Source organism: Halobellus sp. H-GB7 (genome assembly GCF_030848585.1).
Lineage (GTDB): Archaea > Halobacteriota > Halobacteria > Halobacteriales > Haloferacaceae > Haloquadratum > Haloquadratum inordinatus.
In genome coordinates this window covers 446,075-556,169 of record NZ_JAVDDW010000001.1, presented here as the reverse complement: position 1 = coordinate 556,169, position 110,095 = coordinate 446,075, and the positions used below count along the sequence as shown (strand labels likewise).

Here is a 110,095-nt window from a genome sequence, read left to right as displayed (position 1 = left end):
GGACGCGACGTATCTGATGCAGTACGTACAGGAACGCGGCGGAAAGGCGGCGTACGTCGGGGTCGGCACGGACCATCCGAGCGGCCACCACACCGATACCTTCGACGTCGACGAGGCGAGCATCGGCGTCGGGATCGACGTCCTCGCGAACGCGATCGTCGAGATCGGCAGGCGGCGGCCCTGAGCGGGCGCTGGGTGCCCGGTGAACCGCCGCTCGGTCGAATTAGCCGAACGTCTCGTTGAAGCGATTGACGGCGTCGTCGGTCCCGGCGACGACGACCGTATCGCCCGACTGAACGGTGAATTCCGGGCCGACGTCGGTCCGGAGGTCGTCCCCGCGTTCGACCGCCAGCACGGTACTCCCGGTCCGGGCGCGGACGTCCGCGTCGGCGAGCGACATACCGGCCAGACCGGGCGCGTCGACCCGAACAATCTCGACTTGTGACTGCGGCGCGATGACCTCCTCGTCGGTGAGGTTCGACGCCAGCATCCGCCCGCTGACCGTCGAGAGCGCGAGGACGTACTCCGCGCCCGCCCGGTAGATCTTCGGGACGCTGGCGGCGTCGTTGGCCCGGACGATGATCTCCGCGTCGGGAGCCAGGCGTTCGACGACGAGCGTCGCGAAGATGGCGGTCGTGTCGTCGTCGAGCGCGATGAGGACGCTCTCGGCGTCGGTGATCCCCGCCCGACGAAGCGTCTCCGGGTCGGTAACGTCGCCGACGACGTCGACGCCGGACTCGTCTCGCTGATCGATGACGACGTGCGGGACGTTCGCGTCGGTCAGTGCCTCGGCGGCCGTCGCGCCGACTTCGCCGTGACCGGCGACGACGACTCGCCCCTGCCGGTGCCGTCGCGCCTCCGAGCGAGCCAGCTCTCTGAGTCGCGAGAGCTGTTCCTCCCGGCCGGTGACGAGAAGCGTGGTGCGACCGTCGAGGACCGTGTGCGGGGAGGGCGGCGTGACGAACTCGCCGCGCGACCACAGCCCGATGATGTTCGCGCCGGTCCGCCGACCGACCTCGCATTCGGCGATCGTCCGGCCTTCGAGTTTGCTGTCGGGATGGATTAACACCTCCGCGATCTCGAAGCCGTCGCCGAGCGGGATCGCGTCGTCGCTTGGAACGATTGGCGAGGCGGCCTTGCGCGCGAGGCTTTCGCCGAGTAACTGCCGCGGGAGGACGACGTCGTCGGCCCCGGCGTATCGGTGGTAGTCCGCGACGTCCGGGTCCTCGACCAGGCTGACGATCCGTACGTCTGAATCCAGTTGCTCGGCCGTCAGCACCACGCTGGCGTTCGTCTGGTCATCGCTGTCGGCGACGAGGGCGACTGCGGTATCGGCGTTCGCCGCGCGGAGATCCGACACCGACTCGGGGTCGCCGTGGACGACTTCGTACTCGCCGTGGAGTTCGCGAGCGCGCTCGCGATCCGGTTCGAGCACGAGATACGCGATTCCCTTCGACTCGAGTTCGCTGATGAGGATCTCGCCGTGGGCGGTGAGCGGTGTGACGATCACGTGCCCGGTCAGCGACGTCTCCCGCGGCGGGTTGCGTTCGAGCGCCCGCTCCACGAGCGGGACGACGAAAAGCGGCAGCGTCGTGAAGATGAGCGCGACGCCGGTGAACTGCATCGCCATCGAGAGCAGGTACGTCGGGGTCGCACTCCAGAGGCTCGCGTCCTCCCCGTAGCCCGTCGTCGTGAACGTCTCCACGACGATGTGCGCCGATTCGACCCAGCCCACGGTGACGCCCTCGAAGGTCGCCATCGTCCATCGATAGAGGATCGTGTAGAACACGATGGCACCGACCGCGATGCCGACGTAGAGACCGAGCCGTCGCTGGGCCTCCGAGGGCGACCAGGTCGAACCGTCTGCCATACCAGTGGCTTACGGCCCGAGAGGAAAAGTTCGCCGAAGCAGCCGTCGCAGATCCGTCCGAAGCCGGAGAGTGCCCGGGGCGTCCGACGATCGTCTGACGCCGGTTCGCGAGATCGGGAGCCTGCGCCCGTGTACCTGGCACCTGCCGGTCGAGGGCCTAGCTCTCCGGAAAGTATTTGATCTGGATTCTGTGATACACACAGGGATGAACAGTCGAACTATTGATGTGGTGACCGACTGGGAGACGGTCGCCACACCCGACGGATACGAGGGGCTCCACGAGCTCGCGGACGCGGAGTTCAGCGGAGCCGTCTCTGCCGGGATGGCGTGGGCGTTCTTCCTGAACGGCCGCGTCGTCGGCGTTTTCGAGGGGGAAATCGGGGACTTCGAGGACGCTGAGCTGACCGCGTACCGCGCGGCAGACCCGAGCCTCCCGCTGCTCTTTTCGATGCAGGAACGCGGGGGAGAGACACAGGCGAGGTACTACACGAACAAGACACCGCTTTCGGACGCCGACCAGACGCTCTCGAACGGCGGATTCACCGGCTACATCGAGCTCTCGGAAAACGTTCTCTCGGGGGATTACTACGTCGTCTACCACGGGGGCAAGTCGATGAGCGCCGCCTTCGTCGGGAGCTCCGAACGGCTCGTCACGGGCGATGAGGCCTTCGAGACGGCCGCCGACGAGGTCGGGATCTACGAGGTCGTCGACGTCGACGTCGAGATCGTCGACATCCCGGAACTGGCGACCGACGAGGCGGAGACGGATGAAGACGACGCGTCGGGTACGGAGAGCGGAGCCAGCGAGGAGACCGAGGACGCGACCCACGCCGACGAGGCGGAGACCGCCGACGATGCCACGGCGGCGACTGACGACGAGGAGCCGACCGCAGCAGCGGATTCTGACGCGGCCGCAGTTTCCGACTCGGCAGCCGAAGCGGCAGTAGACGACCCGACAGCAGAGGATGGGGCGTCGACAGCAGACGGCCCGACAGCGGACGAGACCCCGACGGACGACGGTTCCGGTGGGGGACCGGCGACGGCGGACGCGGAAGCCAGCGAGCCATCGGACGCTCCCCGGGGTGGCGACCCTGCGAGCACTGACTCACCCGGCGCTACCGCTTCCGAGGGCCGGACTGCGGACAGCACCGAGGCGGAAGGAGAGACGGGTGCCGCAGACGGACACGCGACTGACACCGGCTCTAGAGCCACACGGCCGGACGACCGCCAGCCGTCGGAGCCATCCTCCGAGACGGCGTCGGGTGCGGGCGACACGGGCGATGCCACCGTCGCGGGACCGACGCAGAAAGGTGCCGCCGCAGACGGGGTCTTCTCCGACGAGGAACGCTGGCGGGAGGCGAAGACGATCCCGTCGCTCGACCCCAGCGAGTCGAGTTCGAACGGGACGACAGCGCAGGCCGCGAGCGCCGAGCAGGATCGCCGATCGGCGGGCGAACGCGCCGCGCAGATGCAGCGAAAGCGGACCGCACAGAAAGCCGCCCAGGACCGATCGAGCGCCTCCAAAACGGCGGACTCGGGATCGACCACACAGGCGAGCGCGCGCTCAGCAGCGGGGGGCGAACAGCCGAACGTCGAACGGCTCGAAAAGCGCCTGTCGAAAGCGAAAGAGCGCGTTCAGTCCCTTGAATCCGAGCGCGACGAACTCGCCGAGGCGCGAACGAAACAGCGCGAGCGGATCGACGAACTGGAAGCCGAACGCGAGGAGTACCGCGAGCGCGTCGAGGAACTCGAAGCCGAACGCGAGACGCTCGAAGCGGAAGTCGAGCGCCTGGAGAGCGAACTCGAACGGCTGGGCGGCGACACCGGCGGCGCTCCCTCACAATCGATGTCTGTCGACCAGGCGCTCTCGGGGACGAACCTCTTCGTCCGCTACGACCGGAAAGGCGAGGCGACGCTGGAGCACGCCCACGACGGCGCGGCGTCGCGGGCCGACGTCAGCGACAACCTCCGGCTCGAACACCACACCACCTTCGAGACCGGGGGGCTCGCCGTCGACGGGCAACCATACGAGGCGTTCCTCCACGACAGCACCGAGTACGCCTTCGCACAGTGGGTCGTGACGGATCTCCTCTATGAGATCGGCGAGACCGGCAATCAGTCTGGGCTCGCGGGCGTCTTCGACGCGATCCCGGAGATCGACCGCGTCGAGTTGTCGGGGACCGTCGGCGTCGACACCCCCGACGGCGTCGAGCAGCGTGACTTCGACGTCATCTTCCGGGACAAGATGGGCGATCCGCTGTTCGTCGCGGACATCAACGCCTCGCGGAACGCGACCACCGAAGCGATGGTCGGCTCGCTGGTCGAGAACACGGGCACGATCGCCTCGAACGACGAGTCGCTGGCGGCGGGCTTCTACGTCACCGAGTCGTTCTACGAGCCCGGTGCGTTAGAGACGGTTTCCGAGGAGACGGGCGGCGGCCTGCTCTCGCGGTCGAAGAAGCTCTCGCACGTGAAACTCTCGCGAAAGCGCGGCTACCACCTCTGTCTGGTCGAGGCGCGAAACGGGGAGTTCCACCTGAACGTCCCGGATCTGTAAGCAAAACGAGACAGAGACGAGACGTGGGCGGGACGGTTACGGTTTCAGCTTTCGACTTCGACGGCCTCTTCGATCTTCATCTCGTCGAGCTTGTCGACGATCTGATCGAGTTTCTCGTCGAGTTCGTCGACGAATTCGGCGGTCCGCTCGGTCGTGATCGCACCCTGGCTGGACGGTTCGATGAGGTTCTCCTCTTCGAGGACGCGCAGCGAGTAGCGGACTTTGTGGTGTGGGTAGCCAGTCTCGTTCGACATCTTCACGATCCCGATCGGTTCGCTCTCGATGACCATTTTCAGGACCTGCAAATGCCGTTCAAGCATATCTACTTCCTTTTCGAGTCGGTCTATCATGTCATCTGTTAACTTGTCTGGGCAGGATTTAAATGTTACCCTCTCCCCCGACAAAACGCGGCACAGTGGGTATCACACCGTACGAATGGGAGCGTAATTAACGATTCGGGTCGGGAGTCGCTGGCGGCGGCACAGACTCAGAAAACGGACGGTGCGTCTCTCACGACTCGTGGGTCGCCCTGTTCTACACGGAGGTGGGCAGGTGCGTCGATACTCCCGCAGTGGTATCCACTTTCGTGACCATCTCGCGGCGGCGGACCGTAATGGGTTTCACGGGGCGCGCAGAACCGCCGTGTATGACCGTCACGATCGTCGGCTCCCAACTGGGCGACGAGGGCAAGGGCGCTCTCGTCGACCTGTGGGGAGGCGACGCCGACGTGGTCGCCCGGTATCAGGGCGGCGACAACGCCGGCCACACCGTCGTCGAAGACGGCGACGAATACAAGCTTTCGCTGGTTCCGAGCGGCGCCGTCCGCGACAAGGTCGGCGTGCTCGGCAACGGATGCGTCGTCAACCCGAACACGCTGTTCGACGAGATCGACGAACTCCGCGAGCGCGGCCTCGACCCCGACGTCCGCGTGGCGCGACGCGCACACGTCATTATGCCGTATCACCGCGTGCTCGACGGCATCGAGGAGGAGGCCAAATCCGACTCCGACCTCGACGCCGGCACGACCGGCCGCGGCATCGGCCCCACCTACGAGGACAAGGCGGGCCGACGCGGGATTCGCGTCGGCGACCTGCTCGATGCGGAGGTCCTCCGCGAGCGTCTCGAATACGTCGTCCCCCAGAAGCGCGCTCTCGCCGAGGACGTCTTCGGCGTCGAGGCCGGCGAGGCGTTCGACGTCGACGCCGTCTTCGAGGAGTACAAGGCGATCGGCGAGCGCCTGCAAGAGGAGTCGATGACCGTCAACGCCGGGGAGTTCCTCGGCTCGCACGTCGATAACGGCGAGAACGTCTTATTCGAGGGCGCACAGGGTACCTCGATCGACATCGACCACGGGATCTACCCGTACGTCACCTCCTCGAACCCGACCGCGGGCGGCGCGGCGACCGGCACGGGCGTCGGCCCCACGGTCGTCGGCCGCGGGGAAGTCGTCGGCATCGTCAAGGCGTACCTCTCGCGCGTCGGCACCGGACCGCTCCCGACCGAACTGACCGGCGACGACGAGGACCTCGCCGATTACATCCGCGAGAAGGGCGGCGAGTTCGGCACCGTCACCGGCCGGCCGCGCCGGATCGGTTGGCTCGACGTGCCGATGCTACGCCACGCCGCTCGCACGAACGGCTTCACCGGCCTCGCCGTGAACCACATCGACGTCCTCGCGGGCCTCGAGGAGGTGAAGGTGGGCCACTCCTACGACCTCGACGGCGAGGAGTTGCTCACGATGCCCGCGACGACCGAGCGCTGGGGCGAGTGTGAACCGAACCTCCGCGAGTTCGAGCCGTGGCCGGAGGTCGACTGGTCGGCCGTCGCCGACGAGGGCTACGATGCGATCCCGGAGAACGCACAGGCGTACCTCGACTATCTCTCCGAGGAGGTCGGCGCACCGATCTACGCCGTCGGCGTCGGTCCCGACCGCGCACAGACGATCGAACTGGAGAACCCCTTCCAGCAGTAGCCCGATAGTGCTCGGCGCACGCCGAGTACTGTCGGTGAACCCGTAGCCTTTTCACCGCCGCTTTCCTCTCGTAGCGTGATGAAAGAGTCACTGATGGACATCCTCTGTGACCCCCTCGACAAGAGCGACCTCGAACTCGAAGTCGACGAACGCGACGGCGAGGAGATCATCGAGGGTCGACTCGTCGGCACTGTCACGGGCGAGGTCTACCCCATCGAGGACGGCATCCCGAATCTGCTGCCGCCGGATATGCGCGACGAAGAGTAACCGAGTTCCGCTCTCGTCGACACCCGTTTCTGCCGCCGCCTAGCGCCTGTTGAGCCACCACCAGCCGACGCCGAGCACGAGCACGACAATGAGCACGCCGGCCGCGAGAAGCGTCGTATCGCTCGCGCTCGTCTCCTCGACGACGGTCACCGGAACCACGTAGGAGTCGAGAACGATCTCTTTTCCGTCGGGCCGCTCGGCCGTGACGTTCACCGAGACCGACGAGCGCGTCGGCACCGCGTCTTCAGAGACCGTGACCGCGAACGCGAGCGTCTCTGTGTCGCCGGGGTCGAGCCGCTGGACGTACGCCGTCCGCGCCTCCGAGGAGAACGGCGGTTCGGTTTCGAGTCGGGCACGAACGTCGGAGAGGGTCATATTTTCCCTGTTGCGGACGCGGACCGTCAGCCGATTGTCCGTGTCGATGCCGAACGTGGCGTTTTGTGGCGTGACCGCCAGCCAGTCGCGCTCGGGCAGCACCGGCACCGTCGGTTCGAGTTCGTCGCTCACCTGGCGGTTGTTCTGCGCGTCGCGATACCGCACGGAGAGATTCAACTGCCGGTCGGTCGCGGTCGCGTCCGCCGCGACGTCGACTTCGAACGTGAAGTCGCTCCGTTCGCCCGGTCCGAGGCGGCCGAGCGCGGATTCCGTATCGACCGGTACGACGTTCGGGTTCGACGAGCGATAGACGAGCACGGCGTTGTCGACGGGGGCCGGACCGGTGTTCCTGACTGACCCGCTGATCGTCCCGGGCTCACCGACGTACAGCGTGCTCGTGAGGTTCTCCACGGCGAAGGTGACTTCCTCGCGCGGCGTGACGCCCGCCGTCAACGGCGGCGACGTGCGCTGGATGCCATCGGGATCGGTGTAGGAGACGGAGGCCCTGAGCGGGTACTCGCGCTGCTGGGCGTCGGGGGCGAACCGCGTCCGGAACTGGAACGTCCGGTTCTCGCCGGGCCCCCACACCCCGGAGTACGCTTCGGACTTCGCAGCGCCGGTGCCGAACGTGACCTCGTCGTCCGGCGAACTGAGCTGAAGGGTGGCGTCGCGGGCGGCTTCAGTACCCGTGTTCCGGACAGTCATCGAGAGCGGGCCGTAGCTGCCGACCCGAGCCGTCGAGGACACGTTGACGACCTGGAACTGCGGACGGTCCTCGACGACGACGGAGAGCGAGAGCGTCCGCGCGAGGTCGACGTATCGGTACTCGGGGCCGTCAGTCCCGGACCCGTACTCGACCTTCGGCGCGTAGCTGTAACGGACGCGTACCGGGAGCCGATACGTACCCGGCGGCGTGTCCTCCGGGACCGTAATCGAGACCGGAATCGGCCCGGTCGTCCCCTCGGGGACGTTGCCGACCGGATATCGGGCCGTGTTCACTTCGATCGGGGTGTCTCCGCTCCGCACCTGCAGCGTCAGCGCTCTGGCAGTCGTCACGCGCGCGACGTACTCGGCCGGGCCGGACGACTGCAGGCTCCCTTCGTTCGAGACGTAGACCGGAAGCGACGCCTCCTGACCCGGAACGAACGCGTTGTCCGGGCTCTGGACGGACACGTCCGGCGAACCCGTGACGTTCTCGATGGCGGTGATCGGAACCGGAACCGCCGCCACCACGACGAGCAGGAGGACCAATCCGAGGGGGGCTCGAAACGTTGTCAACGTACAGACAGACCACGCGATTCCATTTAAAATGTATCGTCAGGGCGCACAGATCAGACGACGAGTTATAGGAGTTATCGTAAGTCCGCATAGCTTCTCGCCGGACGAGACGGTGAAGAAGCTACGAACGGTTTTACCCCTCTCAGATGTCGCGGTCGTGGAAGCGAACGACGCTGAGAAACAGCAGGAGGAGCGTGACAGCGAAAAGCAGGAGCGAGTCACCGACGTAGATGTTCTCGTGGAGTAGGATCTCCGTCGGGTCGATGTACCGCGTCGGGCTGACGTCGCCGAGCCACTCGAGGTCGGTGCCGACAGTGACCGAATCGAGGAGAAAGAGCAGGAAGACCGTCGCGATGCCGCCCAACTGCGCGGTGTTGCCGCGACTGAACGTGACCGAGAGCAGTTGGCCGATGCCGAGACAGACGAGGTGGTACGGAATCGAGAGCACGTGCACCGCGAGCAGGTAGACCGGGTCCAGCGGGTAGTCGATCGCGACGGTGCTGGCGAAGACGACGAGGGGGATCACGAGATTGAGGACCAAAAGCGGCGTCAAGAGCGCGATCGTCTTCTCGAGGACGACCCGCGTTCGCGACACCGGCGTCGCGAGGACGAGATAGAGCCGTTTCGACTCGATGTCACCGGCGAACGTGCCGCCCGCGGCGTACGCCATATAGAGGCCGAGCAGGAGAATCCAGATGAACTGATACAGTTCCGCGGCGATGAAGCCCTCGATGGTCGAGTAGGCTTCGACGCCGAGTCCCTCCTGAAACGACTCGGGGAACGCCTCGATCAGCGCGTCGATGTCGGCGCCCGCCTCGGCGATCGAGGGGTAGAGATAGACGATAAGGATCGAGAACGCGCCGAGCAGCGCTGCCAGCGCGAGCGACCCCCGGACGCGCTGTCTGGCCTCGTAGCGGGCCGTGTCAAGCCGCATCGTTGCGCTCCTCCGTTCGCTGCGGCCCGCCGTAGTAGTGCATAAACACCTCTTCGATCGGCGGTTCGTCGATCTCGACGTCGACGATCCGATGCTGCGAGAGCGCCTCGAACAGTTCGTCGTAGTCGCCGGTGAAAGTGAACTGCGCCTGTCGACCCTCGGCCTCGAAGTCGACGACGCCGTCCAGGCCGAGGTCGGCTTTCGTCAGCGGCGGATCGGTGTGCACGCGGACCCGTTTGCCCCCGCGCTGGAGGAGGTCGTCGACGGTCTCGACAGTGACGAGGCGACCCTCTCGAATGATTCCGACCCGATCGCAGACGCGACGGACCTCACCGAGGACATGCGAGGAGAAGAAGACCGTCAGTCCGTCATCGCGCTCCCGACGAAGAAAGCGGTTGAACGCCTCCTGTTTGAGCGGGTCCAACCCCGACGTGGGCTCGTCCATTATCACCAGATCGGGATCGTGCATAAACGCCTGGACGAGCCCTAGCATCTGTTTGTTCCCCGTCGAGTACTCGCGGATCTTCCGCTCCAGCGGCGGCGTGAACAGTTCGAGCAGTTCCGCGCGCCGTGAGTCGCCCTTCAGTCGCGCCTGGTAGTCGAGGAACACTTCGCCCGTGACTGAGCCGTTGAACGCCGGCTCACCGGGGAGAAAGCCGATTCGGGACTTCACCTCGCGCAGCGCGTCCTGATCCCGAATGTCGGCGCCGAACAGGGTCGCGGTGCCAGCGGTCGGCGATTGGAATCCCATCAGTTGCCGGATCGTCGTCGACTTCCCGGAACCGTTGGGACCGAGATAGCCGAATATCTCCCCGCGCTCGATCGAAAATTCGAGGTCGTCGTTCGCCAGGGTGTCGCCGTAGGCCTTCGTCAACCCCTGGACCTCGATCGTCGCCATCGTCTTCCCATTCCTGTCACTGGGCAATAAAACTCTGTCAGAGCGGCGGCCTCCTCACACCGGACGATGACCGGGACCGTTCCCTCCGACCCCAAGTCACCTGAACGCTTTTACACGCTCGCGACGACGTTGTCGACGTGTCAGAGTCGCTCCAGGTGGAACTGAACGGGGAGACAGTCCACGCGATCGACGCACCGGACGCACACACCGTCAGCGGACCGTTTCACATCTATCTCCGGAACGCCGGTGGCCCCGTGCACGTCCACATCCACCTCGACGACGCCCTCTCGGAGGTCGCGCGGATCGACGCCGTGAACCACTACGTCGAGGGTGAGGAGACGATCCGGATCCCGGTCGGCGTCGCCGCGGACCGAGAGCAGGTCAGCGGGCGACTCAAGATCGTCTCGGGCTACGGCGCCGAGATGGAGTACGTGAACGTCGTCGTCGAAGCCAACTCGTCTGGGGGTTCGAGCGGCCGGCGTTCTCCGAGCAGCCAGCGTTCCCCGAGCAGTGACGACAGCGCACGTCGGAGCGTCGAGAGCGCGGAGGCGCGGACGCCGCAGGACCCGGAAGCGTCGGCGGCTTCGAGCGGGGCGGATGATGCAGCATCGACGACCGGCGCAGCGTCGACGGCCGACACAGGCACGGCCGAAAGGCGCACAGACGGGGTGTCTGGAGGGTCGACGACCGACGCGAGGGCGTCGCAGTCGACGACGAATACGACGACCGACACCGGAAACGGCGCGTCAGGCGGCGGTGGGAACCGGAAGGCGACTGGGTCTGCCACCACCGGCGGGCGTCGTCAATCTAACCGCTCGGAGTGGGAACAGCGAGCGCGCGCGGCCGCCGACGAGGCCCAGCGTCTCGTATTGGAAGCCGACGTCGCGCCCCGAGAGGGCCTGGCGTTCGGCGCGCTCACGGTCGTCGCGCTCGTCGTCGGCCTCGGTGTGATCACGACGGTCGGCGAGGCCCTCCTGACGCTCGTCATCCTCGTGATCCTCGCGGCCGTCGTGGCGACCGCCGGCTGGCTGTTGTTTCAGTGATTGCGGTTACGACGCGGCGCGTGCGCTCGGGGCGCACCGCTCGGCGGAGTCGCTCACCGTCTCCAGCACTCCCCGCTTACTGCAGATACGACGGTTCCTCCGCGTCGCAGTTCTCCTCGTGAGCCTTCGCGTCTGTCTCGTCGTCGAGCAACAGTCCGCACTCGTCGCACTGGTACCACGTCTGCCCGTCCCGCTCGACGGTCGACACCATATCGTGCGAGAGGATGCCACGATTCAAAACCCTTCCCCCGCGGCGTCCGGCGACCCCGGGCAAGACAAAAGACCGGGCGCGCCGAAGCAGAGGTATGAACGCGGACGAGGGCCTCGAACTGACCGTTCGCGGGGCCGAAAAGCGAGACGCCGGCCGAGGCATCGCCCGGCTGCCGGAACCGGCGCGGCGGCGACTGGGCGTCCTCAGCGGCGACACTGTCGTGGTCGCAGGCGAGCGAGAAACGGTGGCGAAAGTGTGGCCGGCCGGCGGGGACGTGCCCGACCACGTCGTCCTCGTCGACGCCGACACCCGAGCGAACGCCGGGGCGAAGATCGACGAGACCGTTCGCGTCCGGAAAGTCGACGTCGAGGGCGCCGTCTCGGTGACGCTGTCGATGCCGGGCGACGTCGCCTTCGAGGACGACGAGCGCGCGGTCGAACTGATAAAGCGGGCGATCCGCGACCGGCCGATCAAACCCGGCGGCCAGATCCACTTCGAGTCGCTGAGCGACGACCCGTTCGTCGTGAGCGAGACGACCCCCGACGGGATGGTCCGCGTCACGGACGCGACGAAACTCCGATTGACGCGCGAAGGCAGGCTGAGTCGCGTCGTCTCCTCGATCTCGGGGAGCGATTCGGCCAGCGGCACACCGACTTCCGCCGGCGACGACCAGCGCGGTCGCACGAGCGGGTCGGGGTCGACGCCGACAGTCACCTACGAGGACATCGGCGGCCTCGACGAGGAACTCGACCTCGTCAGAGAGATGATCGAACTCCCCCTCTCGGAACCGGAGGTGTTCGCACATCTGGGGATCGACCCGCCGAAAGGCGTGCTGTTGCACGGCCCGCCCGGGACCGGCAAGACGCTCATCGCGAAGGCGGTCGCAAGCGAGGTCGACGCGACGTTCATCGACGTCTCCGGCCCGGAGATTATGTCGAAGTACAAGGGCGAATCCGAGGAGAAACTCCGCGAGAAGTTCGCGCAGGCCCGCGAGAACGCGCCGGCGATCGTCTTCTTCGACGAGATCGACTCGATCGCGGGCAAGCGCGACGACGGCGGCGACGTCGAGAACCGCGTCGTCGGACAACTGCTCTCGCTGATGGACGGCCTCGACGCCCGCGGCGACGTCGTCGTGATCGGCGCGACGAACCGCGTGGACACGCTCGATCCCGCGCTGCGGCGCGGCGGGCGCTTCGACCGCGAGATCGAGATCGGCGTCCCCAACGAACAGGGGCGCCGCGAGATCCTCGAAGTCCACACCCGACGGATGCCGCTGGCCGACGACGTCGACGTCGACCGCCTCGCCGCCCGGACGCACGGCTTCGTCGGCGCCGACCTCGAATCGTTGACGACGGAGGCCGCGATGATCGCGCTGCGTCGCGGTCGCCGCGAGGACGTGAACGCACCCATCGCGGATCTCCAGGTGACTCGCGCCGACGTCGAGGCCGCGATGGCGGCGGTCGAACCCTCGGCGATGCGAGAGTACGTCGCGGAGTCGCCGACGACGACGTTCGCGGACGTCGGTGGGCTCGACGATGCGAAGCGGACGCTCGAACGCGCCGTGACGTGGCCGCTGACGTACGGCCCGCTGTTCGACGCCGCGAAGGCGGACCCGCCGACGGGCGTACTACTACACGGCCCCCCTGGAACTGGAAAGACTCTCCTCGCGCGGGCAATCGCAGGCGAGAGCGGTGTGAACTTCGTCCAAGTGGCCGGCCCGGAACTCCTGGATCGCTACGTCGGCGAGTCCGAGAAAGCGGTTCGCGAGGTGTTCGAGCGCGCCAGACAGGCCGCGCCCTCGATCGTCTTCTTCGACGAGATCGACGCCGTCGCGACGAACCGCGACGCGGCGGGCGGCGACTCCGGCGTCGGCGAGCGCGTCGTCTCCCAACTGCTCACCGAACTCGACCGACTCGCCGATCAGCCGAACCTCGTCGTACTCGCGGCGACGAACCGGAAGGGCGCGCTCGATCCCGCACTGCTCCGACCCGGTCGCTTGGAATCGCACGTGCACGTCCCCGCCCCGGAGGAGGCGGCCCGCCGTGAGATCCTCGACGTCCACCTCGACGGAAAACCGCTCGCGGACGACATCGATCGCGACGAGCTGGCGGCGATGACGGACGGCTACTCCGGCGCTGACGTTGCCGCCGTCGTCCGCGAGGCGTCGATGCGGGCGATCGAGCGCGTCGCCGACGCCTACGAGGGCGAGCTCGCGAACGAACACGCCGACGAGGTGCGCCTGACGCGCGAGGACTTCGAGGGAGCGCTCGAGGCCGTCGAGCCGTCGGCGTGAGAGGTCGCGGGCGACCGCGTTCGACCGCTTTCCACCGAGATCAGTCCCAGAAGGACTGCGTCCGGGCGTACTGGCGCTCCTGTTCGAGGATGTCGCGGTAGAAGTCGGCCTCGTCTTCCCGTAGCTTCCCGATGATTCTGGCGGCGGTCTGTGGCCCCACGCCGCGGGCCGCGAGCGCGATGACGGCCTGTTTGCCGTGGCTCTGAACGAGGCTCGCCGAGCGATACGCGCGCTGAACGAGACGCTCGGACTCGTCGTCGCGGTCGTCGGCGTCCGCGCGGACCGCGGTGACGGTCTCCTCGTCCCAGGGGTTCAGACACGCGATGCGGGTCGCCCCGCACTCGGGGCACTCTGGCTGGTCGCGGACGCGACGCACCTTCGTCTCCCGCTCCCAGTCCGCACAGTGCAGACAGAGCAGGCGCACGCGGTCGTTCCGGATCCGTTCTTTCACGGCCTCGATCACGCTCGCGTCGGCGTTCTCCGGAACGAGGAGTTCGCGCCCGCTGGACCGGCCACCGATCCCGATCGGGGTACGCTCGCGGGCCGTCTCCAATCGAGCGTCCGTATCGTCGTCGCGGAGTCGATCGAGCAGCTCCGCAGTTTCGTCGACCGCGAGGTCGACGTGGAAGACCTCCCGGACGGCCTCGTCGTAGACCGGCGTGTCTTCCAACGCGGCCAGCAGCCGATCCGCGCCGAAGCGCTCGCGGCCCTGATAGCGCTTGAGCGCGCCGAACTTCGCGGCGACCTGCGCCAGCGTGAACTTCAGCGCGTCGGAGTTCTTCAGCGCGAGTTCGAGGACGGCTTCGACGTGGTTCGGATCGGTCGTCTCTAACACATCGGTGACGTCGCGGAGGGACGCACGCGTCGGCACTTCGAGTTCGATCCGATACGGGCTGACCTCCATCCCGACGGACGAGCCGGTTCGCTGGCCGACGAGCGCCGCGAGCAGCCGCCCGAGCGTCTCGTTCACCCGGTGCCCGTAGCAACTGTTCACGACGACGGTCCGGGCTTGGCCTTCGACGACGAGCCGGTCGGCGGTCGGGATCGGATGGCCCGTCTCGACCTGCCGCTCGATCGGGTCGAGCGCGGCCGCGAGCGTGTCGACGTCGGTCGGGTACCGAGCGCTCAGATCGCGGGCGACCGCCTCTCGCGACGCGCCGCGCTCGAACTGCCCGGCTGCAACGTCGCGGATCTCGCCCACCTCGTTCGCGACGCGGGCTGGGACCGGAATCTCGGAGCCGGTCCAGGAGGGCACCTCGCCGCTGGGATCTTCGATCGGCGTGACGTTCACTCGCGCCTCGTCGTCGTCGATGTCGTTGATGCGCCACATCTCGCCGCGCTGGACGAACGCGGCCCCCGGCTCGGCGAAGTTGACGACGAAACGCTCGTCGAGCGTACCGATCTGCCCGCGCGAGGAGATGTCGTGGACCTCGTAGGTCTCCTCGTCGGGGATCATCGAGAGGTTGGCGTAGAAGTACTGCCAGGTTCCGCCGGATTTCTCCAGGCGGTCGGCGTCCTCCTCGAGCCAGATCAGTCGGTTCTTCGAGAGTTCGCGCACGACCTCTCGGAAGGTCTCCTCGTCGAGGTCCGAGAACGGATACGCGGCGGTCACGAGCTCGTAGGCGCGACGGGCCGAAACCTCGCCCTCGTCCATCACGACGCCGACGATCTGGTTCGCGACGGTGTCGAGGCTGGCGTGGTGGATCCGCGCGGGTTCGACCTCGCCGGCCTCCGCGCGCCGGGCGATCGCGAGTGCTTCGAGCGTGTCGTCCGGTTCGGAGGTGACGAGCGTGCCGCGGGAGACCTCGTCGCGGCGGTGGCCTGCGCGCCCGACGCGCTGGAGGAGCCGCGAGACTTCTCTCGGGCTCCCGTACTGGACGACGTGATCGACGCGCCCGACGTCGATGCCGAGTTCCATCGACGACGTGCAGACGAGCGCGTCGAGGTCGCCGGCCTTGAACCGGTCTTCGACGTCGATTCGGACGTCTTTCGAGAGGGAGCCGTGGTGGACCTCGATCGGTTCGTCGAGCTTCTTGAACCGCGAGCCGAGCGCCTCCGCCGTCTGCCGCGTGTTGACGAACACCAGCGTCGATTCGTTGTCGCGGACGATGTCGCGAATCACGCGGACGTGGCTCGCGATCTCGGCGTCGGTCGCGAGCTGGCCCGCCAGCTGCTCGTCTTCGGGCGTCACCTCGGGGTGCGTGACGGTAAAGGAGACATCGCTGCCGACGTCGACCTCGACGATCTCGAAGCCCCGGTCGCCGGTGAGGAACTTCCCCACCTCCGCGGGCGACCCGACGGTCGCCGAGAGGCCGATCCGCTGGAACGGCCCCGAAAGCTCTCGTAGGCGTTCGAGACCGACAGTCAACTGCGCGCCCCGCTTCGCGGAGGCGAGTTCGTGGACCTCGTCGACGACGACGTGACGAACGTCCGAGAGCGCCCGGCGGAGCTTCTTGCCCGTCAGCATCGCCTGGAGCGTCTCGGGCGTCGTGACGAGGACGTCCGGCGGATCATCGGCCTGCTTCTGCCGCTGATACTGCGTCGTATCGCCGTGTCGGACGTCGATCTCTACATCCAGGGTGTCGCCCCACCACTCCAACCGTTGGCGCATATCCCGGTTGAGCGCCCGCAACGGAGTGATATACAGCGCGGAGAGCCCCTCACGGTCTTCGGAATCGGAGCGAACGATCGCGTCGAAGACGGGCAGCATCGCCGTCTCGGTCTTTCCAGTCCCGGTTGGGGCGATCACGAGCGCGTTCTCCCCCGAGGCCAGCGGCGGGATCGCGCGGCGCTGTGGCTCTGTCGGCGTCGTGAATCCGCGCTCGGAGAGCGCCCTTCGAACCGACTCGCCGAGCGCCGTGAACGCGTCCATCCCCTGCGCTGACGTGCCGTCAGCCATCGCGTTCACTACCGGCGCGACCGGATTAAGGGCAGCGTTCGGACGCCGAGCCGCCCAGGTGAGAACTGCTTATAGGGATTATCGTAACTGTTCGGAGATTCTCGCCGTACTGTCCGGCGAGAGATCTATGAGGACTTACGATAATCCCTATTATACTGTCGGACAGCAGTTCGTGAATGATGTTGGCACCCACGGGGTGCCGATGATTTTCACATCGTTCTGTCCGACAGTATTACTCGCCGAGCAATCGAAGGCCTCCACCGAGCGCGACGACGAGGCCGCCGAGGAGGAACGTTCCGGGAAGCGGAATCACGAACACCAATACGCCGGCGAGCAACACCTTGCTTGACATTCGCATACATATTATTGCCGCCGAAGACGGAAAAACGAGGCGCCGACCAGCCTGGACCGAGGTGCCGCACCAGCAGCCGGAGTCAGCGTTCGACCCACGACGGTTTTTGTCCGCGAAGCGGACAGTTGTCGTATGGGTCCCCGACGAACGTTCTGGCTCGCCCTCCTCACGTACGACCTGCTCTCGATAGCGACGTTCGCACCGACGGCCAGCGCGTCACAGCCGGGATCGGTCGCCGGAACCGTCGGCAGCGCGGTCCTCGTTGCTGGCGCCGGCTACGCGCTCGTCGAGCCCGAGCGAGCTGGCGGCCCCGAGGGGTGGAACCTCGTCGTCGTGGCGGCCGTCACGGGAGCGGCCCTCTTCGCGCTGGGTGTACTCGTGGGCGCAGTGTAGGGCGCGGCGCGTCCGGCCCAGCCTGCCGACACCTACACCGATCGGTACGGCCCCAACCGTGTGCCGTCGAGGAGATACGCGTCGGTGTCGGCGTCGACGAGCGCCTCGGGGAGGAACGGCGCGAGAAAGCCCTGGCCGTCGACGTTCACCCACGTCCCGCCCGAGCGGTCGTTGAACGCGGGCACGATCACGAGTTCGGGGTCGTGCCAGTCGAGGTCTTCGACAGCGAGATGCAACTGCTCGGCGAACGGCTCGGGCCGGAGCGGTCCACGAAGCCACGCGCGCTCTTTGCGCCCGCCGCCGACGGTGTCTTCGAGCCGGACAGCGGGGTGTTCGTGGCCCATACAGACCACGTCGCTCTCGACGACCTCGCGGGACGGCCAGGTGTGGCCGTGGACGAAGCCGACGCGACCGAGACGAACGCCGCCGCTTTCGCTGACGGTGAGTCGGTTGCGGTGGTCGTCGGCCGCGTCGCCCGCGCCGTCGTCCGAGCCGAACCGCTCTGCGACGCCGCCGTCGTGGTTCCCGCGGACGAGCGTCACGGGCACGCGGTCGAGAACCGCCGCCAGCAGGTCGTCGAGTTCGTCGGCCTCCTCGCCCTCGGGATTCCCGATCTGGTGACCCAGATCACCGAGGACGACGAGTCGGTCCGGATCGACCCGGTCGAGGAGGCCGAGCAGGCGCACGCGCCGGACGGCCGCGTTGCTGTCGAGTTCGACGCCGCGCTCGTATCGGAGGCCGGCCTCGATGCCTGCGTGGTAGTCGGCGACGACGAGCGCCGCTTCGTCACCCAAGCGGGCGACAGCGGCCGGGGCTCCCGGGACGGGCTCGACGAGCGGCCGCTGCGCTGTGCCGCCGGTGGCGGAGCCGTCCGCAGAAGTCCCTGTCGGGGCGAGTGAGCCGGCGGCCGCGTCGGCGTCGTCGGACGCCCCGGAATCACGCGGCACGGCTCAGATCGCCTTCAGGCTCCCTTCGGCGGGCTCGTAGCACTGGCCGCTCATCAGCGCCTCCTGGATGGCGTCCTCGACGTCGTCTGGGTCGGCGCCGTACTCCTCGACGACCGTCGCGACGACGGCCTCGCGGTCGGCCCCGTCGCCGTCGTCGAGATCGGCCATCACGGACACCGCGGCGTCTTCGAGGTCGACGTCAGCGGCCGATTCCTGTGCCATGTCGTCGGCATCAGCCGCGGGAGCCGCGTCCGGTTCGGCGGACGGCTGCTCCGGCGCGGAGTCAGGGGCGGACTCCGCAGCGGGCTCTGCAGGGGCTGTGTCGTCCGCATCTGCCGTGAGCGAATCGCCTGCGTCCGATGCGGTGTCGTCGGCCGTGGCTGCCGTCTCCTCGGCCGGACTGCCTTCCGATTCCAACTCGTCGACGTCCGGCACGTCGATGTCCGCTTCGCCGGGCTCGTCGACCTCGTTGCCGGTCGAGAACTCGGTGCCGAACTCGGCTTCGATCTCTGCGCGCTCGTCCTCGTCGAGTTCGTACATCTCGCCCTCGTCGAGGCCGGCGTCGGTGCCGGCGGCGGCGCTGGCGTCCGCCTCAGTATCCGAACCGAACTCCGAATCGGTCTCGAAGTCGGACGCGGACTCGCTCTCGCTCGTCGCTTCGTCAGCGGGATCAGCATCTCCGGCGTCGGCGCCGAAGTCGCCAAGATCGTCCGTTTCGCCCGAGTCGTCCATTCCGCCCAAGTCGTCCGTTTCGGTCGACCCTGCGTCTGGCGTCGCCTGCGTGTCGGCAGACGTGCCGTCGACGTCAGCGTCTGCGGTTCCGGCGTCCCTGTCGACCGTGTCAGCTGCGTCGGTCGCCTCGCCAGCGTCCGCCGCACCCGTCGAGGTCGTTGTCTCCGAGGCGTCGGTCGCGGTTCCGGTGGTCTCTGTATCGGCCGTAGAGGTCTCCGCGTTGGGGGCGGCGCCCGTGTCGGTGGCTTCGGCGCCTTCCTCCGATGCTGTGTCCGTCGGCGCCGTGTCCGCCGGCGTCGCGTCCGCGGATTCTGGCGCGGACGACTCGGTCGCGTCGGAAGCAACGGAGTCGGCTGCGGCCTCAGTATCGGTCGATGCAGCCGACTCCGCCGTGACCGACGCAGCAGTGTCTCCCGGTGCGGCCGACGCGGCCGCGACGGTCGGCAGCGGGCCGAGTTCGTCCGGTCCGGCTTCGTCGGGGGCGACCGACGGCGTCTCGACGGAGTCGCGTTCGTCGGCGACCAGTTCGAGCGCCTGCACGGCCATCGTCCGCACGGCTTCGAGGTAGTGTTCGGTCGGTTCGTAGTGATCGACCGTGAGCGCGACGCCCTGGGCGAGCGCGGCGTCGACGCCACGCGATTCGAGCGCCGCGCGCAGGTCCTCGCCGCGGACGTCCATCGTCAGCGCGGCCGCGGTCGTCGCGACGCGTTCGAGCGTCGCCTCCGCGGCGGCGACGACCCAGCGGTCGCGCGTGTCCGCGTCGACCTCGTTGAGGCTCTCGGGGCGGACCGAGGTGAAGATTCGATCGGAGTCGTCGGGCTGGTACGTCCGCGCTTTCCCGGTGAGTGAGACGAAGCACGGCGGTGCGGCGCGGTCGAGAAAGCCCATCGCGTCCGGTTGATACTGACCCGCGTAGGTGACGAACACGCCCGTCGGATCGGCGATCCGACCGCGGACGATGTCGTCGTTGACCTGTTCGACTTCGGTGAGCGCGCCGACGGCGAACAGGCGGTTGATCCGCGCGCCGGTAGGCGTCACGACGTAGTTGGGCGCGCGCTCCTCCTCGCCCTCAGAGTACGAGAGCGTCGCGTCGTCGAACTCCGCGGCGAAGAGGCGTCGAGCCACCTCACGGCGGTTCTCGGCGTCGCTCACGGCCGCACCTCCGTCAACAGCGCAGTCGCACGCGCGGCCGGATCCTCCGTCGAGCGCTCGAACTCGCTCGCCTCGACGCTCGCGCCGTAATCGTCGACCGAGAGGTTCCCCCGGACGCGGAACTCGTGGCCGACGACGGTCTCTCTGATCTCGTCGGCGACGACTTCCTTGTCCATCGCGTCGCGGGCGGCCGCCATCGCGTCTTCCATCGTGCCGCCGTAGAGGTCCTCGGTAAGTTCGCGATCGAGGATCACCGTCACCGTCCCGGTGCCGTCGTCGACGATCGCTTTCACGCGCATATCGTCTTCCCCGTCGATGTCGCCGTGGACCCGGCACTGGCCGTTCTGGAGCACGCGGCCGCAGTCTGGACAGCGCTCGATGAGTCCCGAGCCGTCGCGGACTTCGAGGACGTTGCCGACGAGTTCGACGTCGAACAGGCCGCCGGAGGCGACCGCCTCGGCGACGTGCATCCGCGGCGCGTCGTCGTCGACTTCGACCTCGCGCGCGAGCGGGGTGATAGTCGTGAACTCAGAGAGGTTCACCTGCGGGACGCCGCGGAACTCCCGAACGTACACGTCCTCGAAGCGGAAGGCGTGACCCTCGCGGAGTTCCGAGCGGGCCTGCCAGTCGGTGAATGGCAGTCGCCCGGTCTCGTCGGCGACGACGCCCGAGCGGATGGTCGTCTCCCCGCTCCGTCCGTCGATGACGCGCTCCTCGGATTCGAGCACGCGAACCTCGACGTTGCGGCCGCGGTCGCCCGATCGGAGGTCGACGAGAGCGGTGTCGCCGCCGATCTCGTAGGGTACTTCGACCGGTGTCGTCTCGACCGCGACGGTCGACGATTGGCCGATGTTCAGTTCCGGTTCGCCGTCCCACTCGCGGACTCCCGCGTTGCCGACGGTGATCGAATCGCCGGGCTCGAAGCCGAAGTCCTCCCAGGCCGTATAGGAGAGTTTCCCCGTCGCGTCCGCAAACTCTCCCTCGCGGATGACTTGCTCTTCGCCCTGATACTGGATCGAGCGCCGACCAACCGAGAGCACGCGGACCGTCACGGTGACGTTGCCGTCCTCGGTCGTGACGTCGGCGACGTCTTTCGTCGTCGGGGTCGCACCGCCGCCGTCGTCGCCGCCGTGTTTCCGGCGGATGCTCTGTTTGGCTTCCTCAATCGGGACGCTGTACGATACGAGATTCTCCAGGTCGGATTTGACCTCCGCTTTGTCAACCCCGAGGGCGGAGGCGAGCTCCTCGGCGTGTTCGTCTACGTCCATCGTCGGTGGGACTACAGCCGCCTGGGATAAAAAGGGTCGCGGGGCGGGAAGTTCCCAGCGCGTCGCTGGCAACGAGCGCGGACAGCGCCCTGATTAGCCCTCGCTGTCGATCTCGCGGGAGACGTAGATGACGAGCGCGAGGGGGACACCGAGGACGAGCGCGAGGGTCAGTCCGCCGAAGGCCGCGAAGCCGAGCGGCGTCGCCGGAAACGGGACGACGAAGAGAAACATCGGCTGTTGAAGCCCCTCGACGAACGTCGCGGTCAGAAATCCAACCGCGGCCCCCACGGCGACGAGCGCGGTGTACAGTCCGAGGACGAATCGACTCCCGCTGCGCCCACCGGCGTCGCCTTCGCGGCCGTCGTCGCCAGGCTGGTTCGAGATGTCGGTCTCGCTCACGCGTTGCCCTCGGCGACGCGGGCGGTTAAGCCACCCGTTCACGATCGTTGCCAGCCAACCGACGCACCTTTGCCCGCGCGCACCGAAGAGGTGATATGAGCGATAGGGACCTCCTCGGAGTCGTCCTCGGTGCAATCGCCGTACTGATGTTCGCGACCGGACTCTTCCTCGCCGTCTAACAGACCGCCGGTCGAGTCTCCTTTCTTGGACTGCGAGCCCACAGGCAGAGTCGTACGTAGCGCGCTGGCTGCGACACCTGAAGACCGACCGACAGCGCGGCCGCTAGTCGAAGGTAAAAACGTGAAGAAGTGATCGAGCGGTTCAGGCGTCGTCGCGGTCGTCCGCGTCGCCTTCGGGCTGACCGCCGTCGGTCAGCGCCGTCTCGTCGCTCTCTTCTCCACCGTCAGCGATCGCCGTCTGCTGTTTCTTGTCGTACCAGTCCCACTCGGCCGTGTAGAGGCCGGATTCCCGAAGGTTCCACGGGTCACCGTCCTCGACTTTCGGCCCTTCGAGCCACGACTGGACGAAGTTCCAGACGAAGATGACCTGTCCGGCCAGCAGCAGCAGCGCACCGACAGTCGCGAGCTGGTGCATCGTCGCGAACTGCGGGAGGTACGTCGCATAGCGGCGCGGCATCCCGCCGTAACCGAGCAGGATCATCGCGAAGAACGTCAGGTTCGTCCCGACCATCGTGAGCCAGAAGTGCGCCTTGCCGAGCGTCTTCTGGTACATCCGATCGGTGTACAGCGGGAACCAGTAGTACAGTCCCGAGAACACCGCAAAGCCGATCGCACCCATAATGACGTAGTGGAAGTGCCCCACGACGTAGTAGGTGTCGTGGAGGACTAAGTCGACCGGGATGGACGCCAGGAAGACGCCCGTGACGCCGCCAATGATGAAGTTAGCGACGAAGCCGACCGAGAACAGCATCGGCGTCGTCAGGCGGATCCGGCCGTTCCACATCGTCGTGATCCAGTTGAACGTCTTCACCGCGCTCGGAATCGCGATGGCCAACGAGACGGCCATGAACGAGGCCCGAAGTCGCGGGTCGATGCCCGTCGCGAACATATGGTGCGCCCAGACACCGAAGGAGAGCACCCCGATCGCGAGCGTGGAGTACACGACGAACTTGAACCCGAAGAGGCGGCGTCCCGAGAACCGCGGGATCACGTAGCTCACGATCCCCATCGGCGGGAGCACCAGGATGTAGACCTCCGGGTGTCCGAAGAACCAGAACAGGTGCTGCCAGAGGATCGCGCCGCCCTCACCGGAGAAGAACGTCGTGCCGAAGTTCCGGTCGAAAAGCAGCATCACGAGCGCGCTGCCGAGAAGCGGGAACGCGAACAGGATGAGCCCCGACTGCGTGAGGATCGTCCACGAGAAGATGTCGAGGTTCGCCCACGAGACCTCGTCGCCGCGCTCGGTGAAGATGGTCGCGATGAAGTTGATCGCACCCATCGTCGCCGAGACGCCCGAGAGGTGCAGGCCGAGCAGCATCAGATCGACGCCGGCGTTCGCTTGATTACCGGCTCCGACACCCGCCGACAGCGGCGTGTACATCGTCCAGGCAGTCTGTGCCGGGAGCACGTCCGGAAGCGGGAAGAAGCCCGCCCAGATGAGCAGTGCCGCCGGCGGCAGCAGCCAGAACGCGATGGCGTTGATCCGCGGGAACGCCATATCGTCTGCGCCGATCAGAAGCGGCACCAGATAGTTCGAGAACGCCGCCAGAATGGGCGTCCCGAACAGGAACAGCATCGTGATGCCGTGACTCGTCAGCAGCGAGTTGTAGAACGTGTTCGAGATGAGCGACATCCCGGGGTCGAAGAGTTCGACCCGCATCAGAACGACCATCAGGCCGCCCACGGTGAACGCCGTGAGCCCGTACGCACCGTACAGGATTCCGATGTCCTTGTGATCGACTGTCGTTAACCAGCGAATGATACCAGACGGTTTCTCTTCGGAAACGTAGCTATCCTGCTGCCCGTACCCGCCGCCCCCAGCGATCGGGCTGTACGAGCGCCAGTTTTCGACCCGCGCGATCCACGCGGCGACGGCAACGAGGAGGATCCCCATTAGAACCGTCAGTGCTAACTGTCCGTTAACCTCCATAGGGGTGTCTGAGTAACGGAAGGTAATGAAAGGTTCGGGACGCCGTGACGGCCCCTCCGAATCAACTCACACCGCAGGCGCTGATCGAGCGGTCCAGCAAAGAGGAAGAAGTCGATTCGAAGCGCGTTAGGCTTCGTCTTCGCTCGCAGCGTCGTCGGTGTCGGCCTCGCCTTCGACGGCCGCTTCGGGCTCTTCGTCTTCGTCGAATTGATTCATCAGTTCGCCGTCTTCGCCGAGCGGTTTGGCACCCTCGACGCCTGCCTGGCCGGGCAGGTAGAGTTCGCCCGTCATTTCGCTTCCGGCGACGGCACGCCCGGCAAAGTACGTCAGAATCGCTAGCAGTACGAACGGAACGGCTACTAGTCCGAACTGAAGCGATGACGCGAGCGGGTCGACCCCGAACGGTGTGACCACGGCGAAAGCGACGATGAAGAACGCCATGATGAACAGCGGGACCATATTGACCGTCAGGTCGAGCAGGGTATCCCGATCGAAGATCTTGTTCGCCATAGGTGGTTCTTCCGGTGGAGAATAAAATAGGTTATTGATTCCGTGCGATTCGAGCCCACCTCAGCGCCGGGGTCTCGCCGCGCCCGGTCACAGCGGTTCGGCGCGTCGGCCGACTAGTACGTCGGTTCCTCAGTGTCCTGTGCGAAGAGCGACCCCGCGAGACCGCCAGCGACGAGGATCACGGCAGCGGCGATGATCGCGAACCCGCGGTCGGGGAGGTTGATGCTGGTGTAGATGAATCCCAACCCCAGCGCCGCGAGCGGGATCGCGACGACGACCATCGCGCGCCACGGCGTCCGCGCGTAACTCGATTCTGTTGCCATCCCAGCCACGCTCCCGCCGAACAGGAGCAACCCCCCGACAGAGAGCGGAAACAGCCCGAAGAGGATTCCGAGTTCCGCAATCGGAACCCCGAGCGCGATGAACAGCGGCCACGGGCTCGCCATCCGATACTGCTCCGAAAGTCCCGGTTCAGCGTCCATTATCGGCGCTACGTCCCGAGAGGTACAAAGGGCTTCGATTTGTGCCAGGAAGTCGACGGGACCGAGCCGTAATCCGGAAAGAACACCTTTTTCGACGCAGATCGTAGATTCATAACCGATGGGACTGGAGGAAGAGATCGACGAACTCCGCGAGGAGATCGCGAACACGCCCTACAACAAAGCCACCGAGGAGCACATCGGCCGGCTGAAGGCGAAACTCGCGGAGAAGAAAGAAAAACTCGAAAATCGATCCTCCAGCGGCGGCGGTCACGGCTACGCGGTCGAGAAGACCGGCGACGCGACCGTCGCGCTCGTCGGCTTTCCGAGCGTCGGCAAGTCCACGCTGATCAACGCGCTCACGAACGCCGACAGCGAGGTCGGCGAGTACGAGTTCACGACGCTCGACGTCAACCCCGGGATGCTGAAGCACAACGGCGCGAACATCCAGATCCTCGACGTACCGGGCCTCATCGAGGGGGCCGCCGGCGGGCGCGGCGGGGGGAAGGAAGTGCTCTCTGTCGTCCGCACCGCCGACCTCGTGGTCTTTATGCTCTCGGTGTTCGAGATCGAGCGCTACGAGCGCCTACAGCGGGAACTCTACGACAACAAGATCCGCTTGGACACGTCGAAGCCGAACATCACGATCTCCAAGCGCGGGAAGGGCGGCATTCAGGTGACGACTTCCGACGACGTCTCGCTCGACGACGACACGATCGCGAGCGTCCTCCGCGAGCACGGCTACGTCAACGCCGACGTGACCGTCCGCGGCGACATCACGATCGACGAACTCATCGACGGCATCATGGACAACCGCGTCTACCTGCCCTCGATCGTCGCCGTCAACAAGGCGGACCTCATCGACCGCGACTACCTGCCGACGGTCGAGGAGAACCTCCGGGACGTCGGCGTCAATCCCGAGGAAGCGATCTTCATCAGCGCCGAGGCCGAGAAGGGGCTCGACGCCCTCAAAGAGAAGGTCTGGGAGGCGCTCGGCCTGATCAGAGTGTATATGGACAAGCCCGGTCGCGGCGTCGACTACGACGAACCGCTCGTCCTGATGGAAGGCGAGAACACCGTCGACGACGCACTCAGAAAGCTCGGCGGGACGCTCGACGAGCGGTTCCGCTTCGCCCGCGTCACCGGCCCGAGCGCCAAGCACGACGAACAACAGGTCGGCCGTGACCACGAACTGCAGGACGAGGACATCCTGCGCGTCGTCGCCCGGAAGTAACGCTTTTTTCGTCCGCTGGGAGACTGCTTGGCGTGCCCTCCACGAAGCAGTCACTGGCTATCCTCGGGATCGTCACCGCGCTCCTCGGTGGGGCGTACGTCGCTGGCATATTCGACTCTCGACCACCCAGCGATCCGACAGCCGAACGGTTGGCCCATCAGGCGGCGAACGCGACGGCGGAGGTACCCGCCTACTCGTTTACCGTCGGTGGGAGCGTCACCGTCGAAGGCGGCGGCGACGAGAAGCAAGCGAGCTACTGGGGCCACGGCGGATTCAATCGCTCCGAGCGCAGGTATCGGATCGAGATCGGACTCGCAGACGACCGTGAGACACGATTTCTGCAGGGACGGACGCGCTACACGCCGTGTCCGTACTCGCGGTACGTCAACGTCGCGAACGTCTCCTATGCGACGGAACTCCCACAGAACCGGTCGTGGACGACTTACACGATCCTCGGCGGTCAGCGGCAACTGTTCGAGTTCGCTCGCGTTTACGATCGGGGTACGAGCACCGTCGGCGGAGAAGCAGTGCGCGTCGTCGAGGTCGTGCCCGACCAGTCGAAACTCGCCTCGGTTTCGCTCTCGGTCTCCGGCGAGGGGGACGTCGAGCAGTTGAACCGGAACGCGGACGAACTCCGCGCGATGCTGTATCTCTCACCGGAGACGCACCTGCCGCGCCGCGTCGTCGTCCACCGCGAGCGTGGTGGATTCGGGCGGCCATCGATCGAGGAGCGCATCGTCTACGACTTCACGTACGGGCCGAACTCCGTCGAGCGCCCGCCTCGAACAGTCGACAACGAGAGTGCCTGTCCGACCCCGTAGGCGGACGCTGACCGTGTCCTTCTTGCGGATACGGCACGGAGTAGAGCCGTGTCTCGCACCACCGCACGAACCGTCGCCGTCCTCCTCGCGCTCCTCGTCGTCCCGTGGTCGGTGCAGGTCTTCAGCGGCCGCGACGCCACGTTCCTCTTCGCGTGGGGGCTGTTCAACACGAACCCCCTCTCGGTGACGACGCTCTCGGACTTCCTGTTCGTGTACACGCAAGGGCTGCCAGAGTACATCCTCGCGTGGCCGCTGTCGGTCGTGTTGTACGCGCTCGCGCTCGTGAGCGCCGTGATCGGCTGGCGGACCGGTCGCGAGGACCCGAGGGTCACGGCGGGCCTCCTCGTCGTGGCCGCGATCGCGCAACTCCGACTCGCGTGGGGGTTCTCCGTCCAGCCGGCGCGAACCGCGTGGCCGACCGGCACGGCGGCGTTCCTCGTCGTCGTGTGGTGGTGTTACTGGCCGCGGGTCCAGGCGCGGTTTCGACGCCAGTTCGACGCCTCGTGAGCGGGCCGGCCCTGTCGAATCGGCGTCCCCGAGCCCGCCGGGGGGCCGCTTCAGCACCCTTTTTGCCCGCGGCGTCCGTCCGTTCGCGTATGTCTGGAGTACTCGACCACGTGATGATGCGCGTCGAAGACCTCGAGGAGTCTCTCGATTGGTACACGACGCACCTGAACTACGAGGAGAAGGGCCGCTGGGAGGCCGACACCTTCACCAACGTCTACCTCGGCCCCGAGGAGATGCACGAGGAAGGTGCGATGCTCGAGCTCACCTACAACCACGACGACCGGACCTACGAGATGGGCGACGCCTGGGGCCACATCGCCGTTCGCGTCCCCGAGGGCGAACTCGAAGCCCACTACGAACAGCTGATGGAGGAGGGCGTCGAGGACTACCGCGACCCCGAGTCCTGTGGTGGCCGCTACGCGTTCGTGAAGGACCCCGACGGCCACGAAGTCGAAATCGTCCAGCGCGATCCCGATCAGGGCGCGAAGTGGAGTCTCGACCACACGATGATCCGCGTCGAGGACGCCGACGAGGCGCTCGGCTTCTGGACGCGGAAATTCGAGTACGAACACACCAGTCGCTGGGAGTCGGATACCTTCGCGAACTACTTTATGAAGCCCGAGGGCGCCGCCGACGCCGCGATGTCGGTCGAACTCACGTACAACTACGACGGGCGCTCGTACGCGATGGGCGACGCCTGGGGCCACCTCTGCGTGCGCGCGGACGACCTCCACGACTACTGGGACACGCTGATGGAGCGCGAGGCCGAGGACTACCGCGATCCCGCCTCCTGTGAGGACCGCTACGCGTTCACGACAGACCAGGACGGCCACGAGATCGAGATTCTCGAACCCTAAGCCGAAGCGTCGGTCGGACGCAATCGCCACACGGAACGACAAGGGATTTATTCGTCAGATCCGTTCAACTGCATATGCCCGGGTTGCTCTCCGACGCGCTCGCGTGGGTCGTGATCCTGACGTTCGCCGTCGGAGTGCTCTCGGAAGACCGAAATCAGCGGCTCGCGCGCTATGCGACCGTCGCCGCGTGGGTCGGCTTCGCCGTCTTCTGGCTCCAGTTAGTGCCGCACTTCGCGTTCGTCCACAAGAGCTACGTCGAGGGCGTTCTCGCGGTCGCGGCCGTCCCGGCGTCGCTGTACACCGGCTACCTGCTGTGGAACGGCCGCGACTCGCTGTACGTGCTCTCGCGGGCGGTCGCAGTGATGGGGCTGATCTACCTGCCCTTCGAGACGATCCCGGCGTTCTCGCTGCTCGGTGTCGCCGTCCCGGCCCCGCGCGGCGTCCTGATGGAGAACGTCGCCGCACAGACCGGCTTTCTCGTGAATGCGCTCGGCTACCACCCCGAGATGATCGTCGGCGAACAGGGCTATCTGAACACGTTCCTGTTCTTCGACGGCTCTCATCGGCTGACCGTGGCGGTCGTCCTCGCGTGTACGGGGCTCGGGAGCATCGCCATCTTCGCCGGCCTGATCGCCGCGGTGAAGGCCCCGTTGCGCCGAAAGCTTCGCGCGATGGCCATCGCCGTGCCGATCATCTACGCGCTGAACCTCCTGCGGACGACGTTCATCACGATCGCCTTCGGCAAGCAGTACATGCAGTGGTTCGTCGACGAGATAATGTTCCTGTTCGGTTCGTCGGACCCGTATATGGTCTCGTTTTTCATCTCCGATCGGATCATCAGCCAGATCCTCGCGGTCGTCGTCCTCGTCGGAATCACCTATCTGGTCGTCCGCGAACTCCCGGAACTCCTGACGGTCATCGAGGACGTCCTGTTTATGCTGACCGGCGACGAGTACGACCTCGAATCCGAACTCGGACTGGAGCGGTCAGGGGCCTGATCGGCGAGCGAACCCAGAAGAATCGGGTCCGCTACACTTCGTTTGCTTCGAGCACGTCGGCCGGCGCCCCGCCGAGCGTCGCGAGCGCGTCGGACTCGACGTGGTGGAGGTCGCCGGGGATCACGAGCAGGTGAAGCGGGTCGCCGAAATCCGCCGTGGCCAGCTCCGAGAGTCGGTCGGCGACGACTGTCGGCTCTGGGCTCCCGGCGCGAGCGACGACGACGCCGAGCACGTCCTGCCAGTCCGCAGCGAGCATCTCCGCGGCGACGTCGGCGCTCATATACTCCTCGCGCTCGGCCTTGATATCGAGATAGACCACGGTGTGGAGGCCGCGCTCGCGGTTCGCCTCGATCGAGTCGACGACGCTCTGGGGGACGCCGTCGGCGCCGTGCGCGTACGGGAACGGCAGCGTGACGGCCTTTCCGAAGCGGTAGTTCTGGAGCCCTGTGAGTCCGCTTGCGGCCGTCTGTGCGGTGACGCCGTGGATCACGCGGGTGTCGATGCCGCGCTCGATCGCGCGGAGCCGCAGGTCGACGTGCGTCGTCGAGATCATCGTGTCGCCGGCGGTGAGGAACGCGACGTGTTCGTCTTCGGCAGCGTCGAGAACGTCTTCGGGATGTTGCTCGACGCCCGCGCGGTCCCGGACGTCGATGTCGATATCGTGGTACGCCGACAGTTCGTCGACAGTCGCCCCCACGAGGTGGCTCGTGTAGAACTCGGCGACCGCCCGGTCGGCGTCGGCGAGCGCCTCTCGGCCCTCGACGGTGATCGAGCGCTCGTCGTACAGTCCGAGGCCGATGAAGGTGAGCATACCTCGTCTGGGCGGGCGGCGCGTATAAACCGCGTGAATGTCCGTCCAGGCGGGGGAATGCGGTCGGTTCGGCGGTACTCTTTTTATCGATGCTGCTGAATCACCATCTGGCGCTGTCAGCGCCTTGGTTTGTTCGAACGACGATCCGGCGGTCGACTGGTCATCGGCCTGCTCGGAACGTCGTCGTTCCATCCGTCCTGAGCCGCGTCGCTCGACGGTCATCGAGCCCCGACGCTCGCTTACTCCTCGTCCAGCAACCCGAGGTCGTCAGCGACGGCGTTGGCCAGTTCGTCGGCGATCACCGGATCGACCTGCGCGATCTCCTCGCCGTCGTGCCGGTGCTCGTTGTGTTTCTCTAGGGACGTTCGGAGTTGCGAGAGCGCCACCCGCGACGTCGTTCCGCACTCCTCACAGACGATCGGGACCGTCGGTTCGTCCGTCTCCTCCTCGGTCATACCCGACACTCGATCGACAGGTGTGAAAACTGATCCGGTTTCGGGGTCGGCAGTGGGGTACCGCTAGCCTCCGCTTCGGACGGGCGGGGCGAGAAAGACGACCCAGCCGCCGAACATCACGACGCCGCCCAGTTCTGGGAGCGCCAGGCCCGGACCCGGCCGGATGCCGAGAAGCCAGACGAGCCAGCCGAGCAGGTGGCCCACAGCGAGCGCGAGGCCGAGTCGGCCGGCCGTGGTCGCCCGTCGCAACCACCCATCCACGGACACCGTCGCCGTCGCGAGCAGGAAGAATGCGACCGCGACAGGGAAGTGCAGCGGCGTTCCGGCCGGGAAGACACCGACCAAAACCATCGAGACGATCGACAGCACGTAGCTACTCGCGACCGCGATCGAGGAGCGCCGGAGCGCGAGTGCGTACGCGATACCGACGGCGCCGCCGGCGACGAGGCCGCCGTTGAACAGCAGTGCTGTCCCGGACGCGGTTCCGAGATCCGAGAGCGCACTTCCCGCCCAAGAGAACGTCGCGGACCGCCACGTGGCCGCGAGGATCGCAGTAATCGCGACGAGCGCGCCCGCTGGTCCGGCGTGTGCGGCGTAGCGCATCAGTGTGTCGGCGACGCGACTGTTCGTCACGGCTGTACGTCAGTGCATCGCCGCAAAAAGTGTCGGGCTCATCCGAGCCCGAGACGGAGCGTCCGACGCGTCCGGACGACCGTTCGATCAGACGCCGACTTCCGCGCCGACGTACAGGACGACGACGAGGAAGATCCAGACGACGTCGACAAAGTGCCAATACATCGAGGCCGTACTGACCGACACGTGGCGTTCAGCGGAGTACTGACCCATCAGCGCGCGGACGAAGACGATCCCGAGGAGGACTGCGCCGAGGCTGACGTGGAGTCCGTGGAGTCCGGTGAGGCCGAAGAAGGCCGACGCGAAGAACCCGGACGTGAGGGTGAAGTCCGCGTGGACGATGAACTCGTAGTACTCGTAGATCTGGCCGCCGATGAAGATCACGCCCAAGAGGAGCGTCATCGCGAGGCCGATGAGGAAGTTCTGCCGGTCGCCGTTCCGGATCGCGACGTGTGCGTAGTGCAGCGTGATCGACGACACGACCAGGATCGTCGTGTTGATCAGGATGAGCGACCCTGTCAGGTTCGGGACGCCCGTGAAGATCGACGCCCAGTCGCCGGCGCGGATGTAGAAGTAGTATCCGAACAGCGCGCCGAACGTCGCCAGTTCGGAGCCGAGGAACGCGAGCATTCCCCAGCGGAGTTTGTTCGCGCTCTGTGAACTCGCTTCGCGTGACCAGAACTTCACCACGAACGCGTGATACACCCAGCCGTACAGTCCAACGAGGAACACGCCGACCGTCGCGACGAGTGCCATCGGGCCGGCGAGCGGGCTGACGATCGCGCCGTCGCCGCGACCGAGGATGTACAGCGCGGCCGCGACGTAGACGCCTGCTCCTCCGACCGCGGTGACGAACGGCCACCAGCTCGCTTCACCAAACCCACGGGGCCAGTCCTCGACCGCAGGGAGGTGGTGTCCGTGGTCGTCGTGTGCTTCTTCGGTACCCATAGGCGTGGGTTTCGATCCGACGACTAAAAACCCTCCCAAAACATACGACGATATTTGCCTCAGCCGGCGCCGGCCGCGCTCGAAACCCCGCGGTCTTCGCCGGTTGCGACGCGTGATCGTGACCGCGGCGAGCAGGCGACTGTATCTGACGGGGTCGCTCAGTCAGTCGGCGCTCGACGGCGTGCGGTGGTACGGACCCGCCGAGATGTCCTCTCGAAGTTCGCCGAGTGCCTCGCGGTCCCCGCCACTGCTCATCTCGGTGACGACGGCGAGAACCTCCTGTCTGGAGATCTTCACGCCGGTCGCCGAGAGCGCGTCTTCGGGACGCGCGAGGAGTTCTCTGAGGGTGCCGACGGCGAGCAAGAACGGAATGGCCCACGCTTCGAGAGTGTTGCCGTCGCGGAGCGGCACCGTTTCGAGGTACGTCTGAGCGTCGTCGAGGAACGAACCCGCGAACTCGGCGGTTCGACGGACGACTGACGCCGCGCTCGCCTCGTGCTCGTCGTTTAAGACCTCCTCCTGGGGGACGCCGGCGTCCTGGAGCCACTCCGCCGGGAGGTAGACGTTGTCCTCGGCCGTGTAGTCGTCGTAGACGTCTTTCGAGATGTTGACGAGCTGGAGGAGCAGACCGAACTCCTCGGCGGTGTCGTACAGCCGACGGCGGCGGTCGGCGGCGACGTCGTGCCGCGTCACGAGGTTCGTGATGAGGTTCCCGACCGTGCCGGCGGCGTAGTAACAGTACTCTTCGAGTTCGCTGCGAGTCTGGATGCGGAGGCCGCCGTCGTCCTCGTAGCGTTCGACGAACTCGGCCATCCCCTGGACGAGTTCTCTCGCCGGCGGGACGATCGCCCGCTGGACATCTTCGGGGAGGCTCTGGAACGTGCGGAGGACGCGGGGGGAATCGCGAACGACTGCCCAGTCGTCGGTCATCGCGTCCTCGTCGGGGAGGTGGGGCTCGACGGAATCGACGAACGACTCCGCCGTCGTCTCGTCCTCGGGATCGAGGACGGAGTCGTACGTGCGGAGCAGCGTCGCCTGTTCGGCCGGTGGGATGTGCGAGGCGTCTTCGACGGTGTCTGCGATCCGGCAGACGAGGTACCCGAGACAGATGTACGAGGACATCGGTTCATCGAGCACGTCCACCGTGAGCGCGAAGGTGCGAGAAACCCCTTGGACCGACTCGTGACACCACTGGAGGTCGGCTTGGTCGACTCGGGGGCGTTCATCCTGCTGAGACATTCGGAGTGTCAACTCCTACGGAGGGCGGCATAAAAAGCTTCGTGGGGTAGATCGGAGTATTGTGCGATACGAGAGAAACAGAGGACCCTGTGGACGAGTCACATACGAGCAGGCTGTTCGACCCTCTTACGAGCTAATGTCAGCGTATCGATCACTATTCGATGGGCGATGAGAGTAGATTCGTGTTTGCCGAACGGTATGCCGCCGTTACTCCGTCCGGTCGTCACCGGCAGCGTACGGATTCGCCTCGGCGTAGGGGTTCTCGCGCCTCTGCGGCGGGTGTTGCACACGGACGTACGGTGGCTCCTCGACGTACTCGACGAGCGACGTGGTGCCGACGAAGCCGCACGGTGACTTCCGGAGCGCGATGTACTGCAGGCCAGCGTCGCCGACCCACGTATCCAGTGTCTGTTCCGCGGAGTCGCGGTAGAAGGCGGCGATGCGGTCCTCGACGGTGTTCGGATTCAGTACGTGACACAGCGCGCTGTCGGGATCGAGGAGTTCGGACTCCTCGAAGTAGCGGACCCGTCGCGCGTCCGCCGGGCCGAGAGTGTGGACCATCGCGTCGGCGTTCACGAGCGAGTAGATCGTTCCCTCGACGTCGTCGTAGAGTCGGGCGAGGAGGTTCATCACCGTCTCGTGGTCGTGTTCGGGCGTGAAGACGTTCGGCTGGTCGCCGTTCCACGTCCCGACGAGATCGACGACCGCGAGCTGTCCCGTTTCGAGTACGTGCTCGATGTCGTAGCCCTGCCCGTCGAGCAACTGGGCGGTCCGGTTCTCCCGGAGTTCGATCGTCGGTACGAGGACGACTCGGTCGTCGGTTTCGAGGCCGTGCTTCAGGAGCACGCTGAAGAGCGCCGTCAGGTTCGCACGCCCGTCGTGTTCGAGCAGGACGCCGGTCCCGCGGACGAGGCCGCCGCCGGCGAGTGCGTCGAGGCCGTCGATGCCGATCGGGCGGTGCCTGTGATCTTTCAGTTCGGGGGGTTGCGACCGGCGCTTCGGCGCGATCCGGAGACCCGCCGACCCGAACTCGACTTCCATCTCCCGACGGTCGTGGTCGACGCCGCGCATCTTCGCGATGCGGAGGAAGTGATGCGGGTCGTCCTCGACGTTCCGCTGGGTGAGTTCGACGACGCCGTGGGTGGTGAACCGGAGTGCGCTCGTCGCCTCGTTATCGCCGGTGCGCTCGGCGGTGAACAGGCTCGTCGCCTGGAACTCGTCGGAGAAAAAGCGGATCAGATCCAGCACGGAGCGCCGGAAGCGCTGGGGGCTGTCGGTGATGACCGAGAGCCCGGAGACGCTGTCGAGGACGACGCGGTCGACCGGCGCGAACCGTTCGAGATACTGCCGGATGTACTCGCCGGTGAACGGTGGATTGAACCCCTGTGAGAGGATCTCGCCGTCCTCGTCTTCGGTCAGCGTCTGCAGCGTCAGATCGTCTTCTCCGCCCTCGATCGTCCGGCCCGCGCCGGCGTGAATCGACGTGATCGAGAGGTTCTCGTGGTGAAGATCGAACTCGAAGTCCGCGAAGGACTGGCGCAGTTCGCCGATAGTCTGCTCGGTACTGATGAAGAGACAGTCCTCGCCGGCGTCGAGGCCAGCCTGGAGAAACTGCATCGAGAGCGTCGATTTGCCGCTTCCGGGACCACCAGTGAGAAGCGTCGACCGATTCGTCGGGTATCCCCCACCGAGCATTCCGTCGAGAACCTGAGAGCCGCTGGAGACTGAACTATCGCCGGACATCTGATAGCTACTCGGACGACGGCTGTCATAAAATCACTCCCCAGAGCCACAGTTGCGAGCCGTGTCCGAATGCCCGTCGACCCGGGCCGAGAGCCAGGCGAAGTGCGATTCGACGCCCTCGACGCCGGCGTCGGTGAGACGATAGACGTCGTGAATTCCCTGCGTTTCGCGCTCGATGAGCCCTCGGTCGACGAGGGCGTCGAGCGTCCCGTAGAACGACTGTGGATCGAGCCGCACGTCGTAGTGTCGTTCGAGCGCCGTCTTCAGTTTCTGTCCGCGGAGCGTCCCCGCTTCGTAGAGCAGCGCACACAGGTCTCGCCGCCGCCCGCTCTGGAGCCACCTCGACATCGTCGGCAGATCGGTTCGCGCGGACACGACACTTTCGTTTCCGGGCTGCCGGATTCGACTCTCACCGAGACACTTCTGACCCGTCTGGATCGCTCGCCCACGGGGCGGACCCGAACCGGTAGGTTCGACTTCCCCGCCTCCCAAGGGCGGGTATGTCGACTACGGAGGCGACGGCGAACGGAATCACCGCGCGCTATCGAGAGACCGAGACCGAGCGAGTGCTGACGTTCGAATCCGGTGGCAAGACGGCTGCTATCGCACAGAACATCGAGGGCTACGCGATGCTGAAGGTCCGCCCCAGCGCGGACGGCGACGAACTCGAACGCTACTACGGGTTCGATATGGCGCTCGATCACGCCGCAGAGCTACTCGGCGTCTCGCCGCACGACCTTCCGGTTCCCGACGACGCCGACGATATGGGGATGTGAGCCGGCTCGAACCGAGTCTCCGACTGTCGCGGAGTCAGTCACGTCGCCAGTAGAACCGTGGCCCGAGCACCAGATAGGCGAGCGAGAGGAACAGTAATCCATAGGCGAACCCCTCGCCGAGGGACCCGACGAATCGCCGCCCCGTCGGTCCACAGAGCAGGATCGCCGCCGCCTGCACGACGCCCATCACGAGCGCATCCTGCGCGTGCAGGTCGGGATACGTGATCGGCGCGAGCATCAGCGCCGCGAGCAGATAGACCATCGGCACGAGCACGATCGGACTCGTGAACCCGGCGAGGACGGTCGCTCCAAGGATCGTCGCCGCGAGCGTCGTCTGGACGCCTTCGGTCTCGGCTGCGTCGCTGTCGTAGGCGGTGTAGAGTCCCAGCCGCGTCACCGCGGCCGCGACGAAGAGCGCCGTTCCGACGAGCGCGAGGAGGCCCCTGGGCTCGCCGAGCCCCCACGACCCCGCCACCGTCATCGCGACCAAGAGCGCGGGCGCGACGCCGAAGGACGCGACGTCTGCCAGCGAATCGAGATACGGGCCGACTGCCGTCCCGCCGCGGCGACGAGCGACGACGCCGTCCAGTGCGTCGGCGATGGCCGCGAGCAGGAGAATCCGGGCCGCGAGTTCGACGTCGACTGTCGTCGCGACGGCGGCGACGAACCCGAGCGCGGCGTTCGAGACCGTCACCGCGTCGGCGAGGCCCAGCCGACCGACGAACCGCGGCTTCATACCTCGGCCGACTCGGAGGATCGGTTTACCTCTTTACATCCGGATCCGGTCGTATACGTTCGGAGACAGGAACGTCCGCGCGGTTGCGGCCACATCCGTCCGGACCGGGCCACATTTAGCGCTCGCTCCCTGAAACCGGAGTATGAGAGGAACGAGAGCGCCGGGGGACGAGGGCGTCTCCCGTCGGCGCGTGCTCGCCGGACTCGGCGCGGCAGCGGCGACGAGCCTCGCGGGATGTTCTGCGGGCGCAGCGGGCGAGTACGACATCGGAATGACCGCGGTCGCGTTCGACCCGCCGACGTTCACCATCTCGCCCGGCGACACCGTCGTCTGGCAGAACACGAGTTCGCGCGGGCACACGGTCACCGCATACGACGACCGGATTCCCGAGGACGCAGAGTTCTTCGCCAGCGGGGACTACGAGACGACGAAGGCGGCCGAGAAAGGGTTCCGCGAGGAATTCGGCGGCGTCATCGACAGCGGCGAGGCGTGGTCCCACACGTTCGAGGTGCCCGGCGAGTACCTGTACTTCTGCATCCCACACGAGCAGGCGGGGATGGTCGGGACCATTACCGTCGAAGAGTAGGCGTCTGGGAGTTTTTCCGGGGCCGTGACCGACGCGCGAGCCGTCGGCTCGCGGGCGAAAAAGAAACGGAAAGTCGCCTGAAAAACCGCGTTACTCGTCGACTGCGACGTCTTCTTCGTCGACGTCGACGGCGGCTTCTTCCTCGGCGGCGACCTCTTCGGGTCGCGCTTCGAGGGTTAGCTTCTGGACCTCGACCCGGCGGAGCGGGTAGATGGTCTTCGCGTCGCCGTAGATCGCAGAGGACAGCCGTCCTTCGATGACGCTGTCGATGAGTTCGGCGAAGGTCCGTTCGGAGGCGGCTTCCTCGACGAGATCGATCATCACGCGCCGAATCGCCTTCTCCTGGCTGCGGTCGGCCTTCTTCGTCGTGAAGGCGACGGGCTGGAGCTGGACGCGGTAGTCGTCCGTCGTCAGCACCGTGATCGCGACGTCGACCTTCGAGGCGCCGCGGCGAACGAGGCTGCGAACGTAGTCGCGTGCGAGTTCGTGCTTGATGAACTCGGTGTAGGCCGCGTCGCTTGAGACGTCGTTCACCTTGAAGGTGAGCTTCGTGTTGTTTTCACCCTGATCGCCGGTGATGTCGCCGAGGGTTACCTCGACGGTCCGTCCGTAGACCTTCTCGGGCTCGTCCGCGAAGGTCGAGCCGAGTTCGGTGCGGTCGAACTGCTCCGGCGCGATGAGGGTGTACCATCGCTTTCCGCGCTTCTGCTTCGAAACTGATCGTTCACTCATAGTATGTCTGGGTCGTGTCGACGATGGCGTCTGCCACCGTCAGGTTGACCACGGTGTCGTCCACCGTGGACTGCAGCCCGCCGGTCGTCTCGCGGGTGATCGTCGTCACGAGCGTCTCGCCCTCGACGACCATCTCCATCGAGTCGGTGTTGTCCGGACGGATCGCCGCCGCCACCGTCTCGGCGTCGGCGTGCGTCGTCCGCAGGCGGGCCGTCCGCGACGCACACTCGCGCGTCGCGTCCGAATCGTTTGCGTTCGTCATCTCGGTGCCTCCCCCGTGGAGCGGTCCACGTCGCTACTCATCGCACTGCCTCCCTGATCGCGGCAATGACGTCTGCGTCTGCCGCGTCCGCGTCGAAACGAGCGGTCGCGCGCGTTGCGTCGCCGGTCCACGCCGCGTCCGCCGAGGTGAACTCCGAAGCGAGCGCCGCGGCAGCGTCCGCGGCACCCGTCTCACGAGCCGACAGCGCGGCCACCCCGTCGTCGAGCGCGACGACGAGCGGTTCAGGCGATCGGAAGTCGCGAACGAGTCGCGCGACCGTCGCCAGTCGCCCCGGCGTCGTGCTGTCGTCGCGGGCGTCGGGATTGCCGCCGACGTCGCCGCGGACGACGAACACGCCGTCGTAGCGGCCGGTGTGACCGTCGTCGATCGCTCGGTGAACGGCTGTGCCGTGCGTGCGCCACGCGTCGAGCGCGGCCTCGCGGCCGCCGTGTCCGAGCGAGAGCGCGACGCCGGTGCCAGGGCGCTCGACGGCGACGGCGTGTAACACGTCGGCGAAGCCGCCGAGCGTCGCCATCGGGCCGTCGGGCGTCGCGTACGGGCGAAGCGCCCGTTCGACTGCTGTCGCGGCTCGCGGCGTCGCGGCGTCGTCGCCCGCGACTGTAAATGCGACGAGCGAGGCGATCGATCGCCGTGTCTCCGCATCGGACGCTGTCGGCTCCGCCAGCGAGGCAAGCGCCGACTCGACGGCGTCCACGTCGCCGGAGAACGGCGCGCGGAGCAGCGTCGAGTGGGTCAGGCCGTCGACAACGTCGTCGACGGGGATCGCCACGCCGGGGCGGCGCTCGATCGCGCCCATTCCGTCGGCAGCCTCGACGAGCGATCCGGCGACCGAGCCGGGATGTGCTCCGGCGGCGGCGACGCCGGCAAGCGCCAGCGTCACGTCGGATGCGACCACGTCGTCGCGGGCGCCGTCGTCACGACCGAGCGCGATCGCGACGTCGTACGCGCGGCGGCTGACGGGACCATCGGTGGACCTGATCGTCACGTCCGCGTCGGGGTGTTCCGTCCCGACAGCGACGAAGACGCCGTCGTCCGCTGCCGGCGCGGCGGCGTCGAGCGACGCCACGCGCACCTGGAACGGCACGTCGGCGCTTCGGAGGCCGCGAGCGAGGAGGCCAGCGGCCGCGAGCGCGTCGCCGTCGGCGTGACAGACGACGCGGACGAACGCCGCCGCCGACAGCGCAGACGCCACGCTCTCGGTGGGGGCGTCCGCGGACGTGCCGGCGTCGGATCGGGAGGCCATCGGTACGATGTGTGGAGGTTACTCTTCGAGGAGTTCGACGGCGACGTCGAAGGTGTACGTGAAGTCCTCGTCGAGCGCGTCGCCACGGTAGTAGTCGACGAGCCGACGGATCTTGGACTCGGTGTTCTGCAGGGCACGCTTGTTCTGCATGTCCTGCTGGTTCTCGTTGACGTGGCGACGGAGGCGCACGGCGCGCTCCATCAGGTTCCGAAGGTCCTCGGGGAGCTCCGGGGCCGCGTCGTTCTCGTCGAGGATCGTAGTGACCTTCTTGCCGGTCGCGAGCTTGACGTCGGGGATCGGAACGCCCTTGACGCCTTCGTCGCGGAGCTTGAGACCGATCTGGCTGGGTTCGTGACCCTGCTCTGCAAGTTCGACGACGCGCGCTTCGACGTCTTCGGCGTCGACGTCACTCCACTCCGGGGGTTCGTCTGCCACCGGCTTGTCCGAACCGGACGAGCCACGGCGGCGGGTGTGCATTCGTGCCATTGTTTTCTGGTTGGAACGGCACAGACCGCAGAATACGCGATGTGACGTGCCGACGGCGTCGGCAGCGTCGCACTTCCGCAATCCCAAGCCGCGACGAGCGCGGCGAGTCAGATTTGCGGCCGTGCTGTTCCCGTCTGAACTCATCCGTGTCGGCGACAAAAGGATTGCGACCCGGCGTCGATGCCCCGCAAGTCGAAGCCCTTAAGAACGAAAGCGGAATACGGGAAGATGCGTTCGAGGGCTCGTAGATCAGGGGTAGATCACTCCCTTGGCATGGGAGAGGCCCCGGGTTCAAATCCCGGCGAGTCCATTCGTATTCCTCCGTCGTGACCAGGGACCGCGAGTGCCCGGTCCGTTGTCTTACCACTGCGTAGCGCCCCGTCGTGACTGTGAGCTGACTGAAGAAAGCTTATTCCAGTTCTCCGACGAGCACCGGTGTGCCCCGATCACGACGCACCCTCCTCAACACCCTCGGAGTAGCACTCGGTAGCGGGACGCTCGCGTCGGCTGCCGGATGTCTCGGCGGACAGTCAACACCCACGGAAACGGGTCCTGACAAGACCTCAGCCAGTACGTCGACCACGGCAGCGACGCAGGCCGGTGAGGCTCCGGAGGAGTACAGGCAGTGGCTGCCGGACCCGACGACGACTCCGCTGTCGGATGGGTACGGCGTGCGATACTTCGACGTGGCAGCGATTCGTTCGTATCGGGACGTCATCCATCCGGACGCCTACGATCGACTCGAAAATCAGATGCTGCGGCCCGTCTCCGGCGAGTTCGTCGACGCCGCCCACGTCGCGGCGACGGTACAGATCGACCACGTGATGGAGTTGGCTCTCGGATCGTTCGATCCGGAGGTCGTCGGCGAGCAGATTACCAGTGACGGCTCGTCGGCGACTCCAGCGACGACGCGCACACCGACGACGGCGACGCCGACGCCCTGGCCGGAACCGGAGCGCTACAAGGGATTCGACCTCTACGGCACGGACTACGGCTACGCCGTCTCGCCGGACGCGTTTATGTCGGTGTCGCCGATGCGGGAGGGCGACGGCATCGACTACGCAAAAGCGATTATCGACGCGACGACGTCGGAGACGAGCCAGTACGCCGACGGCAACGAGTACGTCGCCTCGGTGTTCAGCACCGTCGACGCGCCCCACGCGCTGTGGTGCTACCCGGAGGCGACAGACGGGTCGACGATGCGTGGTTTCCGAGCGGACGAGATAACCGGCCAGCTCAAAGCGTGGCGGTTCGGCCAGGAGACGACCCACCTGACGTTCGCGAACACCTACGTCGACGCCGCAACCGCCGAAAGCGGCGAACTGGCCGCGTTCGTCGACGCCGAGTCCGAGCGCTTCGGCGCGTACGATGGACTCGACGTCGAGACCGAGGGACGACTGGCCTGGACGGACGGCACGATTCCGACGGGCGAGTTCGACCATTTGTCTGCTGGCGGCCCCGCGGAGGGAGTGACGACGCCCAACTAGTGATTGTGAGCAGGCCCGAGAGTGTGATCCGTTCACGCTCCCACGTCGCCCGTGGGACTTCGCCACGGTTATCCGAATCTCCGCAAATATCTAGGGGAATGGAATTCGACACTGGCCGCCGCCGATTCCTCGAAATCGCAGGAACCGGTCCGCGCTCTCTCTGGCGGGGTGCAACGCACAGCAGACAGACGGCGAGACGACCGGGACCACCGGGTCGGGGGCGACGGTTACCGTCGCGGTCCAGCCCGACCAAGAGCAACTGCAGCAGCGGGAAGACGAGATCCGATCGCAACTCGAATCGGGCAACATCTCTCAGACGGAGGCACAAGAGCAGTTCCGCACGGCCCAGTCGGAACTCCGCTCGGCGGCGGTGAGTTCCTTCGAGGAGCAGGCCGCTGAATCGGGCCTGACGATCGAAGACTCGATCGAGCAGTTCAGCGTCCTCCTAGTCTCCGGCCCCGCGACGGCGCTCATCGACGCGCTCTCGTTCGAGATGGTGAACGGCCTGCTGCCGGCAGAGACGTTCCAGCAAGCCAAAGATCAGGCGACGACGCAGACGGCCACCGACACGCCGTCGAACTGACAAAAACGGGAGACGCCGCACACGAAATCCGCGGTGTAACTTCGAGAGATACACAAACAATTATGTGCAATACTGTTGTTGATCGGGTAGTGACGGGCTACAGTGGGGATCAGACGACGTTTTTCGGGACTGTTCGCGATCGTATCGTAGCAAGGACTCGTGTTTCTGATGGTCAGTAACGATTCACGGCCACCCGACTCGTCGATCGCGGAGGACGAGACAGTCCACTTCGAGTGGGACCAGAACGGACGACCGAGTGCGGCGATCGCCGACGCCGTCGCCACGGCGACGGACTCCGAGATATCCGAGATGCCGCCGCTGCACGAGGTCGTCGATCCCGACGCGTTGAACCGCATTCTCGACCCGAGCGTGGACAGCGCAGATAGAGACGACACTCGCGCACACGTGTCGTTCCAATACCACGGCGTGCGGGTCCGTGCGGACCCCGACGGGATCGACGTTCGGCCACTCGACGACGCCGACGTGCAGTAAGCGGCGTGTGGCGGTTCGGCCCGCGACGTGCAGTACGCGGCGTGTGGTATTCTCGGCTTGGGATGTGCGGCGTTTACTCCTCGGCGTAGAACAGCGTCCGGCGACACTGGGGGCAGACGTACGGAACCGGCGTGAGGATCTCGTCAGACCGGATGCTGCTGAGGAACCCCTCTGTCGGCTCCTGTGAGACGATCGTCGGCGTTCCCACCGCGTTGGAACCTTGCAGTTTCATCTGCGTGAGCGGTTCCTCACAGTCCGGACAGCGCTTTTCGTCTGACATACGGCGATGGTCCACTCCCGAATCAAATAAGCGTCCTGCAGTCTGTGTTGCTGCGCGTCTTCGACAGATCAGATGAGCGATCACACGCCGTCGGATGACTATCACGGGGCGCATCGAGACCTACGGATATTTCCCTCCGTCCGACGACCTCCCGGTGATGGCTCTCGCATCGGCTGCAACGAACGCCGTCCTCGTCGCGGTCGCCGTCGTCGGATTAGCCGTCAGTGCAGGTCAGTTCGTCGCGGGCGCGGGCGGCGTGGCTCGCCGCCTGGGTCTTTCGGGCCTGCTGGTGGGACTGACCGTCGTCGCGTTCGGGACCTCAGCACCCGAGTTCGCCGTCACGCTCGACGCGGCGCTCACGGAGAAGTCGAACATCTCCGTCGGCAACGTCGTCGGGTCGAACATCTTCAACCTCGGATTCATCCTCGGCGGGGTCGCGCTCATCCGCGCCCTGCCGGTCTCGACGGCGCTCGTTCGTCGGGACGGCCTCTCGTTGATCGGGGCGACGGGGATCGCTTTGGTGTTCCTCAGCGACCTTCGGCTCTCGCAACTCGAAGGTGTGCTTCTCGTGATCCTTCTCGGGGGGTACCTCGCAGTGCTCGTACGCACCGGAAGCGAGCAGCTGAAACAGAGCACTGCGAGCGACGCGAGCGGGTCCTGGTGGCTCGATCCCCTCCGTGCGGTCGCCGGCCTCGCCGGCATCGTCGTCTCGGCGCACGTTCTCGTCTCTTCGGCCGCCGCGTTGGCGCGGTTCGCCGGCGTCTCCGAGTGGGTGATCGGCGTGACGATCGTCGCTGCCGGCACGTCCGCCCCAGAGTTTGCGACGTCGGTCGCGGCGGCACGGCGCGGACAGGCCGGTCTCTCGGCCGGCAACCTCGTCGGCAGTTCCATCTTCAACCTCCTCGGGGTGCTCGGTCTAGCAGCGATCGTCCGCCCGCTATCGGTCGTCGGAACGGCCGTCGACACGACGCTGTGGCTGTTTGGGCTCACAGTCGTTGCGACCGCGTTCTTCTGGTCGAACGAGGTCCTCTCGCGTCTCGAAGGCGGGGCGTTAGTCGTGATTAGCGCCGCGAACTGGGTGATTGACTTCTTGGGGTGACCGAGCGGTTCGCAGTCTCTCGTTTCGATTCCACCCTACGCGGTCTGCGCCCGCTTCAGGATCTGCGGCACGACCAGAATTTCGAGCACGGCGAGGCCGAGGACGAGTAACTGCGTCGTCCCATCGAGAAACGTAACAGCGACGAACGTAAGGACGGCGGCGCTACTGAATCCCATTCCGTACCGGACGATGGGGCGTTCGAGTGGAGGGCTCATACTGAAACCGCAATCAGGGAACAATATATTCGTTCTCATACTATTCGTTGTCACACCGCCCCTGTCGTCGGGCCACCGAAGTCAGGCCAACCGCTCGGACGCCAGTTCCGCGCCGTCGACGAGCGCTTCGAGTTTCTTCCAGGCGATAGAGGGGTGGACCGCGTTCGCGCCCTCGACGACCGTCTCGAAGCCGCAGTCAGCGCCCGCGACGATCCGTTCGGGGTCGCCGACCGCGTCGGCGAACCGTTCGAGGCGGTCGGCGACGGCTTCGGGATGTTCGACGACGTTCGTCTTCACGTCGATCACGCCCGGGATCAGCCGCCAGCCGTCGGGGAGCGGATGCTCCTCGAACGTCCGGTACTCGTGTTGGTGTCGCGGGTTCGCGCCCTCGACGACCAATCCCCCGATGTCGGCTTCGTAGAAGACGTCGATCACGTCTTCGAGCGCGACGTCGTGGTGATGTGGCCCCGGGTAGTTCCCCCAGCAGGCGTGCAGTCGGATCTGCTCGTCGGGGACGTTGGAGACGGCCTCGTTGAGCGCTTCGACGTGCGTTCGCGCCCGCTCGCGGAAGTCGGCGACCGAGTCGTCCTTGTACGTCAGCGTGAACCCGGCGAGGAGGTCCGGGGCGTCGATCTGGAGAATCGCCCCCGTCTCGGCGATCAGTTCGTACTCAGTTTGGAGTGCGCCCGCGAGATCGAAGATGTACTCCGAGAGAGAGTCGTGATGTTCGGTTTCAGTGAATCGGAGGACTGCGCCGGGTGACGGCGCGGTGTGGAACCGCGCGGGGAATGCCACGCCCTCGGCGTCGACCGCCTCGTCGAACCGCGCGAGATCCCGCCGGAGTGCCTCCTCGCCCACGTACTCCATCGGTCCCGTGGCGACCGGCCCGCCGATGTTCTCCGTGTCGCCGAGGAGTTCTTCGGCGTACGCCGGGAAGTCGTCGAGATCGGCGGGCCACGCGCGCTCGACGGTCCCCTCGCCGAAGCCCGAGAGTCGGTTCGTGACGTCCACCGAGTAGGCGATGCGGCTCTGTTCGCCGTCGTTTCCGACGTCGATGCCGACCTCGGCCTGCCGGCGCACCACCTCGCGAATCGACTCGGCGACGGCCGCCTCGAATGCCTGCTCGTCGCGGTCCCCGGACTCAGTCAGGAGGGCGCGGAGTCGATCGGATCGCGGGAGACTCCCGACGTGGGTCGTTCGGATTGTGGGCGCTGCCATCGCTCGGTTCCTGTCGGGCGAACCACAAAGAGATTCGGGGCCGCAGCGATTCGGGCGCGGCCGCTGCGGACGCACTGACCGATGCGACCCGTCACCAGTACAGCCACACCAGCAGGGCGAACCCGATGGCGAGACCGCTGGGGACGAGCATCAGCAGGACCTCGGGTGACCCCAGGGTGCTGACAGAGACCAGGTTTGCGAGGTCGAGGAGCGCCCAGAGGCTCGCCACAAAGAGGGCGACGCCGACGACCGCGGCAAGTGCTCGGTTTTTCATACTCGTTCGAGATCGTATCCGCAGTCCTAGAGTTCCGCAGACGATGTAAGGGTTTGGCCCGATCGACACCTGCGCCTAGCGCCGCTGGCGGCCCGCACCCGGCCAGAGTACCGTTTATATCCCGGGAAGGAATTGGTGAAATCGTATGTCAGAAGGTGATTTCGAGGGCTACGGCGGACGGCACGTCCCCGAGCCACTGGAGGAACCGCTCGAACAGTTGGCGAACGCGTACGACGAGATCAAAGACACCGACGCGTTCCAAGCAGAACTCGACAAACTGCTCAGAGACTACGCCGGACGGCCGACGTCGCTGTATCACGCCGAAGGGCTCAGCGAGCGCTACGGCGCTGAGATCTACTTCAAGCGCGAGGACCTGCTGCACGGCGGCGCACACAAGATCAACAACGCGCTCGGCCAGGCCCTGCTCGCGAAGCAGGCGGGGAAGTCGCGGCTCATCGCCGAGACCGGCGCGGGCCAGCACGGGACGGCGACCGCGATGGTCGGCGCGCTGCTCGACCTCGACACGGAGATCTATATGGGCGAGAAAGACGTCGAGCGCCAGCAGATGAACGTCTTCCGGATGCGCCTGATGGGCGCGGAAGTCAACGAGGTCACGCGCGGCGGCGCGGGCCTCTCGGACGCCGTCGACGCCGCGCTCGAAGACTTCGCGAAGAACATCGACGACACGCACTATCTCGTCGGGTCGGTCGTCGGCCCCGACCCCTTCCCGCGGATGGTCCGGGACTTCCAGGCCGTCATCGGCGAGGAAGCCCGCGAGCAGTTCCGAGAGCGCACGGGCGAGCTTCCGGACGCGGCGGTCGCCTGTGTCGGCGGCGGCAGCAACGCGATGGGTCTCTTCCACGCGTTCCGCAACGACGACGAGGTCGCATTCTACGGCGCGGAGGGCGGCGGCGAGGGCGCGGGCTCGAAACGCCACGCTGCGCCGCTGGCCGAGGGCGAAGACGACGTCATCCACGGGATGAAGACCCGCGTCATCCACGACGACACCGAAGTTCACTCGGTGTCCGCCGGACTCGACTACCCGGGCGTCGGTCCCGAGCACGCGATGTTCCGCGAAGTCGGGCGCTGTGACTACCGCGCGGTCGACGACGAGTCCGCGAAGGCGGCGTTCAGAGAACTCTCCGAGGAGGAAGGCATCATCCCGGCGCTGGAATCGAGCCACGCCGTCGCGCTCGCAAAGGAGATCGCAGACGACCACGACACGATCCTGGTCAATCTGAGCGGGCGCGGGGACAAGGATATGGAACAGGCCGCAGCGTTGTTCGATCTGGCCTGAGTGTCGAACGGAGACGACCGATCACCATTAGTGTCGGCGTCGGTGGGGCGACAGCGCACGTGATGTCACCTCCGCAAACTCTAATTCGGTTGGAGCGGTACCGGCTATCGGAATGTGTCGAGAGTTGAAACGGGAACCGACCTGGGTGGCGGCGATCCGTCTCGCGGTACTCGAAGGGCAGGTCGACACGGAGTCCGTCATCGAGGAGGCGAACCTCGTCGCCGGTCGGGAACGGACCGTCGGCGACGTCCTCTCGACGATGGACGAACGCGGCGTCCTGAACAAGATCGACGACGATCTCTATCTCCCCGGTGAGGTCCTCCTGAACTCCGATCGGTACGATCTCGATTTCGAGAAGGCCTCCGACGGCGGCGCCCACCGCTGGAAGTCCTCGGTCTGATAGGGAGTATCGTAACTGTACGGGGATTCTCGCCGTACCGTCCGGCGAGACATCTATCGAGATGTACGATACTCCCTATGAGTCGATCCGGACGCCGCCTAGCGTAATCTATGTAAATACCACGAGTGAACGTAGCCTATGGGCGCGCTATCGAACACGAAGGTGTCGCAGAAGAACCTGACTACAGTCCCCAAGCCGGTCCGAAACTTCCTCGACGTCGGCGCGGGCGACCGCGTCGAGTGGCACGTCGAAGACGGACGGATCATCGTCGAAAAGCACGACCCCGACGGCGAGTAACCGCCGTCGACGTCGAAACTCAGGAGAGATCCGACGGTTCGTCCACGTCACGACGGACCCCGCTGTCCGGAACCGCCACCCGCGCGCTGTCGTCGCTGTCGAGGAGGATCTCACGCCCGCCGACGTCGCCCGCGACGTCGACTAAGTCGTCGAAGAACCGCCGGTCGAAAAGCACCGGGTTCCCCCGGGCGCCCTCGTAGGCCGCCGCGAGCGCGTCGCCGACGCCCGCCTCGTAGGCGTCACAGAGCGTCTCGATCGTCTCGACGTCGACGAAGGGCATATCTCCCAGCGCGACGACGGCCGCATCGACCAGCTCCGGCCGGTCGCGGAGTGCTCGGATGCCGGCCCGCACCGACGAGGCCTGGCCGTTCGCATACCTCGGATTGTGGACGATTTCCACGCCGAGGCCGTCGAGCGCGTCGACCACGCGCTCGGATTCGTAGCCGACGACGACCACGACCGGATCGACGGTAGAATCCACAAGCGTCGCCGCCGCGTGTCTGACGAGCGGGGCGCCGTCGTGCGACGCCAGCAGTTTGTTGCGCTCGCCGAAGCGGTCGCTCGTCCCCGCAGCGAGGAGGACGCCGGCGATCCGCGCGCTGCCGCGGGCGGGCCGTTCGGGCTGGTCGGCTCCGCCAGTGGGCTGGTGGGTCTGTCCAGAAGACTGGTCGGTCTGTTCAGATCGGCCGGAGACGGTGTCGTCGCCCGTCTCGAACGGCGGTTCGACGAGCGGCGGCTCTCTCGGCGGCATCACTCGACGACCGAGTAGGGGACGACGTCCACGCGGTCGTCGCGGGCGACGGCGGACTCCGTGAGAACGAAGCCGTCCGCGCGGGTCGCTCGGGTGCTCGACGAGAGCACGCTCGGGTCGAAGGCGTCCTCGTAGACGGCGAGCGGCGAGTCGGCGTGGCCGAGCGGCATCGCGACGCCGTCTTCGAGCGTGACCGGGATCGCGTACGCGAACCCGGGCGCGGCGATGTCGACGTCGCGGGCCATCCGCGCAGCGACCGCCGGGAGCGACGTCTCCCCGGTGAAGAACGGCCGCGCGACCAGCGTCGTCACCGCGTGGGCGCCGACGGGCTTGCCGGGGATTGCGAACGCGACCGCGTCGTGGTCGGGTAACTCGGCGACGGCGATGGGCTTCCCGGGGCGGAGTCGAACCCGATGGAACAGCACGTCGCCGAGGGCGTCGAGCGCCCGGATCACGTAGTCTTTGTCGCCGACGCTGGTCCCGCCGGTCGTCACGACGACGTCGTGGTCGCGCGCGAGCGCCGCGATCTCGGCTTCGACGCGGTCGTAGTCGTCCGGCACGCTGCCCTCGTAGGTCGCGTCGTGGCCCCACGAGCGCACGAGGCCGGCGAGCATCGGCGAGTCGAGGTCGCGATGCTTTCCCTCGTGGATCTCCGTGCCCGTCGCGAGCAAGCCGACGGAGAGCGGTTCGCGAACCGCGACGGATTCGACGCCCAGGTCGCCTAAGAGCAGCGCGTCCTTCGGACCGAGTCGCTCGCCGGGCTCGAAGAGACGCTCGCCCTCGGCGACGTTGCTGCCGCGCTGGTAGACGTACGTCCCCGGTTCGAGGTCGGTGCCGGTCAGCCGACCGTCTTCGACCGTCGCTTCCTCGCGTTTGAGCACCGCGTTCGCCGCCGGCGGGAGGGGCGCGCCGGTCGCGATCCGGACGGCCTGCCCGGCCTCTAAGGTCGGCGGCTCGTCCTCCGGAAACACGTCGGCGTCGACGACGTCGAGCGGATACTCGTCGGTCGCGTCGAATGCGAAGCCGTCCATCGTCGCGTGGCTCTGTGCGGGTACGTCGACCGGTGCGTCGAGCGGTTCGGCGAGCGTCCGGCCGCCGATCCGGTCGATCGAGACGGGTTCGACTCCGGCGGCACCGAGCCAGACGTCCCGAAGCGCCCGGACCCGCTCGGCCCCCTCGTCCCACCCGATCATATCGTCGTGGTCGTGCTCGGATCGGCTACTCATAGGCGTCGGCTCGGGAGTTGCTTCCGTACTCGGCTGCTCGTCGAGTTAACACAAACATTTATTGGAGTGCTGTTTGATTGCATAAACCGTGATAATAGTGTGCACATAGCGAGGGTACTTAAAAGGTGGCGGCGCGCAGCAGTAGACCGACCAGACACAACGAGACCGCAGGAATATGGAATTTGATGGAGAATTCGAGTTAGACGGCGTACCACCCGAGAAAGCCTGGATCGTCCTGTCCGATCCGATGGCCGTCCGCGATTCGCTGAAGGGGTGTCAGTATATCACCCCGATGGACGACGACTTCAACTTCGACGAGTACGAGGCCGAAGAAGACGTCGAGATGCTTCCGGAAGCGGATCCGGAGGTCGTCGCCGACCGGGCGTTCGTCGCCGGCCAGAAGTACGCGGCGCTGATGCAGGTCGGCGTCGGGAGCGTGAAACCTCGATTCGAGACGACAGTCACGATCGACGAACGTGACGACGAGGAGTTCGAGATGATCGCCTCCGGCGGTGGCGACGCGTCTGGCAGTAGTTTCAGTATGAACTCGGGGATGAAGATCCACGAACTCGACGGCGGCGAGGGGTCGCGGATCGAGTGGTGGACGGAAGCCGACATCTCGGGGCGGATCGCCCAACTCGGATCGCGCGTCATCAACCCAGTCGCCAACAAGATCGTGAACAACTTCTTCGGAAGCATCGAGCAGCAGATGACAGACGTCGACGAGGAGACCGACACCGGCGTCACCGACAGACTCCGTAATATGCTATGAAAGCTGCACCGTTCGAACACCACGAGCCGACGTCACTCAGCAAGGCGGTGAGCCTGCTGGAGAGTCTCGACAATCCGACGATCCTCGCAGGCGGGCAGAGCCTGGTCCCGATGCTTCGGTTCCGACTCGCCCGACCGGACACCGTCGTCGACATCAACGGTATCGACGAACTGGACTACCTCGACGAATCCGACGGCTACCTCAAGATCGGCGCGCTCGCGCGCCACGCCGACATCGAGGAGTCAGACGTCGTCACAGAGGACTACGGGAGCTTCGCCGACGCGGCACCGCTCGTCGCCGACCCACAGATCAGAAACCGCGGGACGATCGTCGGGTCCATCGCGCAGGCCGACCCGAAGGGCGATTGGGGGTCGGTCCTCATCGCCCACGACGGCGAGGTCGTCGCCGAAGGCCCCGAGGGAGAACGCGTCATCCCGGTCGACGAACTGTTCTTGCTCCCCTACGACACCTCGCTCGACGAGAACGAACTCATCACAGAGGCGCGCGTGCCGACCCCACCCGAGCGAGAGGGGAGCGCCTATCACAAACTGAAACGCAAGACCGGCGACTACGCGATGGCCGGCGTCGCGGCCCGGTTGCGCTTCGACGACGACGGCACCATCGCGGACGCCGGGATCGGTATGACGGCCGTCGACATCACGAACGCACGCGCAGCAGACGCCGAAGCGCATCTGGAGGGCGAGCGCCCGAGCGCCGAACTGTTCCAGAAAGCGGGCGAGCTCGCCGCCGAACAGTCGAACCCCGAGTCCGACGAGCACGGCGACGCGTCGTACAAAGAGCGGATGGTAAACGTACTGGCCCAGCGGGCGCTCGGTGACGCCGCCGAGCGTGCGGGGGTCGTCAAACGGAGGGCAACACCGTGACGGACCAACGAGAGATCACACTGACGGTCAACGGCACCGAACGAACCATCGAGGTCGAACCGCGGCGACTGCTCGTCCACGCGATCCGCGAGGATCTGGATATGACGGGCACCCACATCGGCTGCGACACCGGCAACTGTGGGGCCTGCACTGTTCTGCGGGACGGCGAGCCGATCAAGTCCTGTATGATGTTCGCCACGCAGGCCGACGGCAGCGAGATTATGACCGTCGAAGGGATGGAGGACCTCCCCGCGGCGGGCGAGGATCTCCACCCGCTGCAGGAGGGCTTCCACAAGGAGCACGGCCTGCAGTGTGGCTACTGTACGCCCGGAATGTTGATGTCGGGGAAAGCGCTCCTCGACGAGAACCCAGACCCCGACGAGGCGGAGATCCGCGACGCGATCAGCGGTAACCTCTGTCGGTGCACCGGCTATCAGAACATCGTCAGTTCGATCGAGTACGCCGCCGAGAAACTCGACGAACAGGCGGCCGCCGACGGCGGGGTCGTCGCCGAGGACGGCGACAGCGACGGATTCGACTGCGGCGTCGAGAACTGCTGTGGCGGCCCGTCGGCGGAGACGCCGACGCCCCACGTCGAGGGCGCTGATCCGCAGTTCGACGACGTCACCGAGGGGAGTGAGAGCGAATGAGCAGTGACTCGGATTTCACGACCGAACCGAAGGAGTACCAGCACGACGACGACGGCGGCCCCCAACCGGAGAAACACTGCGGCCACGGGCGCGGCGGGATGGGCGAGGAAGTCGCCCGCAAAGAGGACAAGCGGTTCATCACCGGCCGCGGCAACTACGTCGACGACATCAAGAAGCCGGGGATGCTCCACTGTGAGATCGTTCGGAGCCCCCACGCCCACGCCCGCGTCGAGAACATCGACGGCTCCCGGGCGATGGACCTCGACGGCGTCGTTGCCGTCCTGACGGCCGACGACCTGCTCGAACACGACCTGGCGACGATGCCGACGCTGATGGACGACACCCAGGACGTGCTCGTCAACGAGAAGGTGAAGTTCCAGTCCCAGGAGGTCGCCGCCGTCATCGCCGAGGACCGATACACGGCGAAGGACGGGGCCGAGAAGGTCAAAGTCGACTACGAGGTGCTCGACCCCGTCGTCGACGCCGCAGAGGCACTCGAAGACGACGCTCCGCTCATCCGCGAGGAACTCGACGACCAGGAAGACAACCACATCTTCGACTGGGACACCGGCGACAAGGAGGCGACCGAGGAGGCCTTCGCGGAGGCCGACGTCACCGTCACAGAGCAGATGGAGTACCAGCGGCTCCACCCGGCCCCGATCGAGACCTGCGGGGCCGTCGCCGACTGGGATCCCGGCAACGACAAGATGACGGTGCATATGACGTCGCAGGCGCCGCACGCCCACCGAACCCTGTTCTCGCAGGTGTCGGGCATCCCCGAACACAAGGTCCGCATCGTGAGCCCGGACGTCGGCGGTGGCTTCGGGAACAAGGTGCCGATCTACCCGGGCTACGTCGTCGCGGCCGCCGCGTCCTACGTCCTCGAACGGCCCGTGAAGTGGATCGAAGAGCGCTCTGAGAACATCCAGACGACGGGGTTCGCCCGCGACTACGATATGACGGGCGAGATCGCCGCCACCGAGGACGGCGTGATCCAGGGCGTGAAGGTCGACGTGCTCGCGAACCACGGCGCGTACAACGCGGCCGCCCAGCCCTCGAAGTTCCCGGCTGGCTTCTTCAACATCTTCACCGGCTCCTACGACATCGAGGCGGCCTACGGGTCGCTGACCGGCGTGTTCACGAACACCGCACCGGGCGGCGTCGCCTACCGGTGTTCGTTCCGCGTCACCGAGGCCGTCTACCTGATCGAGCGGATGGTGAAAGTGCTCGCGGACGAACTCGGCGTCGACCCCGCTGAGATCCGCCGACGCAACTTCATTCCGTCCGACGCGTTCCCCTACGAGAGCGCGACCGGTTGGAACTACGACTCCGGGGACTACGAGAAGGCTCTCGACAAGGCCCTCGAGATGGCCGACTACGAGTCCTACCGCGAGGAACAAAAGCGCCGGATCGAGGAGGACGCCGACAAACTGCTGGGGATCGGCATCTCCTCGTTCACCGAAATCGTCGGTGCAGGGCCGGGCAAGCAGTGTGACATCGCCGGGATCGAGATGTTCGACTCCGCGGACCTCCGCGTGAACCCGACCGGCAACGCCGTCTTGCGGGTCGGCGTCCAGACCCAGGGCCAGGGTCACGAGACGACCTTCGCACAGATCGTCGCCGAGGAACTCGGGATGGACGTCGACAACATCGTCGTCGAACACGGCGACACCGACACCGAACCGTACGGGCTCGGGACCTACGGCTCTCGCTCGACGCCCGTTGCAGGCGCCGCGGCCGCCGTGGCCGCCCGGAAGGTCCGGGACAAAGCGAAGTCGATCGCCGCCAACGAACTCGAAGCAGCCGAGGAAGACATCCAGTGGGACCGCCAGTCCGGCGAGTTCCACGTCGCCGGCGCACCCGACCGCTCGATCACCATCACGGAGATCGCCGCGGGGGCGTATATGAACCATCCCGGCAGCGAAGAACCCGGGCTCGAAGCGACGAACTACTACGACCCGCCGGAGATGACGTACCCGTTCGGATCGTACATCGTCGTCGTCGAGGTCGACCGCGAGACCGGCGAAGTCGACTTCGAGAAGTTCGTCGCCGTCGACGACTGCGGCAACCGCATCAACCCGATGATCATCGAGGGCCAGATCCACGGCGGCCTCGCGCAGGGCATCGGGACGGCGATGCTGGAACACGTCACCTACGACGACAACGGGAACGTCACCGGCGGGGACTTCATGAACTACCTGCTGCCGACGGCCAACGAGATCCCCAACTTCGAGACGGGACACACCGTCACGCCGTCGCCGCACCACCCGATCGGCGCGAAAGGCGTCGGCGAGTCGCCCACGGTCGGGTCGCCGCCGGCGATCGTCAACGCGGTAGTCGACGCGATGTCGCACGCGGGCGTCACGCACGTCGAGATGCCGATGACGCCGGACCGAGTATGGGAGTCGCTGAACGAGGCCGGCTTGGCCCTCGACCCGAGCCAGAACGTCAGTTTCGACTTCGAGGGCGGACAGAGTGAAGGACCAGCCGACGACTGAGACGGGTTGTCCGCGCGGCGGGCCGCTGCGGGGCCGTCGCCGCGAATCGCACACCGACAGATGACACGGAACGAAAACGACCAGACAGGAGCGAACGACGAGGGCGCGCGCCCGGTCGACGTCACCGACGGCGACGTCGCCGAACTGGAAGCACAACTCACAGCGCGCGGGGAGACGTACGCTCGCGTGACGATCGTTCGCCGCGAGCCGCCGGTGTCGGCGAACGTCGGCGACCGCGCGGTCGTGACAGCCGACGGCGAACTCCACGGCTGGATCGGCGGCGCGGCCTGCGCGCAGACGACGGCGATCAGCGAGTCGGCGGCCGCGATCGAGGACGGCGAGCCACGGCTGGTCGGCATCGCGCCCGACCCCGAGGAGATCGCCCGCCCGGGGCTCGAGGCCTTCCCGATGCACTGTCACAGCGAAGGCGTCCTCGAACTGTTCATCGAGCCGGTGAACACGACGCCCGACCTCCTCATCGTCGGCGACTCGCCCGTCGCCCGGTCGCTCGCTCGACTCGCGGCCGAGCTCGCGGTCGACGTGACGGTCGTCGCTCCGGACGGAAGCGACGACGTCGGCGACGCGGCCGTCGTGACGGAGACCGACCCCGACGCGATCGTCGACGCCGTCGGCCACGCGCCGCTCGTCGTGGTCGCGTCGATGGGGAAGTACGACGCCCGCGGCGTCGCGGCCGGCGTCCGCGCGGACGCACCGTACATCGGACTCGTCGCGAGCGACACGCGGAGTTCGGAGGTCGTCGAACGGGCCGCCGGCGTGCTCGACGTAGACCCCGAAGCGGTCCGAGAAGCGGTGACCAACCCTGCGGGCGTCGACATCGCGGCCTACACGCCGGCCGAGATCGCGGCGAGCATCCTGGCCCAGGTGGTCGACGCGCGATCGACGGCGGGCGGATCCGGCGGTCGCAGCAGCGGAGTGTCCACGACGGCCGATACGGCCGAGACAGCGGCCAGTGACGACGAGATGACGACAGAGGGCTCGGCGTCGCCCGACGAACTCGCGACGGACCCAGTGTGCGGAATGACGGTCGAGCCAGCGTCCGCACCCGCGGTCGAACACGACGGGACGACGTACTACTTCTGCTGTGAGGGCTGCGCCGACTCGTTCCAGAACGACCCCGCGTCGTATCTCGACGCCGCCGAGGGGTCAGTATGACCCGCGAAGCGTTCGCGTCGCTGTCGGAGTCGGACCTTCGAGAGCGGTTCGAGACCGCGGAGTACGTCGCCGACGACCGGACGGTCACGACGGTCCACCTCGCACTCACGCTCGGCCGGCCGTTGCTCGTCGAGGGGCCGCCCGGCAGCGGGAAGACCGAACTCGGGAAAGTGCTCGCGAGCGCGTTCGACACCGAACTCATCCGACTGCAGTGCTACGAGGGACTGACCGCCGAGAACGCGCTGTACGAGTGGAACTACACGAAGCAGTTGCTCGCGGTGCAGGCCAACGAGGGCACTGTCGCCGGCAGGTCCGGTACGGGACACGACCACGAACAGTCCGTCTTCGACGAGGAGTACCTCCTCGAACGGCCGCTCCTGCGGGCGCTGACCGCGGAGGGTGAGACGCCGCCGGTGCTCTTGGTCGACGAGATCGACCGGGCCGACGAGGAGTTCGAGGCGTTCTTACTCGAACTGCTCTCGGACTTCCAGGTGTCGATCCCCGAGTTCGGCACCGTCAGCGCGGAGCAGCCGCCGGTCGTGGTGCTCACGTCAAACCGCACCCGGGGACTCTCGGACGCGCTGAAGCGCCGCTGTCTGTACCTCCACGTCGAACCGCCGTCGTTCGAGGCCGAGTACGAGATCGTGCGCCGGAAAGTGCCCGAACTCGACGGGGCCGTCGCGGCCGAAGTCTGCGCCGTCGTCGACCGCCTGCGCGAGGAGGCGTTCCTCAAACAACCGGGCGTCGCCGAGACGCTCGATTGGGCGCGCGCCGTAGCGCAACTGCGACAGGACGACGCGGACGCGCCGCTCTCGACCGACGAGATCGAGCGCACCCTCGGCTGTCTCATCAAAGAAGTCGAAGACCTCGACCGGATCGACGCCGAACTGCTGGAACAGTTGCAGACGGCCGCAGCGAGGGCTGAAGACCGTCTCGAAGCGTGAGCGATATGCACGGTGACAGTGACCCGACGGCAGGCGGTGCAGACGAGGGCGTCGACACGGCCGCGACCCACGGCCGCGAGGACGTCCCGGACTTCCGTATGGCGCGGCGACACGTCCTGATCGAACTCCTTCGGTTCGCCGCCCAACTCCGGAACGACGGCGTCACCGTCCCGACGAGTGCGACGCTCCACGCGGCGCAGGCCCTGTCGGTCGTCGGGCTCGACGATCGATCGCACGTGGCCGACGCGTTGCGGGCGACGTTGCTCTCGGAACCGGCCGAGCGCGACGCCTTCGAGTCGGCGTTTCCGACCTTCTGGCACCGGCTCCGATCTGGCCTGAGTGCCGTCGCGACGGATCACGACGGGCCGACCGCCGGCGGCGACGACGAGCGCGAGGACGGACCGACCCACGCCGACAGTCCCGTCGCCGAGGACCCCGGTGTACTCGAAGACGCAGAACCCCCGGATATCGACGATTCGGGCGACGGGGACGTCGAGGTCCGCATCCCGACCGAGCGCCGTCACGTGACGGGGGACCGTCCGGCGGAAACTGGTGAGAGCGACGCCCGGCGCTACAGCGCCGTCGGCGGGCGACAGCGAGTCGACATCGACACCGCGCAGTTGACCGAGTCCGAACTCACAGCTATCGACCGCTTCGTCGACGCGCTGTCGACGGTCCCGGGGCGTCGCCGCCGGCAGTCGACCGCCGGCGACCGGGTGGAAGCCAGACGGGCGCTCCGGGCGAGTCTCTCGACCGGCGGCGCGCCGATCGACCTCCCCGAATCACGGCCGACGCCGAGTGAACTCCGGTGCTGTCTCCTCGTCGACGTGAGCGGTTCCGTCCTCGACACCGTCGACCGGAGCGTGCTGCTGGCGTTCGCCGATCGGCTGTACGACAGCGCGCGCGAGACCGACGTGTTCCTCTTCGACACCGAACTCGTCGACGTCACCGAACAGTTCGCTCGCGGCGGCGGCGACCCGGCTGCGGCGCTCCGCGAGGCCGAAGTTCAGTGGGGCGGCGGCACGCAGATCGGCGAGGCGTTCACGACGCTCCGCGCGCGACACCCCTACGCGGTCGACCGGCGAACGGTCGTCGTTGTCGTCAGCGACGGCCTCGACGTCGGCGACCCTGACACGCTGGCCGACGGGATCACGTGGCTGGCCCAGCGGGCCGGCGCGCTCGTCTGGCTCAATCCGCTGGCCGTCTCACCGGCGTTCGAACCGCAGTCGCGCGGAATGTCGACGAGCGTCCCCTATCTCGACGCCCTGTTCGGGTTCGCCGAACCCGCAGACCTCGCCGAGGCGGCGCGACAGATCGAACAGCGCGGACTGCACGGCCAGGTTGGCTACGAGTACGACCGTCGCCTCGTCGGGGCCGACTCTGGGGGTGGGTCGGCGTGACCGACCTCCTGGAGGCGGTCGCCGCACGGCTTCGCTCGCACCTCGCGACCCCGACGGTGGAGCGCATCACGGTGGGAGACGCGGCGATCCTCGTGGAAGTGCGGAACGGGGGCGTCGAAAGCGCGGGCGTCGCGCATCGCCCGGCCGGCGAGCCACCGATGACCGACGACCCGGACGTGGAATCGCTGCTGGCGGCGGCGACGGAGCACCGAAACGCGAGCACGAACGGGCACAGTGCACGGGCAGTCGGGATCGCGGCGATGAACGCACTCTCCGCACCGCTCGTCGACTGGCGCACCGGCGACCCGATGGCGCTCCTGGCGGACGACGTCGAACGCATCACGACTGTCGGGCTGTTCACGCCGGCGTTCCGCAAGTTCGACGACGTGGCGGTTCGCGTGATCGAGCGCGATCCAGTCGACGATGTGGCCACCCCACCGGGCGTCACCGTCCGCACGTTCACGCCGCCGGAGACGGACGCCGCGATGAGCGGCGCCGAGGTCGTCTTCGTGACCGGGTCGGCGTTCATCTACGGTGGCGTCGAACGGTACCTCGATGCGGCCCCCCCGGACGCCACCGTCGTCGTGATCGGTGCCACCGCGTCGTTCCTCCCGGAACCGCTGTTCGATGCGGGCGTCGACGTCGTCGCCGGCGCGTTAGTGAGCGACCGCGACGCGGTTCGCGCGGCGATCCAGCGCGGAGACTGCGGGACGGACCTCCACGACGCCGGCCTGCAGAAGGTGTATGCGGCCGTCGACCGGCCCGCGGGTGTCCGACTCGACGAGACAAACGGTTCAGAAACAACGAATCTATGACACAGAACGACTGGAGTGTTCCCGAAACGGAGGTAGTACAGCAGATCCGTGACCGACTCGACGCCGAGCGAACTGACGTGTTGGCGACGATCGTCGACGTAGAGGGGAACGCCTACCGACGACCCGGCGCGAAGATGCTGCTCGACGAGGGCGGCACGGGCGTCGGCAGCATCACTGCCGGCTGTCTCGAAGACGAACTCGTTACGGTAGGTGCGGAAGTCCGTGAGACTGGCCGCCCGGAACTCGTGACCTACGATCTGATGGAGGACGACGAAGACGACGTGTGGGGGCTGGGCGTCGGTTGCAACGGCGTCATCGAAGTACTGGTAGAGCCGCTGACGGAGACGTATCGACCGGCCGTCAAGTCGTTCTTCGCCGGCCGGGACGTCGGCGTCGTGACCGTACTCGACGCCGATGGACCGTTCGATCGCGGCGACCGCGCCTACTACCACCCCGAGACGGGGGCGCTACAGTTGCCTACGGGAGCGGAAGCGACAGAGTGGCCGATCGACGCGCTCGCCGGTCCCGCCGGCGAACTGGCGACGCGGGGGAAGGCCGATACCGTCACGTTCGAGACCGACGCGGGCGAACTGACAGTGTTCATCGACGGACTCGCGGCCCCTTCGGAACTGGTCGTCTTCGGGACGGGCCACGACGTGGGGCCGGTGACGGAGTTCGCAGCGAAGAACGACTTCCGCGTCACCGTCGTCGGCTTCCGGGGGGCGGTCGACCTCGAAGATCGGTTCCCAGCAGCCGACCGCGCCGTGACGACCTCGCCGGCCACCATCGCGGACGACCTCGCTCTCGACGACCGCACGTACGCGGTCGTGATGACGCACAACTTCGTCGACGATCGGCTGGCGGTCGAAGCGCTGCTCGACGCCGGCGTCGCGTACGTCGGGGTGATGGGTCCCCGCGAACGGTTCGAGGAGATGCTGGACGCCTTCGCGGACGACGGCCGGGAGTTCGCAGAAGACGAGCTCTCGTCGCTGTACACGCCGGTCGGTCTCGATCTAGGCGGCGGCTCGCCGTATCAGATCGCACACAGCATCGTGGCAGAAGTGCTGGCCGTCTCGAACGGCCGGACGCCACGACACCTCAAATCGCGCGAGGAGCCGATTCACGAGCGCGTCGACGTCGGCACCGATGTCGACGCGCCGGCACAGTAACCGGGCTTACATGTAGCCGAGGTCGCGGAGTCGCTCCATCAGGTCCTCTTTGTCCTGGGCGCGACCCGCGCGCTCGGTCGTGTTCTCCATATCCTGGAGCCACGCCGGTTCCTCGGTCGTCTTGTCCGTCGAGACCTCGCTGCCGAGCGAACGGAAGCCGGCGAAGTACTTCGGCGAGACCGGGATGTCGTCCATCGTGAGCCCGTTCGGCAGGTCGTCTGCGCTCTGGGGCACGTAGCCCTCGTCGGGGTAGCCCTCGACGGTGTCCGGAACCACGAAGTTCCAGAACGCCTCCCAGACGGACGCCTCGTCGAACTGGAGGATGGGCTGAATACGGTCGTGCGGCGGGTAGATGTCCGGGTCGTGGCGCGGGGAGAAGAACGTCTCGTCGGCACGCGCCTCCTGCTCGTCCCAGCGGACGCCGGAGATGACGCCGTCGACGTCGTACTCTTCGAGCGCGTCGTTGAGCGCGACAGTCTTCAGCAGGTGGTTGCCGACGTAGGTGTCGAGCAGGAAGGGGAAGGTGTCCTCCTCGTATTCGAGCAGGTCGCGGACGTGGTGTTGGTTGTGTTCAGAGAGCTCCGAGATCTCGATGTCGTCGCCGGGTTCGAGGTCGTGTTCCTCGACGTACGCGCCGACGTCCTCGTTGCGAGCGTAGACCACGTCGAGGTCCCACTCCTCAGCCCAGTGGTCCACGAAGTCGTGGATCTCGTCGAAGTGCTGGAAGTGGTCGATGAAGACCGCCGGCGGCGTCTCCAGGTCGTACTTCTCGGCGACCTCCTTGATGAAGTACAGCGTGAGCGTCGAGTCCTTGCCGCCGGTCCACATCACGGCCGGCGTCTCGTACTGTTCGAGGCCCTGCTTCGTGACCTCGATTGCCTTCTCGATTTTGTCCTGAATCGTCGGATAGTCCGCGGGCGTCTCACCTTCGCCGTCGGTGTAGTCGACGTCGAGGTAGTCGGGGAACGCGTCTGACATCGTGTAATTACATATAATTAGTACCGCTAAATGCTTTTTGACATCGGAACTCCCTGATCGAAGGAGGCGGAACCGAACCGGTCGAAGTCGGCACGCCGCAGTTCGGGGGGATCTGATACTGTCGGACAGAATGTGTGAAGCGCGGAACCGCGCGCCGCGTCGACTCCAAAGAACTTTGCCCTCACGTCGGAGAGACGGCGACGATGAGCACCACACCGACGGTCTACGTGACGCGGGAGATTCCCGGTTCCGGGGTCGAACGACTCCGTGAGCAGTACGAGGTCGTCGTCTGGGACGGAACGCTCCCCCCAGAGAAGACACACATCGAATCGAAGCTCCGCGAACTCGACGCCGAAGGGCTCGTCTGTATGGTTTCCGACGAGATCGACGCCGAGGTACTGGACGCCTCCCCCGACCTCGCCGTCGTCAGCGCGTTCTCGGTCGGGTACGACCACATCGACGTGGAGGCGGCCGCCGAGCGCGACATCGCCGTCGGGCATACCCCGGGCGTGCTGACCGAGACGACGGCCGATCTCGCCTGGACGCTCCTGATGGCTGCGGCCCGACGGACCGTCGAGGCATACGAGTACGTGGCGGCGGACGAGTGGGAGGCCTGGGATCCGACACTGCTGATGGGTGCGGACGTTCACGACGCCACGCTCGGAATCGTCGGCCTCGGGAGCATCGGGTTCGCCACGGCCCGCCGCGCGGCCGGATTCGGGATGGACGTCCTGTACACGGGGCGAAATCCCAAGCCCGAGCGCGAGGACGAACTCGCCGAGATCGGCGTCGACGCCACGTACGTCGAACTCGACGCACTGCTCGCCGACAGCGACTTCGTCTCGCTGCACGTCCCGCTCCTCGACGAGACGGAGGGTCTTATCGGCGAAGCGGAACTCCGACAGATGTCCGACGACGCGGTCCTCGTCAACACGGCTCGCGGCGAGATCGTCGACACCGACGCGCTCGACACCGCACTCGAAGAGGGGTGGATCGGCCGCGCGGGTCTCGACGTTACTGACCCGGAGCCGCTTCCGGCGGACCACGATCTGATGCGACACGCGCCGGAAAAGCTGGTCGTGACACCGCACATCGGGAGTTCGAGTATCGATACCCGCAGTCGGGTCGCCGAGATGGCGGCCGCGAACGTCGAAGCCGGCATCGACGGCGAGGAACTCCCGAACTCCGCGCTTCGCGACGCTGGACTGGAATAGCCAGTACGGGAACCTCGCTCTGCCGCGCGCTCACGCCGGAACGAGGAGCACGCGGAGGTCGTTGACGTTGGTGCCGGTCTGTCCGGTCCGCACGAGTGCCCCGCGCTCGTCGAGGTAGTCGTGGACGTCGTTTGCGGCCAGCAGTGAGCGCGCACGTTGGACATCGCCGACGGTATTTGCGTCGACGACGGCGCCAGCCGCGTCGGTCGGGCCGTCGATCCCGTCGGTGTCGACGGCGGCCAGTACCGCCTCGGCGCCGTCGGCGCTTGCGAGTTCGATCGCGGCGCTGAGTGCGAACTCCTGATTCGGACCGCCGGAGCCGTCGCCCGCGACCGTGACGGTCGTCTCCCCGCCGGAGAGGATCGCCGCCGGCGACGTCGTGGGATTGCCGCTTCGCCGGACCTCCTCGGCGATCGCGACGTGCGTCTTCGCTGCCTCGCGGGCCTCGCCGCGAACGGACGAAGAGAGCACGATCGTCTCGAACCCCGCCTCGCGGCAGACGTCACGTGCGGCCGCGAGCGCGGTGAAGTTGTCCGCCACGACGTGGATCGACGTGTGCTCGAACGCGGGGTCGTCAGCCCCTGGCGTTTCCGGAATGTCGCCCTCGACGCCGCGCTGGAGGTGGCGACTGACGGACGCCGGGGCGTCGACGCCGTACTCCGAGAGCGTGGCGAGCGCGTCGGCATAGGTGGTTTGATCCGGCGAGAGCGGCCCGCTTCCGACGACAGAGGGATCGCCGGAGGTGACGTCGCTGAAGACGAGGCCGACGGTCGTTGCCGGCGCGAGGGCGCGAGCCAACTGGCCTCCTTTCAGCACCGAGACGTGCTTCCGAACGCTGTTGATCCGATCGATCGGCGCACCCGACTGGAGAAGTTCCTCGGTGAGCGTCTGGAGGTCTGCGAGCGGGACGTCGTCGGCCGGTGCCGAGAGGAGGGCGCTGCCGCCGCCAGTCACGGCGACGAGTGCGAGCGTCTCCGCACCGGCCTCGCGCGCCCGTTCGAGAACGCGGCGCGCACCCTCGACGTTGGCGTCGCTCGGGACGGGATGGGTGCCGACGACGATCTCGATCGGATCGGCGGGCGCCGGATCGTCCGTAACGACGACACCATCGGTGAGATACCCGTCGAGGCGGTCTGCGAGGTGGCTCGCGACCGTGCCAGCGGCGTTGCCGCCGCCCAGGACGATCACGTCGTCGTACGCCGTGAGATCGTACGTTCGATCGTCGATCCGGAGTCGGTCTCCGTCGACAGTGACTGTCTCTCGGAGGACCCTCTCTGGGTGGGCCGCACCGATTCCGGCACGCACGGCTTCGAGCGCTGTGTCGGCAGTCGTCGGCGAATTGCGATCGGCGGAGTCGATCATACCTGTATTCGAGATGAGAGGCACATAAGATCGGTTGCGACTGTGGGGTCTCCCAACGTGACCGACGACGACCACTTCGGTTGATGAGCAAACTTATAACGAGTAGGGTGCTACTCCGTGACATGAAGATCGACGACTTCGCCCTTGCAGCTACGACAAACGACCTCACACGGGAGACAGAGGCTCGGGGGGCTGCGGACATCGTCGAATTCCGGATCGACAAGGCCGAAAAGCCGATCGAACAGTTAGAGGCATACGACGGCGAACTACCGATCATCGCGACGAACCGAAACCAGTGGTTCGGCGGCAAAGCCGAGGACACCGGACGCTTGGACACGCTCTTTGCTGCATCCCGATTCGACTCGGTCGCGTACGTCGACATCGAACTGGAGACGGCTCGCGCGAAAGAGTGGATCTTAGAGGAGTTCCGCCAGAACGACGTCCGTCTCATTATCTCGCATCACGACTTCGAGACGACGCCGGACGGGGACGTCCTGACCGCGATCTTCGATCAGTGTGCTGGCTACGGTGACATCGCGAAGGTCGCAACGTATCCGAAGGACCTCTCGGATACGCTCACGCTACTTTCGGCGCTGCACGAGGCCACCGAATCCGGTCTCGACGCCGCCGGGATCGCGATGGGCGAGATCGGAAGCCACACCCGCGTCGTCGGTCACATTTACGGCTCGAAGTTGGGCTACGCGCCGCTGCTGTCGGACGACAGCGAGTACGCACCGGGCCAGATTCCGCTGGGCAAACTCGCCGCCCTTATCGAGGCGACGAGGATCGACGGGACGAAGCTAGAACGCATCGAGGCCATAGAGGACGACGTGACCGTCCCGTCCGAGCTCACGCTCCCGAACTGACCGACGCGCTTCCGGTTCTGAGGATTTAAACGGCTGTTTTGCTCCGGTCGATCGCGACACTCATAGGGATTATCGTCACTGTTCGGAGATTCTCGCCGTCCCGTCCGGCGAGAAATCTATGAGGACTTACGATAGTCCCTATCAGACGCTCGCACTCGTCGGGAGCGGCTCGACCAGCCGTAGCTCCTTCTCCTCGGCGATGGAGCGGAGCTTTTCGAGGACCTCCTCGGTCGCCCCCCGTTCGGTAGCGATGTCGATGCGCGCGCTGGAGACGTCGGCCGTGCCCTCCGGTGCCGCAAGCGAGAGATCCGTCACCGTCGCGTTCGTCGCCTCCTGAATCCGCGAGAGGGTATCCGAGAGGCCGGTGTCGATGAGGTGTCCCGACAGCACGACAGTAAGTCCCTCACTGTATCGCTCGGTCCCCGCCTGGACCACGTTGATGCCAGCGTCACGGAGGCCGTCGATGATCTTCTCGAAGCGATCCGGTGTCGCTTCGATGTCGACCTCGACGGGAATGTGTCCACGTGGGGTGACGTTGCCCCGCTCGTGGAAGATCGACAGCAGATTCCCGCCGTTCTCGGCGATCGGGCCGAGCGAGCGGAGGAGTTCGCCCGGTTCGTCGACCAACTCCAGACGGAGCGTGTACGCACGGATGTCCGTCTGTGCGTCACTCATCGTTCGACCACCGTCCGTTCGTTGCGTGCATTACCTGAAATCCAGCCCCGGAGCGGAAATAAGTATACTGCCGAATGCAGTCGCCGGACGCGGTCAGTTCTCGGACCGGGCAGCGACCTCGAAAACCCGATTTGAACTCACCAGTCGAACCTCACAAACGATTATGAGGATATGTGCCAATGCACGTACTGACATCTATGTCAGATCGTACCCTAGAAGACGCACTCCGAGCAGCCGAGAGCCCGGTCGACCTCCTCCGTGACCTCGGTCTCGGACAGTTCACGAAACTCCCGGACGAGTTCACGCACTGGATCGAAGAACAGCGCGCGTGGCAGGAGAGCTGTGCGTTTGCCGATCAGTCATATCATATGACAGATCTACGGATCCAGGGCACGGAGGCGATCGAACTGTACACCGACTACGCCGTCAACGACTTCGAGACGTTCGACGTCGGTCAGGCAAAACAGCTCGTCGTCGCCAACCCGGACGGCTACCTGATCGGCGATGCCATCCTGTTCCGTGAGGACGAGGCGAACTTCCTCAGCGTTGGCGCGGCAGCGGCGCATCACTGGCTGCTATATCAGGCTGAGACCGGCGAATACGACGTCGACGCGGAGATGCAGGGCCGCCCGGTCGCGACGGGACGGGACCCCGAGAACTTCCGTTATCAGGTGCAGGGGCCGGACGCCGTCGACGTAATGCGGGAGGCCATCGACGGGGCGCTCCCCGACCTGGGATTCTTCAGGTTCGAGGAGGTCACGATCGACGGCAACGAGGCGTTTCTCCTCCGGCACGGGATGGCCGGTGAAGCGGGCTTCGAGTTCTGGGGCGACTACGCGTACGCTGACGCCGTGAGAGAGGCCGTTCTCGACGCTGGCGAGGAGCACGGCATCCGGCGGCTCGGCTCGAAGAGCTATCAGAGCGCCAACGTCGTGCTCGGGTGGCTTCCGCTGCCGGTGCCGGCGATCTACTCGGGTGAGGAGATGCAGGGGTTCAGAGAGTGGCTCGACCTTCGCCAGGGCCTCATCTCGATCGGCGGGAGCTACGACGCCGCCGACATCGAGGACTACTACGTCACGCCCATCGAAGTCGGGTACGGCCACATCGTCGATTTCGATCACGACTTCGTGGGGAAGGCGGCTCTCGAAGCGGAGATCGACGACCCCGACCGCGAGAAGGTGACGCTCGTCTGGAACGACGGGGACGTCGTCGACGTCTTCCACTCGCTGTTCCGCGACGGCGAGACGAAGAAATTTATGGACCTTCCGGTCCCGCGCTCCTCGGCGTGCCACTACGACGAGGTGCGGAAAGAAGGCGAGATCGTCGGCGTCTCGAAGTGGATGAGCTACATCAACAACCACCGCGAGATGCTCTCGTTGGCGCTCGTCGACACTGAGCACAGCGATCCCGGGACCGAGGTGACGCTCACCTGGGGCGAGGCAGACGGAAGTGAAAACAGAGCCGTCGAACGCCACGAGACGACGGAGATCCGGGCGACCGTCGCACCGGCGCCGTACAAGCAAGACCGTCGCTGATACGGGAACGAAGCCCGAAGCCGGCGCTCGTGGAGTTCGGCGTCGGACGATCGGGAGTCGGTGAGAATCCGGCGGTGACCAGTCGCTGCGGACCGGTGGTGGATTTCAGTCGGAGATGAACTTGTTGTCGCGCCAGTTCACGCCGTTAGAACCGTTCTCGCTCTTCGAGGGGTTCTCGACGACCTCGATGCTCGCCGGGCGCTCTTCGCCTTCGACGATGCGGTGGGCCGTGAGTTCGCCATCGAGTTCGGTGATCGCGGTGAGCGTGCCCTTCTCGGCGAGCAGCGCGATCTCGCGCAGCACGAGGAACATCGGATACTGCAGCGCCGTGTTCTGAAGGACGGTTTCGCGGTCGCCCTTGAAACAGGCGAACTCGACGAGTTCGGAAGGGATCTCCTCTTCTTCTTCCTCCCAGCGCGGTGCGCCCGCGCGCGGCGGCTCTTCCTCGTAGACGCGGTTCTCTGTGATGCTGGCTTTCAACTGTGCCGTCGGGGTGTACTTGCTCAGATTGTCCTCGGCTGCGACGGCTTTGAGGATGAGCGTGTTGTTCCGACGGGTCACCTCGACGTCGTCGACCTCGGGCGGCAGTTCCGGGTCACCGTTCAGGTACTCTTCGACCTCTTCGAGGGGCAGTTCCAGTGTCGAGTGAAGTCGGTATACGCGGCCTGACATAGTTACTTTGGGTGGTACCCGTACGAACGGACGCGACGCGACGTCGGTACCTGTGTAGTGGTAGGTGCCGGGGCCTTATAGGGTCTACCCTTTGATTCGCGGCGGCGTCCGCGAGCAGACGCGAAACCCACAGGGTAGTTGATGGCTCGAACTCCGGACAAACGAATCACTGCGTCTCGGAACCCCCATTCGTGCGGGTGGGCAATCTCGGACGACAGCGATGCCTCCGTCACTTACGCGTCGAGCGTCGCTTCGAGTTCGCCCCGCTCGTCGAGCTCTGCGAGGATGTCGCTGCCGCCGACGAACTCGCCGGCGACGAACGTTTGGGGAATCGTCTCCCAGCCGCTGTGACCTTCGAGCGCACTCCGATACTGGTCGAGGGCGGGGAGCACGTCGATCGTCTCGAACTCGTCGACGTACTGGGAGATGAGATTGACCGCGCGCTGGGAGTAGCCGCACTGGGGCATCAGCCGGTTCCCCTTCATAAACAGGACGACGTCGTTCGACTCGATGGCGTCGTCGACGCGCGCTCGTACTTCGTCGTCGCTCATATCCGCACCGGGCTGGAACGTCATAGAGCGACGTATGCGTCCAGTCCTGAAATGGATTGCGTCGCCCGAAGTTCGGGCCGTCCCGCTCGACGGTCCGAGCGGAAGTCAGCGACCGTTAAACACTCGCGGATACGGTGCGAGCGCGGCCCTGACCCGCTCTTACTCGTTGCCGACGCGGACGACGTCGATGAGCGAGTAGACCGGCACGCCCTCGATGTCCTCGACGCCCTGTTTGTCGACGATGACGACGCAGGCGACGGGGTTGCCACCCTCCTCGCGGATCGACTCGACGGTCTCTCGCATCGTCGTTCCCGATGTGATGGTGTCGTCGACGACGTAGCAGTCGCGGTCGCGGATCTGCGCGAAGTTCCGCGAGAACGACCCGCCGAGGTCTTCGATGTCGCCTTCCTCCCACTGGTGTTTCGCCGGGGCGTACGAACCGAGGTCAGTGTCGAGTTCCGTCGAGACGACCGTCGCGAGCGGCGCGCCGGCTTTCTCGATCCCGATCGTCAGATCGACTTCCTCGCCCTCTTTCACCAGGAGGTCGGCCATCGCTCGGCCGATGTGTGTGAGCCGCTGGGAGTCGCGGCCGATCGCGCTCCAGTCGACGTGGATGTCGTGGGGGCCGCCGCCGTTGTCCTCGGGCTGTACCGGTTCAGGCTCGTAGTTGTTCGAGCCGCTGCGTTCGACCAGCCAACTGGCCGTCTCCCGGGAGACGTTCAGCTCGTCGGCGATCTCGCCTTTCGACAGACCGCGTTCGGCGAGTTCGGCCGCACTCGAGATGAGATCATCGACGTTCTTCATACGCGCTGAATTGGACGGCGGTTTTTATAGTGGTGTCGTCGTCGTCGAAGGCCGCCTCGAACTCGGTTAGATCGTATACGCCAGTGACGACCGCGTCACGGAACCACGCCGGGAGCGTCGCGAGCGTCTCCACCGCGGACTCGAAGTGTCGGACGTTCGAGTTGACGCTCCCGACGAGCGCTTTGTTGTGCATCACGAGTTCTCTGTGCAGTTTCCCGCCGTCGATCTCGAACTCCCACGAGCCCGGGACCCCCAACAGCGCGCCGACGCCGTTGGGCGCGAGCGCCTCGATCGTCTCGAAGGCGTGCTTCGCGTAGCCCGTCGCCTCGAAGACGAGGTCCATCGGCTCGTGCGCGGCCGGGACTTCCGCGAGCGGTGTCTCCCGGGAGTCGACGTAGGTCGCGCCGAGCGCCTCGATGATGTCGATCGTCGGATCGGGGCGGTCCCGGCGGCCGAGACAGTAGAGCCGGTCGAAGTCGAACTGGTCGCGGAGCATCGCGAGCGTGAGCAGGCCCAGGCTCCCGTTGCCGAGGACGAGCGCCGACTCCGGTTCCCAGGTGAACGACGAGCGCGACGCGTACGCGAGTTCGACCGCCTTCTCGGCCACAGAAAGCGGTTCGACGAGGAAGCCGACGTCGACGATCGACGCCGGAACCTCGACCAGATACGCCTCGGGGCTGGTGAAGTACGTCGACATAAATCCGTGCGCCCCAGAAATTCCGCGCTCGTGGTAGGCGCCTTCGGGAGCCATATCCGGTTCGCCGCGCGCGAAGTACGGGTTCGACCCGTTCGGCGGTCGGCGAACCGTGGGGACGACCACGTCGCCCCGAGAAAATCGCGTGTCGCCGGCGTCTTCGACGACGCCGACCGCCTCGTGGCCCAATACGAGGTGATCCTCGCCCGCCGGGAAGTCGCCGTGGCCCCCAGCGATGACCTCGTGGTCCGTCCCGTCGACGCCGACCCGGAGCGTCCGGACCAGCGCCTCGCCGACGCCGGGCACCGGCCGCTCGGTTTCGACGACGACCGGACGGTTCGCCCCGCGCTCGACTGCGATCGCGTGCATACCTCAGGCTAACGCGTGGTGCAGATAAAAGATTTATTCCACTATGAGTTAATATTGTGCTCCGGTGTCGTCGTCCAGGTCGTCGACGAGGGCGTCGCCGACGCCGACGTACCCGGCCGGCGAGAGCGCGCGCAGTTCCGCGCGGACGTCGTCGTCGACGTCGAGGTCGTCGAAGAGGTCGCGGAAGTCTTCGAGCGTCACGTCGCGGCCGCGCGTGAGTTCCTTGACACGCTCGTAGGCCTCCGTGTCGCCCTCGCGCCGGAGGATCGTCTGAACGGCCTCACCGATCAGTTCGGGATGGGCGTCGAGTTCCTCGCGCATCACCGTCTCGTTGGGCACGACTTTTCCGAGTCCCGCCTCGGTCTTCCCGTAGCCGATCAGACAGTGCGCGAACGCCGCGCCGATGTTGCGTTTCACCGTCGAGTCCGAGAGGTCGCGCTGGAGGCGCGAGGTCGTGACGTAGTCGGCGAGGAACGTCAGGTCAGCGTTGGCCTTCGAGAGGTTCCCCTCGGAGTTCTCGAAGTCGATCGGGTTCACCTTGTGCGGCATCGTCGACGACCCCGTCTCGCCTTCGGCGGCCTCCTGTCCGAGGTAGCGATCCGAGACGTAGAGCCAGATGTCGCGGTCGAGGTCACAGAGGACGTTGTTCACGCCCCGAAGCGCATCGAAGACGGACGCGAGGTCGTCGCAGGGGTTCACCTGCGTCGTGAGCGCGGTGTGGTCGAGACCGAGACCGGTGACGAACGAGCGGGAGAACGCGCGCCAGTCGACGTCGGGGTAGGCGGCGACGTGCGCCGCGTACGTGCCGGAGGCGCCGGCGAGTTTGCCCGAGAGGTCGTCCGCGGCGTCGACGACGCGTCCCATCGTCGTCCCCAGGCGCGCGGCGTAGACGGCCATCTCCTTGCCGAAGGTGGTCGGCGTCGCGGGCTGTCCGTGCGTTCGCGCGAGCATCGGCGTGTCCCGGTACTCGTGGGCGAGGTCGATCAGTTCGTCGCGGACGGCCGTCAGCGCCGGCAGCAACACGTCTTCGACGGCGGGCTTGACGAGCAGTCGCTGCGCGAGATTGTTCACGTCCTCGGAAGTGAGCCCGAAGTGGATCCACGGGTGGACGCGCTCGTCCGTCTTCGTGCGCAGGAAGTACTCGACGGCCTTCACGTCGTGGTTGGTCGCGCTGAACCCCTCGGCGCCTTCGGTCTCCAGGCGCTTGATGAGGTCCGCGTCGTCGGCGCCGAAGTCGTCGACGACGGCGCGGAGGTCGGCGCGCTCCTCGTCGGTCAGCGAGAGCGACGTGGCATCCAGATCCGCCAGCGCGAGGAGGTACTCCACCTCGACGCGGAGCCGCGCTCGCATCAGCGCCGCTTCGCTGGCGTAGGGCACGAGCGGCGCGGTTCGGCCGGCGTATCGCCCGTCGAGCGGCGAGACGGCCGCGAGCGGGTCGGAACGGGAGAGGTCGTCCATACGCTGAGTCTCCGCAGTGCGCTAAAAAAGCGTGTCGATGAATATCCCACTCCTGTGCATATTTCTCGGGGTTACAGACCGATTTTCGGACGCACCTATCCGCAATTGTGTATATCGGCGCCGGCGAGACCGCAACTGACTTACTATCTGCGCGAGGCCCCACGAGTATGACCAAGATTGCCGGCCTGGCGAGCAATCGGGGACGAAACCTCCTGCACATCGACGATCGACGCCCCGGCGGCGCGGAACTCGCCGTCGTCGTGGCGAACCACGAGGGCGCGCCCGTCCTTGACGCCGCCTCCGAGCGCGGCATCCCCACGGAAGTCGTCGAGCGCGACGACGACGAATCCCGCGAGACACACGAGGAGCGCGTCCTCGACGCGCTGTCGAGTTACGACTTCGACCTCGTCTGTCTGGACGGCTATATGCGCGTCCTCACCGAGACGTTCCTCGACGCCGCGCCGACGACGCTCAACGTCCACCCGTCGCTGCTCCCGTCGTTCCCCGGAATGGACGCCCACGAACAGGTGCTCGACGCTGGCGTCAGCGTGACCGGCTGTACCGTCCACGTCGTCACCGACGAGGTCGACGCCGGGCCGGTCGTCACCCAAGAGTCGGTGCCGGTCTACGCCGACGACGACACCGACTCACTGAAGACGCGCGTCCTCCACGACGCGGAGTTCACGGCGTACCCGCGCGCCGTCCGCTGGTTCGCGGAGGGTCGCCTCCACGTCGAGAGCGAGGGCGACGAACTGTCCGTGACCGTCGACGGCGACGACGGCGGCGAGTTCCCCGAGCGCCGCGTCGTCTCCGACGACCGCGTCGCCGAACTGCGCTACGGCGAGAACCCCCACCAGGACGCCGCGGTCTACGCCGATGCCGCCGTCGACGAGGCGAGCGTCGTCGACGCCCCGCAGTTGAACGAGGGCGCGAAGGGCCTGTCGTACAACAACTACAACGACGCCGACGCCGCGCTGAACCTGATCAAGGAGTTCGACGAACCCGCGGCCGCGGTGATCAAGCACACGAATCCCGCAGGCTGTGCGACCGCGGACACCCTCGCAGACGCCTACGCCGACGCGCTCGCGACGGACCCGATGAGCGCCTTCGGCGGCATCGTCGCGCTCAACCGCGAATGCGACGCCGCGACCGCCGAAGAGATCGTCGACTCGTTCAAGGAAGTCGTGGTCGCGCCGAGTTACACCGACGCCGCACTCGACGTCCTCACCGAGAAGGAGAACCTCCGCGTCCTCGACGTCGGCCCGCTCGGCGACCGGACCGACAGCCTCACCGAAAAGCCGCTCGTCGGCGGCCGCCTCGTCCAGGAGCGCGACCTGTGGGCGCCCGATCGCGAGGACATCGAAGTCGTCACCGAGACCGAACCGACCGAGGAACAACTGGAGACGATGCTGTTCGCCTGGAAGGTGCTGAAGCACGTCAAATCGAACGGCATCGTCTTCGCGGACGGCACCGAGACCGTCGGCGTCGGAATGGGTCAGGTCTCCCGCGTCGACGCCGTCCGACTGGCCGCGATGAAGGCCGACGAGCACGCCGAGGGCAAGGACGCCGACGGCGCCGTGATGGCGTCTGACGCCTTCTTCCCGTTCCCCGACGGCGTCGAGGAGGCCGCCGACGCGGGCGTGTCCGCCGTCATCCAGCCCGGCGGCTCTGTCAACGACGAGGACGTCATCGAGGCCTGCGACGAGCGCGGGATTCCGATGGTCTTCACCGGGCGGCGGTGCTTTCGACACGACTGAGCGAAGCGAAGGAGTGTCGAAAGTCAGTGCGACGAGCGGAGCGAGTCTCACGCGACTTCCGGCACGCTGACCAAGCGAAGTAAAATCGGTCTGAAACGGGCTGCCGTGCGACCGAAGTCGAACTGAAAACGAATCCCTACTCCGAATCCATCCGGACGACGAGGATCGGCACGTCGGTATTCTCGACGACGCGCTCGGTGACGCTGCCGAGATTCGCGAGTTTGTCTCGCCCGGAGCGGCCGTGCGTCCCCATCACGATCAGGTCGACGTCGCTCTCGGCGGCGTAATCCAGAATCGCGCGGTACGGAATACCGTCGCGGACGGTCGTCGTACACTCGACGCCAGCCTCCGCCGCGGCCTCGGCGACTTCTTCGACCGCCTCGTGGGCGTCTTCCTCCATCGTCGCCTTCAGGTCGGGCTTTTGTTCCTCGCCGGCGGCCAGATAGAGCCGCCGATCGACCACCGAGAGCGCGTGGATTTTCGCCTCTCGCGTCGCTGCGATGTCGAGTGCGTGGTCGAGCGCTTGTGCGGTCCCGTCGCTGCCGTCGGTGGGAACGAGAATGTGATCGTACATCGCGTCTCGCCGTTCGGACGGCACCCTCTTGAACGGTCCCCCGGTTGTCGCCGTGCGGGAGCGGCGCGCCGACGTCCGCGGTGCGCTAAGGGCGCGCCGGCAGAGAGTATATCTCTCCCTCGTTCCAAGGGGCGAGCGTGTGTACACTGACGCTCGCCTGGCGCGCATTCGAGGACGCGCCCGTCGTCGTCGCGGCGAACCGTGACGAACTGCTGGATCGAGAGTCCGAACCGCCGGCCGTCGTCGACGGCGATCCGTCGTTCGTCGCGCCGCGGGACGCGGTCGCCGGCGGGACGTGGATCGGCTACAACGAACACGGCGTCTTCGTCGGCCTCACGAACCGCTGGGTCGACGTGCCCGACGGTGGAGAGCGCTCCCGCGGACTGCTCGTTCGCGACGCGCTGCGCGCCGAGAGCGCCGTCGATGCGCGCGAGACGATCGAAGACGCCGTCGCCGCGGACACTTACGACGGGTTTCATCTCGTCGTAGCCGAGCGCGGGGGCGACGATCCCCGAGCCTACTTCTTCGAGTGGGACGGTTCGCTGAACGTTCGAAGACTGACGCCCGGCGTCCACGTCGTCGTCAACGTCGGCATCGACGGCGAGTTCGTCGAACCCGAGTGGCGGCCCGAGGTGGGGGCGATCCAGGCGCACAACGCCCAGCAGGTCCGAACGGAGTTGGACTCGCGGAAGTGGGACTCCGCGTCCGCCTGGCTTGACCGCGCGAAGGAGGTTCTCGGAACCCACGAGTACGGCGTGTGCGTCCACGAGTCGGACCGGGACTTCGGGACGCGGTCCTCGTCGCTGATCACGCTCTCGGCCGACGGCGACGCCGAGTTCCAGTTCGCCGACGGGGCCCCCTGCGACACCGCCTTCGACCGGGTCGAAGGTCAAATTTAAACGAGTCGCGGGCGTCGGTCGGGGTATGAGCGCAGCCGCCGAAGCCGATCTCTCGGACGACGAACGCGAAGCGCTGGAACTCATCCGAGAGACGGGTGGGATCCACCAGAGCGACTTCTGGAAGGAACTCGACATCTCCTCGCGGAAGGGCAGCCGGATCGCCGAACGACTCGCGTCGCTCGGCCTGATCGAACGCGAGGAGACGGTCTATGAGGGACACAACACCTACCATCTGGAACCGGCCGCGCGGGACCTCGACTTTTCGCTCCTGATGGCAGGCGATATACTCTCGCCGTTCATCGGCGAGGAGGAGGTCAACCACAACAGCGACGCCTTCTCGCAGTGGCTGATGAATCTCGCGTACGAAGAGTACTAAACGCGGCTCGTTTCTGCATTCCATCGTCGCTCGTTCGCGCGCTCGGTAGCCGCGTGTGTCCCGAACCCGCGTGTCCCGAATAGCTGCAAAACGGTCCGACTGGCGGGATTTTCGAACGGGTACAGTCGTTGACTGGAACGACGCTACTATAGACAGGTCGCGAAAGCGGAGAAGTACCGCGGTCCGACGCTGTTATTCGTCGGCTTCGTCGTCTTCGTCTTCTTCGGCCGGTTCGAGGTCGTTCTCGACGATGTACGGTTCGATTTCGTCGTTTTCGAGTTCGACGAACGCCTCGGACTCGGCGGAGACGGTCGCGACGTCGACGCCCGCGGCCGTGAGTTCGTCGTCGTTCGCGGAGGCGATCGCGCGAAGCGCCAGGCCGACGCCCTCGTCGAGCGTCATCTCGTCCTCGTAGTTCTCTTCGAGGTGCTCCTGGATGTCCCCGCGGTCCGCACCGATCGAGACGGCCTTCCACTCGTAGGGCGTCCCGGAGGGGTCCGTCTCGTAGAGGCGCGGCGAGCCGTTCTCGATGCCGCCGATGAGCAGCGCGACGCCGAACGGACGGGCGCCGCCGACCTGCGTGTACTGCTGGATGTGGTCGGTGACGTTCTTCGTCAGCGTCTCGATGCCGACGGCTTCGCCGTAGCGGAGGCGGTTGACCTGCGCCTGACGGCGCGCGAAGTCGATGAGCTGTCGCGCGTCCGCGACGTGGCCCGCCGAGGCGATGCCGGCGTGGTCGTCGGCCTTGTGGATCTTCTCGACGCTCGTCGGCTCCATCAGCGGAGAGCGAGAACGCTTGTCGGCCGCGAGGACGACTCCCTCGGGCGTCCGGACCCCGACGCTCGCGGTCCCTCGCTTGACTGCTTCCCGCGCGTACTCCACCTGATAGAGACGACCGTCGGGCGAGAAAATCGTGATCCCACGATCGTATGCCTGCTGTTGGGCTTGTCCCTGCATAGTATCACTCGAAATCGAGCCGCGTCGCGCCCGCGAACCCGTCGGTGCCCTCGACGTCGACGCGCGTCCCGCGGACGACGGCAGGGTGGGGTTCGTTCTCGAACACGACGTCTCTCTGTTTTCCACGTCCGGTCCGGCCGTTCAAATACCTTTCCTCACAGGCACGAACAGTGCCCGAAATTCCGCGAACACGGAGGCCGACGGGGGTGCCGTCGACCGCGTCGACGGTCGCGAGTGCTGCCCGGGCGCGGTCTTCCGTGCCCCGATACGCCCGCACGATCGTCTCGCCGTCGCCGCCATCGAGGTCGAACGAGAGCACCGTCAGATCCGTCTCCGCGCTCCCGACGTCGCCGTAGAGGTTCTGTGCCGCGTACCAGAGGTCCCGCTGGAATGCCCCGCGGTCGAACTCCGCGTCGGGCCAGGTCTCGATCTCGACGGCCAGATACCGCCAGCGCGGCTGGAGGTGTTTCGGAAGGTGCTTCACGGTCGGTTCACTCCGCGCCGTCTGTGGTAGCGTCCGCGTCCGCGACGCTGACGCGTTCGCTCGCGTCGCCGAACCGTTCGGCGACGAGGACGCCGACCTGCTCGTGGACGCGCTCGACGGCCGTGAGGACGAACCCCTCGTCAGTCAGTGCCTCGACGAGCGTCCCGACGGTCGCGGGGTCGTCGACCTCGGGGCTGTAGAAGGGCTCGTCGGGGTCGGGCGCTCCGAAGAACATCAGGTCGCCGAGCACGAAGCGCCGCGGATTCAGGTCGGCGATGGCGGCGATCGCCTCCCGTTTCTCCGCGTCGGAGAGGTGATGCATCGCGAAGTTCGAGGTGACGACGTCCACCGGACCGTCGTAGTTGGGGTCGCGGAAGCGGCCCTCGCCGAACTCGACGTTTTCCAGGCCCGCGTCGCCGGCCTTCACGCGCGCCTCAGCCAGCATCCCCTCGCTGATGTCGCGGCCGATCACGCACTTCGCGTTCGGTGCCAGCGCGAGCGCGATCGCCCCGGTGCCCGTCCCGAGGTCGAGGACCACGTCGTCGGGACCGGGAGCGGCGTGTTCGACGACTAAATCCGCACACGCGAGGTACTCTGCAGAGTCCGACTCGTCGTCGTACGAGTCGGCGACCGCCGAGAAGCGCGCGGCGTGTTCGTCAATCGTCTTCTTCATATCGGCCACGTTCGACGCCCGGGGCAATGAACGACTCGGAGAGTCGCTCACGGTTCCGGGCGATCAGCCGTCCCCACGCGTCGAGCCCCTCGCGTGTCCACTCTTCTCCGAGGCCGATCTCCGCACCGAGCGCGGCGAGCTCCCGGGGCGCGCGGAGCTGCAGGTGCGATTGCGGATTCGCGCTGACGACGTAGGGCGCGTCGTAGTGGTCGACGAGCCGCTTCAGCCGACGGAGTTTCTCGAGGTGCTGAACGCGGTGGCCGCCTCGATTTCTGAGGACAGGCGCGAGGTTCACTTCGATCCAGACGCTGTGCTCGCTGGCGGCCTTCGCGAGCACGTGGTTGAAGTCGCCGTCACCGCTCCCGTCTGCCCCCTCGAACGGCCGCGTGAGCACGTCGACGCGGTCCTGCTCGACAGCGAAGCGATTCAGCGCGTTCGTCCCGCCGCAGACAAACACGAGCGTGTGCTTTGTGCGCGCGTTCCCGACCGCGCCGCTGGCGTGTTGGGGGTCGGCAGCGACGATCTCGGCGGCGTCGACGACGTCGGCCGCGAGGTCCTCACGGAGACGTTCGTAGTCGGGGTCGGCGTCGTCAGCGCGGACGATCACGCCCTCGTACCCGTAGCGCTCGGCCGTCGTCGCGAAGCGTGCGGCCGTGCTCTGTCCGTCCGGGTGGGCGTGAACCGCCTCGTACATAGTCCGAAGAACAGGCCGGGCGAGTATGGCAGTTACGATCGGTCGAAGTAGCGCGCGAATCGAGGAGACGGTCAGCGACCGCGACGCCGCCTGAGCACGGCCGCACTGCCGAGAACGCCGGCGACGGCGCCGGCGACGCCGAATCCGGGCGTCGACGTACCCGAGCCAGATTCGGTCGGCGTCGACTGATCGTTCCGGATCGGGACGTCGAAGTCAGCAGTCTGGTTCCCGTCCGGCCCTGCCACAGTAATTGTGATCGAGTCGTGCGTCTCGACCGCCGAGAGGTCGAAAGTCGCGTTCCAAGACCCATCTTCACCGACGGTCGCCGCTTGCGTCTTGAGGAACTGCGGGTCAGTCTCGCCCGCGGACTGGACGCGAATCTGCAGTTCGGTACCCGGATCGAGCGTCGTCGTTCCGGCGATCGTCACCTCCGCCGTCGACGAGACCAACTCCGTATCGAGTTGAAACGGCTCCTCGTCCGCCTGTGCGGTCGCGGGAACGGCGGCCGCCGAGAGTACGAGCGTGGCGACGAGTGCGAGCGAGACGAACGAACGTGCCGCTGGTACGCTGTGCTCGATCTCGCTTGCGATCTGTGCGATACGATCTGTTGGAGGGCTATCGATCATACCCACTCGGGGAGACGAGTGTGGCGACCAAGTAGGCGGGGAATGCTTAAATCGTCGCTTGAGCGCCGACGGAGCGGCTCGTTCCGCCCCACTAGACCGGCCGCTCGGCCGATCAGCCGACGAGTTGCCGCGTCGCGTCGGTGAGCGCAGCGGCCGCGCGCTCGACGTCGTCGACGTCGACGTACTCGCGCTCGGCGTGGGCGACGGCCCCCTCGTCGTCGGCGAGAACGCCCGGACCGAAGACGACCACGGGGGCGGGCGAGAAGTACGACGCCTCGGTCGCGGCCGTGAACGGGCGGACGGTCCCGGATCCGCCGGCCCGCTCCGACGCGGCCGCGAGTGTCTGCACGAGGGCGTGCTCTTCGTCGGTCGCGAACGCTTCCAGAAACGGCGTCGGGCGATCCGTGAGCGAGAAGTCGACGCCGACATCGTCGGCGACGGCGGCGCGAACGGCCGTTTCGAGTCCCGTTCGGAACTCTTCGGCCGTCTCCGGCGGGACGCTCCGGCGGTCGAGAACGAGTTCACAGTGCGCCGGGATCTGGTTCGTCGCGTCGCCGCCCGACACGGTCGTCGGCGTCAGCGTCGCCGCGCCGAGTTGCGGATGCGGGTCGCGCCCGTCGTCGAACTGTCGAATCACCGTGAGTGCGGCTTCCAGTCCGGCGATGGCGTTCACGCCCGACGTCGGTTCGGCGGCGTGCGCGGCCGAGCCGGTGAGCGTGAGCGTTCCCTGGAAACGCCCCTTCGCGGCGGTGCAGACGTCCAGATCGGTCGGTTCGCCGACGACGTAGCAGTCGGCGTCGAGATCCAGCGCGGCCGCGCCCGTCGAGAGTTTCTCCTCGTCGGGCGTTACTGCGAGCGTCACGCGGGCGTCCTCGCGTGGGTCGACAGCGAAGAACGCGGCGAGAATAGCTGCGAGCGGCCCCTTCGCGTCGCAGGAGCCGCGGCCGTGGATGCGGGTCGTCTCGCTGTCCGCCTCCTCGCGCTCGAACGGCACGTGTGGCGAGACGGTGTCGATGTGGGTGTTGAAGACGAGATGCGTGTCCGCGTCGGATTCGGTGGCGCCCTTCGCAGCGAGCGTGTTGCCCGCGTCGTCGACGCGGGCGTCGAGGCCGTGGGCTTCGAGCGTCTCGACGAGGAGCGCGCGCATCTCCTCGACGCTCTCGTTGGAGGCTATCGGAACGGCGTCTTCGAGGAACGCGACGGGATCGAAGTCGTCGTCGGCCATCTACGCCGAGCGCACGACGACGTCGAGTTCGCTCGCGAACTCCCGCTCGGCGGGGCCGGCGAGCGTTGCCGGTCCGTCGTCCGGCACGGTGATCTCCAGGTCGCCGCCCGGCGGGCTGACGGTCACGGGTGCGCTGCCGTCGACGAGGCCGAGGCGCTTTGCGACCGCAGCGACAGCGACGGCACCGGTCCCGCAGGACTGGGTCTCGCCCTCGACGCCGCGCTCGTAGGTCCGCTGTCGGAAGTGGGGGTTGCCCTCGTCGTCCTCGACGCGGGAGGCGAGCGTGACGTTGGCTCCCTCCGGGAAGACGTCCGCGTGGCGGACGTCCGGTGCGACGGCTTCGAGGTCCACGTCGTCGACGTCGTCGACGACCGCGACCGCGTGGGGGACGCCGGTGTTCACCGCGGTAACGGTGAGGCCTTCGACGTCTTCTTCGACGAGTTCGGCGTCGCGATCCAGCGGCACGTCACGAGGGGCGAAGGTGGGTTCGCCCATCTCGATGGTGACGTGGTCACCGTCGACATCCGCGCGGCGGGTTCCGGCGGGCGTGTCGATCATCAGCACGTCCGAGCCGGTCTGTTCGGCGCCCCAGGCGGCGGCAACGCGGGCACCGTTGCCACACATCGCGGCGACGGAGCCGTCCGGTTGGACGAGCGTCATCACGATGCGCGGCGGCGAGTACCGGTCTTCGAGTGCGAGAAAGAGCACGCCGTCCGCGCCGGTGCGCGGCGAGTCGTCGTGTGTCACGCCGGTCTCGCGGTCGCAGTGAGTCGTGGCGAACGCCGGGCGGTCGGGAATCGATTCGACGGCGTCGACGACGATGAAGTCGTTGCCGGTGCCGTGGTACTTCTCTACTGGTACGTGGTCGTGCAGTACGCTCATTGTTCTAGTTCGGTGAGGTCAGTCAGGGTTTCCCGTCGCCGGGCGAGTCGGACCGTCGTCTCAGAGAGGGCGACTTCCGCCGGTCGGGGTCGAGAGTTGTAGGTGCTCGACATCTCGTATCCGTACGCGCCCGCGTTACCCACGGCGAGGAGGTGCCCCCGTCTGGGCCGCGAGAGCGGTCTGTGCTCGCACAGTACGTCCGCCGACTCACAAATAGGTCCCGCTACGGTGACGGGCATCGATTCGGCGTCGGCAGATGCAGAGAGATTGCGGATTTCGTGGTACGCGTCGTACATCGCCGGCCGGAGCAGCGTCGTCATCCCGGCGTCGACGCCGGCGACGGTAGCGTCGCGAGCCTCCTTGACCGTGTTGACCCGCGTGAGGAGCACGCCGGCGTCGGCGACGACGTAGCGTCCGGGTTCGACTGCGAGCGTCGCGTCGACCTCGCCGAGCGCCTCACGCGTCGCGTCGGCGACGGCGTCGAGATCCAGCGGCGGTTCGTCGTCGCGGTACGGCACGCCGAAACCGCCGCCGACGTCGACGAACTCCAGGGAACCGACGCGGGATTCGACGTCGCGGGTGAGATCTCCCATCCGGCGGACCAACTCGCGGTGCTCCGAGAGGTCCTCGCCGGAGATGCCGCTGCCCGCGTGGGCGTGGACGCCGACGAGGTCGAACTCGGCGGCCCACGGTTCCGCGAGGTCGGGAACGCGTTCGATCGGAATGCCGAACTTCGCGTTCGCACCGGTCTGAACCTTCTCGTGGTGGCCCGCGCCGACGCCCGGATTCGCGCGGATGCAGAGGCGGCCGTCGAAGCCGCGGTCGCGGAGGCGGTCGACGGTGTCGGCCGCGCCGACGGTGATCGTCAGCCCGGGATGTTCGCGCCAGCGCTCGACGACCAGATCGAGGTCGCGAGCGGGCGGATTGACCGCCGTATACTGGATTCGATCGCCAGTGAATCCGGCCTCGAAAGCGCGTTCGACCTCGCCGGCGGACGCGCACTCGACGTCGAGGCCGGCCTCGCGGACGGTTCGAAGCACGGACTGGCCGGTGTGGGCCTTCGCGGCGTACCGGACGTCGGCGCCGGGGAACGCGTCCAGAAGTCGGGTGCAGTTCGCTTCGACTCTACGGAGGTCGACGACGTAGAGCGGGGTCTCGTACTCCTCGGCGAGCGCGACGAGCGTCTCCTCGTCCCACTCGTCGAGGCGGCGAACCGCCGGCCCGCCGTCGCCGCCCTCGCTCATTCCCGAAGCGCCTCCTCGCGGCGGGTCTTATCGAGCGTGTCGTCTTCGATGTCGAGCGCGACGACCGCCGGCTTGTACGCGCCAGACTCGAAGAGGTCGTGATCGCCGAGCGAGGACTCGACGTAGCGCGTGAACGCGCGGCGGTTCGACGGCAGGTGGCCGTAGATGACTTCCTCCTCGACGAGGTCGTAGACCGGAATCCGGGGGCTGAGAAGCGTGTTCTCGCCGACGACCGTGTTCTCGCCGACGTGGAAGCCCGAGGTGACGCGACAGCCTGCACCCAGCGAGACGCCGTCCTCGATGATCACGGGCGCGTCCTCGACCGGTTCGAGCACGCCGCCGATGAGCGTGTTCGCGCCGAGTTTGACGTTCTCGCCCAGTTGGGCGCAGGAACCGACGGTGTCGCAGGAGTCGACGAGCGTCCCGTCGCCGACGTACGCGCCGATGTTGACGAACGACGGCGACATCATAATGCAGTCCGAGCCGAGGTACGCACCGCGGCGGATCGCCGTCCCGTCGGGCGTGTTGCGGGTGCCGCGCCCGCCGAGGTCGGTGGTCGAACGCAGCGGCAGGACGTCGTAGTACGTGACGTCGCCGTACTCGCGGGGGAGCGTCTCCCGCAGGCCGAAGTTCAGGAGAATGCCCTGCTTGACCCACTCGTTGACGACCCAGCCGTCGGGGCCGCTCTCGCCCACCTGCTCGGCCGCCCGTACGTCACCCGTTTCGAGGGCTTCGAGGAAGGCGTTGAGCGTCGACTCGATCGCAGAGCCAGCGGTGTCGGCGGAGAGTTCGTCGTCCTGGTAGCGCTGCCACAGGTCCGTCACGTCGGATTCGAGTCCCATTGTCAGTGTGCTCCTGTGTCACTCTCGTCACTGTCGGCATCTAAGACTTCGTCGAAATCGTAGCGGCCGGCGTCGCGTCCGGCGAGCCAGGCTGCCGCGTCGAGCGCGCCGGCGGCGAAGATGCCGCGCGAGCCGGCCCGATGAGTCAGTTCGAGTACCTCGTCGTTGCCGGCCAGAAGGATCTCGTGCTCGCCCGTGACGTCGCCCGCGCGGCGGGCGTGGACGCCGATCTCCTCGCCCTCTCGCGGCTGTTCGCCGACGCGGCCGTTGACGCGCTCGGCCTCGGTGTCGCGGACCTCGTCGACGTCGTCGAGGATCGACAGCGCCGTGCCGGAGGGCGCGTCGCGCTTGCCGTTGTGGTGGGTCTCCGTCAGTTCGATGTCGTAGCCGGGGAGCGCCGCGACGGCCTCCCTGACGGCCCGCCGGAGCGCCGCCACGCCGCGAGAGAAGTTCGAGGCCTTCAGGAAGGGGACGGCTTCGGCGACCTCGCCGAGTTCGGTCCGCTGGAGTTCGCTGTAGCCGGTCGTCCCGACGACGACCGCGACGTCGTTCGCCGCGGCCGTGCGGAGGTATTCGACGCTCGCGCCCGGCACGGTGAAGTCGACGAGGACATCGACGTCGTGTTCGGCAAGCGCCCCATCGAGTTCAGTATCGTCGACGACCGTGTCGGCAGCCGGGACGTCACCGCTGGGGAATGCCCCGGGCGATTGAGTCGCCGCGAGGACGAACTCGACGTCGTCGCGGTCGGCAGCGGCGGCGAGTAGTTCACCGCCCATCCGGCCGCTCGCGCCCGTGATCGCGACGCGGAGACCGCCGCTCATCTATACTGCCTCCGTCTGCTCGCGCTGCTCCGCGTCGGCTTCGAGATCCGCGAGGATTTCTTCGAGCTCCGCGCGCGGCTCCGCGGAGAGGTCCGTGAGCGGCGAGCGGAGCTTCCCGGGAGCGTAGCCGCGAATCTCCATCGCGGCCTTGACCGGGATGGGGTTCGTCTCGACGAAGAGCTGTCGGAACAGCGGCGAGAGCTCGAAGTGAAGTTCGCGGGCGCGGTCCATCTCGTCTTCGAGCGCGGCGTCGACGAGGTCGACCATCCGCTCGGGTTCGACGTTGCCGGCGACGGAGATGACGCCGCGGCCGCCGAGCGAACAGATCGGCAGCGTCAGCGCGTCGTCGCCCGCGAGCACCGACAGGTCTTCGTCGCGTGTGTACTCGATGACCTCGGAGATCTGACTGATGTCGCCGCTCGCGGCCTTGTACGCCGTGATGTTCTCGTGTGAAGCCAGCGCAGCGACCGTCTCGGGTTCGATGTTCTGGCCCGTGCGGCTCGGCACGTTGTAGACGATCTGTGGGAGATCGACCGCGTCGGCGATCGCGAGGAAGTGCTCGCGGAGGCCTGCCTGTTCGGGCTTGTTGTAGTACGGCGAGATGAGGAGCAGTCCGTCAGCGCCGGCGTCGGCAGCGCGCTGTGAGAGGTCGAGCGCCTCGTGGGTCGAGTTCGAGCCGGAACCGGCGATGACGGGGACGTCGTCGACAGCTTCGACGACCGTCTCGACGACCTCGATGTGTTCGTCGTGGGTCAGCGTCGCGCTCTCGCCGGTCGATCCGGCGGGCACGAGGCCGGCGACGCCGGCGGCTTCGAGGCGCTGGGCGTCGGCGGCGAGCGTTTCGTGGTCGATCCGTCCGTCGTCGGTGAACGGCGTGGTCATCGCGGGGAACACGCCGGTGAAGTCGATCTGTGTCATCGTTGGTAGGGGGTACTGCGAGTCGCAGTCGGTAGGGTGTATCGGTTGGTCGTCGGCCGACCGTCGATGCGCGCCCGGTCGTGGGGTCGCCAAAGACGGGGATGCCACTCCCGCCTAGAGCGTTAAGGCGCGCGTTTTTTACCGATGAAAAGAAGGCCACGTACCGCTGGCGAACGGGGCGAATCCGTCGCAGGCGTCGTGGCGCGCGTCACAGTTCACAGACATCCCTCCCGCATAATATACGTTTCGCCGTCGGGCGCAGATCCGCCGCACTACCGGGACCGACGGGACCGGACATTCATGTAGTGTGGCCTCCCCAGAGACTGTATGACCGAAATTCACCCGAGTCAGCGGGTGGCGATGCTCGCAGACGCCCAGAACCTCTATCACACGGCCCAGAGCCTCTACTCGCGGAACATCGATTACTCCGCGCTGTTGGAGAAGGGCGTCGCCGGACGCGACCTCACCCGCGCGATCGCGTACGTCATCCGCGCGGACGCGCCCGAAGAGGAGAGCTTCTTCGACGCGCTCGTCGACATCGGCTTCGAGCCGAAGATCAAGGAGATCAAGACGTTCGGCGACGGCTCGAAGAAGGCCGACTGGGACGTCGGGATGAGTCTCGACGCCGTCACGCTCGCGAACCACGTCGACACGGTCGTCCTCTGTACGGGCGACGGCGACTTCTCCAGGCTATGTTCGCACCTGCGTCACGAGGGCGTCCGCGTCGAGGTGATGGCCTTCGAGGAGTCGACGGCCGAAGAACTGATCCAGGCTGCGGACACGTTCCTCGACCTCTCGGAGCGAAAAGAGACGTTCCTGCTGTAAGCGCGGTATCGGAGGCGACATCTGTCGGGTGGCGGCGTCGTTTCAGGCGGCGCGAGCGTCGCCCGTACCCGCACGGAGGAGCGCGAGTGCCGAGCCAGCGACTGCGATCGCGGCGACGGCGGCAGCGAGGAGGTTGCTGACGCCCGTCTCGAAGAGGAGGCCACTGCTCGCGACGAGGAGCAGTGCCCCGACCGCGACCAGTCGCACGTTGACAGCCATACCACAATCCCAGTTCCCACCGGTATATATACGTTTTCGAGTCGCAGTGAGTGTGAGAGAGTCACGCACAGGTGTGAGGAACGGCACACAGGAGCGAAAAACGGCAGATCGTTCCGTGTGCGAAGAACCGCACTCATACTGTTGGACAGCAGTTCGTGAATCATTCTGGCACCCACGGGGTGCCGATACTTTTCACATCGTTCTGTCCGACAGTATCAGGCCCCGGGCGGCCACTCGCCGGAACCAGAACCCGGACGTCTTCTCCTCGGACGTGGACCGCGAGTGTCTTGACGGTCGGCCCGGAACGACCGGGTATGACTGACGCGAACCGCGAGAAGACGCTCGCGGAACTGCGGACGATCGCCGACTACCAGTTCGGTGCGGGCGCGGGCCGGGCGCTGTTTCCGGACGACGGCAGCGAGTCGTTGACGATTCGCCGGTCGACGAGCGGCCGGCCGCGACAGATCGTCTCGGCGGACGGCCGCGTCGTCTCCTACGGAACCGACGGTCGGTTCACTCTCGGCGTCGCCGGCGGGCGACGACTCGTCGACGCGCTCGACCGGCCGACCGCCCGCGTCGTGGTCGGCGAGGAGAGCGAGCCGTTCGTCCGCGACGGCAAGAACGCCTTCGCGAAGTTCGTCCGCGACGTCGATCCGGCGGTCCGACCGGGCGACGAGGTCGCTGTCGTCCTCGACGACGACACCGTCATCGCGGTCGGCCGCGCGGAACTCTCCGCCGACGCGATGGCGGACTTCCAGACAGGGATGGCGGTGCACGTACGCGAAGGAGCAGAAGCGGAAGCCGACGGCGACTGAGTCGTGAGGCGACGCGAGTTTTAGAGCCCGAGCGCCGTCAGGAGCGGGACGCCAGTAGCGAGCGCACCGACGAGATAGCCGCCGATAGCTCCGCCGTTCAGCAGCGGGAGTCCGGCGTGGGCGCGACCTTTCAGCACCATCCCCAGCAGCGTGAACAGGCCGGCGAACGTCCCGACCATCGCCGTCAGTGCCGGGAGATTGAGCGCCGGCAGTCCGGGGACGCCGAGCGACGGTGCGAGCGACGCCGGGAGGAAGAACGCCGCGCTGGCGATGATCACCGTGGGCATCACGGCGTCCCCGAGGCCGATGAAGAAAGCATCGCGGACGTCGTCTTCATCTGCCGGGACCACGTCTTCATCCGCAGGAGTCTCCTCGGCAGCCATCGGTGCTTCGTCGGACTCTTCGCTCTCGGACTCGGTATCGCCTTCGGACGCCGTCTCAGCAGTCTCCGCGCCCGCACCGTCGGTGTACGTCGCCGACTGTTCGTCACCGTCGTCGGCCGCCGTTTTCGCGTCTAAAAGCGAGTACGAGAGCGTCGTGGGGACGACCAGGACGACCGGGAGGTTCAGATCCATCACGCCCTCCGCCAAATCGAGCATATGTTCGGTGCCGTAGACGCTGATGGCGTCGTAGACGGCGAGGATCGAGAGCAAGACGATAGCCGGCAAGAGTCCGAAACTGATCCCGAACAGGCCCGCAGCGCCCGCCCCCATCAGGACGCCCGCGGCGTCGATGACGTACCACTCGGGGTGGACGACCAGAAGCGCCGCGAGGACGAGCGACGCGCCGATCGCGGCCAGCGGCGAGAGGAACACCGAGAAGACGTACCACGCCAGCGACGCGGCGGCGAGGACGACGAACCCCTGGACGAGCCAGTCGAGGTCGAATTTGAACGCCGCGAGCATCGCCGCCGTCGCGACGAGAATCGCGCCGATGTAGAGCAGGCTGTTCGTCGGATCGGAGGGGTCCTCGACGGTCTGATACCCCTGTTCGTAGAAGGTCGGCACGAGCGCCAGCGCGCCGAGTTGCACGAGCAAGAACAGCAGGGCGGCGAACCCGACGCCGGCGGCGACGCGTCTTCGCATACGCTCTGATTTGCGGCCGACGCACTATGGGAATTGTGTTTCGGGCTTCGGCGGTGCAGCGCGACCGCGCTCAGCGCGCGTACAGCCGCTTGCCGACGACCGACGCCGGAGACACGTCGCTCGCGGGCGTGACGGCGACGTAGGGCCGAGTGACCGGGCCGAAGACGTCGACGACGCGGCCGACCGTCGAGAGCGACTCGTCGACGGCCTCCGCGCCGATGTCGGGGTGGTCGGCGTCGTCGCAGCGGACGATGAGGAGGTTCTGTGCCATTCGAGAGACGGTGCCGAGGCGCTGCATCTCAGCCCCGGAGGATCCCGACGTAGGCGGCGACCGCCTGCACGAGGTCGTTCTTCGTCGAATCCTCGGCGCCTTTCACGAGCACGCGCCCCCGGGCGTCCCACTCGCGGGGGTGCGTTACGTCGCGTTCGATGACGGCGTCGTAGCCGATCTGCTGGACGGCCTGCGCGATCTCGTCGACCGACGGATCCTCGACGGCGTCGTCGAGCGGAACCCGTCGCCCGTCCTCACGAGAGACGGACGCGTCGAGGTAGCGCGGCCAGATGACGTTCTCGACAGCCATAGTCGAACGACCGCGGCGCGCCCGTAATACGGTTGTGGTCCGAATCCGGCGCGCGAGGGCGATCAGGGAGGGCGGTCGAGAATCGAGTCGGCGCCGAAAGACGTCTGAAGCGTGGTTCTTTATCCGACCGCGTCCCACCGAACGGCTATGGACCCCGATCTCTCGCAACTCGACGCCTATCTCGACGCCGACGGACACGACGGCTACCTCGTCGACGCCGACAGTTCGGACTCGACGCAGCGCTACCTCTCGGGATTCGACGCACCCGACCCGTTCGTGACCGTCTACACGCCCGAGAGGACGGCGCTGCTCGTCTCTGCGCTGGAGTACGGTCGCGCCAAGAAAGAGAGCCGAGCCGACGACGTGTCGCGCCTCGCCGACTACGACTACCGCGCGCTCGCCGCCGAGCACGGTGCAGGCGAAGCGAAGGGGCGCGTCGTCGCCGCGTGGCTCGACGACCTCGGCGTCGACAGCGTCGCCACCCCTGAGCGGTTCCCACTCGGACCCGCCGACCATCTCCGCGAACGCGGCGTCGCGGTCGCGCCCGAAACCGAGGACGTCGTGACGGATATCCGCGCGCGAAAGACGCCCGAGGAGATCGAACACATCCGCACGGCCCAGCAGGCCAACGAAGCGGCGATGCGGGCGGCAGCAGATCTGCTCGAAGACGCCTCGATCGTCCAGTCGGACGAGGTAGACGCCGACACGACCGACGGCGACCACCAGATCCTCCGCTACAACGGTGCGGTCCTGACCAGCGAGCGTGTCAAAGAGGAGATCGAGGTCACGCTGCTCCGCCACGGCTGCGCGCTCGACGAGACCATCGTCGCCTGCGGCGTGGACGCTGCAGACCCGCACGATCGCGGGAGCGGTCCGCTGCGGCCGAACGAGCCGATCATCGTCGACATCTTCCCCCGCTCGAAGGCGACGAAGTACCACGCCGATATGACGCGGACGTTCGTGAAGGGCGAACCGACCGAGACCGTCCGCGAGTGGTTCGAGTTGACTCACGAGGCGCTCGACGCCGCTCTCGACGCCGTCGAGGCGGGCGTGACCGGTGCAGCCGTCCACGACGCCGCCTGCGACGTCTACGAGGACGCGGGCCTGCCGACGCTCCGTTCGGACCCGACGACCGAAACGGGCTTCATCCACTCGACGGGACACGGCGTCGGCCTCGACGTACACGAGCTGCCGCGGATCTCGCCCGACGGCGGCGAACTGCGGCCGGGCCACGTCATCACGATCGAGCCGGGGCTGTACGACCCAGCAGTCGGCGGCGTTCGGATCGAAGATCTCGTCGTCGTCACCGAGGACGGCTACGAGAACCTGACCGAACACCCGATCGAACTACAACTCTGACGGAGCGCGCCCGTCAGCCCGAAAAACAATACGATCAGCTCGACGACTCGCCGGCGCTCTCGGATCCGTTCGGCTGGCGGTGCTTCTCGTCGCGGTACGACTGGAGAAGCGACTCCAGCGCCTCGCCGGTCTTCGGCGTGAGTACGCCGGCGGCCTGGCGAACCACGTCGTCGTCTTCGAGCAGAAACGCGTAGATCGTCTGTTCGCCGAGGATCCCGAGGCGGCGTCGGAACGCCTGCTTGTCGACCGAGAGGAAGACCGTATTGTCGTGTGTGCGCTGGCGGGCGCTGGCGGGCGACATTCCGCCCATCGATTGTGGCGGGAGCATTCCGCCCTTGCCGCAGACGGTAAGCTCGTAATACCCGAAGTGGTCGAACCGCTCGCACAGTTCGGAAGCGAACTGTCGCCACGAGTTGACGAGCGACCGTTGTCGTTGATGAAAGCTAACGACGACGAGCGTCTGTTCGCCGTGCAAGTCGTCGGGAAGCGTCAGTCGACGCCCCTGTGTGTCTCTCCCGGAGACCGTAGGAAACTTCATCGGTGGTTACTTTCTCTATTCCCCTATTGTTATAGAGCGATTACGCGCGTGTTCATCCCCATACTGTGCGGCGATAGCAGTCGCTGTGCCGTCAGCATACGCTGTCGGTCTGGCTGACCGGCCAGTTTTGCGACGGTACAGACTCCTTTCCCCCACCTAGACACGGGTAACCACTCGGTTAAACGTATTCCTCTGAATATCAGCGCTGATTCCGGAAGTAGCTCACAACTCGCCCGGAGTCGGTCCCGAAACCGTCACCGAACCCCTTTTGATTGGGGCGGCGCGTAGTCGGCGGCGATGGAGGTACTCGTCGTCGGAGCCGGCGCGATGGGTCGCTGGGCCGGCGAGACGCTCGCGGCGGAGTTCGACGTGGCGTTCGCCGACCGGGACTGGGCTGTCGCGAGCGCCGCTGCGGACGTAGTGGAGGGTCGTGCCGTCGCGCTCGATACGACGGAAACGTTCGACGTGGTCTGTCTCGCCGTGCCGATCAGTGCGGTCCGGGACGCGGTTGCGGCCCACGCCGAGCGTGCCGGGCGCGCGATGCTCGACGTTACCGGCGTGATGGCCGACCCCGTGGAAGCGATGCGGGAACACCTGCCGGACCGCGAGCGCGTCAGTCTGCACCCGCTTTTCGCCCCGGAAAACGCCCCAGGGAACGTCGCGGCCGTCGTCGACGCCGCCGGTCCCCTCACGGACGCCGCGCTCGACGCCATCGCCGACGCCGACAACCACGTCTTCGAGACGGACCCCGCCGAACACGATTCGGCGATGGAGACCGTGCAAGCGGGGGCGCACACGGCGGTCCTCGCGTACGCGCTGGCGGCCGAGGACGTCCGCGAGGAGTTTGCGACGCCGATCTCAAGCGTCCTGTCGGACCTCGTCGACACCGTGACCGGGGGGACCCCGCGTGTCTACCGGGAGATTCAGGAGTCGTTCGAGGGTGCCGACGCCGTCGCGGAGGCCGCACGCCGCGTCGCCGACGCCGAGGGCGACGCCTTCGAGCAGTTGTACGAAGAGGCCAGACAGCGACAGCGGAAGCACGCCGATAGGACCGAAGACGGTCACGGGGACACAGAATGATCGACCGCGAGGCCGTGCGCGCGAACGCGAAGTACCTGCGAAACGTCCGCCCGATCGATCCCGAAGAGATCCACGAGTACATCGACGGGACGCCGCACCCGGCCGTCGTCCGCGAAACACTCCGCGAGGAGGCGTACGACCTCGGCCTCAGAGAGCGCGAAGACGGCACGTTCGTTCCGGTGAGCGAGGACCCCGCGCCGCAACCGGGATGGGAACCCGACACGTTTCCCGAACCGTACGCGTTCGCGCTGGAAGACCTGCTCGTCGAGCGCTACGGGGCGAACTGGCATCGCGGCGAGACCGGCGACCAGTTACGGGAGACGATCCGCCGACTCAAAGAGGACTACTACCGGCAGAACCCCGTCGAATACGACGCGGTGGCGGCGCTCGGGTACGCGATATATCATCTCTCTGACTACTACGCGGCGATCGGCTACGTGCTCGACGACCTCGCAGAGCGCGAGCACCTCCCCCGAACGCTTCGCGTCCTCGACGTCGGCGCGGGAACCGGCGGGCCGGCGCTCGGGCTGCACGACTATCTTCCGGCGGACGCCGTCGTCGACTACCACGCCGTCGAACCGTCCGCGTCGGCCGACGTGCTCGAACGGCTGCTGAAAGAGACGGGACGGAACTTCCGGACGACGATCCACCGCGAGACCGCCGAGGCGTTCGAGCCCGAGAGCGAGTTCGATCTCGTCGTCTTCGCGAACGTGCTGAGCGAACTCGACGACGCCGAAGCCGTCGCGTCTCGGTATCTCGACGCCGTCGCAGACGACGGCTCGTTCGTCGCCATCGCACCCGCCGACCGCAACACCAGCACCGGGCTCCGCGACGTCGAGCGCGCGCTCGCGCCGCCGGCGTCTGCGGTGTCGGTGTACGCGCCGACGCTCCGACTGTGGCCGGGCGAGGCCCCCTCCGATCGCGGCTGGTCGTTCGATCGCCGCCGCGACGTCGCTGCACCGCCGTTCCAGCACCGCCTCGACGAGGCCGGGACGGCCGACGCTGGCGTGGAGTCCACGGCCGAGACAGGAACCGGGGCTGCGGCCGACTCGGAGTCAGATACAGTCCCCGAGTCCAGCGGGCGCACGCCCGGGGACGGCACGTTCAGAAACGAGACGGTCCAGTTCTCCTACGCGATTCTGCGGCCTGACGGAGCGCGCCGCGCGGACGTCCTTGCCGACCCGGATCGGCACGCGAAGATGGCCGAGATGGAGCGACACGTCACGAACCGAATCGATCTCCTCGCGGTGAAGTTGAGCCGCGACCTGACCGACAGCGACGACGCCAATCCCCTGTTCAAGATCAGCGACGGCAGCGAGTCGGTCGAACACTACGCGGTCTCGACCACGCGCGACCCGCTGAACGAGGCGCTTCTCACGGCCGACTACGGCGACGTGCTGGCGTTCGAGAACGTCCTCTGTCTGTGGAACGGCGACGAGGGCGCGTACAACCTCGTCGTCGACGACGAGACGTTCGTCGAGGGCGTCGCGTGAGCCGGACCGTCCCACGCTGATCCGTCCCCTTGACCGATCCCATCTGGGAAACCGCCTCTGAAGACCGCCACGGGCGGTACACCTTTCCGCCGTCCCGCGAAGATACCGATATGAGCGATTCGCTCTCTGTACTCTTGACGAACGACGACGGCATCGACGCCGTCGGATTCCAGGCGCTGTACGAGGAGCTCTCGGCGTTCACAGACGTGACTGCTGTCGCGCCCGCAAACGACCAGAGCGCCGTCGGACGCCAACTCTCGAACGACGTCGCCGTCCGCGAGCACGACCTGGGGTACGCGATCGACGGCACCCCCGCCGACTGCGTCGTCGCCGGCCTCGAATCGCTGTGTCCGGAGGTCGACGTCGTCGTCGCCGGCTGTAACAAGGGCGCGAATCTCGGGGCGTACGTCCTCGGTCGGTCGGGAACCGTCAGCGCGGCCGTCGAATCGGCGTTCTTCGACGTCCCGGCGATCGCTGTCTCGCTGTACGTCCCCGGCGACGGCGACACGCCGTGGCGCGAGCAGGCCACCGACCCCGCAGACTTCGCGAACGCGACGCGCGCGACGACGTACCTGCTCGAACACGCGCTCGGCGCGGGCGTGTTCGAACAGGCGGAGTATCTGAACATCAACGCGCCCATCGTCGACCCGGAGAGCGGCCCCGCACCGCTCGAGATCACGCGCCCGTCGACCCTGTACGAGATGACGGCCGAGCACGACGGTAACGGTCGGATCACACTCCACGACGGCATATGGGAGATGATGCGCGCGGGCGACATCCCGGATCCGGAAGGCACCGACCGCCGCGCAGTCGTCGAGGGCAAGGTGTCGGTCTCGCCGCTGACCGCGCCGCACACGACCGAGCATCACGAAGCGCTGGACGGACTCGCCGAGACGTATCTCGACGCGATCTAACGACGAGATCGGGAGAACGCCAGCACGCGCACGCCGTGGCTCATTCGAGGACGGCGACGAACCGCAATCGCCGGTAGTCGGCGGTCCACGTCCCGTCGTCGTAGAGATCCTCTCGGAGTCGGTCTTCGACCGCCGAGACGACGGCACCGCGTTCTGATTCCGGCACCGGGCCGAGAAGCCGGTCACCAAACATCTCGATCCACGCCGCCAGGCCGTTTTCGCCCTCCTCGAGTTCGGTCGGGCGATCGAACAGGCGCGCGTAGCGGACCTCGAATCCGTGATCTTCGAGGCGTGTGGCGTGTTCGCCGACGGTCGGGAAGTACCAGGGCTCCGTCGGCGGTTCGTACCCGCGCGCGTCCAGTTCGGCCTGAATCGCGCCGACGATGCTGCCGACGTTCCCCGTACCGCCCAGTTCGGCGACGAACCGCCCGCCGGGTTCGAGCGCCTCCGCCACCGCGTCGATGACGTCGTCCTGCTCGTGGATCCAGTGGAGGGCGGCGTTCGAGAACACGGCGTCGAACGGTTCCTCGGCGTCGAAGTCGCGGGCGTCGGCCCGGACGAACTGCCGGTCTGGGTGGGCCTCGCGTGCGGTCTCGATCATCTCGGCCGACTGATCGATGCCGACGACCTCCGCGCAAGCATCCGCGATACGGTCGGTCAGATGTCCCGTGCCGCAGCCGAGATCGAGGATCCGCTCGTCCGGTTGCGGGTCGAGTAGTTCCACGACGTCGGAGCCGTACTCGTAGACAAACGAGTGCGACCCGTCGTAGGCCGTCGTGTCCCAGTCGTTCGTGTCTTCGGAGCCATCGGCGTCTGTGGTGTAGTCCGTGTCTGTGGTGTCGCTCGCGTCTGTAGTGCCGTCCGCGTCTGTTGTGTCGTTCACGTCACCGGCCGTGTCCTCGCTCGGAGCGGTCATTGGCCCCAGTTGCACCTGCGAGCCTATAAAGAGCGTTCGGGACGCCGCGGCGACAGAAGGGAAACGCTCTTTTCGGGTACGGACGGATATCGAGCATATGAGCGACGGGGACGACGAGACGGCTGCCGATGCGGAGGAGACGGCGGCGTCGGACGAGTCGACAGACGCGACGCCCGAAACCCTGAACGAACGCCTCGACGACGTCGAATCCGCCCTCGAGGGCGCGGAGACGGAGGCAGACTTAGACGACGTCGAGTCCGACCTCGACGGGATCGAGTCCGACCTCGAAGACGCGGATCTGCCCGAACCCGACGAGGACGACGAAGACGCCGAGGATCCGCGCGCGGAGCTCGAATCGCGCGTCTCCGACCTCCGCGACGACCTGGAGTCCCAGCGCGGCCCGTACGCGAGCGACGTCGTCGACGAGATCGAGGCCGCGCAGTCGAAGGTGACCGACACCAAGTGGACCGAACAGGGCGAATCCGAGATCGTCGACGTCGTCTCGGCCTTCGCCGACGCCGTCGCCGGTGAACTGGACGCCGACGTCGCGCTCGACGGTGACGACGAGGACGCCCTCGTGGCGGCACTCGACGACGCGATCGCGGCCGTCGAAGCCGCGGACCTCGACGCCGACGAGGACGCCGAGACGATCGCGTCGCTCCTGGAGGCGACCGACGACCTCGAAGCCGGTCTCGAAGACGCCCAAGAGTGGGACGACCTGGAGACGAACGAGCAACTGATGGCGCAAGGCTTCTACGACGTCCTGGGTCACTACAAGGACTACCCACCGGAGCTGTCGGCGCTCAAAGAGTGGGAGAAGCGCGGCCGCGTCGATATGGTGCTGCTCGCGAAGGATAGCCTCCAGTCGGAGTTTATGCAGGAGCACTGTATGGATGCGCTCGTCCGGATGGCGAACCCCGAAGCCTTCGAGGAGATGCACCAACTCGCCCAGCGCCGCGACAAGGCGGCGATCAAGGCGCTCGGCCGGATGGGTGATGGAGCAGCGGAGGCCGTCGAGACGCTCGTCGAGTACGTCGACGCAGACTCCGATCCGGCGCTCCAGAAGGTGACGCTCCGCGCGCTCGGCGAGATCGGGTCGACGGAGGCGACGCAGGCGATCGCGGACAAACTGGAGATGGACAACGACAACGTTCGGCCGTACGCCGCACGCGCGCTCGGTCTCATTGGCGACACGCGCGCGGTCGCGCCCCTCGCGGACACGCTGGCCGACGACGAGAGCGACACCGTCCGCGCCGCCGCGGCGTGGGCGCTCCGGCAGATCGGCACCGAGGAAGCTCTCGAAACCGTCGCCGAGTACACCGACGAACGCTCCTTCCTCGTCCAGCACGAGGCCGACCTCGCGACCGACGCACTCGGGGATGACGACGCCGACGCGGAAGCGCCGACGGCGTAACCGGACGGCGACCACGTAACTGGGCGGCGACTGCGTACGTTCAAATAGGATCGCCGGGCCAGACGCGCCGTGGTATCACGAGCGCGTCGTACGGGGATCGCGGGCCGCTATGTCGCAGCTAATCGGACGACTGTCCAGCGACCCGCCTCTCGTGAAGCGTATCGGCTCGTCTGCGTGCTCCTCCTCGTTGCTGCCGGGATCGCTGGAGCTGTCGCGCCCGTTGCGGCCGCGTCTTCGGGAGCCGGTCCCAGCTCGCCCGCGACCAACACCACCGATGGACAACCCGCAGGGCCGCACATCGTCGCCACGTTTCCGGATCCGGTCGCAAACGGCGACGTCGGCGAATTTGTCGTCGTCGACGCCGCGAGTGCGTCGAACCTGACGCTCTCGGACGGCGAGTCGAATATCAGCGTCCCCTCGACCGGCACCGTCGCGTTGTCCGCGGCGCCGAACGCGACGCGAGCGCTCGTCGACGTGCCGGTCGTCCGAGCCTCGCTCTCGCTGGCGAACGCCGGTGAACGACTCGTCCTTCGTCGAGACGGCGTCGCCGTCGATCGCGTCATCTACGACCGCGCTCGCGAAGGCGAGCGGTTGAACGCGACGACCGGCCAGTGGACGCCGCGTGGGTTATCTCCACGGCCGGTCGTCGCGACGGGGCCGGCGACCGCGACGGCTTTCGTCCTCCCAGATTCGCCCGATGTGCCGCTCGAAACGCTCCAGCGCGCCGAGACGCGGGTCCTGCTCGCCGGCTACACGTTCGCCTCGCCCCGGGTCGCCGACGCGCTCCTCGCCGCGGCCGACCGCGGCGTCCGCGTGCGCGTGCTCCTGGAAGGCGGCCCAGTCGGCGGGACGACGACTAATCAGCGCGAACAACTCGACCGCCTCGTCGCGGGCGGTGTCGACGTCCGCGTGATCGACGGCCCGCACGCGCGCTTTTCGTATCACCACCCCAAGTACGCCGTCAGCGACGACGACGCGCTCGTGTTGACGGAGAACTGGAAGCCGGCGGGGACCGGGGGTCGGGACAGCCGTGGGTGGGGGGTCCGCGTTCACTCCGAGCGGACGGCCGACGAACTCGCCGCTGTCTTCGCTCACGACGCCGACGGCATCGACGCCGTGCCGTGGCGCGAACACCGCCGGAACGCCTCGTTCGTCGAAGAGGAGCCGGCTTCGGGGTCGTACGATGCTGGATTCGCCCCCGAAACGGTCACTATCGAACACGTGCGAGTGCTGACGGCCCCCGGAAACGCGGGGGCCGCCGTCAGGAGCGAAATCGCCGGCGCAGAGGCCCGCATCGCCGTCCTGTCACCACGGCTCGACCCGGACGGCCCCTACTTCGCGTCGCTCGTCGCCGCCGCCGAGCGCGGCGTCGACGTCCGCATCCTCCTCTCGAACGCGTGGTACGACGAGGAGTCGAACCAGGAGGTCGTCGAGCGGACGATGCGCCTCCGCGAACGTGGCCTCCCGATCGAGGCGCGGATCGCTCGCCCGGCCGGACGGTTCGGGAAAGTCCACGCGAAAGGCGCGGTGATCGACGGGGAGACGGTCGTCGTCGGCAGTCTCAACTGGAACGAACACGCGGCGACCGAGAACAGGGAAGTCACCCTCGCGCTCGACGGCGAGGCGGCGGCGACGTACTACGGACGGGTCTTCACAGCGGATTGGGACGCCGCCGGAACCGGCGGGTCGAGCGGCGAACGAACGAGTAGTCGAGAGGGGATGCAGAACAGAAAGCGGACGCTCACGATGGCACTGGGTGCGCTTTCGGCGGCGTCGCTCGCCGGCTTCGTCCTTCGCCGAACGGTGGACTTCGAGTGAGAAGTGCGGCCCGCGTCTGCGTTGTCGGCGGCGCCCTTAGGCCTCGGTGTCGACGACGGCCTGCGAGGAGAGTTCCTCGTCGAGTTCGGCGTCGGCCATCTTGTCGACGAGGCTCTCGATGACCTCGGTGCGCATCCCCTTGACGAACTTGATCGATCCGACGACGAGGTGGCCGCCACCGGAGACGCCGCCGCCGACGACTTCCTCGTTCAGTTCTGCGACCATCCGCGGGATGTCGAGGCGGACTCCGTCGGACCGAAGGACGGCGAAGTCGGGGCCGTAGCCGATCGTGATGACCGGCTCGCCGTGTTCGCGGACCTTTCGGTCGTGGAGCTTTCCGGTGGTCTTCCCCGGCGCGGGGTAGGTGAAGCGGTGGGCCCACTCGTCGAGGTCGACAGTGTAGAGGTGGGCGTCGGACTCCAGCCGCTCGTGTTCGAGGTGAGAAGCGGCGGCGTCCATCTGCCGTTCGACGTCGCGCTCGGCGCGGCTCGCGAGGAAGCCGACGAGTTCCTGGTGGCGGTCCTCGTCGTCGCAGCCGACGTTCAGCACGTCGTTGACGAGCGACTGGCCGTCGTTGTATCGCAGCCAGTGGGCCGCGTAGTCGAGCGCCTCACCGACGTCGAGCAGGCGCTCGCGGTCGTAGCCCTCAGACTCGGCGAGCGAGACGAAGTCTTCCATCGCCTCGGCCTTCGAGCGGTCGGCCAGGCCCGCGACGGCCGGGACGTGGCGGAGTTCCTCGGTCACGTCGGGGTCGATCATCCGCGCGAGTTCGACGCACATCATCCCCGTCGTGATGCGGTAGTCCTCGTCGTAGAGGTAGGGGTTGACGTGGGCGTCGAGGAGGTCGTCGACCGCCTCCGGGTCGGGGTGGTGGTGGTCGACGACCGCGATCGGCACGTCGTAGTGTGCGAGGTTCTCGTAGGCGGGGACGTCCTCCTCGGTGGAGCCGTTGTCGAGCATCAGGAGGAGCGGGAGCCGCTGGCCGTGCCGCGCACGGCCTTCGAGCGCGAAATTCAGGTCGCGCGTGACGTCCTCCATCTCGTAGAACGGCGCTTTCGAGGGAAGTCGCTTGACGAGGTGCCGCGAGGCGTCGTCGTCGTCGTGGACGGCCTCGATGAAGTTCTCCAGGGCCAACTGAACTGGCACGGAGGCGCACATCCCGTCGCCGTCAGCGTGGTGTCGAACGCGGATCGGACGCCCTTCCAGCACCGTCCGTCGCAGCAGGCGAGCGACCTCGCGAAGGTCGTCGCGGAGTTTCTCGAACGCCGGCCACTCGACGAGTGACTCGACGTCCTCGGGCGCTGCGCGTTCCTCGAACGCGGCGTCGAGGCGTTCGCGGGCCTCGGCCATCGCCTCGCCGTCGAGTCGAGTCATCGAGTCGACTTCGAGCTGGAGCGAGCCGTCGTGGGACTCGACGCTGCCGCCGATCCGGACGACGTCGTCGAGTTCGACGGCCGGGAAGGCGCGAACGCCCGCCTCGCGGAACGCCGCCGCAGAGACGATTCCCGTCTCGTCGGCGATGCGGAAGACGGTCGGGCCGCCGGTCTGTTTGATCTGGGCGACCTGTCCTTCGATGTGGACTTCGTCGCCGGCGCTCAACCCTGCGATCGGCGCGATGTCGGGTTCGTGATCGACGACGACAGTCTGGTACGTCGACTCGGTGAAGACGTCGAACGCGAGATCGCCGTTCTCTTTGATCTCTTCGAGCGTGACGGTCAGGCGGTCGCCGACCTCGTAGGAGCGATCGAGGTTCGACTCGTGGACGAGTCCGGACACCTCGTCGGAGATGTCGACGAAGATGCCGTATTCGACGACGCCGTTGACGACGGCGTGGTACCGTTCGCCTTCTTCGACGTCTTCGAGCGTGCAGTTCGGTGCGAGATCGTAGACGATAGGTCGCGAGTCCGTCTCCGAATCCGGAGCGGACGCGCCGCCGGAATCCCCGGCGTTATCGGCGGTCATACTGGCGAGAAGTGGTGCGTCGCGGTTAAGACTTTACAATCCGCGCGCACGGGGCGGGTGCCGCCGACGCCGTCTCCCGACGGTGCGGTCGGCTGGTCTCGCCTGAATCCGACCGGAACGCTTAGAAGGCGACGAACCGGAGAATCGAATATGCGACTCTTCCGGTCGAGTGAGGTGATCGGCATCGCCGCCGACGCGCTCGACTTCGCACGGGAGGCATCCCGCGAGACACATCCGAACGAGTATATGGGCTTTCTCCGCGGCGAAGACGCCAGCCACTTCGATCTCGATCGCTCGGGCACCGTCATCACGGAGGTGTTGATCGTCCCAGGGACGCGATCGGATCCGACGAGCGCCACCGTCGACAGCAATATGATCCCGAACGACCGCCACGCGGTGGGGTCGATCCACTCTCACCCGAACGGCGTCCTCCGGCCGAGCGACGCCGATCTGGACACCTTCGGCCAAGGCCAGGTCCACATCATCCTCGGTCATCCGTACGGCCCGACTGACTGGCAGGCGTTCGACCAGAGCGGGGAGGTTCGCGACCTGCCCGTCCTCGACGTCGACCTGCCCGACCCCGAGGACTTCTTCGACTTCACCGAGGACGACCTCGACCTCGACTACGGCAACCTCGGCGGGAGCTATCGGGAGTCCGGAGGGTCTTACCGGTGACCCGCCGGATCGTCGCGCAGGGGACGTTCGATCTCATTCATCCCGGCCACATCCACTACTTCTCGGAAGCGGCCGCGATGGGCGACGAACTACACGTCATCGTCGCCCGACGGGAGAACGTCACACACAAGGAACGTCCTGTGTTGCCCGATCGGCAGCGACGGGATGTCGTCGGCGCGCTCGAGATGGTGACCGATGCGCACCTCGGGCACCGCGAAGACATCTTCGTCCCCATCGAGCGGATCGATCCCGACGTCATCGTTCTCGGGCACGATCAGCACCACGACGCAGACGCGCTCCGCGACGCGCTCGCAGGACGTGGGATCGACTGTGAGGTCGATCGCGCGTCAGCTCGGGAACCACGGTACGACGATGAACTGCTCTCGACCGGACGGATCATCGACCGGATTCTCGAAGAGCGTGGACCGGACCACGAGGCGCCGGCAGAAGAAGCAGTCTCGGACGCAGATCGGAACGCGTAGCCGCTTTTTTCCGATATCGCCGGCACTCGCCGACCAGCTGGACAGGAGAAGTAGAAAGCAGCGCGTAGCGGCTGCTCACGGACCGAAGAAACCCGAAAAGCGGGTGCGCGATTACTCGCTACTCTGCTGTTCGTCGAGCCACTGCTGGTACTCGTCCTGGGAGACGACCTCGACGGTGAAGTACATCTGCGAGTGAGCGACGCCACAGTACTCAGTACAGTAGCCCTGGTACGTCCCTTCCTCGTAGGCGACCGTCTTGATCGTGTTCACCTGTCCAGGCATCGCGTCCGTCTTGAGCGCTAACTTCGGAACGTGGAATCCATGGATCACGTCCCGTGATGTCACCTGGATTTGGACCGGACGGTCCTTCGGGACTACGATCTCGGTGCCGGTCGAGAAGTTACCCGATTCGGGGTACGACATCTCCCAGCCCCACTGGTACGCCTCGGCGTGGACGACGACGGGTTCGCCCTGGGTACTCTCGATCTCGGGGCCCGTAGCGACGTTCTCGTTCGCGAGAACGCCGTAGGAGGCCACACCGACGAAGAGGAGGATGATCGCCGTCGCGATCGTCCACGTGATCTCCAGGCGACGGTTCTCCTGGGTCGGTGACGGATCGTCGTTGTTCCTGAACTTCACCACCGTGTAGAGGAGGATTACCTCTACCAGGATAGTGATCGGGACAGCGATGTACAGAAGCTTCCCGTTCAACCCATTGATGAGTTCTGCGCTGGCGGACGCTTGTGCGGCGACCGGATCCGCGACGAGGCCCGCCACCACCACCGCGAGCAGTGAAACGAGTGCCAAACGCGTCTTTCGCATCGGTGCGGAGTTAGGAAGTACCACGTAAATAGTTGCTGACTTCGGTCACTCTATCGTACCGTCTGCAACAGACTGCTCGTCGCGATCGGTCGACTGCGACCGGGTGGTGTGTGGAGTAGTCCACATATTGTCCGATACTTTGCTGTCTCACGGACCGACTGCGGTCAGGAAAGCGGGGACCCTAAGTACGGTGATTCCTAACGGCGTATAGGTGACTTTCGTGGCGTCGACTGCAACACACAATCGGTTCCACAATCTGCTCGCAGCGACCGCCATCGGCGTCTATCTCCTCTTGCTCGTCGGTGCAACCACGGCTCTCACAGACGCGGCCGCGTCGTGTACGGCCTGGCCGATCTGTGGTGACGGCTGGACGTCGCCGACGTCGGCCGCGGGGTGGCTCGCAGTCGGACATCGGCTGCTGGCCGTCGCCGTCGGTGCCCTCGGCGTCGTGACTGTCGTCTCGGCCGTGCGCGCTGGTGCGGGGCGACGCGTCCTCGGTGCGACGCTCCTGGCAGGACTCCTCTATCCCGTCCAGGCCGCCCTCGGCGCGTTCGTCGCCGTCGGTGGTGCCGACGCAACGCTCTCGGCGGCGCACTTGACCGTCGGGATGGGAATCTTCGTTTCGCTGGTGGCCGCGCTCGCGTGGAGCCTCGAACGGGAGACGGGTGACCCCTCCGAAGAGCCCGTCGATAGCATCGATCTCGACCCGCCGGTCGAGAATTCCTATGAACCGGACATTCCGACCGACCGCCGGGAACGGCTGGTCGCGACCGCGAAGGCGTACGTCCGGCTGACGAAGCCTCGGCTGATGTGGCTGCTCTGTCTCGTCGCGGCCGCCGGGATGGCGCTGGCAGCGACGACGAACGGCGGCCTGACGATCGGCGTCGTGCTCGCGACGCTCGGTGGCGGCGTTCTGTCGATCGGCGCGTCCGGGACGTTCAACCACGTCTTCGAGCGCGACATCGACCGTCGGATGCAGCGGACGAGCGACCGGCCCCTTGCGACCGACCTCGTTCCCGTCCGCAACGCCCTCGCGTTCGGCGTCCTCCTGGCCGTGGGGTCGATTGCGCTGTTCGCGTGGGTGAACGTGCTCGCGGCCGTGCTCGGCGTCGCAGCGATCCTGTTTTACAGCGTCGTCTACACGCTCTTGCTGAAGCCGAACACCGTCCAGAACACCGTCATCGGTGGCGCGGCGGGCGCGCTCCCGGCGCTGATCGGCTGGGTCGCCGTCGACGGGCAGATCGGTCTCGGCGGGATCGCACTCGCGACGATCATCTTCCTGTGGACGCCGGCGCACTTCTACAACCTCGCGCTCGCGTACAAGGACGACTACGAGCGCGGCGGCTTCCCGATGATGCCGGTCGTCCGCGGTGAGACGACGACCCGCAAACACATCCTCTGGTATCTGGCGGCGACGCTCGTCGCCGCGGGTGCGATGGCTTCGATGCAGGCGCTCGGGCTGGCGTACGCGCTCACGACCGTCGTCTTCGGTGCGATCTTCCTCTACTTCGCGATCCGCCTGCACTACGAACAGACCGAAGCCGCGGCGTTCCGGTCGTTCCACGCGTCGAACGCGTATCTCGGGGCGCTGCTGCTCGCCGTCGTCGTCGACGCGTTGGCGGTATAATGTCCGTCGCACGCGCGGTCAGCGTCGACACGCGCGATCTTCTCTACGCCGCGCTGATCGGTAACTCCCTCGCGGTGCTCTCGGTCGCGTACGTTCTCCTGTCCGGAATTACGATCACGCAGCCACGCTATGCGGTCTACGGCCTCGCGTGGATCTTCGTCGGTATCTTTGCCATCTGGAAGACCGACCCGGCACCGGCCGACGAGCGGACGCGACTCCGGGCGGCCGCGATCGCGGTCCTCTATTTCGTCGCGTTGGCGGCCGCAGGCGGCGTTCTCGTCACGGCGATGCGCCCCGGGGCTGGTGAGTTCGGCGTCCGGCTGGCGACGCTCGCTCCGGGGTGGGGGCCAGCGCCGGTCGTCTCAACGCCGTGGGCGGCGCTCGTGTTGATGCCTGCCCGCATCGTCGGCTACGTCGCCTTGGCGTATCTGGTGTACGCGACAGTGATCGACGCCGCCGGCGCAGCGGTCTCGGGGATCGTCGGCTTGCTCTCGTGTGTCTCCTGTTCGTGGCCGATTCTGGCGTCGATTCTCTCGGGGGTGCTCGGCGGCAGTTCCGCCGTCGTTGCAGCGACGTTCGATTTCTCCTACGACGTGTCGACGGTCGTCTTCTTACTGACGGTCGCGCTGCTGTACTGGCGGCCGCTGTTCGGGAACCGGCTCGGGTGAACGTCGACGTGGTCGGTCGCTGCGACGACCGGACCGACCACGCCGTTCGGGGTCGAAATAGTGCGGTTCCGGGTGCTCAGGCGAACCCGACTGGCTGTGGCTTGGTTCGTTTCTCGGGGCTGTGCTCCTCGGTGACGCCGTCCTCGACATCGTCGGTGCGGATTTGGTCCTCCGTCTCCTCTTCACGCCGTGCGGCTTGCGCTCGTCGCTCCTCCGCTAGCGCCTTCAGTTGGTATGTATGGTAACACATACCAATGTACGAGTACGGCGTCAGCGGACAAAAGTCTGACTCCGAGACCGAACGTCGATCACGACGCGCTTAACACGGCACAGAGCCAACGCTCCGAGGACAGATGTCCGCTATCGAAGTCGAATACTGCGTTCCCTGTGGCTTCCTCGAACGCGCCGAGAAGATCCAGCACGCGTTACTCGAACAGTTCGGCGACCGGCTCGATCGCGTGGCTCTGGTGACCGGAGACCACGGCGTTCTTACTGTTGCGGTCGACGACGAGATCGTCTGGGATAAAGCCGAAGACGACTACGACGTCGACGAGATCACCCGTCGCGTCCGCGACGCGATATAAGTTACTCTGTGGGCTCAAACCGAAATCCGTCCCACTCCTGGCTCGCTGGTTCGCGGATGCCCTTCTCGGGATCGCGGAGTTCCGCGCAGTAGACCGGACGGACCTCGTCGCCGATCTCGACCTCCTCGGTCGTCACCTGACCGATGGCACGAACGGGCTCGCCGTCGACGTCGAACTCGACGATCGCGAGCGTGTTCGGCTGTCGAACGCCGGGTGGCGTCGCCGTCGACGTCGTCCACGTGACGACCTCGGCGACGTACTCGCTCAGGTCGACCGTTCCGGTCGGTTCCTCGCCGCCGGGCCCGAACGGGTGTCCGGGGTACGTGATGCTCCCGTCGGGGTAGCGGTACGCTTCCATCGTCTGTTCGTCGTCGCCGGTGTCTCGCTCGTCGCTCATAGCTGTCCCTCCAGGATCGTCGTCGTCACGCAGTTTCCGAACCCACCGACGTTGCAGGCGAGGCCGGTCTCGGCGTCGACCTGCCGGGCACCGGCGTTACCGATGACTTGCTGGTAGATCTCGTACACCTGTGCCACCCCGGACGCGCCGAGGGGATGGCCCTTCGACTTCAGTCCGCCCGAGGTGTTGATCGGGAGCTCGCCGTCGCGGTCGGTGACGCCCTCTTCGACGGCCTTCCACCCTTCGCCTTTCTCGAAGAAGCCGAGGTCCTCCGACTGGAGGAACTCCAGGATGGTGAACATATCGTGGAGTTCCGCGACGTCGACGTCGTCGGGGTCGGCGTCGGCCATCTCGTAGGCCTGTTCTGCGGAGTTGACGACGCCGCCCATCGTCGTCGGGTCCGCGCGCTCGTGAACGACGTGGGTGTCCGTCGCGCCCCCGATCCCGGAGACGACCGCGTACTCGTCGGCGTACTCGCGGGCGACCGACTCGGGGCAGAACAGCAATCCCGCAGACCCATCAGTGATCGGACAGAAGTCGTAGAGCCGAAGCGGGTCGGCGACGATCGGCGACTCCAAGACGGTGTCGAGGTCGACTTCCTTCTGGAACTGCGCGTGGGGGTTGTCGACGCCGTTCTTGTGGTTCTTCACTGCGACCTTGCCGAGAGACTCCCGCGGCGCGTCGTACTTGTCGAGGTAGTGGCGTGCCGTCAGTCCCGCAAAGGAGGGGAGCGTGACGCCGTGTTTGTACTCGACGGGGTGTGTCAGCGACGCGATGACGTCCGTCGCCTCCGCGGTCGATCGATGCGTCATCTTCTCGCCGCCGACGAGAAGCGTCATCTCCGAGGCGCCGGAGGCGACCGACTGCCAGGCCGCGTACACGCCCGCGCCGCCGGACGACGACGTCTGATCGATCCGGGCGGTGTAGGCGGGGACCGCCGAGAGGTCGTGTGCGAGGGCATTCGGGACGCCAGTCTGCCCTTCGAACTCTCCGCTCGCCATATTCGAGACGTACAGGTGATCGACGGCGTCCGCCGAGACGCCAGCGTCCTCGAGGCAGGCGCTGCCCGCCTCGGCGAGCAGCCCGCGGATCCACTCCTCGCGCTGCCCGAACTGGGTCATCGACGCGCCGATGATCGCTACGCGCTCCATAGTCGAGAACGAGGGGGTGGTGGCTTACCGGTTTCCCTTCCGGGAGACGAGCGGACCGGGCAGTCTCGACTTCCGATAGGTCTCGAAGCGCTTACACGCGAGCCAATCGACACGTGAGACGAGTATGAATCTCAGATCCGTCGCCCCGACGATCGGTGCAGTCGTGTGTCTCCTCCTCGCGGGCGTCGTCTTCGCGCCCGCCCTGTTGATCACAGCACCTGACGTGGGCGTCGCCGAGTACTACGCCGCCGGTCCCCTCGGCGTCTCGATCGTCGGCGTCCTCGCGCTCCTCAACATCGTCGTCTTTCTGGCCGGCGCACAGGAGCGCTCGGACCCGCAAACGCTCGGCGGCGTCGCGCTCGTCTCCGCGCTGGCGATGGTGCTGTTCTCGTTGCTGTGGGCGCTGTCGATCGATTCGACGCTGCTCTTCAGTTTCCCTGCGGAGTACGCCTGGATCGAGAACCACCGGTGGATCGTCGTCACGGGAACCTCCGTCGTCGCCGTCACTGCGGGAAGCTACGCCCGAGCCGTACTCCGTTGAGCGGGCACGGCGATACGGGCGGGGCGGGATTGCCCCCGACGGCGTCCGGCGATCGGCGACTCTGTGAGTCGAAAGCCCCTTATGTGGCCCCGGTCTACGTGTCGATGGACTAGGTCGGGCAGCTAGGCCCTGCTCTCCACCCGCAACTTTGGCCTTTAGCGGGGACCGAACCCGGGGGCGTCCGGTCAGACCGACACGGGCCCCGGAAGCCAACGTAGAAACCTCGTCCTTCGGGGACGGCGGTTCGTGAACGCCGGCCGCAGGGTCGGTCTGCCACGATTCGTCGCTGGCACCCCGTCAGGCGCGGAAGCGAGCAGCGAACCAGTGAACGTTCGTCGCTCGGAGGATCGCGGGGTGGAGGAGGCAACCGGGATTCCCCGTGCCGGAACGCCGGGCAATCTCGCTGTCCACCATTCATACCGTTTTCACGTTCGCGAGCGACGGCGCTGTGTCCGGTGAGTAGACGACGCGCGACCCCCTCGGCCTCGACTACGTCACCCGGCAACACACCCCTGTGGCTCCCCGAATAGTGCCGTTTAATTCCGTCGACGGCGGCGATTCGAACACGCAATGACAGGACACGCCAGCGGAGCGCTCGGACTCCTGCGCGACCGGGAGTTCGCCGCGCTGTCCGGGGTCGCCTTCGCCCGGAGTCAGGCCTACTCGACGATCCTGATCGCGCTGGCGCTCTACGCCGACCAGTTCGGCACGACTGGCGTCGTCGAAGGGCTGTTCGGCACGGCCTTCGCTATCGCGCAGTTGCTCGTCGTCCTCCCGCTCGGCCGGAAAGTCGACACGGGCAACGCCAAGCACTTCCTGCTCGCCGGCCTGGCGATCAACGTCGCCGTCTTCGTCGGCTTCGCGCTAGTCGAGAACTCGGTGCACGTGATCCTGATCCGAATCCTCCAGGGGCTCGGCGCCAGCCTGCTTTGGATCACCGGCTCGGCCGTCGTCGGCGAGATCAGCCCCGAGGACGGCAGCGGTCGCTGGCTCGGCGCGTACAATCAGGTCGGTGCCTTCTCCAGTCTCGCCGGCGACGTCATCGGTGGCTATCTGCTCTACACCTACGATTTCGTCTGGGCGTACGCGGCGCTGACGGCGATCACGTTCCTCGCGCTCGTCCTCGTGTGGCGCTACCTCCGCGACAACCCTGGCGGACAGAAAGACCCCGACGAGGCGACCGGCATGGAGACGTTCCGATCCCTGCTGAGCCGGCCGATGATCCGCGCGCTCGTGATTTTCCGGGTCGGCTTCTCGGTCGGCAAGATGGCCGTCATCATCTTCCTGCCGATCTTCGCGCGAACCGAGTTCGGGATCAACGCCTTCGCGATCGGGTGGATCCTCGCCGGCGGGAAGCTAACGAAGTCGATCTTCCAGGGGTATATGGGCGATCTGACCGACCGGATCGGCCGGCGATACTGGTTCGTCGCCGTCGGCGCGCTCCTGTACGGACTCGGGACGGCACTCATCCCGTTCGCACTCGTGTTCGAGGGGGCGATCCAGCCGGTTCGCTTCGACGCGTTCGGCCGGACGCAGGTGCTCGGTGGGGCGTTCTTCGCGCTCTTCGCTGCCTACGGCATTCTCGGTATCGCCGACAGTGTCCGGCTACCTGCGAGTATGGCGCTGTTCGTCGAAGAGGGTGAGACGCTCGATTCGGTGGCGTCGAGTATGTCGCTCCGGTCGATCGCCTGGAAGGTCGGCCAGGTCACGGGGCCGGTCCTCGTCGGCGGGATCAAGGACGCCGTCTCGACGACTGCGGCGTTTCTCACCGCCGCGGCGTTCATCGGCGTCGCGACGGGCATCTTCGTCATTACCTACCTGCGGACGCGGGAGACGCCGGTCGCGACGCCCGCGGCTGGGGACTGATAGGGAGTGTCGTAACTGTTCGGAGATTCTCGCCGTACCGTCCGGCGAGACATCTATCGAGACGTACGTTGATCCCTATGAGCACGAGAAAATTGGTGTGAAGAAGCAGAACGCGGGAGATGCCGCTGTGTGGGTGCCGCTCTGTGATCGTCGCGGCGTTAGCTCGTCGCGGTCGACGTTCCGCCGTCGCTACTCGATTGCGTCGTCGACTGCGTCTCTCGGGACGACTCCGTCTCGAACTCGACTGTCAGTTCGGTTTCGGCGTCGCCGCGGGTGATCGTCACTTCGAGTTCCTCGGCATCGCCGGGAACCGAAACCGTGGCCGTACCGTCGGCGTCAGTCTCCCCGACTCGGTCGTCGTCGACGGCGACCGTCGCGTTCGCGACGGCGGAGCCGTTCTGCGTGACGCTGACCGTCGCGTTCTCTCCCTGCGTGACGTTGCCGACGAAACTAGCGCTCAACGCGGCAGTCGCTTCCGCGGACTGTTCGCTCGCGTCGCCTCGTTCGTCGTCAGCATCGTTCTCGCCCTTCTCGCCGTCCTCGTCGTCTTTATCCTCATCGACCGGGTCGATCTCGACATCCGTCCCGGACTCGGAGATGACCGGCTTGAGGATGTACTTCCCGCTCTGGCCGGCCTTCACTGCCGTGATGTCGAAGACGAAGTCGACCGACTCGCCGTTACCGACGGTGAACTCCGAGTTCAACTGAAGCTTCCCGCTCGGGAGTTTCACGCGCTGGTCGCTGCCGTCTTTCAGCGTCCCGTTCACTTCGGAGACGTAGACGAAGACCTTCTCGTAGGTGCCGTTCTGGACGTCGAACGACGAGAGCTTCGTCGCGTTTGCGCCCTGCAGGCGCGTCAGATCGACGGTCCGGCTGTCGACTTCGTATTCGACCCACTCGCCCTCGCCGTCCTCGGCGTCACTCTCGACGTCGTCGTCCGATTCATTCTCCGTCTCGGGCGATTCGGTCTGGGTTTCGGTCGTCGTCTCAGTGACGTTCTCGGCGCCGGTCGCGGTGTCGTCGCTCTCGTTCGTCTCGTCACCGCTCTCCTTGGTGTCGTCCGAATCCTCATCGTCAGCATCGTCAGTATCGTCGCCATCGTCGTCGGCCGGGTTCAGGCCGACTCTGGTAATCGTGACGTTGAGGTGTTCGAAGTCACTGATCGCGTTCTGTTCGTCGCTGACGTAGAGATTCAGCGTGCCGCTGTCTGTCGCGCCGGTCGTCGACTGTGCCGCGGTCGTCGTCGATCCGTCAGTTGCAGTCCCGTCTTGCGAGCCGGTGATCCCGCCGGAACAGCCGGCGAGGAGCACCAGCGCCGCGACGAGGACGCTCGCGATTGTGGTTCGGTTCATTGCACCCGGTTCGAGACCCCGAACGACCATTTATACTGCAGGTACTGATCCCGGATTCACCCGAATTTGATCCGTTTAATTCGGGTACGGCGTCGGGGGGTTTTCCGAACCGAATCGGCCGGTGGCACGGGTCACCCCCACGCGCCGAGACTCGCTTGGACATCGCGCGTCGTCGCCTCCGCCGTCGCCTCGTAGCCGACGAGGTCGCGGAGGTCGACTGCGTACGTGCTCCCGGCGTGATCGAGCACGAGGAGGCGGCCCTGAACGCCGCGGACAGTTCCGGTGGCGATCGTCTCGGCGACGGGGCGATCGCGAAGGTCGAGTCCGTACGCGAAGTCGAAGCGGTCGGCGTCGTCAACGTCGTACTCCGCGAGCAGTGCGTCCCAGGCGTCGCCATCGACATCGCGGTGGAGTCCCGCGCGCTTCGTCGGCACGCGGATCCGATCCGGGATTTCGGCGGCGATCTCGGCCTCGCGCTCTCGCGCGATCCGACCGTCCGGGACTGTCTGGAGGAGCGCGCCGCGATCTGCGCCCTGCTCGCGGAGTCGCGTCTCCAGCCGCCACGCCTTCGTCACGCCGACCTTGAACACGTCCGGCGCGAAGGCCGCGAGGTAGATCGCGTGTTCCTCGACGCAGTCCATCTCGTCTTTCAGGCACGTCCCGGTGCACTTCGCACAGACCCACGTCGAGCGGTGCTGCGGGCAGTACGGCGCCGTCGGATTCGAACAGGAGATGTGACCCTCGTCGGTGACGGTGCCAGCGCAGTGACGCTCGCCGAGGGTGTACGCGAGTTCGGTGCCGGGATCGAGCG

The 110,095-nt window shown here is 66.6% G+C and carries 117 protein-coding genes, 1 tRNA gene and 1 other RNA gene (2 of these 119 cut by a window edge); 53 read left to right on the top strand and 66 right to left on the bottom strand.

The annotated features are described in order from the left end of the window. Nucleotides 1-184, top strand: the end of a protein-coding gene (locus tag RBH22_RS02995; RefSeq protein ID WP_306676489.1) for an amidohydrolase. Its footprint begins 1,085 nt before the window's first position; only the last 184 of its 1,269 coding nucleotides appear in the window; the start codon falls outside the window, past its left edge; its stop codon occupies nt 182-184. A gap of 39 nt (nt 185-223) precedes the next feature. Here RBH22_RS02995 and RBH22_RS02990 read toward each other — a convergent pair whose 3' ends face one another. Next, entirely contained in the window at nt 224-1,870 is a 1,647-nt protein-coding gene (locus RBH22_RS02990) for an NAD-binding protein (RefSeq protein ID WP_306676488.1), read from the bottom strand. Nucleotides 1,871-2,075: 205 nt separating this feature from the next. On the opposite strand from RBH22_RS02990, the gene RBH22_RS02985 reads away from it, so the two are divergent. Further along, nucleotides 2,076-4,427, top strand: coding sequence for a hypothetical protein (locus tag RBH22_RS02985; protein WP_306676486.1), 2,352 nt, complete (start codon nt 2,076-2,078; stop codon nt 4,425-4,427). 44 nt (nt 4,428-4,471) lie between these two features. Here RBH22_RS02985 and RBH22_RS02980 read toward each other — a convergent pair whose 3' ends face one another. Next, nucleotides 4,472-4,777: a hypothetical protein gene (locus RBH22_RS02980; RefSeq protein WP_049985358.1), complete on the bottom strand. Its 306-nt coding sequence runs from the start codon at nt 4,775-4,777 to the stop codon at nt 4,472-4,474. 296 nt (nt 4,778-5,073) lie between these two features. Here RBH22_RS02980 and RBH22_RS02975 point away from each other — a divergent pair, with 296 nt between their 5' ends. Both RBH22_RS02975 and RBH22_RS02970 read left to right on the top strand, forming a co-directional pair. Beyond that, on the top strand, nt 5,074-6,399 hold the full coding sequence (locus tag RBH22_RS02975) for an adenylosuccinate synthase (RefSeq protein ID WP_256288187.1): 1,326 nt from the start codon (nt 5,074-5,076) through the stop codon (nt 6,397-6,399). A gap of 78 nt (nt 6,400-6,477) precedes the next feature. After that, the gene (locus tag RBH22_RS02970; protein WP_199722983.1) at nt 6,478-6,666 is read left to right on the top strand and encodes a methytransferase partner Trm112; all 189 of its coding nucleotides are present in this window, start codon (nt 6,478-6,480) and stop codon (nt 6,664-6,666) included. 39 nt (nt 6,667-6,705) lie between these two features. Here RBH22_RS02970 and RBH22_RS02965 read toward each other — a convergent pair whose 3' ends face one another. From RBH22_RS02965 to RBH22_RS02955, 3 genes are all read right to left on the bottom strand, one after another. Next, on the bottom strand, nt 6,706-8,319 hold the full coding sequence (locus tag RBH22_RS02965; RefSeq protein ID WP_306676483.1) for a COG1361 S-layer family protein: 1,614 nt from the start codon (nt 8,317-8,319) through the stop codon (nt 6,706-6,708). A gap of 142 nt (nt 8,320-8,461) precedes the next feature. Next, nucleotides 8,462-9,253 (bottom strand): ABC transporter permease subunit, encoded by a 792-nt coding sequence (locus RBH22_RS02960; protein WP_256544796.1) that lies wholly within the window; start codon nt 9,251-9,253, stop codon nt 8,462-8,464. Further along, complete coding sequence (locus RBH22_RS02955; RefSeq protein ID WP_256544795.1) at nt 9,243-10,151, bottom strand: ABC transporter ATP-binding protein; 909 nt, start codon at nt 10,149-10,151, stop codon at nt 9,243-9,245. Before RBH22_RS02955 ends, RBH22_RS02960 begins: the two co-directional genes overlap by 11 nt. 137 nt (nt 10,152-10,288) lie before the next feature. Here RBH22_RS02955 and RBH22_RS02950 point away from each other — a divergent pair, with 137 nt between their 5' ends. Beyond that, nucleotides 10,289-11,194, top strand: a complete 906-nt coding sequence (locus RBH22_RS02950) for a hypothetical protein (RefSeq protein ID WP_306676482.1) — start codon at nt 10,289-10,291, stop codon at nt 11,192-11,194. A gap of 76 nt (nt 11,195-11,270) precedes the next feature. Here the strand turns inward: RBH22_RS02950 and RBH22_RS02945 are convergent, their stop codons facing one another. Continuing rightward, entirely contained in the window at nt 11,271-11,405 is a 135-nt protein-coding gene (locus RBH22_RS02945; RefSeq protein WP_255410140.1) for a hypothetical protein, read from the bottom strand. A 94-nt stretch (nt 11,406-11,499) separates the two neighbouring features. Between RBH22_RS02945 and RBH22_RS02940 the strand changes: the two genes are divergently transcribed. Then, nucleotides 11,500-13,698: an AAA family ATPase gene (locus RBH22_RS02940; protein WP_306676481.1), complete on the top strand. Its 2,199-nt coding sequence runs from the start codon at nt 11,500-11,502 to the stop codon at nt 13,696-13,698. A 40-nt stretch (nt 13,699-13,738) separates the two neighbouring features. Here the strand turns inward: RBH22_RS02940 and RBH22_RS02935 are convergent, their stop codons facing one another. Beyond that, complete coding sequence (locus RBH22_RS02935; RefSeq protein WP_306676480.1) at nt 13,739-16,597, bottom strand: DEAD/DEAH box helicase; 2,859 nt, start codon at nt 16,595-16,597, stop codon at nt 13,739-13,741. Nucleotides 16,598-16,829: 232 nt separating this feature from the next. Continuing rightward, a complete protein-coding gene (locus RBH22_RS02930) occupies nt 16,830-16,955 on the bottom strand; it encodes a hypothetical protein (RefSeq protein ID WP_256288180.1) in 126 nt (41 codons plus the stop codon). Between the two features lie 126 nt (nt 16,956-17,081). Here RBH22_RS02930 and RBH22_RS02925 point away from each other — a divergent pair, with 126 nt between their 5' ends. Then, entirely contained in the window at nt 17,082-17,342 is a 261-nt protein-coding gene (locus RBH22_RS02925; protein ID WP_306676479.1) for a hypothetical protein, read from the top strand. A gap of 32 nt (nt 17,343-17,374) precedes the next feature. Here the strand turns inward: RBH22_RS02925 and RBH22_RS02920 are convergent, their stop codons facing one another. The 7 genes from RBH22_RS02920 to RBH22_RS02890 form a co-directional block, all read right to left on the bottom strand. Further along, nucleotides 17,375-18,136, bottom strand: coding sequence for a metallophosphoesterase (locus RBH22_RS02920; protein ID WP_306676733.1), 762 nt, complete (start codon nt 18,134-18,136; stop codon nt 17,375-17,377). A 156-nt stretch (nt 18,137-18,292) separates the two neighbouring features. Then, the gene (locus tag RBH22_RS02915) at nt 18,293-20,173 is read right to left on the bottom strand and encodes a hypothetical protein (RefSeq protein WP_306676478.1); all 1,881 of its coding nucleotides are present in this window, start codon (nt 20,171-20,173) and stop codon (nt 18,293-18,295) included. Next, on the bottom strand, nt 20,170-21,441 hold the full coding sequence (locus RBH22_RS02910) for a Single-stranded DNA binding protein (RefSeq protein WP_306676477.1): 1,272 nt from the start codon (nt 21,439-21,441) through the stop codon (nt 20,170-20,172). The genes RBH22_RS02915 and RBH22_RS02910 overlap by 4 nt, the downstream gene beginning before the upstream one ends. A gap of 93 nt (nt 21,442-21,534) precedes the next feature. Then, nucleotides 21,535-21,825, bottom strand: a complete 291-nt coding sequence (locus RBH22_RS02905; RefSeq protein ID WP_306676732.1) for a cox cluster protein — start codon at nt 21,823-21,825, stop codon at nt 21,535-21,537. A 336-nt stretch (nt 21,826-22,161) separates the two neighbouring features. Continuing rightward, nucleotides 22,162-23,913 carry a cbb3-type cytochrome c oxidase subunit I gene (locus RBH22_RS02900; RefSeq protein ID WP_256546615.1) on the bottom strand — a complete coding sequence of 584 codons (1,752 nt, stop codon included), beginning with the start codon at nt 23,911-23,913 and terminating at the stop codon, nt 22,162-22,164. A 162-nt stretch (nt 23,914-24,075) separates the two neighbouring features. Then, nucleotides 24,076-24,459, bottom strand: coding sequence for a DUF6684 family protein (locus RBH22_RS02895; protein WP_115821743.1), 384 nt, complete (start codon nt 24,457-24,459; stop codon nt 24,076-24,078). A 113-nt stretch (nt 24,460-24,572) separates the two neighbouring features. Then, nucleotides 24,573-24,941, bottom strand: coding sequence for a cox cluster protein (locus RBH22_RS02890; protein ID WP_256288176.1), 369 nt, complete (start codon nt 24,939-24,941; stop codon nt 24,573-24,575). Nucleotides 24,942-25,059: 118 nt separating this feature from the next. On the opposite strand from RBH22_RS02890, the gene RBH22_RS02885 reads away from it, so the two are divergent. The 5 genes from RBH22_RS02885 (at nt 25,060) to artA (ending at nt 29,355) form a co-directional block, all read left to right on the top strand. Beyond that, nucleotides 25,060-26,172 (top strand): GTP-binding protein, encoded by a 1,113-nt coding sequence (locus RBH22_RS02885; protein WP_306676476.1) that lies wholly within the window; start codon nt 25,060-25,062, stop codon nt 26,170-26,172. 32 nt (nt 26,173-26,204) lie between these two features. Continuing rightward, a complete protein-coding gene (locus RBH22_RS02880) occupies nt 26,205-26,993 on the top strand; it encodes a hypothetical protein (RefSeq protein ID WP_306676475.1) in 789 nt (262 codons plus the stop codon). Nucleotides 26,994-27,041: 48 nt separating this feature from the next. Continuing rightward, nucleotides 27,042-27,500, top strand: coding sequence for a TIGR04206 family protein (locus RBH22_RS02875; protein ID WP_256288173.1), 459 nt, complete (start codon nt 27,042-27,044; stop codon nt 27,498-27,500). A gap of 89 nt (nt 27,501-27,589) precedes the next feature. Further along, nucleotides 27,590-28,357: a VOC family protein gene (locus tag RBH22_RS02870; RefSeq protein ID WP_306676474.1), complete on the top strand. Its 768-nt coding sequence runs from the start codon at nt 27,590-27,592 to the stop codon at nt 28,355-28,357. A gap of 74 nt (nt 28,358-28,431) precedes the next feature. Next, the gene (gene artA, locus RBH22_RS02865; RefSeq protein ID WP_306676473.1) at nt 28,432-29,355 is read left to right on the top strand and encodes an archaeosortase A; all 924 of its coding nucleotides are present in this window, start codon (nt 28,432-28,434) and stop codon (nt 29,353-29,355) included. Nucleotides 29,356-29,386: 31 nt separating this feature from the next. Here the strand turns inward: artA and dph5 are convergent, their stop codons facing one another. The 7 genes from dph5 to RBH22_RS02830 form a co-directional block, all read right to left on the bottom strand. Continuing rightward, the gene (gene dph5, locus RBH22_RS02860; RefSeq protein WP_256288170.1) at nt 29,387-30,166 is read right to left on the bottom strand and encodes a diphthine synthase; all 780 of its coding nucleotides are present in this window, start codon (nt 30,164-30,166) and stop codon (nt 29,387-29,389) included. Nucleotides 30,167-30,405: 239 nt separating this feature from the next. Next, a complete protein-coding gene (locus RBH22_RS02855; protein ID WP_121568240.1) occupies nt 30,406-30,621 on the bottom strand; it encodes a hypothetical protein in 216 nt (71 codons plus the stop codon). A 63-nt stretch (nt 30,622-30,684) separates the two neighbouring features. Beyond that, on the bottom strand, nt 30,685-31,254 hold the full coding sequence (locus tag RBH22_RS02850; RefSeq protein ID WP_306676472.1) for a DUF998 domain-containing protein: 570 nt from the start codon (nt 31,252-31,254) through the stop codon (nt 30,685-30,687). An 87-nt stretch (nt 31,255-31,341) separates the two neighbouring features. Then, on the bottom strand, nt 31,342-32,202 hold the full coding sequence (locus tag RBH22_RS02845; RefSeq protein WP_121568238.1) for a heme-copper oxidase subunit III: 861 nt from the start codon (nt 32,200-32,202) through the stop codon (nt 31,342-31,344). Nucleotides 32,203-32,364: 162 nt separating this feature from the next. Next, the gene (locus RBH22_RS02840) at nt 32,365-33,441 is read right to left on the bottom strand and encodes a phytoene/squalene synthase family protein (protein WP_256544783.1); all 1,077 of its coding nucleotides are present in this window, start codon (nt 33,439-33,441) and stop codon (nt 32,365-32,367) included. A gap of 207 nt (nt 33,442-33,648) precedes the next feature. Next, nucleotides 33,649-35,184: an ATPase domain-containing protein gene (locus RBH22_RS02835; protein ID WP_306676471.1), complete on the bottom strand. Its 1,536-nt coding sequence runs from the start codon at nt 35,182-35,184 to the stop codon at nt 33,649-33,651. Nucleotides 35,185-35,217: 33 nt separating this feature from the next. After that, nucleotides 35,218-35,532, bottom strand: a complete 315-nt coding sequence (locus RBH22_RS02830) for a PadR family transcriptional regulator (protein ID WP_256288165.1) — start codon at nt 35,530-35,532, stop codon at nt 35,218-35,220. Nucleotides 35,533-35,684: 152 nt separating this feature from the next. Here RBH22_RS02830 and RBH22_RS02825 point away from each other — a divergent pair, with 152 nt between their 5' ends. Next, a complete protein-coding gene (locus RBH22_RS02825; protein ID WP_121568234.1) occupies nt 35,685-35,960 on the top strand; it encodes a hypothetical protein in 276 nt (91 codons plus the stop codon). A 34-nt stretch (nt 35,961-35,994) separates the two neighbouring features. Here the strand turns inward: RBH22_RS02825 and RBH22_RS02820 are convergent, their stop codons facing one another. After that, nucleotides 35,995-36,696 (bottom strand): protein sorting system archaetidylserine synthase, encoded by a 702-nt coding sequence (locus RBH22_RS02820; protein WP_121568233.1) that lies wholly within the window; start codon nt 36,694-36,696, stop codon nt 35,995-35,997. A 142-nt stretch (nt 36,697-36,838) separates the two neighbouring features. On the opposite strand from RBH22_RS02820, the gene RBH22_RS02815 reads away from it, so the two are divergent. After that, nucleotides 36,839-37,282, top strand: coding sequence for a plastocyanin/azurin family copper-binding protein (locus RBH22_RS02815; protein WP_256288163.1), 444 nt, complete (start codon nt 36,839-36,841; stop codon nt 37,280-37,282). Between the two features lie 90 nt (nt 37,283-37,372). Here the strand turns inward: RBH22_RS02815 and RBH22_RS02810 are convergent, their stop codons facing one another. Genes RBH22_RS02810 through RBH22_RS02795 form a run of 4 tightly spaced genes read right to left on the bottom strand, consistent with a single transcriptional unit; the run spans nt 37,373 to nt 40,026 of the window. Beyond that, a complete protein-coding gene (locus RBH22_RS02810; RefSeq protein WP_121568231.1) occupies nt 37,373-38,014 on the bottom strand; it encodes a 30S ribosomal protein S3ae in 642 nt (213 codons plus the stop codon). After that, on the bottom strand, nt 38,007-38,276 hold the full coding sequence (locus RBH22_RS02805; RefSeq protein WP_256288162.1) for a KEOPS complex subunit Pcc1: 270 nt from the start codon (nt 38,274-38,276) through the stop codon (nt 38,007-38,009). Before RBH22_RS02805 ends, RBH22_RS02810 begins: the two co-directional genes overlap by 8 nt. A gap of 37 nt (nt 38,277-38,313) precedes the next feature. Then, on the bottom strand, nt 38,314-39,540 hold the full coding sequence (locus tag RBH22_RS02800; protein ID WP_306676470.1) for a hypothetical protein: 1,227 nt from the start codon (nt 39,538-39,540) through the stop codon (nt 38,314-38,316). Nucleotides 39,541-39,558: 18 nt separating this feature from the next. Continuing rightward, entirely contained in the window at nt 39,559-40,026 is a 468-nt protein-coding gene (locus RBH22_RS02795; protein ID WP_121568228.1) for a 30S ribosomal protein S15, read from the bottom strand. Nucleotides 40,027-40,264: 238 nt separating this feature from the next. Here RBH22_RS02795 and RBH22_RS02790 point away from each other — a divergent pair. From RBH22_RS02790 to RBH22_RS02775, 4 genes are all read left to right on the top strand, one after another. Then, nucleotides 40,265-40,336, top strand: a tRNA-Ala gene (locus RBH22_RS02790). Nucleotides 40,337-40,463: 127 nt separating this feature from the next. Next, entirely contained in the window at nt 40,464-41,513 is a 1,050-nt protein-coding gene (locus RBH22_RS02785) for a hypothetical protein (protein ID WP_306676468.1), read from the top strand. Nucleotides 41,514-41,883: 370 nt separating this feature from the next. After that, a complete protein-coding gene (locus RBH22_RS02780; RefSeq protein WP_306676467.1) occupies nt 41,884-42,096 on the top strand; it encodes a hypothetical protein in 213 nt (70 codons plus the stop codon). Between the two features lie 168 nt (nt 42,097-42,264). Next, nucleotides 42,265-42,588, top strand: a complete 324-nt coding sequence (locus tag RBH22_RS02775; RefSeq protein ID WP_306676465.1) for a HalOD1 output domain-containing protein — start codon at nt 42,265-42,267, stop codon at nt 42,586-42,588. A gap of 73 nt (nt 42,589-42,661) precedes the next feature. Here RBH22_RS02775 and RBH22_RS02770 read toward each other — a convergent pair whose 3' ends face one another. Then, complete coding sequence (locus tag RBH22_RS02770; protein WP_121568224.1) at nt 42,662-42,868, bottom strand: hypothetical protein; 207 nt, start codon at nt 42,866-42,868, stop codon at nt 42,662-42,664. Between the two features lie 157 nt (nt 42,869-43,025). Between RBH22_RS02770 and RBH22_RS02765 the strand changes: the two genes are divergently transcribed. Next, nucleotides 43,026-43,967 (top strand): calcium/sodium antiporter, encoded by a 942-nt coding sequence (locus tag RBH22_RS02765; protein WP_306676463.1) that lies wholly within the window; start codon nt 43,026-43,028, stop codon nt 43,965-43,967. 35 nt (nt 43,968-44,002) lie between these two features. On the opposite strand, the gene RBH22_RS02760 is transcribed toward RBH22_RS02765, so the two are convergent. From RBH22_RS02760 to RBH22_RS02750, 3 genes are all read right to left on the bottom strand, one after another. Further along, nucleotides 44,003-44,182 (bottom strand): hypothetical protein, encoded by a 180-nt coding sequence (locus RBH22_RS02760; protein ID WP_256288156.1) that lies wholly within the window; start codon nt 44,180-44,182, stop codon nt 44,003-44,005. 81 nt (nt 44,183-44,263) lie between these two features. Then, nucleotides 44,264-45,400 (bottom strand): cobalamin-independent methionine synthase II family protein, encoded by a 1,137-nt coding sequence (locus tag RBH22_RS02755; RefSeq protein WP_306676462.1) that lies wholly within the window; start codon nt 45,398-45,400, stop codon nt 44,264-44,266. Between the two features lie 91 nt (nt 45,401-45,491). Further along, nucleotides 45,492-45,674 carry a hypothetical protein gene (locus RBH22_RS02750; protein WP_121568221.1) on the bottom strand — a complete coding sequence of 61 codons (183 nt, stop codon included), beginning with the start codon at nt 45,672-45,674 and terminating at the stop codon, nt 45,492-45,494. A gap of 145 nt (nt 45,675-45,819) precedes the next feature. Here RBH22_RS02750 and trpB point away from each other — a divergent pair, with 145 nt between their 5' ends. From trpB to RBH22_RS02735, 3 genes are all read left to right on the top strand, one after another. Next, the gene (gene trpB / locus RBH22_RS02745) at nt 45,820-46,971 is read left to right on the top strand and encodes a tryptophan synthase subunit beta (RefSeq protein WP_256288154.1); all 1,152 of its coding nucleotides are present in this window, start codon (nt 45,820-45,822) and stop codon (nt 46,969-46,971) included. A 112-nt stretch (nt 46,972-47,083) separates the two neighbouring features. Continuing rightward, nucleotides 47,084-47,371: a hypothetical protein gene (locus RBH22_RS02740; protein WP_256544774.1), complete on the top strand. Its 288-nt coding sequence runs from the start codon at nt 47,084-47,086 to the stop codon at nt 47,369-47,371. A gap of 138 nt (nt 47,372-47,509) precedes the next feature. Beyond that, the gene (locus RBH22_RS02735) at nt 47,510-47,668 is read left to right on the top strand and encodes an AbrB/MazE/SpoVT family DNA-binding domain-containing protein (protein WP_121568218.1); all 159 of its coding nucleotides are present in this window, start codon (nt 47,510-47,512) and stop codon (nt 47,666-47,668) included. A 19-nt stretch (nt 47,669-47,687) separates the two neighbouring features. Here RBH22_RS02735 and RBH22_RS02730 read toward each other — a convergent pair whose 3' ends face one another. Together RBH22_RS02730 and RBH22_RS02725 are read right to left on the bottom strand one after the other, a co-directional pair. Beyond that, entirely contained in the window at nt 47,688-48,419 is a 732-nt protein-coding gene (locus RBH22_RS02730) for a nucleotidyltransferase family protein (protein WP_306676461.1), read from the bottom strand. Continuing rightward, nucleotides 48,419-49,645 (bottom strand): molybdopterin molybdotransferase MoeA, encoded by a 1,227-nt coding sequence (locus tag RBH22_RS02725; protein ID WP_306676460.1) that lies wholly within the window; start codon nt 49,643-49,645, stop codon nt 48,419-48,421. Before RBH22_RS02725 ends, RBH22_RS02730 begins: the two co-directional genes overlap by 1 nt. A 175-nt stretch (nt 49,646-49,820) precedes the next feature. On the opposite strand from RBH22_RS02725, the gene RBH22_RS02720 reads away from it, so the two are divergent. Genes RBH22_RS02720 through RBH22_RS02680 form a run of 9 tightly spaced genes read left to right on the top strand, consistent with a single transcriptional unit; the run spans nt 49,821 to nt 59,950 of the window. Next, nucleotides 49,821-50,417: an SRPBCC domain-containing protein gene (locus tag RBH22_RS02720; protein ID WP_306676459.1), complete on the top strand. Its 597-nt coding sequence runs from the start codon at nt 49,821-49,823 to the stop codon at nt 50,415-50,417. Next, entirely contained in the window at nt 50,414-51,301 is an 888-nt protein-coding gene (locus RBH22_RS02715; protein ID WP_256544770.1) for a xanthine dehydrogenase family protein subunit M, read from the top strand. Before RBH22_RS02720 ends, RBH22_RS02715 begins: the two co-directional genes overlap by 4 nt. Next, nucleotides 51,298-51,951, top strand: a complete 654-nt coding sequence (locus tag RBH22_RS02710) for a (2Fe-2S)-binding protein (protein ID WP_305881657.1) — start codon at nt 51,298-51,300, stop codon at nt 51,949-51,951. The genes RBH22_RS02715 and RBH22_RS02710 overlap by 4 nt, the downstream gene beginning before the upstream one ends. After that, nucleotides 51,948-54,449 (top strand): aerobic carbon-monoxide dehydrogenase large subunit, encoded by a 2,502-nt coding sequence (locus RBH22_RS02705; RefSeq protein ID WP_256288148.1) that lies wholly within the window; start codon nt 51,948-51,950, stop codon nt 54,447-54,449. The genes RBH22_RS02710 and RBH22_RS02705 overlap by 4 nt, the downstream gene beginning before the upstream one ends. Nucleotides 54,450-54,509: 60 nt before the next feature. Further along, complete coding sequence (locus tag RBH22_RS02700; RefSeq protein ID WP_306676458.1) at nt 54,510-55,622, top strand: XdhC family protein; 1,113 nt, start codon at nt 54,510-54,512, stop codon at nt 55,620-55,622. After that, nucleotides 55,619-56,566 carry a MoxR family ATPase gene (locus RBH22_RS02695; RefSeq protein WP_306676457.1) on the top strand — a complete coding sequence of 316 codons (948 nt, stop codon included), beginning with the start codon at nt 55,619-55,621 and terminating at the stop codon, nt 56,564-56,566. The genes RBH22_RS02700 and RBH22_RS02695 overlap by 4 nt, the downstream gene beginning before the upstream one ends. Nucleotides 56,567-56,571: 5 nt before the next feature. Further along, nucleotides 56,572-57,966 carry a VWA domain-containing protein gene (locus tag RBH22_RS02690; protein WP_306676456.1) on the top strand — a complete coding sequence of 465 codons (1,395 nt, stop codon included), beginning with the start codon at nt 56,572-56,574 and terminating at the stop codon, nt 57,964-57,966. Beyond that, nucleotides 57,963-58,781: a DUF364 domain-containing protein gene (locus RBH22_RS02685; protein WP_306676455.1), complete on the top strand. Its 819-nt coding sequence runs from the start codon at nt 57,963-57,965 to the stop codon at nt 58,779-58,781. The genes RBH22_RS02690 and RBH22_RS02685 overlap by 4 nt, the downstream gene beginning before the upstream one ends. After that, nucleotides 58,778-59,950 carry an XdhC/CoxI family protein gene (locus tag RBH22_RS02680; RefSeq protein ID WP_306676453.1) on the top strand — a complete coding sequence of 391 codons (1,173 nt, stop codon included), beginning with the start codon at nt 58,778-58,780 and terminating at the stop codon, nt 59,948-59,950. Before RBH22_RS02685 ends, RBH22_RS02680 begins: the two co-directional genes overlap by 4 nt. Before the next feature lie 6 nt (nt 59,951-59,956). On the opposite strand, the gene RBH22_RS02675 is transcribed toward RBH22_RS02680, so the two are convergent. Beyond that, nucleotides 59,957-60,928 carry a phosphoadenosine phosphosulfate reductase family protein gene (locus tag RBH22_RS02675; RefSeq protein ID WP_256288142.1) on the bottom strand — a complete coding sequence of 324 codons (972 nt, stop codon included), beginning with the start codon at nt 60,926-60,928 and terminating at the stop codon, nt 59,957-59,959. 203 nt (nt 60,929-61,131) lie between these two features. Here RBH22_RS02675 and RBH22_RS02670 point away from each other — a divergent pair, with 203 nt between their 5' ends. After that, nucleotides 61,132-62,142, top strand: coding sequence for a D-glycerate dehydrogenase (locus RBH22_RS02670; protein ID WP_306676452.1), 1,011 nt, complete (start codon nt 61,132-61,134; stop codon nt 62,140-62,142). A gap of 30 nt (nt 62,143-62,172) precedes the next feature. Here RBH22_RS02670 and RBH22_RS02665 read toward each other — a convergent pair whose 3' ends face one another. Then, nucleotides 62,173-63,504 (bottom strand): DUF4147 domain-containing protein, encoded by a 1,332-nt coding sequence (locus tag RBH22_RS02665; protein WP_306676451.1) that lies wholly within the window; start codon nt 63,502-63,504, stop codon nt 62,173-62,175. Nucleotides 63,505-63,626: 122 nt separating this feature from the next. On the opposite strand from RBH22_RS02665, the gene RBH22_RS02660 reads away from it, so the two are divergent. Next, the gene (locus RBH22_RS02660; protein ID WP_121568203.1) at nt 63,627-64,370 is read left to right on the top strand and encodes a type I 3-dehydroquinate dehydratase; all 744 of its coding nucleotides are present in this window, start codon (nt 63,627-63,629) and stop codon (nt 64,368-64,370) included. A 141-nt stretch (nt 64,371-64,511) separates the two neighbouring features. Here the strand turns inward: RBH22_RS02660 and RBH22_RS02655 are convergent, their stop codons facing one another. Further along, complete coding sequence (locus RBH22_RS02655) at nt 64,512-65,045, bottom strand: amino acid-binding protein (protein ID WP_121568202.1); 534 nt, start codon at nt 65,043-65,045, stop codon at nt 64,512-64,514. Nucleotides 65,046-65,242: 197 nt separating this feature from the next. Between RBH22_RS02655 and RBH22_RS02650 the strand changes: the two genes are divergently transcribed. After that, nucleotides 65,243-66,580, top strand: a complete 1,338-nt coding sequence (locus RBH22_RS02650) for a hypothetical protein (protein ID WP_306676450.1) — start codon at nt 65,243-65,245, stop codon at nt 66,578-66,580. A gap of 105 nt (nt 66,581-66,685) precedes the next feature. Here RBH22_RS02650 and RBH22_RS02645 read toward each other — a convergent pair whose 3' ends face one another. From RBH22_RS02645 to purB, 5 genes are all read right to left on the bottom strand, one after another. Beyond that, entirely contained in the window at nt 66,686-67,252 is a 567-nt protein-coding gene (locus RBH22_RS02645) for a hypothetical protein (RefSeq protein WP_121568200.1), read from the bottom strand. A 233-nt stretch (nt 67,253-67,485) separates the two neighbouring features. Continuing rightward, complete coding sequence (locus tag RBH22_RS02640; protein WP_306676449.1) at nt 67,486-67,827, bottom strand: glutaredoxin domain-containing protein; 342 nt, start codon at nt 67,825-67,827, stop codon at nt 67,486-67,488. 135 nt (nt 67,828-67,962) lie between these two features. Beyond that, the gene (gene gfcR, locus RBH22_RS02635) at nt 67,963-68,607 is read right to left on the bottom strand and encodes a transcriptional regulator GfcR (protein WP_121568198.1); all 645 of its coding nucleotides are present in this window, start codon (nt 68,605-68,607) and stop codon (nt 67,963-67,965) included. Next, the gene (locus tag RBH22_RS02630) at nt 68,591-69,670 is read right to left on the bottom strand and encodes a glucose 1-dehydrogenase (protein ID WP_306676448.1); all 1,080 of its coding nucleotides are present in this window, start codon (nt 69,668-69,670) and stop codon (nt 68,591-68,593) included. Before RBH22_RS02630 ends, gfcR begins: the two co-directional genes overlap by 17 nt. 48 nt (nt 69,671-69,718) lie before the next feature. Next, a complete protein-coding gene (gene purB / locus RBH22_RS02625; RefSeq protein WP_306676447.1) occupies nt 69,719-71,128 on the bottom strand; it encodes an adenylosuccinate lyase in 1,410 nt (469 codons plus the stop codon). 167 nt (nt 71,129-71,295) lie between these two features. Between purB and purH the strand changes: the two genes are divergently transcribed. Further along, a complete protein-coding gene (gene purH / locus RBH22_RS02620) occupies nt 71,296-72,885 on the top strand; it encodes a bifunctional phosphoribosylaminoimidazolecarboxamide formyltransferase/IMP cyclohydrolase (RefSeq protein WP_306676446.1) in 1,590 nt (529 codons plus the stop codon). A 136-nt stretch (nt 72,886-73,021) separates the two neighbouring features. Here purH and RBH22_RS02615 read toward each other — a convergent pair whose 3' ends face one another. Continuing rightward, complete coding sequence (locus RBH22_RS02615) at nt 73,022-73,459, bottom strand: universal stress protein (RefSeq protein ID WP_256544756.1); 438 nt, start codon at nt 73,457-73,459, stop codon at nt 73,022-73,024. Nucleotides 73,460-73,596: 137 nt separating this feature from the next. Between RBH22_RS02615 and RBH22_RS02610 the strand changes: the two genes are divergently transcribed. Together RBH22_RS02610 and RBH22_RS02605 are read left to right on the top strand one after the other, a co-directional pair. Next, the gene (locus RBH22_RS02610) at nt 73,597-74,358 is read left to right on the top strand and encodes an NRDE family protein (RefSeq protein ID WP_256544755.1); all 762 of its coding nucleotides are present in this window, start codon (nt 73,597-73,599) and stop codon (nt 74,356-74,358) included. Between the two features lie 25 nt (nt 74,359-74,383). After that, nucleotides 74,384-74,734, top strand: a complete 351-nt coding sequence (locus RBH22_RS02605) for a MarR family transcriptional regulator (protein WP_306676445.1) — start codon at nt 74,384-74,386, stop codon at nt 74,732-74,734. A 192-nt stretch (nt 74,735-74,926) separates the two neighbouring features. Here RBH22_RS02605 and psmA read toward each other — a convergent pair whose 3' ends face one another. The 11 genes from psmA to dapA form a co-directional block, all read right to left on the bottom strand. Then, nucleotides 74,927-75,691, bottom strand: coding sequence for an archaeal proteasome endopeptidase complex subunit alpha (gene psmA / locus RBH22_RS02600; protein ID WP_256544754.1), 765 nt, complete (start codon nt 75,689-75,691; stop codon nt 74,927-74,929). Nucleotides 75,692-75,695: 4 nt separating this feature from the next. After that, complete coding sequence (locus RBH22_RS02595; RefSeq protein ID WP_121568190.1) at nt 75,696-76,175, bottom strand: Rpp14/Pop5 family protein; 480 nt, start codon at nt 76,173-76,175, stop codon at nt 75,696-75,698. A 7-nt stretch (nt 76,176-76,182) separates the two neighbouring features. Further along, nucleotides 76,183-76,848, bottom strand: a complete 666-nt coding sequence (locus RBH22_RS02590) for a class I SAM-dependent methyltransferase (protein WP_306676444.1) — start codon at nt 76,846-76,848, stop codon at nt 76,183-76,185. Continuing rightward, a complete protein-coding gene (locus tag RBH22_RS02585; RefSeq protein ID WP_306676443.1) occupies nt 76,832-77,542 on the bottom strand; it encodes an RNase P subunit p30 family protein in 711 nt (236 codons plus the stop codon). The genes RBH22_RS02590 and RBH22_RS02585 overlap by 17 nt, the downstream gene beginning before the upstream one ends. Before the next feature lie 71 nt (nt 77,543-77,613). Beyond that, on the bottom strand, nt 77,614-78,168 hold the full coding sequence (locus tag RBH22_RS02580; protein WP_306676442.1) for a BGTF surface domain-containing protein: 555 nt from the start codon (nt 78,166-78,168) through the stop codon (nt 77,614-77,616). 112 nt (nt 78,169-78,280) lie between these two features. Further along, complete coding sequence (locus RBH22_RS02575) at nt 78,281-79,393, bottom strand: M20 family metallopeptidase (RefSeq protein WP_306676441.1); 1,113 nt, start codon at nt 79,391-79,393, stop codon at nt 78,281-78,283. Continuing rightward, nucleotides 79,394-80,275, bottom strand: coding sequence for a diaminopimelate epimerase (dapF, locus tag RBH22_RS02570; protein ID WP_256544749.1), 882 nt, complete (start codon nt 80,273-80,275; stop codon nt 79,394-79,396). It abuts the gene before it with no gap. Continuing rightward, complete coding sequence (gene lysA / locus RBH22_RS02565) at nt 80,272-81,519, bottom strand: diaminopimelate decarboxylase (protein WP_306676439.1); 1,248 nt, start codon at nt 81,517-81,519, stop codon at nt 80,272-80,274. The genes dapF and lysA overlap by 4 nt, the downstream gene beginning before the upstream one ends. Further along, entirely contained in the window at nt 81,516-82,361 is an 846-nt protein-coding gene (locus RBH22_RS02560; RefSeq protein ID WP_256288125.1) for a 2,3,4,5-tetrahydropyridine-2,6-dicarboxylate N-succinyltransferase, read from the bottom strand. The genes lysA and RBH22_RS02560 overlap by 4 nt, the downstream gene beginning before the upstream one ends. Before the next feature lie 2 nt (nt 82,362-82,363). Further along, complete coding sequence (dapB, locus tag RBH22_RS02555) at nt 82,364-83,182, bottom strand: 4-hydroxy-tetrahydrodipicolinate reductase (protein ID WP_306676438.1); 819 nt, start codon at nt 83,180-83,182, stop codon at nt 82,364-82,366. Further along, nucleotides 83,183-84,100 carry a 4-hydroxy-tetrahydrodipicolinate synthase gene (gene dapA, locus RBH22_RS02550; RefSeq protein WP_256288123.1) on the bottom strand — a complete coding sequence of 306 codons (918 nt, stop codon included), beginning with the start codon at nt 84,098-84,100 and terminating at the stop codon, nt 83,183-83,185. A gap of 327 nt (nt 84,101-84,427) precedes the next feature. On the opposite strand from dapA, the gene RBH22_RS02545 reads away from it, so the two are divergent. Further along, a complete protein-coding gene (locus RBH22_RS02545; RefSeq protein ID WP_306676437.1) occupies nt 84,428-84,925 on the top strand; it encodes an NYN domain-containing protein in 498 nt (165 codons plus the stop codon). Nucleotides 84,926-84,967: 42 nt separating this feature from the next. Here the strand turns inward: RBH22_RS02545 and RBH22_RS02540 are convergent, their stop codons facing one another. After that, a complete protein-coding gene (locus tag RBH22_RS02540; RefSeq protein ID WP_256544745.1) occupies nt 84,968-85,144 on the bottom strand; it encodes a hypothetical protein in 177 nt (58 codons plus the stop codon). Nucleotides 85,145-85,458: 314 nt separating this feature from the next. On the opposite strand from RBH22_RS02540, the gene RBH22_RS02535 reads away from it, so the two are divergent. Next, nucleotides 85,459-85,959: a PUA domain-containing protein gene (locus tag RBH22_RS02535; protein ID WP_256288121.1), complete on the top strand. Its 501-nt coding sequence runs from the start codon at nt 85,459-85,461 to the stop codon at nt 85,957-85,959. 20 nt (nt 85,960-85,979) lie between these two features. Here the strand turns inward: RBH22_RS02535 and RBH22_RS02530 are convergent, their stop codons facing one another. The 3 genes from RBH22_RS02530 to srp19 form a co-directional block, all read right to left on the bottom strand. Then, on the bottom strand, nt 85,980-87,044 hold the full coding sequence (locus tag RBH22_RS02530; protein ID WP_306676436.1) for a presenilin family intramembrane aspartyl protease PSH: 1,065 nt from the start codon (nt 87,042-87,044) through the stop codon (nt 85,980-85,982). A 70-nt stretch (nt 87,045-87,114) separates the two neighbouring features. After that, a complete protein-coding gene (locus RBH22_RS02525; RefSeq protein ID WP_256288119.1) occupies nt 87,115-87,342 on the bottom strand; it encodes a Gar1/Naf1 family protein in 228 nt (75 codons plus the stop codon). A 1-nt stretch (nt 87,343) separates the two neighbouring features. After that, nucleotides 87,344-87,625: a signal recognition particle subunit SRP19 gene (gene srp19, locus RBH22_RS02520; protein ID WP_306676434.1), complete on the bottom strand. Its 282-nt coding sequence runs from the start codon at nt 87,623-87,625 to the stop codon at nt 87,344-87,346. A gap of 147 nt (nt 87,626-87,772) precedes the next feature. Between srp19 and RBH22_RS02515 the strand changes: the two genes are divergently transcribed. Further along, on the top strand, nt 87,773-88,984 hold the full coding sequence (locus RBH22_RS02515) for a Xaa-Pro peptidase family protein (protein ID WP_306676433.1): 1,212 nt from the start codon (nt 87,773-87,775) through the stop codon (nt 88,982-88,984). 34 nt (nt 88,985-89,018) lie between these two features. On the opposite strand, the gene RBH22_RS02510 is transcribed toward RBH22_RS02515, so the two are convergent. Continuing rightward, nucleotides 89,019-89,522: a hypothetical protein gene (locus RBH22_RS02510; RefSeq protein ID WP_121568174.1), complete on the bottom strand. Its 504-nt coding sequence runs from the start codon at nt 89,520-89,522 to the stop codon at nt 89,019-89,021. A gap of 297 nt (nt 89,523-89,819) precedes the next feature. Between RBH22_RS02510 and RBH22_RS02505 the strand changes: the two genes are divergently transcribed. The 3 genes from RBH22_RS02505 (at nt 89,820) to surE (ending at nt 93,009) form a co-directional block, all read left to right on the top strand. Beyond that, a complete protein-coding gene (locus RBH22_RS02505) occupies nt 89,820-90,602 on the top strand; it encodes a prephenate dehydrogenase/arogenate dehydrogenase family protein (protein WP_306676432.1) in 783 nt (260 codons plus the stop codon). Beyond that, on the top strand, nt 90,599-92,095 hold the full coding sequence (locus RBH22_RS02500) for a methyltransferase (protein ID WP_306676431.1): 1,497 nt from the start codon (nt 90,599-90,601) through the stop codon (nt 92,093-92,095). The genes RBH22_RS02505 and RBH22_RS02500 overlap by 4 nt, the downstream gene beginning before the upstream one ends. Before the next feature lie 110 nt (nt 92,096-92,205). Then, nucleotides 92,206-93,009 carry a 5'/3'-nucleotidase SurE gene (surE, locus tag RBH22_RS02495; protein ID WP_256544738.1) on the top strand — a complete coding sequence of 268 codons (804 nt, stop codon included), beginning with the start codon at nt 92,206-92,208 and terminating at the stop codon, nt 93,007-93,009. Nucleotides 93,010-93,049: 40 nt separating this feature from the next. Here surE and RBH22_RS02490 read toward each other — a convergent pair whose 3' ends face one another. Beyond that, nucleotides 93,050-93,925 (bottom strand): methyltransferase domain-containing protein, encoded by an 876-nt coding sequence (locus RBH22_RS02490; RefSeq protein WP_306676430.1) that lies wholly within the window; start codon nt 93,923-93,925, stop codon nt 93,050-93,052. A 97-nt stretch (nt 93,926-94,022) separates the two neighbouring features. On the opposite strand from RBH22_RS02490, the gene RBH22_RS02485 reads away from it, so the two are divergent. Beyond that, nucleotides 94,023-95,339: a HEAT repeat domain-containing protein gene (locus RBH22_RS02485; protein ID WP_256544736.1), complete on the top strand. Its 1,317-nt coding sequence runs from the start codon at nt 94,023-94,025 to the stop codon at nt 95,337-95,339. 69 nt (nt 95,340-95,408) lie between these two features. Continuing rightward, nucleotides 95,409-97,157: a phospholipase D-like domain-containing protein gene (locus RBH22_RS02480; RefSeq protein WP_306676429.1), complete on the top strand. Its 1,749-nt coding sequence runs from the start codon at nt 95,409-95,411 to the stop codon at nt 97,155-97,157. Nucleotides 97,158-97,193: 36 nt separating this feature from the next. Here the strand turns inward: RBH22_RS02480 and RBH22_RS02475 are convergent, their stop codons facing one another. Then, nucleotides 97,194-99,119 carry an OB-fold nucleic acid binding domain-containing protein gene (locus RBH22_RS02475; RefSeq protein WP_306676428.1) on the bottom strand — a complete coding sequence of 642 codons (1,926 nt, stop codon included), beginning with the start codon at nt 99,117-99,119 and terminating at the stop codon, nt 97,194-97,196. Between the two features lie 150 nt (nt 99,120-99,269). Here RBH22_RS02475 and RBH22_RS02470 point away from each other — a divergent pair, with 150 nt between their 5' ends. Together RBH22_RS02470 and RBH22_RS02465 are read left to right on the top strand one after the other, a co-directional pair. Then, nucleotides 99,270-99,794 (top strand): Mov34/MPN/PAD-1 family protein, encoded by a 525-nt coding sequence (locus tag RBH22_RS02470; RefSeq protein ID WP_256288110.1) that lies wholly within the window; start codon nt 99,270-99,272, stop codon nt 99,792-99,794. After that, a complete protein-coding gene (locus tag RBH22_RS02465) occupies nt 99,791-100,276 on the top strand; it encodes an adenylyltransferase/cytidyltransferase family protein (RefSeq protein WP_256544733.1) in 486 nt (161 codons plus the stop codon). Before RBH22_RS02470 ends, RBH22_RS02465 begins: the two co-directional genes overlap by 4 nt. 111 nt (nt 100,277-100,387) lie before the next feature. Here the strand turns inward: RBH22_RS02465 and coxB are convergent, their stop codons facing one another. Further along, entirely contained in the window at nt 100,388-101,098 is a 711-nt protein-coding gene (gene coxB, locus RBH22_RS02460) for a cytochrome c oxidase subunit II (RefSeq protein ID WP_256544732.1), read from the bottom strand. A 220-nt stretch (nt 101,099-101,318) separates the two neighbouring features. Here coxB and cyoE point away from each other — a divergent pair, with 220 nt between their 5' ends. Continuing rightward, complete coding sequence (cyoE, locus tag RBH22_RS02455; protein ID WP_256544731.1) at nt 101,319-102,725, top strand: heme o synthase; 1,407 nt, start codon at nt 101,319-101,321, stop codon at nt 102,723-102,725. Next, entirely contained in the window at nt 102,725-103,393 is a 669-nt protein-coding gene (locus RBH22_RS02450; protein WP_306676426.1) for a hypothetical protein, read from the top strand. Before cyoE ends, RBH22_RS02450 begins: the two co-directional genes overlap by 1 nt. 76 nt (nt 103,394-103,469) lie before the next feature. On the opposite strand, the gene RBH22_RS02445 is transcribed toward RBH22_RS02450, so the two are convergent. Further along, entirely contained in the window at nt 103,470-103,643 is a 174-nt protein-coding gene (locus RBH22_RS02445) for a hypothetical protein (protein ID WP_256544729.1), read from the bottom strand. Between the two features lie 103 nt (nt 103,644-103,746). Here RBH22_RS02445 and RBH22_RS02440 point away from each other — a divergent pair, with 103 nt between their 5' ends. Further along, nucleotides 103,747-103,977: an Rdx family protein gene (locus tag RBH22_RS02440; RefSeq protein WP_306676425.1), complete on the top strand. Its 231-nt coding sequence runs from the start codon at nt 103,747-103,749 to the stop codon at nt 103,975-103,977. Between the two features lies 1 nt (nt 103,978). On the opposite strand, the gene RBH22_RS02435 is transcribed toward RBH22_RS02440, so the two are convergent. Beyond that, on the bottom strand, nt 103,979-104,374 hold the full coding sequence (locus tag RBH22_RS02435) for an OB-fold domain-containing protein (RefSeq protein WP_256544728.1): 396 nt from the start codon (nt 104,372-104,374) through the stop codon (nt 103,979-103,981). Further along, entirely contained in the window at nt 104,371-105,525 is a 1,155-nt protein-coding gene (locus tag RBH22_RS02430) for a thiolase family protein (protein ID WP_306676424.1), read from the bottom strand. The genes RBH22_RS02435 and RBH22_RS02430 overlap by 4 nt, the downstream gene beginning before the upstream one ends. 124 nt (nt 105,526-105,649) lie before the next feature. On the opposite strand from RBH22_RS02430, the gene RBH22_RS02425 reads away from it, so the two are divergent. The 3 genes from RBH22_RS02425 (at nt 105,650) to RBH22_RS02415 (ending at nt 107,932) form a co-directional block, all read left to right on the top strand. Beyond that, the gene (locus RBH22_RS02425) at nt 105,650-106,066 is read left to right on the top strand and encodes a hypothetical protein (RefSeq protein WP_256288103.1); all 417 of its coding nucleotides are present in this window, start codon (nt 105,650-105,652) and stop codon (nt 106,064-106,066) included. 102 nt (nt 106,067-106,168) lie between these two features. Continuing rightward, nucleotides 106,169-106,479: signal recognition particle sRNA (gene ffs, locus RBH22_RS02420), an RNA gene on the top strand. 157 nt (nt 106,480-106,636) lie between these two features. After that, on the top strand, nt 106,637-107,932 hold the full coding sequence (locus RBH22_RS02415) for an MFS transporter (RefSeq protein WP_256544725.1): 1,296 nt from the start codon (nt 106,637-106,639) through the stop codon (nt 107,930-107,932). Nucleotides 107,933-108,090: 158 nt separating this feature from the next. On the opposite strand, the gene RBH22_RS02410 is transcribed toward RBH22_RS02415, so the two are convergent. After that, nucleotides 108,091-109,284 carry a DUF4382 domain-containing protein gene (locus RBH22_RS02410; protein WP_306676423.1) on the bottom strand — a complete coding sequence of 398 codons (1,194 nt, stop codon included), beginning with the start codon at nt 109,282-109,284 and terminating at the stop codon, nt 108,091-108,093. Nucleotides 109,285-109,415: 131 nt separating this feature from the next. Further along, nucleotides 109,416-110,095 carry the 3' portion of a DUF2797 domain-containing protein gene (locus RBH22_RS02405; RefSeq protein ID WP_306676422.1) on the bottom strand. 97 nt of this gene lie beyond the right edge of the window, so 680 of the gene's 777 nt are visible here — the last part of the coding sequence; its start codon lies off the right edge, out of view — the gene reads right to left on this strand; the stop codon is at nt 109,416-109,418.

Excerpts from the sequence above, each read along its gene's own strand:
- RBH22_RS02805 (WP_256288162.1), bottom strand. The coding sequence starts at position 38,276 with ATGACGAACGCAAACGATTCGGACGCGACGCGCGAGTGTGCGTCGCGG.
- RBH22_RS02870 (WP_306676474.1), top strand. The coding sequence starts at position 27,590 with ATGTCTGGAGTACTCGACCACGTGATGATGCGCGTCGAAGACCTCGAG.
- RBH22_RS02820 (WP_121568233.1), bottom strand. The coding sequence starts at position 36,696 with ATGAAGCCGCGGTTCGTCGGTCGGCTGGGCCTCGCCGACGCGGTGACG.
- RBH22_RS02830 (WP_256288165.1), bottom strand. The coding sequence starts at position 35,532 with ATGTCGAGGTGGCTCCAGAGCGGGCGGCGGCGAGACCTGTGTGCGCTG.
- artA (WP_306676473.1), top strand. The coding sequence starts at position 28,432 with ATGCCCGGGTTGCTCTCCGACGCGCTCGCGTGGGTCGTGATCCTGACG.
- RBH22_RS02890 (WP_256288176.1), bottom strand. The coding sequence starts at position 24,941 with ATGGACGCTGAACCGGGACTTTCGGAGCAGTATCGGATGGCGAGCCCG.
- RBH22_RS02675 (WP_256288142.1), bottom strand. The coding sequence starts at position 60,928 with ATGTCAGACGCGTTCCCCGACTACCTCGACGTCGACTACACCGACGGC.
- RBH22_RS02715 (WP_256544770.1), top strand. The coding sequence starts at position 50,414 with ATGAAAGCTGCACCGTTCGAACACCACGAGCCGACGTCACTCAGCAAG.
- RBH22_RS02475 (WP_306676428.1), bottom strand. The coding sequence starts at position 99,119 with ATGACCGCCGATAACGCCGGGGATTCCGGCGGCGCGTCCGCTCCGGAT.
- RBH22_RS02720 (WP_306676459.1), top strand. The coding sequence starts at position 49,821 with ATGGAATTTGATGGAGAATTCGAGTTAGACGGCGTACCACCCGAGAAA.
- RBH22_RS02815 (WP_256288163.1), top strand. The coding sequence starts at position 36,839 with ATGAGAGGAACGAGAGCGCCGGGGGACGAGGGCGTCTCCCGTCGGCGC.
- RBH22_RS02505 (WP_306676432.1), top strand. The coding sequence starts at position 89,820 with ATGGAGGTACTCGTCGTCGGAGCCGGCGCGATGGGTCGCTGGGCCGGC.
- RBH22_RS02665 (WP_306676451.1), bottom strand. The coding sequence starts at position 63,504 with ATGATCGACTCCGCCGATCGCAATTCGCCGACGACTGCCGACACAGCG.
- RBH22_RS02845 (WP_121568238.1), bottom strand. The coding sequence starts at position 32,202 with ATGGGTACCGAAGAAGCACACGACGACCACGGACACCACCTCCCTGCG.
- RBH22_RS02945 (WP_255410140.1), bottom strand. The coding sequence starts at position 11,405 with ATGGTGTCGACCGTCGAGCGGGACGGGCAGACGTGGTACCAGTGCGAC.
- RBH22_RS02975 (WP_256288187.1), top strand. The coding sequence starts at position 5,074 with ATGACCGTCACGATCGTCGGCTCCCAACTGGGCGACGAGGGCAAGGGC.
- RBH22_RS02765 (WP_306676463.1), top strand. The coding sequence starts at position 43,026 with ATGGCTCTCGCATCGGCTGCAACGAACGCCGTCCTCGTCGCGGTCGCC.
- dapB (WP_306676438.1), bottom strand. The coding sequence starts at position 83,182 with ATGAGCGGCGGTCTCCGCGTCGCGATCACGGGCGCGAGCGGCCGGATG.
- RBH22_RS02760 (WP_256288156.1), bottom strand. The coding sequence starts at position 44,182 with ATGAGCCCTCCACTCGAACGCCCCATCGTCCGGTACGGAATGGGATTC.
- RBH22_RS02510 (WP_121568174.1), bottom strand. The coding sequence starts at position 89,522 with ATGAAGTTTCCTACGGTCTCCGGGAGAGACACACAGGGGCGTCGACTG.
- RBH22_RS02535 (WP_256288121.1), top strand. The coding sequence starts at position 85,459 with ATGACTGACGCGAACCGCGAGAAGACGCTCGCGGAACTGCGGACGATC.
- RBH22_RS02960 (WP_256544796.1), bottom strand. The coding sequence starts at position 9,253 with ATGCGGCTTGACACGGCCCGCTACGAGGCCAGACAGCGCGTCCGGGGG.
- RBH22_RS02970 (WP_199722983.1), top strand. The coding sequence starts at position 6,478 with ATGAAAGAGTCACTGATGGACATCCTCTGTGACCCCCTCGACAAGAGC.
- RBH22_RS02655 (WP_121568202.1), bottom strand. The coding sequence starts at position 65,045 with ATGAGTGACGCACAGACGGACATCCGTGCGTACACGCTCCGTCTGGAG.
- RBH22_RS02900 (WP_256546615.1), bottom strand. The coding sequence starts at position 23,913 with ATGGGGATCCTCCTCGTTGCCGTCGCCGCGTGGATCGCGCGGGTCGAA.
- RBH22_RS02725 (WP_306676460.1), bottom strand. The coding sequence starts at position 49,645 with ATGAGTAGCCGATCCGAGCACGACCACGACGATATGATCGGGTGGGAC.
- RBH22_RS02935 (WP_306676480.1), bottom strand. The coding sequence starts at position 16,597 with ATGGCTGACGGCACGTCAGCGCAGGGGATGGACGCGTTCACGGCGCTC.
- RBH22_RS02910 (WP_306676477.1), bottom strand. The coding sequence starts at position 21,441 with ATGGACGTAGACGAACACGCCGAGGAGCTCGCCTCCGCCCTCGGGGTT.
- RBH22_RS02415 (WP_256544725.1), top strand. The coding sequence starts at position 106,637 with ATGACAGGACACGCCAGCGGAGCGCTCGGACTCCTGCGCGACCGGGAG.
- RBH22_RS02410 (WP_306676423.1), bottom strand. The coding sequence starts at position 109,284 with ATGAACCGAACCACAATCGCGAGCGTCCTCGTCGCGGCGCTGGTGCTC.
- RBH22_RS02990 (WP_306676488.1), bottom strand. The coding sequence starts at position 1,870 with ATGGCAGACGGTTCGACCTGGTCGCCCTCGGAGGCCCAGCGACGGCTC.
- surE (WP_256544738.1), top strand. The coding sequence starts at position 92,206 with ATGAGCGATTCGCTCTCTGTACTCTTGACGAACGACGACGGCATCGAC.
- RBH22_RS02740 (WP_256544774.1), top strand. The coding sequence starts at position 47,084 with ATGTGTCGAGAGTTGAAACGGGAACCGACCTGGGTGGCGGCGATCCGT.
- lysA (WP_306676439.1), bottom strand. The coding sequence starts at position 81,519 with ATGAGCGAGGGCGGCGACGGCGGGCCGGCGGTTCGCCGCCTCGACGAG.
- RBH22_RS02680 (WP_306676453.1), top strand. The coding sequence starts at position 58,778 with ATGACACAGAACGACTGGAGTGTTCCCGAAACGGAGGTAGTACAGCAG.
- RBH22_RS02640 (WP_306676449.1), bottom strand. The coding sequence starts at position 67,827 with ATGACGTTCCAGCCCGGTGCGGATATGAGCGACGACGAAGTACGAGCG.
- dph5 (WP_256288170.1), bottom strand. The coding sequence starts at position 30,166 with ATGCTCACCTTCATCGGCCTCGGACTGTACGACGAGCGCTCGATCACC.
- dapF (WP_256544749.1), bottom strand. The coding sequence starts at position 80,275 with ATGAGCGTACTGCACGACCACGTACCAGTAGAGAAGTACCACGGCACC.
- RBH22_RS02450 (WP_306676426.1), top strand. The coding sequence starts at position 102,725 with ATGTCCGTCGCACGCGCGGTCAGCGTCGACACGCGCGATCTTCTCTAC.
- RBH22_RS02630 (WP_306676448.1), bottom strand. The coding sequence starts at position 69,670 with ATGCACGCGATCGCAGTCGAGCGCGGGGCGAACCGTCCGGTCGTCGTC.
- psmA (WP_256544754.1), bottom strand. The coding sequence starts at position 75,691 with ATGCAGGGACAAGCCCAACAGCAGGCATACGATCGTGGGATCACGATT.
- coxB (WP_256544732.1), bottom strand. The coding sequence starts at position 101,098 with ATGCGAAAGACGCGTTTGGCACTCGTTTCACTGCTCGCGGTGGTGGTG.
- RBH22_RS02440 (WP_306676425.1), top strand. The coding sequence starts at position 103,747 with ATGTCCGCTATCGAAGTCGAATACTGCGTTCCCTGTGGCTTCCTCGAA.
- RBH22_RS02585 (WP_306676443.1), bottom strand. The coding sequence starts at position 77,542 with ATGTACGAGGCGGTTCACGCCCACCCGGACGGACAGAGCACGGCCGCA.
- RBH22_RS02490 (WP_306676430.1), bottom strand. The coding sequence starts at position 93,925 with ATGACCGCTCCGAGCGAGGACACGGCCGGTGACGTGAACGACACAACA.
- RBH22_RS02985 (WP_306676486.1), top strand. The coding sequence starts at position 2,076 with ATGAACAGTCGAACTATTGATGTGGTGACCGACTGGGAGACGGTCGCC.
- RBH22_RS02695 (WP_306676457.1), top strand. The coding sequence starts at position 55,619 with ATGACCCGCGAAGCGTTCGCGTCGCTGTCGGAGTCGGACCTTCGAGAG.
- RBH22_RS02840 (WP_256544783.1), bottom strand. The coding sequence starts at position 33,441 with ATGTCTCAGCAGGATGAACGCCCCCGAGTCGACCAAGCCGACCTCCAG.
- RBH22_RS02590 (WP_306676444.1), bottom strand. The coding sequence starts at position 76,848 with ATGAAGAAGACGATTGACGAACACGCCGCGCGCTTCTCGGCGGTCGCC.
- RBH22_RS02690 (WP_306676456.1), top strand. The coding sequence starts at position 56,572 with ATGCACGGTGACAGTGACCCGACGGCAGGCGGTGCAGACGAGGGCGTC.
- gfcR (WP_121568198.1), bottom strand. The coding sequence starts at position 68,607 with ATGAAGAACGTCGATGATCTCATCTCGAGTGCGGCCGAACTCGCCGAA.
- RBH22_RS02980 (WP_049985358.1), bottom strand. The coding sequence starts at position 4,777 with ATGATAGACCGACTCGAAAAGGAAGTAGATATGCTTGAACGGCATTTG.
- RBH22_RS02750 (WP_121568221.1), bottom strand. The coding sequence starts at position 45,674 with ATGAAAAACCGAGCACTTGCCGCGGTCGTCGGCGTCGCCCTCTTTGTG.
- RBH22_RS02795 (WP_121568228.1), bottom strand. The coding sequence starts at position 40,026 with ATGGCACGAATGCACACCCGCCGCCGTGGCTCGTCCGGTTCGGACAAG.
- srp19 (WP_306676434.1), bottom strand. The coding sequence starts at position 87,625 with ATGGCTGTCGAGAACGTCATCTGGCCGCGCTACCTCGACGCGTCCGTC.
- RBH22_RS02660 (WP_121568203.1), top strand. The coding sequence starts at position 63,627 with ATGAAGATCGACGACTTCGCCCTTGCAGCTACGACAAACGACCTCACA.
- RBH22_RS02930 (WP_256288180.1), bottom strand. The coding sequence starts at position 16,955 with ATGCGAATGTCAAGCAAGGTGTTGCTCGCCGGCGTATTGGTGTTCGTG.
- RBH22_RS02700 (WP_306676458.1), top strand. The coding sequence starts at position 54,510 with ATGACACGGAACGAAAACGACCAGACAGGAGCGAACGACGAGGGCGCG.
- RBH22_RS02445 (WP_256544729.1), bottom strand. The coding sequence starts at position 103,643 with ATGTGTTACCATACATACCAACTGAAGGCGCTAGCGGAGGAGCGACGA.
- RBH22_RS02800 (WP_306676470.1), bottom strand. The coding sequence starts at position 39,540 with ATGGCCTCCCGATCCGACGCCGGCACGTCCGCGGACGCCCCCACCGAG.
- purB (WP_306676447.1), bottom strand. The coding sequence starts at position 71,128 with ATGGACGACCTCTCCCGTTCCGACCCGCTCGCGGCCGTCTCGCCGCTC.
- RBH22_RS02545 (WP_306676437.1), top strand. The coding sequence starts at position 84,428 with ATGACCGAAATTCACCCGAGTCAGCGGGTGGCGATGCTCGCAGACGCC.
- RBH22_RS02515 (WP_306676433.1), top strand. The coding sequence starts at position 87,773 with ATGGACCCCGATCTCTCGCAACTCGACGCCTATCTCGACGCCGACGGA.
- RBH22_RS02940 (WP_306676481.1), top strand. The coding sequence starts at position 11,500 with ATGAACGCGGACGAGGGCCTCGAACTGACCGTTCGCGGGGCCGAAAAG.
- RBH22_RS02670 (WP_306676452.1), top strand. The coding sequence starts at position 61,132 with ATGAGCACCACACCGACGGTCTACGTGACGCGGGAGATTCCCGGTTCC.
- RBH22_RS02540 (WP_256544745.1), bottom strand. The coding sequence starts at position 85,144 with ATGGCTGTCAACGTGCGACTGGTCGCGGTCGGGGCACTGCTCCTCGTC.
- RBH22_RS02425 (WP_256288103.1), top strand. The coding sequence starts at position 105,650 with ATGAATCTCAGATCCGTCGCCCCGACGATCGGTGCAGTCGTGTGTCTC.
- RBH22_RS02775 (WP_306676465.1), top strand. The coding sequence starts at position 42,265 with ATGGTCAGTAACGATTCACGGCCACCCGACTCGTCGATCGCGGAGGAC.
- purH (WP_306676446.1), top strand. The coding sequence starts at position 71,296 with ATGACCAAGATTGCCGGCCTGGCGAGCAATCGGGGACGAAACCTCCTG.
- RBH22_RS02835 (WP_306676471.1), bottom strand. The coding sequence starts at position 35,184 with ATGTCCGGCGATAGTTCAGTCTCCAGCGGCTCTCAGGTTCTCGACGGA.
- RBH22_RS02885 (WP_306676476.1), top strand. The coding sequence starts at position 25,060 with ATGGGACTGGAGGAAGAGATCGACGAACTCCGCGAGGAGATCGCGAAC.
- RBH22_RS02435 (WP_256544728.1), bottom strand. The coding sequence starts at position 104,374 with ATGAGCGACGAGCGAGACACCGGCGACGACGAACAGACGATGGAAGCG.
- RBH22_RS02735 (WP_121568218.1), top strand. The coding sequence starts at position 47,510 with ATGGGCGCGCTATCGAACACGAAGGTGTCGCAGAAGAACCTGACTACA.
- RBH22_RS02500 (WP_306676431.1), top strand. The coding sequence starts at position 90,599 with ATGATCGACCGCGAGGCCGTGCGCGCGAACGCGAAGTACCTGCGAAAC.
- RBH22_RS02470 (WP_256288110.1), top strand. The coding sequence starts at position 99,270 with ATGCGACTCTTCCGGTCGAGTGAGGTGATCGGCATCGCCGCCGACGCG.
- RBH22_RS02615 (WP_256544756.1), bottom strand. The coding sequence starts at position 73,459 with ATGTACGATCACATTCTCGTTCCCACCGACGGCAGCGACGGGACCGCA.
- RBH22_RS02530 (WP_306676436.1), bottom strand. The coding sequence starts at position 87,044 with ATGCGAAGACGCGTCGCCGCCGGCGTCGGGTTCGCCGCCCTGCTGTTC.
- RBH22_RS02575 (WP_306676441.1), bottom strand. The coding sequence starts at position 79,393 with ATGGCCGACGACGACTTCGATCCCGTCGCGTTCCTCGAAGACGCCGTT.
- RBH22_RS02755 (WP_306676462.1), bottom strand. The coding sequence starts at position 45,400 with ATGGCAGCGCCCACAATCCGAACGACCCACGTCGGGAGTCTCCCGCGA.
- RBH22_RS02485 (WP_256544736.1), top strand. The coding sequence starts at position 94,023 with ATGAGCGACGGGGACGACGAGACGGCTGCCGATGCGGAGGAGACGGCG.
- RBH22_RS02605 (WP_306676445.1), top strand. The coding sequence starts at position 74,384 with ATGAGCGCAGCCGCCGAAGCCGATCTCTCGGACGACGAACGCGAAGCG.
- RBH22_RS02705 (WP_256288148.1), top strand. The coding sequence starts at position 51,948 with ATGAGCAGTGACTCGGATTTCACGACCGAACCGAAGGAGTACCAGCAC.
- RBH22_RS02855 (WP_121568240.1), bottom strand. The coding sequence starts at position 30,621 with ATGACCGAGGAGGAGACGGACGAACCGACGGTCCCGATCGTCTGTGAG.
- RBH22_RS02645 (WP_121568200.1), bottom strand. The coding sequence starts at position 67,252 with ATGTCAGGCCGCGTATACCGACTTCACTCGACACTGGAACTGCCCCTC.
- RBH22_RS02825 (WP_121568234.1), top strand. The coding sequence starts at position 35,685 with ATGTCGACTACGGAGGCGACGGCGAACGGAATCACCGCGCGCTATCGA.
- trpB (WP_256288154.1), top strand. The coding sequence starts at position 45,820 with ATGTCAGAAGGTGATTTCGAGGGCTACGGCGGACGGCACGTCCCCGAG.
- RBH22_RS02810 (WP_121568231.1), bottom strand. The coding sequence starts at position 38,014 with ATGAGTGAACGATCAGTTTCGAAGCAGAAGCGCGGAAAGCGATGGTAC.
- RBH22_RS02525 (WP_256288119.1), bottom strand. The coding sequence starts at position 87,342 with ATGCAGCGCCTCGGCACCGTCTCTCGAATGGCACAGAACCTCCTCATC.
- RBH22_RS02560 (WP_256288125.1), bottom strand. The coding sequence starts at position 82,361 with ATGGGACTCGAATCCGACGTGACGGACCTGTGGCAGCGCTACCAGGAC.
- RBH22_RS02580 (WP_306676442.1), bottom strand. The coding sequence starts at position 78,168 with ATGATCGATAGCCCTCCAACAGATCGTATCGCACAGATCGCAAGCGAG.
- RBH22_RS02895 (WP_115821743.1), bottom strand. The coding sequence starts at position 24,459 with ATGGCGAACAAGATCTTCGATCGGGATACCCTGCTCGACCTGACGGTC.
- RBH22_RS02730 (WP_306676461.1), bottom strand. The coding sequence starts at position 48,419 with ATGCCGCCGAGAGAGCCGCCGCTCGTCGAACCGCCGTTCGAGACGGGC.
- RBH22_RS02430 (WP_306676424.1), bottom strand. The coding sequence starts at position 105,525 with ATGGAGCGCGTAGCGATCATCGGCGCGTCGATGACCCAGTTCGGGCAG.
- RBH22_RS02955 (WP_256544795.1), bottom strand. The coding sequence starts at position 10,151 with ATGGCGACGATCGAGGTCCAGGGGTTGACGAAGGCCTACGGCGACACC.
- RBH22_RS02925 (WP_306676479.1), top strand. The coding sequence starts at position 17,082 with ATGGGTCCCCGACGAACGTTCTGGCTCGCCCTCCTCACGTACGACCTG.
- RBH22_RS02770 (WP_121568224.1), bottom strand. The coding sequence starts at position 42,868 with ATGTCAGACGAAAAGCGCTGTCCGGACTGTGAGGAACCGCTCACGCAG.
- dapA (WP_256288123.1), bottom strand. The coding sequence starts at position 84,100 with ATGACACAGATCGACTTCACCGGCGTGTTCCCCGCGATGACCACGCCG.
- RBH22_RS02650 (WP_306676450.1), top strand. The coding sequence starts at position 65,243 with ATGTCAGATCGTACCCTAGAAGACGCACTCCGAGCAGCCGAGAGCCCG.